This is a genomic window from Leptolyngbya sp. CCY15150 (assembly GCF_016888135.1).
GTDB lineage: Bacteria > Cyanobacteriota > Cyanobacteriia > RECH01 > RECH01 > RECH01.
Genome location: NZ_JACSWB010000174.1, coordinates 173,015 through 288,357, shown reverse-complemented (window position 1 = coordinate 288,357; position 115,343 = coordinate 173,015). Strand labels below are relative to the sequence as shown.

96 protein-coding genes and 1 pseudogene (1 of these 97 cut by a window edge) are annotated in these 115,343 nt (G+C 53.1%); 62 read left to right on the top strand and 35 right to left on the bottom strand.

Annotated elements, in window-relative coordinates:
- The first annotated feature begins 244 nt into the window (after nucleotides 1-244).
- The gene (acnB, locus tag JUJ53_RS13140) at nucleotides 245-2,851 is read left to right on the top strand and encodes a bifunctional aconitate hydratase 2/2-methylisocitrate dehydratase (protein WP_204152474.1); all 2,607 of its coding nucleotides are present in this window, start codon (nucleotides 245-247) and stop codon (nucleotides 2,849-2,851) included.
- A 146-nt stretch (nucleotides 2,852-2,997) separates the two neighbouring features.
- Nucleotides 2,998-3,591, top strand: a complete 594-nt coding sequence (locus JUJ53_RS13135; protein ID WP_204152473.1) for a MarC family protein — start codon at nucleotides 2,998-3,000, stop codon at nucleotides 3,589-3,591.
- A gap of 29 nt (nucleotides 3,592-3,620) precedes the next feature.
- Here JUJ53_RS13135 and JUJ53_RS13130 read toward each other — a convergent pair whose 3' ends face one another.
- On the bottom strand, nucleotides 3,621-4,211 hold the full coding sequence (locus JUJ53_RS13130) for a GAF domain-containing protein (protein ID WP_204152472.1): 591 nt from the start codon (nucleotides 4,209-4,211) through the stop codon (nucleotides 3,621-3,623).
- A gap of 998 nt (nucleotides 4,212-5,209) precedes the next feature.
- Between JUJ53_RS13130 and JUJ53_RS13125 the strand changes: the two genes are divergently transcribed.
- The gene (locus tag JUJ53_RS13125; protein WP_204152471.1) at nucleotides 5,210-6,304 is read left to right on the top strand and encodes a glycosyltransferase family 4 protein; all 1,095 of its coding nucleotides are present in this window, start codon (nucleotides 5,210-5,212) and stop codon (nucleotides 6,302-6,304) included.
- 86 nt (nucleotides 6,305-6,390) lie between these two features.
- Here JUJ53_RS13125 and JUJ53_RS13120 read toward each other — a convergent pair whose 3' ends face one another.
- On the bottom strand, nucleotides 6,391-7,368 hold the full coding sequence (locus tag JUJ53_RS13120; RefSeq protein WP_204152470.1) for a M48 family metallopeptidase: 978 nt from the start codon (nucleotides 7,366-7,368) through the stop codon (nucleotides 6,391-6,393).
- 76 nt (nucleotides 7,369-7,444) lie between these two features.
- Here JUJ53_RS13120 and JUJ53_RS13115 point away from each other — a divergent pair, with 76 nt between their 5' ends.
- The 12 genes from JUJ53_RS13115 to JUJ53_RS13060 all read left to right on the top strand — a co-directional run bounded on the left by JUJ53_RS13115 (nucleotide 7,445) and on the right by JUJ53_RS13060 (nucleotide 15,752).
- On the top strand, nucleotides 7,445-7,606 hold the full coding sequence (locus JUJ53_RS13115; RefSeq protein ID WP_204152469.1) for a hypothetical protein: 162 nt from the start codon (nucleotides 7,445-7,447) through the stop codon (nucleotides 7,604-7,606).
- Nucleotides 7,607-7,616: 10 nt separating this feature from the next.
- Nucleotides 7,617-7,970: a hypothetical protein gene (locus JUJ53_RS13110; RefSeq protein WP_204152468.1), complete on the top strand. Its 354-nt coding sequence runs from the start codon at nucleotides 7,617-7,619 to the stop codon at nucleotides 7,968-7,970.
- A gap of 30 nt (nucleotides 7,971-8,000) precedes the next feature.
- Complete coding sequence (dprA, locus tag JUJ53_RS13105) at nucleotides 8,001-9,113, top strand: DNA-processing protein DprA (protein WP_204152467.1); 1,113 nt, start codon at nucleotides 8,001-8,003, stop codon at nucleotides 9,111-9,113.
- 858 nt (nucleotides 9,114-9,971) lie between these two features.
- Entirely contained in the window at nucleotides 9,972-10,187 is a 216-nt protein-coding gene (gvpA, locus tag JUJ53_RS13100; RefSeq protein WP_204152466.1) for a gas vesicle structural protein GvpA, read from the top strand.
- A 282-nt stretch (nucleotides 10,188-10,469) separates the two neighbouring features.
- On the top strand, nucleotides 10,470-11,612 hold the full coding sequence (gvpC, locus tag JUJ53_RS13095) for a gas vesicle protein GvpC (RefSeq protein WP_204152465.1): 1,143 nt from the start codon (nucleotides 10,470-10,472) through the stop codon (nucleotides 11,610-11,612).
- The gene (gvpN, locus tag JUJ53_RS13090; protein ID WP_204152464.1) at nucleotides 11,609-13,036 is read left to right on the top strand and encodes a gas vesicle protein GvpN; all 1,428 of its coding nucleotides are present in this window, start codon (nucleotides 11,609-11,611) and stop codon (nucleotides 13,034-13,036) included. Before gvpC ends, gvpN begins: the two co-directional genes overlap by 4 nt.
- A gap of 20 nt (nucleotides 13,037-13,056) precedes the next feature.
- A complete protein-coding gene (locus JUJ53_RS13085) occupies nucleotides 13,057-13,419 on the top strand; it encodes a gas vesicle protein (RefSeq protein ID WP_204152463.1) in 363 nt (120 codons plus the stop codon).
- A gap of 85 nt (nucleotides 13,420-13,504) precedes the next feature.
- A complete protein-coding gene (locus JUJ53_RS13080) occupies nucleotides 13,505-13,693 on the top strand; it encodes a hypothetical protein (protein WP_204152462.1) in 189 nt (62 codons plus the stop codon).
- A 208-nt stretch (nucleotides 13,694-13,901) separates the two neighbouring features.
- On the top strand, nucleotides 13,902-14,069 hold the full coding sequence (locus JUJ53_RS13075) for a hypothetical protein (protein ID WP_204152461.1): 168 nt from the start codon (nucleotides 13,902-13,904) through the stop codon (nucleotides 14,067-14,069).
- Between the two features lie 9 nt (nucleotides 14,070-14,078).
- Nucleotides 14,079-14,624: a gas vesicle protein K gene (locus tag JUJ53_RS13070; RefSeq protein WP_204152460.1), complete on the top strand. Its 546-nt coding sequence runs from the start codon at nucleotides 14,079-14,081 to the stop codon at nucleotides 14,622-14,624.
- A gap of 91 nt (nucleotides 14,625-14,715) precedes the next feature.
- Nucleotides 14,716-15,459 (top strand): GvpL/GvpF family gas vesicle protein, encoded by a 744-nt coding sequence (locus JUJ53_RS13065; RefSeq protein ID WP_204152459.1) that lies wholly within the window; start codon nucleotides 14,716-14,718, stop codon nucleotides 15,457-15,459.
- 29 nt (nucleotides 15,460-15,488) lie between these two features.
- Nucleotides 15,489-15,752 carry a gas vesicle protein GvpG gene (locus JUJ53_RS13060; protein ID WP_204152458.1) on the top strand — a complete coding sequence of 88 codons (264 nt, stop codon included), beginning with the start codon at nucleotides 15,489-15,491 and terminating at the stop codon, nucleotides 15,750-15,752.
- 164 nt (nucleotides 15,753-15,916) lie between these two features.
- Here JUJ53_RS13060 and JUJ53_RS13055 read toward each other — a convergent pair whose 3' ends face one another.
- The 3 genes from JUJ53_RS13055 to recJ all read right to left on the bottom strand — a co-directional run bounded on the left by JUJ53_RS13055 (nucleotide 15,917) and on the right by recJ (nucleotide 19,059).
- On the bottom strand, nucleotides 15,917-16,147 hold the full coding sequence (locus tag JUJ53_RS13055; protein WP_204152457.1) for a hypothetical protein: 231 nt from the start codon (nucleotides 16,145-16,147) through the stop codon (nucleotides 15,917-15,919).
- A gap of 148 nt (nucleotides 16,148-16,295) precedes the next feature.
- Nucleotides 16,296-16,535 carry a hypothetical protein gene (locus JUJ53_RS13050; RefSeq protein ID WP_204152456.1) on the bottom strand — a complete coding sequence of 80 codons (240 nt, stop codon included), beginning with the start codon at nucleotides 16,533-16,535 and terminating at the stop codon, nucleotides 16,296-16,298.
- 193 nt (nucleotides 16,536-16,728) lie between these two features.
- Nucleotides 16,729-19,059, bottom strand: a complete 2,331-nt coding sequence (gene recJ, locus JUJ53_RS13045; protein ID WP_204152455.1) for a single-stranded-DNA-specific exonuclease RecJ — start codon at nucleotides 19,057-19,059, stop codon at nucleotides 16,729-16,731.
- A 449-nt stretch (nucleotides 19,060-19,508) separates the two neighbouring features.
- On the opposite strand from recJ, the gene JUJ53_RS13040 reads away from it, so the two are divergent.
- Together JUJ53_RS13040 and psbQ are read left to right on the top strand one after the other, a co-directional pair.
- Nucleotides 19,509-20,078, top strand: a complete 570-nt coding sequence (locus tag JUJ53_RS13040) for a pentapeptide repeat-containing protein (RefSeq protein WP_204152454.1) — start codon at nucleotides 19,509-19,511, stop codon at nucleotides 20,076-20,078.
- A gap of 184 nt (nucleotides 20,079-20,262) precedes the next feature.
- Nucleotides 20,263-20,736 (top strand): photosystem II protein PsbQ, encoded by a 474-nt coding sequence (psbQ, locus tag JUJ53_RS13035; RefSeq protein WP_204152453.1) that lies wholly within the window; start codon nucleotides 20,263-20,265, stop codon nucleotides 20,734-20,736.
- On the opposite strand, the gene JUJ53_RS13030 is transcribed toward psbQ, so the two are convergent.
- From JUJ53_RS13030 to JUJ53_RS13020, 3 genes are all read right to left on the bottom strand, one after another.
- Complete coding sequence (locus JUJ53_RS13030) at nucleotides 20,691-20,834, bottom strand: hypothetical protein (RefSeq protein WP_204152452.1); 144 nt, start codon at nucleotides 20,832-20,834, stop codon at nucleotides 20,691-20,693. The two genes, psbQ and JUJ53_RS13030, sit on opposite strands and share 46 nt — an antisense overlap.
- 302 nt (nucleotides 20,835-21,136) lie before the next feature.
- Entirely contained in the window at nucleotides 21,137-21,766 is a 630-nt protein-coding gene (locus tag JUJ53_RS13025) for a TenA family protein (RefSeq protein WP_204152451.1), read from the bottom strand.
- 94 nt (nucleotides 21,767-21,860) lie between these two features.
- The gene (locus JUJ53_RS13020; protein WP_204152450.1) at nucleotides 21,861-22,862 is read right to left on the bottom strand and encodes a phosphoribulokinase; all 1,002 of its coding nucleotides are present in this window, start codon (nucleotides 22,860-22,862) and stop codon (nucleotides 21,861-21,863) included.
- Between the two features lie 795 nt (nucleotides 22,863-23,657).
- Here JUJ53_RS13020 and JUJ53_RS13015 point away from each other — a divergent pair.
- Nucleotides 23,658-24,893: a ferredoxin-NADP reductase gene (locus JUJ53_RS13015; RefSeq protein WP_204152449.1), complete on the top strand. Its 1,236-nt coding sequence runs from the start codon at nucleotides 23,658-23,660 to the stop codon at nucleotides 24,891-24,893.
- Between the two features lie 172 nt (nucleotides 24,894-25,065).
- On the opposite strand, the gene JUJ53_RS13010 is transcribed toward JUJ53_RS13015, so the two are convergent.
- Together JUJ53_RS13010 and JUJ53_RS13005 are read right to left on the bottom strand one after the other, a co-directional pair.
- Nucleotides 25,066-26,655 (bottom strand): glycoside hydrolase family 57 protein, encoded by a 1,590-nt coding sequence (locus JUJ53_RS13010; protein WP_204152448.1) that lies wholly within the window; start codon nucleotides 26,653-26,655, stop codon nucleotides 25,066-25,068.
- Nucleotides 26,656-27,036: 381 nt separating this feature from the next.
- Nucleotides 27,037-27,195 (bottom strand): hypothetical protein, encoded by a 159-nt coding sequence (locus JUJ53_RS13005; protein ID WP_204152447.1) that lies wholly within the window; start codon nucleotides 27,193-27,195, stop codon nucleotides 27,037-27,039.
- 409 nt (nucleotides 27,196-27,604) lie between these two features.
- Here JUJ53_RS13005 and JUJ53_RS13000 point away from each other — a divergent pair, with 409 nt between their 5' ends.
- From JUJ53_RS13000 to JUJ53_RS12990, 3 genes are all read left to right on the top strand, one after another.
- The gene (locus JUJ53_RS13000; RefSeq protein ID WP_204152446.1) at nucleotides 27,605-29,572 is read left to right on the top strand and encodes a hypothetical protein; all 1,968 of its coding nucleotides are present in this window, start codon (nucleotides 27,605-27,607) and stop codon (nucleotides 29,570-29,572) included.
- Between the two features lie 97 nt (nucleotides 29,573-29,669).
- Entirely contained in the window at nucleotides 29,670-30,086 is a 417-nt protein-coding gene (locus JUJ53_RS12995) for a secondary thiamine-phosphate synthase enzyme YjbQ (RefSeq protein ID WP_204152445.1), read from the top strand.
- A 5-nt stretch (nucleotides 30,087-30,091) separates the two neighbouring features.
- Nucleotides 30,092-31,246 carry a succinylglutamate desuccinylase/aspartoacylase family protein gene (locus JUJ53_RS12990; protein WP_204152444.1) on the top strand — a complete coding sequence of 385 codons (1,155 nt, stop codon included), beginning with the start codon at nucleotides 30,092-30,094 and terminating at the stop codon, nucleotides 31,244-31,246.
- A 189-nt stretch (nucleotides 31,247-31,435) separates the two neighbouring features.
- Here the strand turns inward: JUJ53_RS12990 and JUJ53_RS12985 are convergent, their stop codons facing one another.
- The 3 genes from JUJ53_RS12985 to JUJ53_RS12975 form a co-directional block, all read right to left on the bottom strand.
- Nucleotides 31,436-31,597, bottom strand: coding sequence for a hypothetical protein (locus JUJ53_RS12985; protein ID WP_204152443.1), 162 nt, complete (start codon nucleotides 31,595-31,597; stop codon nucleotides 31,436-31,438).
- A 141-nt stretch (nucleotides 31,598-31,738) separates the two neighbouring features.
- Entirely contained in the window at nucleotides 31,739-32,725 is a 987-nt protein-coding gene (hemB, locus tag JUJ53_RS12980; protein WP_204152442.1) for a porphobilinogen synthase, read from the bottom strand.
- A 246-nt stretch (nucleotides 32,726-32,971) separates the two neighbouring features.
- On the bottom strand, nucleotides 32,972-34,243 hold the full coding sequence (locus JUJ53_RS12975) for a glucosyl-3-phosphoglycerate synthase (RefSeq protein WP_204152441.1): 1,272 nt from the start codon (nucleotides 34,241-34,243) through the stop codon (nucleotides 32,972-32,974).
- Between the two features lie 559 nt (nucleotides 34,244-34,802).
- On the opposite strand from JUJ53_RS12975, the gene JUJ53_RS12970 reads away from it, so the two are divergent.
- The 6 genes from JUJ53_RS12970 to JUJ53_RS12945 all read left to right on the top strand — a co-directional run bounded on the left by JUJ53_RS12970 (nucleotide 34,803) and on the right by JUJ53_RS12945 (nucleotide 45,311).
- A complete protein-coding gene (locus JUJ53_RS12970; protein ID WP_204152440.1) occupies nucleotides 34,803-36,584 on the top strand; it encodes a sugar phosphorylase in 1,782 nt (593 codons plus the stop codon).
- A 58-nt stretch (nucleotides 36,585-36,642) separates the two neighbouring features.
- Nucleotides 36,643-37,509 carry an HAD-IIB family hydrolase gene (locus JUJ53_RS12965; RefSeq protein WP_204152439.1) on the top strand — a complete coding sequence of 289 codons (867 nt, stop codon included), beginning with the start codon at nucleotides 36,643-36,645 and terminating at the stop codon, nucleotides 37,507-37,509.
- A 1,205-nt stretch (nucleotides 37,510-38,714) separates the two neighbouring features.
- Nucleotides 38,715-39,821, top strand: coding sequence for a glycosyltransferase (locus JUJ53_RS12960; protein ID WP_204152438.1), 1,107 nt, complete (start codon nucleotides 38,715-38,717; stop codon nucleotides 39,819-39,821).
- Between the two features lie 17 nt (nucleotides 39,822-39,838).
- Entirely contained in the window at nucleotides 39,839-42,106 is a 2,268-nt protein-coding gene (locus JUJ53_RS12955; protein ID WP_204152437.1) for a polysaccharide biosynthesis tyrosine autokinase, read from the top strand.
- 558 nt (nucleotides 42,107-42,664) lie between these two features.
- Nucleotides 42,665-43,819 (top strand): glycosyltransferase, encoded by a 1,155-nt coding sequence (locus JUJ53_RS12950; protein WP_204152436.1) that lies wholly within the window; start codon nucleotides 42,665-42,667, stop codon nucleotides 43,817-43,819.
- 157 nt (nucleotides 43,820-43,976) lie between these two features.
- Nucleotides 43,977-45,311 (top strand): oligosaccharide flippase family protein, encoded by a 1,335-nt coding sequence (locus JUJ53_RS12945; RefSeq protein ID WP_204152435.1) that lies wholly within the window; start codon nucleotides 43,977-43,979, stop codon nucleotides 45,309-45,311.
- Between the two features lie 179 nt (nucleotides 45,312-45,490).
- Here the strand turns inward: JUJ53_RS12945 and JUJ53_RS12940 are convergent, their stop codons facing one another.
- Nucleotides 45,491-46,429, bottom strand: coding sequence for a glycosyltransferase family 2 protein (locus JUJ53_RS12940; protein ID WP_204152434.1), 939 nt, complete (start codon nucleotides 46,427-46,429; stop codon nucleotides 45,491-45,493).
- Between the two features lie 1,534 nt (nucleotides 46,430-47,963).
- Here JUJ53_RS12940 and JUJ53_RS12935 point away from each other — a divergent pair.
- The 16 genes from JUJ53_RS12935 (at nucleotide 47,964) to JUJ53_RS12860 (ending at nucleotide 68,358) form a co-directional block, all read left to right on the top strand.
- Complete coding sequence (locus JUJ53_RS12935) at nucleotides 47,964-49,100, top strand: glycosyltransferase (protein ID WP_204152433.1); 1,137 nt, start codon at nucleotides 47,964-47,966, stop codon at nucleotides 49,098-49,100.
- Nucleotides 49,101-49,667: 567 nt separating this feature from the next.
- Nucleotides 49,668-51,383 (top strand): GMC family oxidoreductase, encoded by a 1,716-nt coding sequence (locus JUJ53_RS12930; protein ID WP_204152432.1) that lies wholly within the window; start codon nucleotides 49,668-49,670, stop codon nucleotides 51,381-51,383.
- A 1,040-nt stretch (nucleotides 51,384-52,423) separates the two neighbouring features.
- The gene (locus JUJ53_RS25115) at nucleotides 52,424-53,113 is read left to right on the top strand and encodes a DapH/DapD/GlmU-related protein (protein WP_275415764.1); all 690 of its coding nucleotides are present in this window, start codon (nucleotides 52,424-52,426) and stop codon (nucleotides 53,111-53,113) included.
- Nucleotides 53,114-53,186: 73 nt separating this feature from the next.
- The gene (locus JUJ53_RS12920) at nucleotides 53,187-53,828 is read left to right on the top strand and encodes an acyltransferase (RefSeq protein ID WP_239125014.1); all 642 of its coding nucleotides are present in this window, start codon (nucleotides 53,187-53,189) and stop codon (nucleotides 53,826-53,828) included.
- Nucleotides 53,829-54,356: 528 nt separating this feature from the next.
- Nucleotides 54,357-55,331 (top strand): glycosyltransferase family 2 protein, encoded by a 975-nt coding sequence (locus JUJ53_RS12915; protein WP_239125013.1) that lies wholly within the window; start codon nucleotides 54,357-54,359, stop codon nucleotides 55,329-55,331.
- A gap of 103 nt (nucleotides 55,332-55,434) precedes the next feature.
- On the top strand, nucleotides 55,435-56,298 hold the full coding sequence (locus JUJ53_RS12910; protein WP_204152430.1) for a glycosyltransferase: 864 nt from the start codon (nucleotides 55,435-55,437) through the stop codon (nucleotides 56,296-56,298).
- Between the two features lie 90 nt (nucleotides 56,299-56,388).
- Nucleotides 56,389-57,366: a glycosyltransferase family 2 protein gene (locus JUJ53_RS12905; protein WP_204152429.1), complete on the top strand. Its 978-nt coding sequence runs from the start codon at nucleotides 56,389-56,391 to the stop codon at nucleotides 57,364-57,366.
- Between the two features lie 225 nt (nucleotides 57,367-57,591).
- On the top strand, nucleotides 57,592-58,923 hold the full coding sequence (locus tag JUJ53_RS12900; protein ID WP_204152428.1) for an O-antigen ligase domain-containing protein: 1,332 nt from the start codon (nucleotides 57,592-57,594) through the stop codon (nucleotides 58,921-58,923).
- A gap of 116 nt (nucleotides 58,924-59,039) precedes the next feature.
- A complete protein-coding gene (locus JUJ53_RS12895; protein WP_204152427.1) occupies nucleotides 59,040-60,098 on the top strand; it encodes a glycosyltransferase family 4 protein in 1,059 nt (352 codons plus the stop codon).
- 44 nt (nucleotides 60,099-60,142) lie between these two features.
- Nucleotides 60,143-61,297 (top strand): glycosyltransferase family 4 protein, encoded by a 1,155-nt coding sequence (locus JUJ53_RS12890; protein ID WP_204152426.1) that lies wholly within the window; start codon nucleotides 60,143-60,145, stop codon nucleotides 61,295-61,297.
- Complete coding sequence (locus JUJ53_RS12885) at nucleotides 61,294-62,481, top strand: glycosyltransferase family 4 protein (RefSeq protein WP_204152425.1); 1,188 nt, start codon at nucleotides 61,294-61,296, stop codon at nucleotides 62,479-62,481. Before JUJ53_RS12890 ends, JUJ53_RS12885 begins: the two co-directional genes overlap by 4 nt.
- Nucleotides 62,482-62,514: 33 nt before the next feature.
- Entirely contained in the window at nucleotides 62,515-64,416 is a 1,902-nt protein-coding gene (locus JUJ53_RS12880) for a hypothetical protein (RefSeq protein ID WP_204152424.1), read from the top strand.
- A 546-nt stretch (nucleotides 64,417-64,962) separates the two neighbouring features.
- Nucleotides 64,963-65,991, top strand: coding sequence for a pyruvate dehydrogenase (acetyl-transferring) E1 component subunit alpha (gene pdhA / locus JUJ53_RS12875; protein ID WP_204152423.1), 1,029 nt, complete (start codon nucleotides 64,963-64,965; stop codon nucleotides 65,989-65,991).
- 281 nt (nucleotides 65,992-66,272) lie between these two features.
- The gene (locus JUJ53_RS12870) at nucleotides 66,273-66,530 is read left to right on the top strand and encodes a chlororespiratory reduction protein 7 (RefSeq protein ID WP_204152422.1); all 258 of its coding nucleotides are present in this window, start codon (nucleotides 66,273-66,275) and stop codon (nucleotides 66,528-66,530) included.
- Nucleotides 66,531-66,572: 42 nt separating this feature from the next.
- Nucleotides 66,573-67,658: an AEC family transporter gene (locus tag JUJ53_RS12865; RefSeq protein WP_204152421.1), complete on the top strand. Its 1,086-nt coding sequence runs from the start codon at nucleotides 66,573-66,575 to the stop codon at nucleotides 67,656-67,658.
- A 40-nt stretch (nucleotides 67,659-67,698) separates the two neighbouring features.
- Nucleotides 67,699-68,358: a class I SAM-dependent methyltransferase gene (locus JUJ53_RS12860; protein WP_204152420.1), complete on the top strand. Its 660-nt coding sequence runs from the start codon at nucleotides 67,699-67,701 to the stop codon at nucleotides 68,356-68,358.
- A gap of 158 nt (nucleotides 68,359-68,516) precedes the next feature.
- On the opposite strand, the gene JUJ53_RS12855 is transcribed toward JUJ53_RS12860, so the two are convergent.
- The 5 genes from JUJ53_RS12855 to JUJ53_RS12835 form a co-directional block, all read right to left on the bottom strand.
- A complete protein-coding gene (locus JUJ53_RS12855; RefSeq protein ID WP_204152419.1) occupies nucleotides 68,517-71,141 on the bottom strand; it encodes a GUN4 domain-containing protein in 2,625 nt (874 codons plus the stop codon).
- Nucleotides 71,142-71,337: 196 nt separating this feature from the next.
- A complete protein-coding gene (locus JUJ53_RS12850; RefSeq protein WP_204152418.1) occupies nucleotides 71,338-71,799 on the bottom strand; it encodes a hypothetical protein in 462 nt (153 codons plus the stop codon).
- A gap of 49 nt (nucleotides 71,800-71,848) precedes the next feature.
- The gene (locus JUJ53_RS12845) at nucleotides 71,849-72,349 is read right to left on the bottom strand and encodes an adenylyltransferase/cytidyltransferase family protein (protein ID WP_204152417.1); all 501 of its coding nucleotides are present in this window, start codon (nucleotides 72,347-72,349) and stop codon (nucleotides 71,849-71,851) included.
- Between the two features lie 23 nt (nucleotides 72,350-72,372).
- On the bottom strand, nucleotides 72,373-73,053 hold the full coding sequence (locus JUJ53_RS12840) for a response regulator transcription factor (protein WP_204152416.1): 681 nt from the start codon (nucleotides 73,051-73,053) through the stop codon (nucleotides 72,373-72,375).
- A gap of 271 nt (nucleotides 73,054-73,324) precedes the next feature.
- Nucleotides 73,325-76,339 (bottom strand): MFS transporter, encoded by a 3,015-nt coding sequence (locus JUJ53_RS12835; protein WP_204152415.1) that lies wholly within the window; start codon nucleotides 76,337-76,339, stop codon nucleotides 73,325-73,327.
- A 100-nt stretch (nucleotides 76,340-76,439) separates the two neighbouring features.
- Between JUJ53_RS12835 and JUJ53_RS12830 the strand changes: the two genes are divergently transcribed.
- Complete coding sequence (locus JUJ53_RS12830; RefSeq protein ID WP_204152414.1) at nucleotides 76,440-77,933, top strand: pentapeptide repeat-containing protein; 1,494 nt, start codon at nucleotides 76,440-76,442, stop codon at nucleotides 77,931-77,933.
- 235 nt (nucleotides 77,934-78,168) lie between these two features.
- Here the strand turns inward: JUJ53_RS12830 and infC are convergent, their stop codons facing one another.
- Complete coding sequence (gene infC / locus JUJ53_RS12825; protein ID WP_204152413.1) at nucleotides 78,169-78,705, bottom strand: translation initiation factor IF-3; 537 nt, start codon at nucleotides 78,703-78,705, stop codon at nucleotides 78,169-78,171.
- Between the two features lie 655 nt (nucleotides 78,706-79,360).
- Between infC and JUJ53_RS12820 the strand changes: the two genes are divergently transcribed.
- Nucleotides 79,361-80,140, top strand: coding sequence for a ComF family protein (locus JUJ53_RS12820; RefSeq protein WP_204152412.1), 780 nt, complete (start codon nucleotides 79,361-79,363; stop codon nucleotides 80,138-80,140).
- On the opposite strand, the gene JUJ53_RS12815 is transcribed toward JUJ53_RS12820, so the two are convergent.
- On the bottom strand, nucleotides 80,075-80,440 hold the full coding sequence (locus tag JUJ53_RS12815) for a hypothetical protein (RefSeq protein WP_204152411.1): 366 nt from the start codon (nucleotides 80,438-80,440) through the stop codon (nucleotides 80,075-80,077). The genes JUJ53_RS12820 and JUJ53_RS12815 overlap by 66 nt on opposite strands.
- A 397-nt stretch (nucleotides 80,441-80,837) precedes the next feature.
- Between JUJ53_RS12815 and JUJ53_RS12810 the strand changes: the two genes are divergently transcribed.
- The 3 genes from JUJ53_RS12810 (at nucleotide 80,838) to JUJ53_RS12800 (ending at nucleotide 85,528) form a co-directional block, all read left to right on the top strand.
- On the top strand, nucleotides 80,838-81,416 hold the full coding sequence (locus tag JUJ53_RS12810; protein ID WP_204152410.1) for a hypothetical protein: 579 nt from the start codon (nucleotides 80,838-80,840) through the stop codon (nucleotides 81,414-81,416).
- Nucleotides 81,417-82,208: 792 nt separating this feature from the next.
- The gene (locus JUJ53_RS12805) at nucleotides 82,209-84,248 is read left to right on the top strand and encodes an adenylate/guanylate cyclase domain-containing protein (RefSeq protein ID WP_204152409.1); all 2,040 of its coding nucleotides are present in this window, start codon (nucleotides 82,209-82,211) and stop codon (nucleotides 84,246-84,248) included.
- A 437-nt stretch (nucleotides 84,249-84,685) separates the two neighbouring features.
- Nucleotides 84,686-85,528, top strand: coding sequence for a DUF928 domain-containing protein (locus JUJ53_RS12800; protein WP_204152408.1), 843 nt, complete (start codon nucleotides 84,686-84,688; stop codon nucleotides 85,526-85,528).
- Between the two features lie 128 nt (nucleotides 85,529-85,656).
- Here the strand turns inward: JUJ53_RS12800 and petA are convergent, their stop codons facing one another.
- Entirely contained in the window at nucleotides 85,657-86,646 is a 990-nt protein-coding gene (gene petA / locus JUJ53_RS12795) for an apocytochrome f (RefSeq protein WP_204152407.1), read from the bottom strand.
- 109 nt (nucleotides 86,647-86,755) lie between these two features.
- On the bottom strand, nucleotides 86,756-87,295 hold the full coding sequence (locus JUJ53_RS12790; protein WP_204152406.1) for a cytochrome b6-f complex iron-sulfur subunit: 540 nt from the start codon (nucleotides 87,293-87,295) through the stop codon (nucleotides 86,756-86,758).
- Between the two features lie 549 nt (nucleotides 87,296-87,844).
- Between JUJ53_RS12790 and JUJ53_RS12785 the strand changes: the two genes are divergently transcribed.
- On the top strand, nucleotides 87,845-88,159 hold the full coding sequence (locus JUJ53_RS12785) for a DUF3067 family protein (RefSeq protein WP_204152405.1): 315 nt from the start codon (nucleotides 87,845-87,847) through the stop codon (nucleotides 88,157-88,159).
- Nucleotides 88,160-88,163: 4 nt separating this feature from the next.
- On the opposite strand, the gene tatC is transcribed toward JUJ53_RS12785, so the two are convergent.
- Nucleotides 88,164-88,973 (bottom strand): twin-arginine translocase subunit TatC, encoded by an 810-nt coding sequence (tatC, locus tag JUJ53_RS12780; RefSeq protein WP_204152404.1) that lies wholly within the window; start codon nucleotides 88,971-88,973, stop codon nucleotides 88,164-88,166.
- A gap of 155 nt (nucleotides 88,974-89,128) precedes the next feature.
- Between tatC and JUJ53_RS12775 the strand changes: the two genes are divergently transcribed.
- Together JUJ53_RS12775 and JUJ53_RS12770 are read left to right on the top strand one after the other, a co-directional pair.
- Nucleotides 89,129-91,192, top strand: a complete 2,064-nt coding sequence (locus JUJ53_RS12775) for a prolyl oligopeptidase family serine peptidase (RefSeq protein WP_204152518.1) — start codon at nucleotides 89,129-89,131, stop codon at nucleotides 91,190-91,192.
- Between the two features lie 201 nt (nucleotides 91,193-91,393).
- A complete protein-coding gene (locus JUJ53_RS12770; RefSeq protein WP_204152403.1) occupies nucleotides 91,394-91,765 on the top strand; it encodes a DUF4864 domain-containing protein in 372 nt (123 codons plus the stop codon).
- Nucleotides 91,766-91,983: 218 nt separating this feature from the next.
- Here JUJ53_RS12770 and JUJ53_RS12765 read toward each other — a convergent pair whose 3' ends face one another.
- The 3 genes from JUJ53_RS12765 to JUJ53_RS12755 all read right to left on the bottom strand — a co-directional run bounded on the left by JUJ53_RS12765 (nucleotide 91,984) and on the right by JUJ53_RS12755 (nucleotide 95,045).
- Nucleotides 91,984-92,847: an arginase family protein gene (locus tag JUJ53_RS12765; protein ID WP_204152402.1), complete on the bottom strand. Its 864-nt coding sequence runs from the start codon at nucleotides 92,845-92,847 to the stop codon at nucleotides 91,984-91,986.
- Nucleotides 92,848-92,955: 108 nt separating this feature from the next.
- Nucleotides 92,956-94,062, bottom strand: coding sequence for an FAD-dependent oxidoreductase (locus JUJ53_RS12760; protein ID WP_204152401.1), 1,107 nt, complete (start codon nucleotides 94,060-94,062; stop codon nucleotides 92,956-92,958).
- A 20-nt stretch (nucleotides 94,063-94,082) separates the two neighbouring features.
- Nucleotides 94,083-95,045 (bottom strand): WG repeat-containing protein, encoded by a 963-nt coding sequence (locus JUJ53_RS12755; protein WP_204152400.1) that lies wholly within the window; start codon nucleotides 95,043-95,045, stop codon nucleotides 94,083-94,085.
- A 123-nt stretch (nucleotides 95,046-95,168) separates the two neighbouring features.
- On the opposite strand from JUJ53_RS12755, the gene JUJ53_RS12750 reads away from it, so the two are divergent.
- The gene (locus tag JUJ53_RS12750) at nucleotides 95,169-95,687 is read left to right on the top strand and encodes a phosphoribosyltransferase family protein (RefSeq protein WP_204152399.1); all 519 of its coding nucleotides are present in this window, start codon (nucleotides 95,169-95,171) and stop codon (nucleotides 95,685-95,687) included.
- Between the two features lie 290 nt (nucleotides 95,688-95,977).
- Complete coding sequence (locus JUJ53_RS12745; protein ID WP_204152398.1) at nucleotides 95,978-97,564, top strand: hypothetical protein; 1,587 nt, start codon at nucleotides 95,978-95,980, stop codon at nucleotides 97,562-97,564.
- Nucleotides 97,565-97,644: 80 nt separating this feature from the next.
- Here JUJ53_RS12745 and JUJ53_RS12740 read toward each other — a convergent pair whose 3' ends face one another.
- The 6 genes from JUJ53_RS12740 to JUJ53_RS12715 all read right to left on the bottom strand — a co-directional run bounded on the left by JUJ53_RS12740 (nucleotide 97,645) and on the right by JUJ53_RS12715 (nucleotide 102,905).
- Nucleotides 97,645-98,007, bottom strand: coding sequence for a hypothetical protein (locus JUJ53_RS12740; RefSeq protein WP_204152397.1), 363 nt, complete (start codon nucleotides 98,005-98,007; stop codon nucleotides 97,645-97,647).
- A gap of 76 nt (nucleotides 98,008-98,083) precedes the next feature.
- A complete protein-coding gene (locus JUJ53_RS12735) occupies nucleotides 98,084-98,977 on the bottom strand; it encodes an ABC transporter permease (protein WP_204152396.1) in 894 nt (297 codons plus the stop codon).
- 133 nt (nucleotides 98,978-99,110) lie between these two features.
- The gene (locus JUJ53_RS12730; RefSeq protein ID WP_204152395.1) at nucleotides 99,111-100,130 is read right to left on the bottom strand and encodes an ABC transporter ATP-binding protein; all 1,020 of its coding nucleotides are present in this window, start codon (nucleotides 100,128-100,130) and stop codon (nucleotides 99,111-99,113) included.
- 116 nt (nucleotides 100,131-100,246) lie between these two features.
- The gene (locus JUJ53_RS12725; RefSeq protein ID WP_204152394.1) at nucleotides 100,247-101,242 is read right to left on the bottom strand and encodes a heme o synthase; all 996 of its coding nucleotides are present in this window, start codon (nucleotides 101,240-101,242) and stop codon (nucleotides 100,247-100,249) included.
- 97 nt (nucleotides 101,243-101,339) lie between these two features.
- A complete protein-coding gene (locus JUJ53_RS12720; protein ID WP_204152393.1) occupies nucleotides 101,340-102,299 on the bottom strand; it encodes a heme A synthase in 960 nt (319 codons plus the stop codon).
- A 405-nt stretch (nucleotides 102,300-102,704) separates the two neighbouring features.
- Nucleotides 102,705-102,905 (bottom strand): hypothetical protein, encoded by a 201-nt coding sequence (locus tag JUJ53_RS12715; protein WP_204152392.1) that lies wholly within the window; start codon nucleotides 102,903-102,905, stop codon nucleotides 102,705-102,707.
- A gap of 237 nt (nucleotides 102,906-103,142) precedes the next feature.
- Here JUJ53_RS12715 and JUJ53_RS12710 point away from each other — a divergent pair, with 237 nt between their 5' ends.
- The 4 genes from JUJ53_RS12710 (at nucleotide 103,143) to JUJ53_RS12695 (ending at nucleotide 108,736) form a co-directional block, all read left to right on the top strand.
- Nucleotides 103,143-104,156, top strand: coding sequence for a cytochrome c oxidase subunit II (locus JUJ53_RS12710; protein ID WP_204152391.1), 1,014 nt, complete (start codon nucleotides 103,143-103,145; stop codon nucleotides 104,154-104,156).
- A gap of 72 nt (nucleotides 104,157-104,228) precedes the next feature.
- Nucleotides 104,229-105,893 carry a cytochrome c oxidase subunit I gene (gene ctaD, locus JUJ53_RS12705; protein WP_204152390.1) on the top strand — a complete coding sequence of 555 codons (1,665 nt, stop codon included), beginning with the start codon at nucleotides 104,229-104,231 and terminating at the stop codon, nucleotides 105,891-105,893.
- Between the two features lie 101 nt (nucleotides 105,894-105,994).
- Nucleotides 105,995-106,612, top strand: coding sequence for a heme-copper oxidase subunit III (locus JUJ53_RS12700; RefSeq protein WP_204152389.1), 618 nt, complete (start codon nucleotides 105,995-105,997; stop codon nucleotides 106,610-106,612).
- 543 nt (nucleotides 106,613-107,155) lie between these two features.
- Complete coding sequence (locus JUJ53_RS12695; protein ID WP_204152388.1) at nucleotides 107,156-108,736, top strand: TM0106 family RecB-like putative nuclease; 1,581 nt, start codon at nucleotides 107,156-107,158, stop codon at nucleotides 108,734-108,736.
- A 41-nt stretch (nucleotides 108,737-108,777) separates the two neighbouring features.
- On the opposite strand, the gene hisC is transcribed toward JUJ53_RS12695, so the two are convergent.
- Complete coding sequence (gene hisC / locus JUJ53_RS12690) at nucleotides 108,778-109,833, bottom strand: histidinol-phosphate transaminase (protein WP_204152387.1); 1,056 nt, start codon at nucleotides 109,831-109,833, stop codon at nucleotides 108,778-108,780.
- A 199-nt stretch (nucleotides 109,834-110,032) separates the two neighbouring features.
- Here hisC and JUJ53_RS12685 point away from each other — a divergent pair, with 199 nt between their 5' ends.
- The 3 genes from JUJ53_RS12685 to JUJ53_RS12675 all read left to right on the top strand — a co-directional run bounded on the left by JUJ53_RS12685 (nucleotide 110,033) and on the right by JUJ53_RS12675 (nucleotide 112,406).
- Nucleotides 110,033-110,584, top strand: a complete 552-nt coding sequence (locus tag JUJ53_RS12685; protein WP_343327947.1) for a shikimate kinase — start codon at nucleotides 110,033-110,035, stop codon at nucleotides 110,582-110,584.
- A 121-nt stretch (nucleotides 110,585-110,705) separates the two neighbouring features.
- Nucleotides 110,706-111,605 carry an acetylglutamate kinase gene (gene argB, locus JUJ53_RS12680; protein ID WP_204152386.1) on the top strand — a complete coding sequence of 300 codons (900 nt, stop codon included), beginning with the start codon at nucleotides 110,706-110,708 and terminating at the stop codon, nucleotides 111,603-111,605.
- Nucleotides 111,606-111,740: 135 nt separating this feature from the next.
- Nucleotides 111,741-112,406 carry an SDR family oxidoreductase gene (locus tag JUJ53_RS12675; protein ID WP_204152385.1) on the top strand — a complete coding sequence of 222 codons (666 nt, stop codon included), beginning with the start codon at nucleotides 111,741-111,743 and terminating at the stop codon, nucleotides 112,404-112,406.
- Nucleotides 112,407-112,478: 72 nt separating this feature from the next.
- Here the strand turns inward: JUJ53_RS12675 and JUJ53_RS12670 are convergent, their stop codons facing one another.
- Complete coding sequence (locus tag JUJ53_RS12670; protein ID WP_204152384.1) at nucleotides 112,479-113,120, bottom strand: ferritin-like domain-containing protein; 642 nt, start codon at nucleotides 113,118-113,120, stop codon at nucleotides 112,479-112,481.
- A 1,309-nt stretch (nucleotides 113,121-114,429) separates the two neighbouring features.
- Between JUJ53_RS12670 and JUJ53_RS12665 the strand changes: the two genes are divergently transcribed.
- Nucleotides 114,430-115,044, top strand: coding sequence for an AAA family ATPase (locus JUJ53_RS12665; RefSeq protein ID WP_204152383.1), 615 nt, complete (start codon nucleotides 114,430-114,432; stop codon nucleotides 115,042-115,044).
- A 147-nt stretch (nucleotides 115,045-115,191) separates the two neighbouring features.
- Nucleotides 115,192-115,343, top strand: a pseudogene (locus JUJ53_RS25500) (hypothetical protein) (it continues 81 nt past the right edge of the window).

Sequence of the window (115,343 nt, the reverse complement as noted above, 5' to 3'; positions counted from 1 at the left end):
TTGTCTTTGGCGAACTGCTTTTGCCCAGAGATCGTAGTCTGCGGTGCCATGTTGAGCAGGTCTCAGAGACTGTCCCCACCTTGGTCTAGGATTGCTCTAGGACAAGGGCATCATCGGTTGTGGAGATGGGACGGCAGCCGAGTTAGGACTTCTTGATAGACTTGTAGAGCGATCGCGCTATTGTAATGGCAAGAAATTGCCACAATAATTATAGACTCGCGCTATCGCTTGGAGAGGATCAACTATGTTAGAGCAATATCGTCAACACGTGGCTGAGCGGGCTGCGTTGGGCATTCCCCCCCTTCCCCTCACCGCTGAGCAAACGGCTGACCTCTGTGAACTACTCAAAAACCCGCCGGCTGGGGAAGAAGACACCCTCCTCGCCCTTCTGCGCGATCGCATTCCCCCCGGTGTAGACCAGGCATCCTATGTCAAGGCATCGTTCTTGACCGCGATCGCCAAGGGTGAGGTGACCAGCCCGCTACTGCCGCCCCACGATGCAGTAGTGCTGTTGGGTACGATGATGGGTGGCTATAGCGTCCAGGCGTTGATTGAGGTGATCAAGCTAGATGATGCAGCCTTGGCGCAGACGGCTGCCGAGGCTTTGAGCAAAACTCTGCTGGTCTATGATGCTTTTCATGACGTCATGGAGTTGGCGGAGGTCAATGCCTATGCTAAACAGGTGGTAGACTCTTGGGCTAATGCCGTTTGGTTTACCAAGCGTCCTACCGTGCCCGAGCAGATTACCGTCACGGTGTTTAAGGTGCCAGGGGAAACCAATACTGACGACCTATCCCCCGCCCCCCACGCCACCACCCGCCCTGATATTCCCCTCCATGCCTTGGTGATGTTGGAGTCGCGCATTCCTGGAGCGCTGACCATTCTGGAACAGCTAAAAGCCAAGGGTCATCCCGTTGCCTATGTGGGTGATGTGGTTGGCACGGGTTCGTCGCGGAAGTCCGCCATCAACTCGGTGCTGTGGCACATTGGCGACGACATTCCCTGTGTCCCCAACAAGCGATCGGGTGGCTATATTCTGGGAGGAGCGATCGCCCCCATTTTCTTCAACACCGCTGAAGATTCCGGTGCCTTGCCCATCGAGTGCGACGTTGCTCAGATGGAAACCGGCGATGTGATTACCATCTACCCCTACAAGGGCGAAATCACCAACGAAGCGGGCGAGGTGATCTCCACCTTCAGCCTCAAGCCAGAAACTATTTTGGATGAAGTGCGGGCTGGCGGTCGCATTCCTCTCCTCATTGGGCGATCGCTCACCGACAAAACCCGTATTGCCCTAGGATTGCCCCCCAGCGATCTCTTTGTCCGGCCGGCGACGCCTGCAGACACCGGCAAGGGCTTTACCCTGGCGCAAAAAATGGTGGGCAAGGCCTGCGGCCTACCCGGCGTGCGTCCGGGTACGTCCTGCGAACCGATGATGACCACCGTCGGCTCCCAAGACACCACCGGCCCCATGACCCGCGACGAGATGAAAGAACTCGCCTGCCTTGGGTTCAGCGCTGATCTGGTGATGCAAAGCTTCTGCCACACCGCCGCCTATCCCAAGCCCGTGGACATCAAAACCCACCAAGACCTACCCGACTTCTTCGCCGAGCGGGGCGGCGTGGCCCTGCGGCCGGGAGACGGCATCATCCACTCTTGGCTGAACCGCATGTTGCTCCCCGATACGGTAGGTACCGGCGGCGATTCCCACACCCGTTTCCCCATGGGCATTTCTTTCCCCGCTGGATCTGGTCTGGTCGCCTTTGCGGCAGCGATCGGAGCCATGCCCTTAGATATGCCGGAGTCGGTGCTGGTGCGCTTCACCGGTGAGTTGCAGCCCGGCATCACCCTGCGGGATGTAGTGAATGCCATTCCCTATGTGGCTATCCAGAAGGGCTTGCTGACCGTGGAGAAGAAAAATAAGAAAAATGTCTTCTCTGGTCGGATCATGGAAATGGAAGGCTTACCTGACCTAAAACTAGAGCAAGCCTTTGAACTGACCGATGCCACCGCAGAACGCTCCTGTGCAGGCTGTACCATCAAGCTCAGTGAAGAGACCGTAGCGGAATATCTGCGATCGAACATTGCCTTGATGAAGAATATGATCGCCCGCGGTTACCAAGATGCTCGTACCCTCACCCGTCGCATCGCTAAGATGGAAGAGTGGCTGGCCAATCCTTACTTGATGTCTGCGGATCCAGATGCGGAGTATGCAGAAATTATCGAGATTGACCTGAACGAGATCAAAGAACCGCTGGTGGCGGCTCCCAACGATCCAGATAACATCAAAACCTTATCTGAAGTCGCTGGCGATCCTATCCATGAAATTTTCATCGGCTCCTGCATGACCAACATTGGTCACTACCGAGCAGCAGCGAAGGTGATGGAAGGAGCGGGGCCAGTGCAGGGACGCTTGTGGATCTGTCCGCCTACCCGTATGGATGAAAAACAACTGCGGGAAGAGGGATACTACGGCATTTTTGCCGCAGCCGGTGCTCGCACGGAGATGCCGGGCTGTTCCCTCTGCATGGGCAACCAAGCTCGCGTGGCCGATGAAACAACAGTGATGTCTACCTCAACCCGCAACTTCAACAACCGCATGGGTAAGGGAGCCCAGGTTTATCTAGGTTCAGCAGAGCTGTCGGCAGCCTGCGCACTGTTGGGTCGTATTCCCACGATGGAGGAATATCTGGAAGTAGTGGCGAATAAGATCAATCCCTTTGCATCGGAGCTATACCGATACTTGAACTTCGACCAAATTGCCAAGTTTGAGGACGAGGGTCGTGTGATTCCGCTGGATCAAATGCCTAAGATCGAGGATATTTTAGGAATGCCAGCCGCTACTCGTTAGCATATAGCCATCCTAGAATCTAGGATGCATAAGCCCCCTCGAACACACCTGAGGGGGCTGTTTGTTCATCCATAGCAGCACAGATGCCTGCAGATGCCTATGCTGAACCTCACATCACATTCTGGGTCAATCAAACAGGGGGAAGAATGGATAGCTCAATCTTTGTACAAACCTTTGTAGCCGTCTTTGTATTGGCGGATGCCCTTGGCAATGCGCCTATTTTTATCGTTCTAACGAAAGGCATGGATGTTGCTCAAAAACGCCGAGTTGTGGATCGAGCCTCCGTGGTGGCAACGGCTGTGTTGCTAGGCTTTGCCTTTGGCGGCCAAGCAATTTTGGGCTATTTACACATCAGCATGGCATCTCTCAAGGTAGCCGGGGGGCTGCTGCTGCTGCTGATTGCCTTAGACATGTTGCAAGGTGGGATGGATACCCCCTTGGTGGATGAAGAGCGCGACGTAGCCATTACCCCCCTAGCACTCCCCCTCATGGCTGGGCCTGGCACCCTCACCACCGTGATGATTCTCATGTCGGAATCGCCCACCGCCCGCGTTAGTGTTGTGGGTGGCATCATCAGCGCCATGATCGTCACCTGGTTTATTGTGCGCCAGTCATCCCGCATCGATCGCTGGATTGGAGCTGAAGGTGCTGTGATTATTACCAAAATCCTCGGCTTCCTGCTGGCCGCCCTCGCGGTGGAAATCGGCAGCGGTGGCATTCGCGAATTATTTTTGACCTAGATATCCAGAATGAGCAACACCTAAGAGGCTCACAGGTTCTGGATGGATGACCGTTGGGCTAGCTCCTGGGCTGCGGTCTGCATGGCTTCCATGTCGGATGTAGACCACCAACGCGGTTCTGCGCAGTGGTGGGCAGCCAGCAACCCCCACAGGCGCTTATGATCGGGCCGCTCTGGCAAAATTGGCATCACTAGGCTGGCTTTGACCTGAATGCTAGACAAAAAGTCTCGATGACAGGGATGGATGGGAGCTGTATCGAGGTCGGAGATGTAGCTATAGCGCCCTTCGAGGTAGCGTTGGGCATACTCATCATTGAAGCAGTCATCCGCTCCGGTGGATCCATAGATGGAGTAGATCGGCTGGCTCAAGGACTCGAAGGTCACCTGCCCCTTCCATTCATAGTAAAAGTAGTAGATCACCACCCGATCGCACTGCAGCGATCGCCGCACGTGATCCGTCTGCTGCTGAATGAACACATCCTGTTCAAGATGATCTGTGAGGCGCTGGAGCAACGCTTGGATTTGCAGCGATCGCGTTTTGCTAACCTGGCGATCGGCATAGCGCTGCTGGCGCAGTTTTTGCAATTGGTGAGACAGGTTGAGCTGTGAATCTGGAGACATGGCAGCTAGGCGACAGGAAGGGGGTGACGGGGTGAGTTGATTGCTATACTAACGCGATCGCCTTCCCCATTCCAGATCCTGAGTCAAGGATCGATCTAGTGAGCTGAGGTTGCTATCTGTTGAGCTACAGGCAGAACCTTGAGCTGGATAGATGTTAAACGATGGAAGGCTTTGCTGAATAGCAGTATGATTCCGGAACACTTTGCATGGAGGGCATTGCTGAATCGATAGATGATTTGCCCTCATCCCCAACCCTTCTCCCCAGGGAGAAGGGAGTTAGAACGCCTGTTCCCTTATCCTAGGAAGAGGGCTAGGGTGAGGGCAGATTGAGCAATTCATACCTGTATTCAGCAACGCCGCATGGAGTTTCAGAGCTTCTAGCTAGAGGTTGCTGCCCTGATTTAGCAACACTATCTGTTGACCCATTGGGTTCTTCCTATCGTCCGTAGTTTCCCCATGGCTAGCTTGGTAGTCAGAGCGCGCACTTCTAGCGCATTGCTTAGCAGCGTCTAGATCTAGAACTGGGGTGGGACATCGTCAATGCCCCCCACAATGCTCACAACCTAGGTGATTCCATACCTTGTAAAATGCTCACAACTTAGATAATTCAACGATCACAGCTTTAATCCTGTCGTTGGAACACAATTCGGCAGCCGTCTTGATTTATAGAGGATACTCTATGGATAATGATGCAAGTTCAGCGGCAATTGTTATGCTCAGGTGACCATAAAGTTACCGTAAAGCTACTTGCCAGATAGGATCATAAGGCGCTACTGTAGTGCTATATACAGCCATCGTCTTACTCATCTTATTTCCATTGGTTGGTGCATCCTTTTCGAGTATTAGGCAGGAGATATCGACACAAGCAGGTCGTCAGCTCTTCAAGACTGGAAGCTTTCAGGTTCTAGTATTCTAGGTCAGACTTGCTCTATCCCCTGATGTTCCTTCAGACATAATTTTTTATTAACCCCGCTAAGTCTTCGCTCATGGAGTGTTACATGGCTTATCATATTGTCTTGAGCCGCCCGTTTGACCTAGACGGGATAGAGGAAGCTGCTGCCAACGATCAGAAGCCACGTCATGCGTTATGGGCCTTGCGTCAACAGTTAAATGCACAGGTGCATCAGCCGGATCAAAAACAGGTAACCGTACACGATAAGATCCTAGCAAAAATTATTGGACAGCCTGAGCACTGGGCGCTGGCCCGCTGCCTGCTGCCTTATCTAGGTGATAATGATGTTGTGTTTTGTGCCGGGGAGGACGTAGGTTTGCCTCTTGCTATCCTCGCAGGTTGGAAGCAGGCAAGAACTAAGTTTGTGGTCTCGGTCATGGCTCCCGATCGCTCCCGAGTACGTGGTGTCCTTAAGATGTTTAATCTGCAACACCATATTCCAACGTTTGTGGTGAATACCCAAAGGAAAGCTAAGTCGTTGATGGATTGGCTGTCGCTGCCCAGCGATCGCATCTGCATCTTGCCAGAACAAACGGATGTACGATTTTTTACGCCTGGTGCCTGTCTTGCGGATAAAAAACGGCCTCTGATTGCCAGTGGAGGATTAGAGCAGCGCGACTATCAAACCTTGGCTGTGGCTACTAGCGATCTAGATGTTGACGTTCATATCTGTGCTGTTTCCCCCAATGCATCATCGAATACCAGGGTATCCCTTCCGGATCCAGTGCCTAGCTATATGACGATGCAGCACTATGACTGGCCAGACCTACGTCAACTCTATCGTGATGCGGATGTTGTGGTTGTGAGCCTGTTGCCCAATGATTACTCTGCGGGTTTGACCACGCTCATCGAAGCTATGGCCTGTCGCCGTCCTGTGATCATGACCCGCACGCCAGGCTTGGCAGAGGAGCTGATTGCTGAAGGAGTTGTCTTGGGCATTCCTCCCCTCAATCCTGAGGCGCTCAGTGCCTCTATTCGCTGGCTCTTGAGCGATCGCAGCTTTGCTGATACGCTTGCCCAGCGCGGGTATGAGGCGGTGATGCAGCGCTTTACCAGCGAGAATCATGTCCAGTATCTAGCTAACTATATTCAACAGGTAGCTAGCCCAGAGGTAGCGCGACAAAAGGTGCTGAGCGCCTAGCCTAATATCGACGATCGGGCGATCGCTCCTCTCTAGAAGCGATCGCCCTCTTGGCTGAATCTATACTTATCTAAGAGAGCCTTGGGTTATTCAGGGCGCGATCGCCGCAGACGCTCCAGTTCTTGCTGAAGCTGATCGATTTCATCGCGGAGCCTGTCTGCCTCGCTGCGGGTTGCCGACTTCCGTTCCGGTTCCACATCCACCGCATTATCTTCCGATCGCGCGTAGTTGCCCGTCCGAATCGCTTGAAAGTCGGGTGACTGAGACCATTCCTGGAGATATTTAACCCGCTCTACTGTAAACGGATGGGTTAGAAAAACGCCCTGGGATACGTTATTATACAGAAAAAACTTATACACCTGATTCAGCCCGTCTTCGTCTAGATCGTGGTAGCGTTCCGACTGGCGTACAAATTCCCGCAGATCTAGCTCATGGGCATAGCGGCTACTGCCTCCTGCCAGCCTCATCATATTGCGCAAGACTGGATCCAGCTCATCCATCACCAACAGCGCAGCGCGATCGGCCGATAGTTCTGCCTTCCGCAACCATTCATAAAACGCCAGGATTAAGCCTGTGCTCACCAAGCTGCTCAGACCAAAGGTCATGCTCGATAGTCCAAACACCAGCGTAATGGCCCAGCTTGCCATCTGGTTGAGCGTGGTGTGACCGCATTTAATATGACCGAGTTCGTGGGCCATCACCGATCGCAACTCGGTTTCATCGAGTAAATCCAATAGCCCGGTATTCAACACCACGCAGGGGCGCTCTTGCCCGAGGGCATAGGCATTCACCAAGGGCGCTTGGGACACAAACAGCGTGGGTTCGGGATAGATATCAAGGGACAGGATGCAATCGCGGAAAATGTGGTAAACCGACGCATATTGGCGCGGCCCAACTTCAATGCTGTTGCCCATGAGATAGACGTAGCGCGGACGTTCGTAGACGAATTCCACAAATTTGCGGGCTACAAGGTCAAATCCAGGCACACTGCGCAATGCCTGTTCGGCTTGCTCATCTTGGGGGTGGCGAAAGGCAGCACTCGACAGTCCGGGGTAGGTGGGCATAGGGGCAACATGAAGATTCTGAACGGGGCAATGGGCAGGGGCGATCGCCCTTGGCTTGTCACTATTCTAGCTAACGATGCTCTGGGTCTTGGGGATGGTCTTGGAGGAACTCGATCCGACGACAAATTCCCAAGAACCACCGATTGCAGCCATCTTGCCCTGCGCTAGCATGGTAGCTGATTTGGGGGCGATCGCTCCTGTCCATCGTTCCCGTCCATCGCAATCCCTATCCTTCTAGATCTATATACATGACACTCAAATTTCTTCCCACCTTGATCCTGACCACAGCTCTGTCTGTCGGCTCATGGCTGATGCCCAGTTTGCAGCCACGGGCGATCGCTCAACTACCAGACGGAATATCCCAGGAAGAGACTGCGGCGGCGGAGCAGGAGGCCATCCAAATGCTGCGCAACGATCCGCAACGGGTACTGCAACTAGTACAAACTACCCTGGAACAAAATCCTCAACTGGTGCAATACCTGATGCAAAATCCTCAACTGGTACAGCAATTAGCCGGGCAAAGCGATGATCTTATGCAGGAGCTGCAGCAGCATCCAGAGCTTTTGGAGCAACTGGAGCAATTGATCCAGCCCAGTTTGTAAATCATCGTCACATCAGGGGCATATACAATCTTGACAAGCGATCGCGCCTATTGGTTAGCCTGGTCAACGCTGACCGGCATTGGGCCTATCCTCCTCCAGCGGCTGCAGCGGCACTTTGGCACCCTAGCGGCGGCCTGGGATGCTCCGGCGGCCGCCCTCGGAGAGGTGGATGGCTTTGGGCGGCAAACCTGCGACTCCATCCTGCGGGAGCGATCGCAACTGGATCCAGCCGAACTCCTCGCCACCCACAGTGACCACAATCCTAACTTTTGGACACCCGCCGATCCGGACTACCCGCGCCTGCTGTTGGAAATTCCCGATCCGCCGCCAGTGCTGTACTATCGCGGACAGGTGAACCCTCAGGAAAATCAAGGAATCCTGCCGGCGATCGCCCTCGTGGGTACCCGTTCTCCCTCCGACTATGGACGGCGATGGACTCAGCGCCTCACCCAAGCCCTGACAGAGAGCGGCTGGACGATCATCTCCGGTCTGGCGGACGGTATTGATACCCTGGCCCACAAAACCTGTCTTGAAGCAGGTGGACGTACCGTTGCTGTTGTGGGAACGGGGGTGGATATTGTCTATCCCAGCTCCAACCGCGCGCTGGCCCAACGTATTCTTGAACAGGGACTGATCCTCAGCGAATATCCGGCGGGCACGAAACCCGACCGCGCCCACTTTCCCCGCCGCAACCGCATGATTGCTGGTCTTAGCCGTGCCACGCTGGTTCTGGAAGCCCCCAGTCGTTCTGGGGCGCTGATTACCGCACGTCTAGCCAATGATTGCGGGCGGGATGTCTATGCCCTGCCCGGTTCTCTCGATAATGAACGCTCCCTGGGCTGTTTAGAACTGCTCAATCAAGGGGCTCAGGTGGTGTTGGGTGAGGCAGATTTATTAGAACGCCTCGGCAGCCTGCCCAGCTTCCTGCCCGCGCCGGTTGAACAGCTTTCCTTACTGCCGCCACCATCTCTCACCCCTGATCTGGCAACAATTTTGAACGCCATGTCCCTAGAGGCGATCGCCTTGGATGGCATCGTTCAAACCACTGGATTAGCTACAGGACTGGTCTTAGGCAGCTTGACCCAACTTGAAATGATGGGCCTGGTTACCCAATTACCCGGATCCCGCTACCAACGCTGTTAGTTGATCAACGTCACGTTGATGGCACTCATCGTCAAGCCCTCAAAGGTGTTCAGGCCATAGACGTTCCTGCTATTAAGTTGATTGGAATCTATCCAAAATAATCCGTACATGTACGGGAAACGTTCACAACAATTTGGTTTATTCTGGTCACGTTTGGGTGAGCGATCGCTCATGGTCTCAAGGATTGATAGCCCTCGGATACTTTCAAGTAGACAGTCAAAAAACTGTCCGGATCCAAGGGGCTAGAAACGAAAAGTACTAACAGGCAATGCTTCTAGGGTCTAGGGCTAGGAGCGCTTACCTGTCTGGTGTTGACATCCATCAGCCGACAGGAGGCAATGCCAGCAGTAAATTGTTGAGACAACCATAGTCAATTGGCAAGAGCATGATGCAGCGTGAAACAAATCTCAATTCCTACTGTCTAGAACGTTCTGCTGGATCATCGAGATAGTCGTGTAAATTGTAGACTTTTGTTGACTGTGTTAGCAGAGTTTAATTAGCGGGAACAATGAAATAGTCTCCGAGGAGAGATTTATCTAGGGTTCAAGTTTAAGTTCTAGCAATTCTAGATTTTTCTAACGTCTTCGAAGCATCGGTGGTAGCATCAAAGGGGTGCTGGCAGGGTCAAAGAAGGAGCTCTCATTGGGCTTAATTCTTCTTAAGAAGTTTGGGAACTATTTCCAGATTTTCTGTTAGAATCTTGTCGGACTATAGACCTCTTTACTACTGTCGAACTCTCGCTCAGAATATGGGGGTTCTGCTCTCTATTCAATTCTTCAACAACTGAACACTATTCAAATCACAGTTGTTGGCTGTCTATTCAGTTCCAATCCATAATCAAGTTTTAGGTGACTAATCATGGCTGTTGAAAAGGTAAACTCCTCCTCTAGCTTGGCTGAAGTAATCGACCGCATCCTCGACAAAGGGATCGTGATTGATGCTTGGGTTCGTGTGTCCTTGGTCGGTATTGAACTCTTGGCAATTGAAGCCCGGGTTGTGATTGCTTCGGTTGAAACCTACCTGAAGTACGCTGAAGCCGTGGGTCTAACCTCCCAAGCCGCTGTACCTGCATAGGTCTAAATCGCTGTTCGTCCATCGGACAGCCTAACTTACGACTGAGGGGTTGCCCAACGGATGCATTGGTTTTCCTATCGGCATCCCCTCATCTTCTTTTTAGCCTCAGAGGCTTATGCGCTGTCCCATCATGTCTGTCATTTCAGCGATTCGCTCTGCCCCATGTCACGGGATGACATTTAATTTTAGTAATCAGGTTTTCGCTTAAAAATGACGTTTCAGTAGTGTAAGTTCTGACTTTAGTTTGAGCTATCCTTTCCCATCCTGTAGGAGAATCATCCCATGAATTCGTTGCGAGATTCGTGGTTAGAGCTACGGCAAAGACGTCAGCAAGAGTTAGCCCAACGGCGGCAAGATGTTCGGCAAACCCTGGATACATTTCAAAGCGATCGCCAAACCCAAGCGGCTCAACTCCGTCAAGACCTCAGTCTCTTCCAGCTTCAGCTTCAGCAAGAAACCCAGACGTTTCTAGCCCAGGCCAGTCAGCAGCGCCAGCTTCAAGCGCAGCGACTTTTCCAAGAGCTACATAACTTTACTCAAGCGCTGCAGCGGCAGACGGCAGAATTTTTATCTCAGACTGCAAGCAATCGTCTTTTGCAGGCCGAAGAACTCAAACGGTTTCTGTCGGAGTTTCGTGGCCAACTGAGCAATACCGTTGCTGCGATGCTGGAAACCTTGCAGCAGAGCCGTGCCTTAAACCGCGAACAACTGCGGGCAGAGCTTTCCGCCTATGTAACGGCGCTGCAGTCGGATGTGCAGTGCTACTTGGCAGAACTGGAGGTGTTGCGGGGCGATCGCGCTCAGGCAGTACAGACCATGCTCAACACCAGCCGTGAGCTACGTCTCGCCGATGTGGATGCGCTATTCCATGAATTTGCCGCCTTCCGCACCGAGCTAGCTGCTTACTGTGCTGACCTTCGGCAATCGGTGTGGGGAACGGGTAGCGCTGCTTCGGCACCTGCTCCAGTTACTGCACCGGCACCCGCGCCAGCACCCGCCGCTCAACCCAGATTTTTCACCCGATCTGCTGCGCCCGTAGCACCGCCTGCTGCACCCGCTGCACCGCCTGCACCAGCAGCGCCTGTACCAGCGGCCGCACCCAGCCCGCCACCGGTCATGCAGGCTCCTCCGGCACCCGCTACCCCGCCTGTCGTCTATGCTCCACCGGCTCAGGTATCTCCCTTTGATGAAACGGTGGCAGAGCCTTTACCTCCCAGCGTTCCCGATGCCCCAAGTCCCAAAGACTTGGCCAGCAGTATTTATGCTCTGATTCGGCAGCGGCACGGCGCGCGGCTACCGGAAATTGAGGAAGAGCTCAGCATTAACCGCTTTCAGGCTGTCGATGCGCTTCGCCTTTTGATTCGAGAAGGCGTTGTCACCCAGCGCGATCGCGTCTATTTAGTACAAGAGGAAGCTAGCCTGTGACCACTGTTCTCCAAGCCCGGCCCCGGCGATTTGTTTCAACCCCATCTATTGAGCGTGTCGCGACCCGCGCCTTGCGCTACCTACAATCAGGCTATCCGGTGCATCTACGGGGCCCTGCCGGCACCGGTAAAACCACCCTTGCCCTACATCTGGCAGATTTGATCAGCCGTCCGATCATGCTGCTGTTTGGGGATGATGAGTTTAAAACCTCTGACCTGATTGGCAACCAACTTGGCTACACCCGCAAAAAAGTGGTGGATAACTTTATCCACAGTGTCGTCAAGATGGAAGACGAACTGCGCCACAACTGGGTTGATTCGCGCCTCACCCTGGCCTGCCGTGAAGGCTTCACCCTGGTGTATGACGAATTCAACCGATCGCGCCCGGAGGTGAACAACGTTCTCCTGTCGGCGTTGGAAGAAAAGCTCTTGGTGCTGCCGCCCAACGGCAACCGCACGGAATATATTCGGGTCGATCCTAACTTCCGCGCCATCTTTACCTCTAACCCTGAGGAATATTGCGGGGTACACGACACCCAGGATGCTCTTCTGGATCGGATGATCACCATCAATATTCCCGAGCCCGATGAGCTAACTCAGCAAGAAATTGTTGTCCATAAAACCGGCATCGATCGCTTGAGTGCTTCGTTGATTGTCAAACTGGTGCGGGCGTTCCGCGCGAACACCGGAGCCGTGAATTCTTCAGGACTACGTCCCTGCTTGATGATTGCCAAAGTTTGCTTTGAGCATGAGGTTGAGGTCATCACAACCAATGAAGAATTCCGCGATATCTGTCAAGATATGCTGCTGTCGCGTACGGATGGTTCGCTAGCAGATGCCACCCAAGCGCTATGGGAAGTGTTCAATAGCCTGATCTGTGGCGATACCACGATCACCATACCGGTTGGGGCTCCCGGTCAAGCGCCCGTTAGCGATCGCCCTGAAGCCGACGCGATCGCCCAATCGAGCGCGATCGCCGACCCGTTTGAGTCTGCCCAGCCTACTGTCTTGGATGAGCCCGTATCGTCCGCCGTACCCACCCCTGCTACCCCCGTGGTTGAAGATGTGGTAGAACAGCCCATTGCAGAGGATCTGGCGCAGCCGGAGAACCCCTTGCCCCCAAAGTCTCCAAGCCTAGACGATCTGTCCAGCGACCTAGCGGTCGAGGAACCCGTTGATCAAGCAGCGATCGCAGATCCAACGCCCTTTGTGGCAGATGTCTATGCTTATTTCCAAGAGGTAGAAGCGGCCCGTCCGTCGGATGTAGAAGCGGCCTTGGGTATCAATCGCGTTCAGTCGGTGAATGCGTTGCGATCGCTCCTAGCGAAGGGCTTTCTCGCCAAGCAGAGCACCGGCGACGCTACGTCGATCTACCGCCTCAGCGATCTATCCCGTGATAGACTGCCCCTGACTGACTTGTCTTGATGTCTTACCCGTGACCCCCCATGAACGCTACCCCCGCACGCACTACCAACCCCCAGCGCACGATTACCACCTCAACTCAGGGATCAACCTTAGCGGATGTTTTAGAGCGGGTGTTGGATAAAGGCATCGTGATTGCAGGCGATATCTCCGTTTCCGTTGGATCGACTGAACTCCTCAGCATTCGGATTCGCCTGCTGATTTCGTCCGTCGATAAAGCTCGTGAAATTGGCATCAACTGGTGGGAAAGCGATCCTTTCCTGAGTGGCCAGGCCCGTCAGCTCATGGAAACCAACCAAGAACTACAGGCGCGGCTGGAGGGTTTGGAAAACGAGTTAAAAGCTCTCAAGGCGGCTCCAGCTACATCTGATGCTCGGTTAGACTAGAGGCAGATGGCTAGCCAGCTAGCGTTGTTCATCCCATCAGCCCCATCTCTCATCTAGCTGTCCTACAGACCCGGAGGATAGGTCGTTGATTACTGTCAAATCCATGCGGCAGATTGCTACCTGCCGTGCTATTCCCAGTTTTCGCGCTAGTTCAACGCTCAGCCGTCTATCGTGGGTTGCCCTCGATAGCGGCCGTATTCAAGCCGCCCAAGGAGCCCAGCGCTCCCACGAGCAGCATCGCCAGTGGCGTATTCACCAATGGATCGATCGCTAGCGCCGTAGCACATGCCGTAGTTTGTCTCCAGATTTTGATCCCAAATTACAACCCAAGGGGTAGGCATCCTCGGCATAATCGTTTAGCGTTGAATGGACAGGGTAGGATCTAACCACTTGGATGCGATCGCTAGTGAAACCCATAGGCGATCGCGTTGGCACATACAACTCTCATGCCAAAATCGTTATCCTAGAGTAGGAGCCCAACCATGAGCCAAACTAAACCCTATCTTGATTCTGAGCACTATCGTCAAATGCTGGTGCGTGATGGCGAACGTCGCTTTCGAGAATGGCATACAGCCTTTCTAAAGTATCAACAAGACTTTACTCGTCAGACCAGTCAATCCCGTCAGACCGAGCAATCCCGTCAGACCTAACATGCGTTCATGACTTCCTCAGATCTACCGTTTCAACCTGCCCCTGAGGAACTCCTCATCAAGCCGTCCTTTTCGTCGGGCAGTTCATCGGATGCCGGGCTGGCTCCGCTCTTGCTAACGGTCATTGAGCTGGTGCGCCAGCTCATGGAAGCTCAGGTGATCCGCCGCATGGAGGCTGGAGAATTGAGCGATCGCGACCTAGAGCGGGCCGCCGACAGCATCCGTCAACTGGAAGAACAGGTGCTGAAGCTGTGTGATTTCTTTGATGTCGATCCCGCCGACCTCAACCTTGATCTGGGCGAATTTGGCACCTTGTTGCCCAAGGATAATAGCTACTATCCCGGTGAGTCGTCGGCCAACCCATCGATCCTAGAACTCCTCGATCGCCTGCTCCATACCGGTGTTGTCGTGGAAGGGGATGTGAACCTAGGTCTCGCTGACCTGAACCTGATTCAAGCCAAACTGCGCCTGGTGTTGACGTCGCGCCCCCTCTCCAGTTTGCCTGCTCCAACTCTTCGAGAGCAAGCCAGCCTAGGGCCAGCGAAAGATTCTTAAGCCTGGTGAACAATCCGGCAGACTGCACGGAAATACCCTAGACTCGACTGGAAAGGGTAGAGACACGGCACTTATCATCAGGCTTATTGTTATGGGATACGGTCTTTATTTATATGGCATCTTTCCATATCCTGGCCCGCGCAACTTAGAGCTAGTTGGGCTGGATCAACAACCGGTTCATACGCATCGCATTGATTCCTTCACTTTCTTATATTCTGAAGCTCAGCAAGAGCGCTATCTGGCCAGCCGCCGCAATCTCTTAGGCCATGAGCGGGTGCTGGAACAAGCGATGGAAAGTGGCTATCGTACCCTATTGCCTCTACGCTTCGGTTTGATTATTGAAGACTGGACGGCAGTGGAAGCGCAGTTGATTATCCCTCACGCCGCTGGTCTGAAGACGCTGCTAGAGCGGCTAGACGGTCAGCGGGAGGTGGGTATCAAGGTCTATTGGGAAACGGCTACGGAGCTGGAATCGCTGATGGCCGAGCATGAGGATCTACGGGCAGAGCGCGATCGCCTCATGGGTAAATCGTTGAGTATGGAGCAGGTGATCCAAATTGGTCAGGCGATTGATGAAGCCATGGGCGATCGCAAGCAGGCGGTGATCAAAACCTTCCAGGATGCCCTCAATCCCCTAGCGGCTGAGGTGGTTGAAAACGATCCGCTCACCGATACCATGATCTACAATGCTGCCTATTTAATTCCTTGGGATGACGAACCAGCCTTTGGCGATCGCGTGGAGGAGCTGGATCAAACCTTTGATGATCGGTTACGTATTCGCTACAACAACTTCACTGCGCCCTTTAACTTTGCTCAGCTTGATACGTTGAATTAACGCCCCCTCATTGCTGCGAGGCATGTACCATGTTTTTTGATCTGCTCATATCTCCCATTACGGCTCCCCTGAAGGGTCTGTCCTGGATTGGCGAGAAAATTCTAGAACAGGCAGACACCCAGCTTGACGATACCGAGAACTTGAAAAAGCAACTGTTAGAACTGCAGTTGCGGTTTGATATGGGTGATCTTGAGGAAGAGGAGTTTGAACTGCAAGAAGAGGAATTGCTGCTGGCGATTCAAGCTATGGAAGATGAAGCGCGACGCAATGCAGCAGAGGATGATGAGGAATAGCTAGACTCGCTTAGCCTCAACAGTCTCTTCTTATGGTGCCAGCGTCCCGCGTTGTCACCTGTCTTGGTTGCTCCTGCGGCTAGGTCTGGGCGCAGGAGCGCCGCTTGGATCATTCCCATGCTCAGCGTAGGAACGATATTTAAGTTGTCGGGGGTGGGGAAACGTTATGCCAGGGACGTGTGTAACTCCAAGTCACAGGTTTGGATAGCTTGACGGGAAAGGATCGTCAGCTCGTGGGGATAGCGCGGTCGTGGATCGCCCACCAACCACACGGGCGGCACCAGCATGGCTTCATAGCAATCGATTTCATAGGTAACGCCAGGACGCTCCTTGAGTTCTACCACCATGCCTGGCAGATATTCGAACATTTCATCCCAGTCAATACTTGACTCCATGGCCCTACTGCTTTAATCAACAAATGGTTACGTCTGTGGAGTATCTAAGGCCAGCCACACCCTGCCAGATGTATCGCGACCATGGGTGGTTAACCTTAGATACTAGAAAGTCCAGATCAATCCAGACCAATCCAGATTCATGCCAGATCTAGCAATAGAAATGGCTTCTATCCAACACGATCTCGCCGTGATTGGGCACCCAGGCAACCCATGCTGTTTGCGAGGATTGACATAGCAGCTTCGCTTCCTGTGCCCCATACTCGCTGGGCGGGTGAAACAACTGCACCCACGTATCACGGTTATAGGTGATATGACAAACCGGATGCTGCCATGCGATCGCAGCTCCTTGAACCGAGGTGTCGGGTGAATCGGTGGTGATCAAGGACATCATGTTCTCCATCTTGCCTAGCGTCTGATCAAAATCCTTGCCTCTTCTTTACGTGAGGGAGACTAAGATTATTTCTGTATTCATTTTTACAGAATGAAGCCTAGATCTGGGTATTGGGCCCAATAAGTTTACAAACCCTGACATAGGCTGGGCGATCGCCTGCAATGCCTCACAGCTCGTTCAACATCAACAATCAGGCGTCAGCCATCAGGGCTTGCTGAGCTAGGGAACGAATGGTGTCGATGGGAATTTGGTAAAAATAGCGCTGCCGGAACTGCTCTTCTTGTAGGGCGGCCAGGAATAGGGCGATCGCTCTCTCATGGTTCTCCAGTGCATGGTTTTCCTCAGCGATCGCTGCTTCGTAGCCCATTTGTAGACCCTCGGGTGAGGATGTGACGGTGAAGCCCAGGGTTTGCAGGGCCTGGATGCCAACCTGGAGGGAGCGATCGCGGATGCCTAGCTTCTGCAGCAGCCGTTGACGGCTGACGGGCTGCTGGGTGCGGCTGAGATATTTGGCAATGCCCACCAGCTCTTGCCAGATCAGCCTTGGTGGCTGGGCAGAGGGCTGGGGGTAGGCGATCGCTAGGGCACAACCTTGGTGATGGGCGCGGCGAAACCAAGCATAGAGGTCGTTCCAGGTGGTAGGACAATGCTCGACCACTAGGTAGGTTGGATCGGTAGGGATGTCTTGGAGCGATCGCCCTCGCCAGTCGAGAATCCAGTCCTTGGGCGGAGTTGTGGCCATGGCCTTTCCCTGGGAGCGCACGGCTACTAGCCGCACCTCATACCGTTTGCGGTAGGCATTAAAGTCGAGTTCCACAAGAGCATCGCAGCGATCGCGGGGCACCTCGTCTCGATAATGCTCCCACCACACCCCCGGAAACCCTTGGGGCACTGAGTTGTCCCATAGCTCAAACTGGGTTTTGATGTACTGCACCTTGCGACCGCGCCAGTCTTTAATATTCTGGTTCGACACTTTCTCAAACCAGCAGTTTTGGATCAGCAGTAGCGGTGCTGGATTGCCGATACCACAAGGTTCCAGCAGCTTCAGTTCCCGAAATAGATCTGGGCCAAGCTGAGCTACGGTCACCACCAAGTCTGCATCTAGGGTGACCACCGGTTCGATGGAGCCGTAGCGCTGGCGATAGTCTCGATTGATGGCATCGGCAAATAGGGGCAGATGCTCCACCGGTAGACTCAGGCCGGCAGCAAAGGGATGACCGCCAAAGCGATGGAGTAAATGCTGCTGTCCCTGCATTAGATCGTATAGATCTATCTGGTGCAGCGATCGGGCGGAGCCTCGGGCCATGGGGTGTTCCGTCGTCACCTCGCTGTTCAGCAGAATGGTGGGGCGGCCATACTCGCGGGCAATTTGTCCGGCTACGAGACCCAAGACGCCTACCGACCACTGCGGATCGTCCAGCACAATTACATAGGTCGTCGATAAATCCACCTGCGCCAGACGCAGACGCACATCTCGCACGACATCTCTCTGCAGCGACTTACGGCGGGCATTGGCCAATTCCGTTTGTTCAGCCAACTGCCGACAGCGATCGCTGTCGGCACTGGTGAGTAACTCCACGCAAAAGCGGGCATCTCCCTGCACGCGACTGATGGCATTAATGCGCGGCCCTAGACCATAGGAAATATCCGTGGGGCGATCGCCCGATCGCTTACAGAGTTCTAGCAGCCTTGCCACGCCCGGTCGTGTGGGTGTTTTGCCGCTCTGCAGTTGCAGCCGCTGAATGCCACGCTGCGCCAAATAGCGACAGTCGCCGCTAAGCTGCACCAAATCGGCAATGAGACCAATGGCAACCAGATCCAGCAGCGATTCTAGGGAACGGCCGGCAACCTTGGGGCTGGCTTGGTAAAGTGCTTCCACTAGTTTGTAGGCCACGGCCACGCCGGAGAGGTGGGCTAGGGGATGGTCGCGGGGCAGACTGCGGGGATTGATCAAGGCGACAACCGCAGGACGGGTGTCGGGCAGGGTGTGGTGATCGGTGACAATCACGTCGATGCCTAGGGTTTGAGCATGATCCAGTTCCGCTAGATTGGTGCTGCCGGTATCGCAGGTGATCACCAAGGTCACCCCTTCCTGGGCCAGGTCATCGAGCCCTTGGCAGGTGAGACCGTGGGATTCTTTCAGGCGATTGGGAATGACGTAGCGCAGTTGCTCGGGTGCCGGAAAAAAGTCGCCCAGCCCTTCCCACAGCACCGAGGTTGCTGTCACCCCATCGGCATCAAAATCGCCCCAGATCGCTACTCGCTCTTGGCGATCGCAGGCCTGCTGGATACGAGCGATCGCCCAGTCTATTTCAACCCCAAAGGCTGAGGGGCTGGTGGGTTGATAGTGATCAGGATTGAGGAATCCCGTTAAGGTCTCTGCGGTGCGAATACCTCGCTGCCATAGAAGCTGAGCGGCAAACTGCCCAGAACTGCTCACATGGTCTTGGACGGTTTTCAGAAACCAATCGGGCACACTAGAGGCAGGCTGTAGCTGCCAATGAAGAGATGGGCCAGGCATAGCGATCGCAGGCGAGATGGGTTAACGATGAGGGATACTCCTTGTTCTATCCTGATGGATCCGCGCCGGGTTGACCAGTATCTACAAATTTGCGAACCATCTTGTCCGAAATGAGAGATGTCCCTGCTGTATCTATTTAATAATTTGTGGTCTCTATCGTCCGATCGACTCGGTCTAACGTAAGTCCATCTTGGCTGATTGACGGACAAAACTCCTGCGATCTTGATTCTCTTGTAGGTTGGGTTAGCGTCAGCGTAACCCAACGGAATCTAAGCTGGTATTGGGTTTTACGTTGCTCAACCCAGCCTAGGTAAAAAGATTTATCAGTCAACCAGCCATCTTAGATACGCGTTTAGATCCCTGGTATGTGGCGATGCCATCAGGATGTGTTTCAAACGGTAGATGCAGCGTCACCCTACTTTTAGAGAGAAACCCAAGGAGACATGGTCATGAAACTCAAATGCTTTTTAATCGCCCTTTTGATGGCTGTAGTTATGTGGGGAGCGCCAGCCTACGCTTTTCAGACTGCTGATCTGGATCAGCTCATTGCTACCCGTGCTTGTGTTGAGTGTGACCTCCAAGACATTGATCTACGAGGCTCCAATCTGAGTGGGGTCACTTTGGAAAGGGCTAATCTCTCCCGCGCTAACCTGATGGCGGTGAATTTAATGGGGGCAAACCTGGAGGGAGCGACGCTGGATGAGGCGTTGATGTTTGCCGTAAATCTGCTTGATGCCAATCTCCGTGGGGTGAGTGTGTTTGGCACGGAACTGGGTGGAGCCTATGTCTGCAACACCACTATTCCCAGTGGACGCATCTCCAATCGCGACTGCGAGGACGAAGATGAGCTGATCGATGAGCCTGAGGATTCTGCTGTGAGGCAAGACATGAGTGACGCTCTGGATGAGGCGGCTGCAGGTGCTGAAGCGGTCGATGAAGCAGCCAATAAGGCGGCCGATGGGGTGCTGCTGGATGCCAATGATGAGGCTGACTCGGCGCTAGACAAGATGATGAACTAGCGATCGCCCCTGATCAACCCCTGATCAACCGCTGCTCATCCCTGAATTAATCTTGGATAGTTCAAAAGATGCTCCCAACGGCACCGTCCTCCGATGGTGTCTGTTGTGCCTAGCCAAGCTGATCTAGTCTAGAGTGCAGATAGTCTCAACAGACTGATTAGTTTTGACAGGAGTGATATCAACTATGAATTGGACTCGATCCATGATGACTTGGGTGCTGGTGGCGATCGCCGTTTTGGTGGTGGGCTGCGGTTCTGCGCCGACTAACGCTGGCCCCGTCTATACCCCCGAGGAGATTGCGCAAATCCAGCGGTATACCACTGAGGTTTCCGATCTGCGCGATCGCCTGACCGAGGCGGTACCCCCCATGATTGCCAACGAAGAGTGGCTGGATGTTGAAACGTTTATCCATGGCCCCTTGGGAGAATTGCGAACCAAAATGGCATCGCTAACTCGCAGCCTAGAGCCCAAACTGCAATCCCAGTCTCAACAGACTGCGCGGGATGTTTTTGGGCATCTGGTGAAATTAGATGAGGCGGCTCGCGGTCGAGCCTCGGTCAAGGCAATTGTGAACTATAACGGTGCGATCGAGGATCTAGCCGCATTTCTCAATCAGGTGCCTGCGGAGGTGAGGGGCACGGATGAACCGTCTGTATAGCCTGTGGACGGCTTGAGAACCTTCCAAACCCCGGTTTTGGGGTCGCGGTAGACCATGAATGGATTGGGGCGTAGGGGTTGGCTACAAACTTTAATCATGGCTGTTCCTCCTAGGGTAAAACCATTGGCAACTGAGCACGCTCAGTAGTTTGGGGTGCATAATGCCATTCTAGGAGGCTATTCAACGGTCTTGGGTGATCTGTCTAGCCCTTGGATATGATTTGTCTCACAGAAAAAGGCGATCGCCTTCACACTGTCTTTGCCGCGTCTTCACACAACCATTGCAGACCAAGAGCGATCGCCTCCTGGAGTTCATCTCCATCCTTCGACCAGCTCAGGATGAGCGACGAGGCTGATGATCGTCGTTAAAGTCACGGGTTGCAGGACAAGGGCGATCGCTCTCAGGTCTCGGTCTCAATCTCCCAGGCGGCCTGGAAGAAATCTCGTTCACATTCCATGGCATAGCGATAGGCGGCATCTACAGCGGCTGTGCGGGGAGCCTGTTCCGCTAGGGTGGCAAGCTGCTGAGCTAGATCATCAAACTCAGGGCTGCTGTAGGTTCTAATCCAATCGGTATAGTCGTGCTCGGGAATGGCAGGCTGGGCGAGCTGCTGCCCCAAGTAGGCGTAGAGTTTCATGCAGGGCAGCATGGCGGCAGTGGTGACGCTGGTATCCTGGCTCCATGCGGTGGCTAGTAGGAAATCGGTATAGCGGCGGGTGGCGGCCCCTGGTGTTATTTGCGTGAGGTCTACCTGCCAGGATTGAGCATAGCTCTGGTGTAGCCGCAGCTCGGATAACACCCCTCCCGCTAGGTCATGGAAGGTGCCAAACCCTTCCCAAGTCGGAGCTTTGGCCGCGGCAATGCTATAGGCCCGGGCAAAGGATTCTAGAAAAAAGGCATCTTGCCCAACGTAGTAGGCAAACTTATGGCGGGGTAAGGTGCCGCTGTAAATTCCTTGGACGAAGGCATTCTTGAAACAAGCGATCGCTAAGTCTTGATTAGCCTGCCATAGATCCTCTGCAACCGACATCGTCTCTCCCTGACTTCAAGCTATACAACCAGCCATCAAAAAGGGTGAGCTTCAGCTCACCCTTGATCATCATCTTAAGTTAGCATCGGTTGGTCTAGACGTTAGCAGCAACCTTAGCCTCTTGGACGAGATGTTCGTAGGTCGCGCGCATCTTGAGACCCACTAACACTTGGAAGAGTCCGCTACCGTTGTTCGAACCCGGATATTCCTTATGCTTCAGCAGCAACTCGGTCATCTCGCCGTAGTGCTTCGTTGAGGTATTGCTGAGGTGATTCTCAATATAGATGAGTTCCTCAAGCTTCTCAAACTGACCATCAACCTCTAGCACCGACACATTATTGCCGTAGTAGGTATCGGGGCCGTAGAACATCCGAATGCCGGGGTAGGAACAGGTGAGTTTCCGTCCACAAGGAATCCAGTCGATGGTTGAGCCCTCATCAAAGAGATATACCGGCTCGAAGTCTGCCACACCTTCTTTTTGGATGAGGCGCACTCGCAGCACTTTGCGCTCTTCATCGTTGGGAATCAGCTTGGTGGGTAGGATTTGAATGACGACATCCGCATACTGCTTTTGGACGTCTACGTAAGCTTCAAAGTCAGGGCGGCGGGCGTTGATGGAGGCCAAAATATCCTCGTAGGTGTGCCCACGCTCAGCCATATCTCGCTGGATCTTCCAAGAGATTTTCACCTCGTCGCTGATGTCGAGGTACACGCTGAAGTCTAAGAGCGATCGCACCCGCTCGTCATACATGGGGTGCAGCCCTTCAATCACCACGATATGGTTAGGCTCAACCCGCTCTGGCGGATCCAGTTCACCCGTCTCGTGATTGTAGATGGGCTTATCGATCGCATTGCCCTCTTTGAGCGCCTTGATTTGCTCATACATCAAATCAAAGTTGTTGGCCTTGGGGTTCAGCGCCGTGACGCCAGCCACCTTCCGCCCCTTGCGGTCAAGGCTATGGTAGTCATCTAAACAGATGACGGTCATCAACTCTTCCCCGAACAGATCCGCCAAACGGCGCAAAAAGGTTGACTTACCACATCCGGAATCTCCGGCTACGCCAATTAAGACAATGCGATCTGGCTTACTGCTCATAGGTACCTCTAAACACGAATGACAACGACTCAACACTCTTAAATCTGGAACAACAGCATCCCCGCAGAGCAATTCCCCCAGGCCAGCAGTTCCGCAAATTGTATTTCGCAAATTATACCGCTGAGCGTAGGCGTAAATATGATTGACGCCCAATTAAAAATCAAGTCTTTCCCAACTGTTTCAGAATCTTAGACGCAGACTGAGCGTCACTCAATCCAATTCTGAAATCACTGAGTCTTGACGGTTAGCCTTGACGCAGACGTGTCAAGTTGGTTAGGGAAATGCTTGAAATTGCCCAGGAATAACTGGTGAGTATTTAATACTATCCATTAATAATCATGCTACCAGACTGATGCCTACCCCATCAAGACACAGATAGGCGCTAGCTCCATCTTGCTAGGGTAGGTAGCCTCATGGTGCCTTTGGCTAGGACTCGGAATTCCACAGAGAATCTAAAAGTGACGCGCTGGCAACATTTTTCACGTCGGCTTTTCGCTAACCTCAGTCATAGTTCGTCTTGATCATGTAAGGCGAAATGATCCCTATGGGTTGAGAGATTGGGCGCGGTAGCGAGGCCAGTCGTTTGTGCGGTGAGGGCTGCCATGCTCTGAGAAGGGAGTCTGTGTTGGGGAGACATCAGCGATCGGGATGCACAGGTCAAGAATTGAGTTGAGATTCAAGCGTTTTGTGGATCAGAGGGCTTTATTCTGATAGCTTGATCTGTGGTGCAGTGTGGGTGATATATGCCCCGCGCTGTGGTAGGTTTGACTTAAAAACACCTAATTCTGATTGGCAATGTATAATCCAAGCGCAGCAGGCAAGGCTTCTAACACAATCTACGGGAATCGTCTTTTCGTATACGAGGTTGAAGGTCTACGTCAAAACCTCGAGGCAGACAAGGCAGACTACCCCATTCGCAAGAGTGGCAGTGCCTACATCACCGTGCCCTATGGTCGCATGAATCAGGAGATGCAGCGCATTACTCGCTTAGGCGGTCGGATTGTGAACATTCGTCCCCTTAGCGAAATGAGTCGTGAATTGGCAGAAGCCAATAGTCCATCTTCGAGTGCAGCCCCTCAGCCCAGTCAGTCGGCAGGAGAGAGCAAGGCTATGACGCAGGCGGCAAAGGCTGAAAAGACCACCGTGGTTCCGGTCAATCTTTACCGACCCAAATCACCTTTCATCGGCAAATGCATCAGCAATGAGCCGCTTGTGGGTGAAGACGGGATTGGTATTGTGCAGCATCTTACGTTTGACCTATCGGGCGGCGATCTGCACTACCTAGAAGGGCAAAGTATTGGCATTATCCCTGAAGGGACAGACGACAAGGGCAAGCCTCATAAGCTTCGCCTCTATTCCATCGCTTCGACCCGTCACGGCGATAAGCTTGATGATCAAACCGTTTCCCTCTGCGTGCGGCAGCTTGAATATAAGCACCCAGAAACCAATGAAACGGTGTATGGAGTTTGTTCCACCTATCTCTGCAATTTAGAACCGGGCGCAGACGTGAAAATCACGGGGCCGGTGGGCAAGGAGATGCTGTTGCCTGAGGATCCCGAGGCTAAGGTGATCATGATGGCGACAGGTACCGGGATTGCACCTTTCCGGGCTTACCTATGGCGCATGTTTAAAGAGGAGGAGCGCAAGCTTAATACCGACTACGACTTCAAGGGATTTGCTTGGCTCATCTTTGGGATTCCGGTGACCCCCAACATTCTCTACAAGGAAGAGTTGGAGGCCATTCAAGAGCAGTATCCCGACAACTTCCGTCTTACCTATGCCATTAGCCGTGAGCAGCAAAACCCAGAGGGTGGTCGGATGTATATCCAACACCGGGTGGCTGAATATGCGGATGAGCTGTGGGGCATGATTCAAGATCCCAAGACCCATACCTACATCTGTGGATTGAAGGGTATGGAAGGCGGTATTGATGAAGCGCTTTCGGCAGCGGCAGAGAAGACGGGTGTCAACTGGTCTGACTACCAGCGCCAAATGAAGAAGGAAGGCCGCTGGCACGTCGAAACCTACTAAGCGCACGGGTGGCAACATTCCAAGGTGGGCAATCGCTCGCTCAGGATGTTGCCCTAGGAGCTTGGCTAGGCAAACGGCTTCATTTCAGGAAACAGTAAGGGAGCGATCGCCCTCGATCGCTCCCTTTTGCATGGGTGTTGAAACTAGGCTCAGAGCCCTCAGGCGGACAGGCTTAGAGAGGGCGATACACCCGATAGTTGATGTCGGGGAAAATGTTGTCGATCGCTTCCACCTTCTCTAGCCAGCCGGAATCAATTTTGCCGCCCAAAATATCCTCCCGCAGTTTGTTGAAGCGCATGAGGTGCGATCGCGTCCGCCGTACGGCATAGGGCACCATGGTGCCGGTGCGCATGATGAACGCCCAATCCGACGACTGGGCCAACAGGAGTTCCCGAGCCGCTTGGTTAAGCGATCGCCACTCTAACTCATCCGCCGGCTCTCGTTCTGATAGCTCAATCATCCGCTCAGCGGCCTTATGTAGGTGAGGATAGATCCAAGCATTGGTTTCGTTCAACCAATATTCATGGAAGCCCCTAAAGCCCCAGCTCGACTGAGATGGACGACAAACCTGCTGGGTGGGATGCTCTTGGATGTAATCGGCCAGGTGGGTCATTTCATAGGTGTTTTGGTCAAACCAGGTTTTGCGGAACAGGTAGTCAATAAACCACGGCCCCTCATACCACCAATGCCCAAACAGCTCAGCATCGTAGGGCGACACAATAATCGGCGGGCGCTGCATGATGCCGTGGAGGTGTTCCACCTGCTTCTGGCGATTCCACATGAAGTTACCCGCATGTTCCGCCGCCTTTTCCCTGGCCCAGTAGGGGTCATACCAATCTTTGTCGCTCAGCCCTAGCCCCTTGCCGGTAATCTTGTGGTACTTGATGCCCACATTCTTCCGCTGCCCGTTGGGCATGATGTAAGGCTTGATGTATTCGTATTCCGCATCCCAGCCCAAGTCACGGTAGAACTCGCGATATTCCGCCGCGCCAGGATAGCCCACTACCGAAGACCATACCTGCTGGGAGGATTCGTGGTCACGTCCAAAGGCGGCCACCCCGGTTTCTGTATAGATCGGGGCATAGGTGCCAAAGCGTGGGCGCGGGCGAGCATAGAGAATGCCGTGGCCATCACTTAAGAAGTACCGCAGCCCGGCATCGGCCAACATGCGCTCTAGCCCTTCGTAGTAAGCACATTCTGGCAACCAGATGCCCTTGGCTGGTCGCCCAAAGGTTTGCTCATAATGCTCACAAGCCACCTGCACCTGTGCCCAAACCGCTTGGGGATACATTTTCATCAGGGGCAGATAGCCATGGGTAGCCCCGCAGGTGATGATGTCTAGGTTATTGCTTTCGAGATAGTTGCGAAAGCCTGTGATCAGGTTGCCATCGTAGCGTTCCCAGACTTCCCGCACCTGGTTATATTCCGAAGCATAATGCTCAGATAGGTAGCGTAGATGGCCATTGTGGGTGTTGCGCTCAACTTCCATCTCTGCCAGCTCTTCTAGCTTGGCTAGGTGGGCGTCATAGCGCTCTTGGAGCAGCGGATCTTGCAGCATCGACACCAGGGGCGGCGTCATGCTCATGGTCATTTTGAAGTCTACCCCGTCGCGCTTCAGCCCATCGAACATTTGCAGCAAGGGAATGTAGGTTTCGGTGATGGCTTCGTAGAGCCATTCCTCTTCCAACACATAGTCGCTTTCCGGGTGGCGAACGAAGGGAAGGTGAGCGTGGAGAACCAGAGCGACGTATCCAATACTCATAAGCGCTAGGGGTGCATGGTGGCCGAGAGGTGGGCGGGCTGAAACAACATTAAAAATGACGTCGGATGTATTAACGGGTGTTGTTCAATAAAAGCAGTCTATAAAAGCAGATAGTGTCCTCCCTGCTACGGGCTAGGTTGTGCGGCAGGAAGCACCGGTGATGAAAACCCAATCGGCTTCTCCATACGCGAGGGTAGCACGCTAGAAATCGGCTACCTATGTCAAACCATGACATACCTAGCAGTCATGCAGTTAGGGTGGGCTGCTGCCAAGATTGTAAAGCAAAAGCTAAACACATTTTCCGAGAGATGCAACTAGATTCGTGGCAACCCATAGGATCTGCCCCAAGGGGTATGAACGCGGTCGGCAGCAGCCTGGGGCTTAGAACCCTGCCGGCGATCGCTGTTGATGGGCAATGCCAACAGCGATGATGCGCGCCACTTCTGCGTGATCTCTGCCCGTGGGCAAGGGGTTGTTCAACATGCCTGGGAAGGGGCAGCGGCTGGGGGCGCTCAGCCTGGCATCTTGTGAGCAGGACATCTAGGCAGGACATCTTTGGGGCGATCGAGAGACTCTCCACTCCGATCGCCTTGGGCTTGGGTGGAGGGGATGTCAAGCTCTTTGCAGGTATTTTCTCGCGATTTAGTCTGACTATTAAATTATCTTGCTACTCTAGACGTATTCATCAGAGGGTTGCTTAACTTTGGTAAGACTGATGCTGCGCAACAGCTCAGCCGCCTACCAACCAAGACTAGACACTGAGAAGTCTGCAGACCGGTCAAACTGCTGAGGGCTTGATAAAATCTAAGCACGATTGCAGGATGACGTTCATCGGTTGACAGTCATGGCTTTCATGACATGAAGATGGGCTTGCTGAATTGCTGTCACATAAGCTTTGATTGGATAGTCTCTTGGGTCATCAATTTCCACTGCCACATCTGGGTACGCTATGACACAGCCGACGATTTTAGAATTGGCAAAACAAGGTGATCCTCAGGCGATCGCCACCTTAATGAATCGCACGCTTCACACTCAAGGCATGAATGCTAGAGTGGCGCGTCAGGGCGATCGCCTCTTGATCATGACTGAGGCTGCACAGGTGCCAAACCGCATGGTTATGACTAACTTTGTGCGCAATGGCATCAATGGTCTGGAGCTAGACTCCATCCGCCTCATTCGGATTTTGGGCAAAAAGACGGGAGATGACCAAGCGGCTTGGGTACAGGAGCTTGAACTCTCGGAGCAGGGGGCCGCGATCGCCGCACCGAAGCCGCCTGCCCCCCCAGTTTCCCAAGTCTCCCAGGTGGATGCAGCAGCCCCGCCGGTGATTCGTCCCCTGCCGCCGCCCCCACCCCCTGGCAGAATGCGGTTTAGTGGTGAGGGTCTGGCTGCCCCAGCTCAGGATTCCCCGGAGCGATCGCCCGATGTGATTCCCAAGCGCGTGCCGCCGCCACCGCCGCCGCACCTGGATGGGCTGTCGTTGGGGCGGACATCGGTACAGGATGACGACGATGAGGAAATTGAGTCCTTCATTCCTGATGACACAACCGTCTTGCCGAGCCTTGATGATGACTTCACGGCATCGGAGTTAGATCTTGACCTGAATCGGGATGACGATATCTCCTTTGATTTGCAGCCCGCCAGTGACTCCGATGCCGACGCCTATTCTGAGTCGTTGATTGATGATCTCTTCAATACAGAGGCACAGACGACGATTGAAGATGACGAGGAGATCAGTCTCGCCCTCGATGATGCCGAGAGTGATTTGCTGGGGTTGAGTAATAATGTCTTAGCTGATTTGGTAGGGCTAACGGATCCAGACCTCCGCCCTAGCGATCCGGCCATGACGCCCGAGCCAGATGCGGATGTAGCGGCGGATGATCGGCGCTCATCGGATCTGGAGGAGCCCTTGATGGAGACATCGCCGGGGAGCGATCCGGCCGAGGTAGACACCTGGGAGCCCCCCGATGACGAGGAACTTAGGTCTGATCAGGATGTAGAGCAACCGCAGCTTGAGGCCAGCACCCCAGAAGAGCCTTTGTCCTTGCCCCCAGCTTCGTCACCGCCACCGGCTCTGCCCGAGGAAACTGAACCTCAGCGATCTGGGGTCGGCGCTGGGGCAATCTTTGGCGTGATCTTGGCGTTGATTATTGCTTGGATTGGTGGCCTGATGGGCTATAACGCCTGGCAGACCATGAATGAGCCGGAAGACGGTACGACGGCAGATTTGCCCACGACTCCTGAACCCGCTCCTGATGCCCCAGAAGGTGAGGCCGTTGAGGCAGACAACGCTTATCAAGACGCGATCGCCCTGGCGAATCAGGCCAATCGTTTAGCGGCCAATGCTCAATCGCAGGATGATTGGGCCTTAGCGGCGAGTCAATGGCAACAAGCTGTAGCCCTGCTGCGCAGCGTGCCGGAGGATGACCCGAACTATGCTGATGCTCAGGCCGCCTTGCCTAACTATGAAGAGTCCTTGGCGATTGTTGAACAGCAGGCAGCGTTGCCACCGGGTACCGAGTCGTTGCCTTCAACGACTGTGACAATCTCCAATGCTGGAAGCTGTCGCACGGTGCGCTCGACCCAGGAATCACCGCCCCTAGAGCTCACCAATGTTCAGTTCAATGCACCGACGGGCAACAGCCAAATCACCTACATCGTGGGCTGTATTACCAACCATACCGACCAAGTAATTGGCAATGTGAGTATCGCCTATCAAGACAGTCCTGATGCTGAACAGACGGTGGAAGGACGCTTGAACTTCAATGATCTAGCGCCAGGGCAAACGATTCCGTTCCGCAGTGACTTTACCCTGAGTCCTGATACAACGGAAGCAACGATTGATCAGATTTCTTGGGCGGCGGTAGGTGCTACATCGCCTCAAGAGTTGGATGCCTCGATTCGCTTGGTGCGCTAGGCGATCGGGAGGCTGATGATCTACGGTGTATAGAAGGGAGGCGATCGCCCTAGAGGCTACCGTCTCCCTTGACCGTTTGGTATGTAAGGGACATGGGATGCAACTTTACCAACAAATCCTCACCGTCAAAACCGATGGCAAGTCGCTGTGTAAGATCACAAATCCGGTGCAGGATATTGTGACCCAGTCTGGTTTTCAAGTCGGGCTCTGCCAGCTCTTCCTGCGCCATACCTCTGCTAGTTTAGTGATTCAGGAAAATGCCGATCCGGATGTTTTGAAAGATCTGGCTAACTTTTTTGCGCGGCTAGTGCCCGAAGATGCGCACTACATCCACAGTCTAGAGGGGGCGGACGATATGCCGGCCCATATCCGCACGGTGCTCACCCATACATCGGAGCAGATTCCCCTGGCCAATGGCCGACTGATGCTCGGCACCTGGCAGGGCATTTACCTCTGGGAACATCGCCAGCGCGGCCAGCGGCGGGAGGTGGTGGTGCAGCTCATGGGGCAGTAAGAACGATGGTGCCAGAGATTATAACCGTGCCCTTGCTGCAGCTAGCATCGGGCGATCGCCTTTCGCTGCAGGTCTATCGATATGTGGGCCGGCATCCCGGCAAGAAAATCTATATTCAGGCTAATCTCCACGGTGCGGAGTTGGCGGGCAATGCCGTGATCCACGAGGTTTTAGCAGGGCTACAAACCCTAGATGATGCAGACCTGCGGGGTGAAATTTGGCTGGTACCGCTCTGTAATCCTTTGGGCGTCAATCAGCGATCGCACCATTTTGCGACTGGACGCTATAACCCCTACGACGGGCGCGATTGGAATCGCATCTTTTGGGACTATGAAAAGCAGGTGGATCGCAGCTGCATTCAGCAATTTGCCCAGACCCATCTCAAGTCCTCGTTGGCAACCCTCCAAGCTGCCTATCGCCACAGGATTCACCAGCAATTTCTAGCCGATCAGCAGCAGGAGGCCCAGGGCGGCGGCGCACCCATCCACCATCGCTATCGCAACTGCCTGCAGTCCCTAGCTCTGGATGCCGATACGGTGATTGATCTGCATAGCTCATCCAACGATGGATTGACCTATCTCTACTATGGGGGCGATCGCCACCTGGGAGCGGCTCTGTTTGGCTTCGATCTAGCCATCCAACTGGATCGCTACGATGGTGATGCCTTCGATGAAGCGTTTATCAAACCCTGGCTGGCGCTGGAGCGGGAATTAGAGATTCTGGGGCGATCGCTGCGATTTGATCTGGAAGCCTACACCCTAGAACTCGGATCGGCGATGCAGATGCAGCCAGATTCCGTAGAACGCGGTGTGCAGGGCATTCAAGCCTACCTGTACGAAAAGCAAGTGATCACTCAGCGTTGGACAACACCGCTACCCCTAGCAACGCCCCAACTTTACCGATCCAGCGATATCCAGCGATACTATGCTCCCACGGGTGGCATAGTGCGATCGCGGGTGTCCTTGGGCGATCGCGTTGCCCAAGGGCAGGTTCTCTGTGAGATCTTACAGGTTCCTAAAGGGGGCGATGACTATCCCCATCTGATGGAAATGCGCGCTATGCAGGCCGGTCTTGTGTTGGATCGCGGTATTAATCAGGCGGTGAACGAGGGGGAATATGTGCTGGCTCTATTGCTGGAATCCAGTACTGAATCACGATAGACAGCCATTTCAACGATGGTCATCTTAACCCTTGCCTGCCGCTACGGCAGACTTAAAGAAATGAAGCTGTCGGGTTTCGGCTGCGCTCAACCCTCTAGTCATAGGTTGGGCTGCACTCAAGCCTCTGCGCATCAGGCTTTGAGCCGTCAACCAGATACCCGACATTCACGCTTTGCGTAGCCGGTATCTTCAGTCAAACTGACGTGGAATCAAGGCTCCACCCTGCATAACGCGGTTGTAAACCGTGAGGCAGCATACGGGAATAGAAACAATCAGAGCGACGACTAAAAGTGATTCAACGTCCATGTTATGCACCGGCGTAACGTCTGATGATAGCTTGACTAAGTTCATATCTATCATCAATCGCAGATGTACGGGGGCGACTATTGCACGCTCGTCACATACTGTAGTGCTTCTACTCAGTTGTACTGAGAAAGGTATCTACTGTGTTGCAACTCTGTTGCATTCGTTCACACCGGTGCAGAATTGCCGCTAGCCTTCCGCTAGCCAGCGGGCGGCATCTTTGGCATGGTAGGTGAGGATCATGTCAGCACCGGCCCGCTTAAAGCTGGTCAAGGTTTCCAAGGTGATCTTTTGTTCATCAATCCAGCCATTGAGAGCCGCAGCCTTGATCATGGAATATTCCCCAGAGACGTTGTAGGCAGCGACCGGCAGGTTGGTGGCTTCCTTGACGCGCCAGATAATGTCCATGTAGGAGAGAGCCGGTTTCACCATCAGCATGTCTGCGCCTTCGGCAATGTCTAGCTCAATTTCCTTGAGGGCTTCGGTGCCGTTGGCTGGATCCATTTGGTAGGTGCGGCGATCGCCAAACTGGGGGGCGGAGTCGGCGGCATCGCGGAACGGGCCATAGTAGGCCGATGCGTATTTGGCGGCGTAGGACATGATGGGAATATGGGCAAATCCACCTTCATCTAGCCCTTGGCGAATCGCCTGCACGAAGCCATCCATCATGCCGGAGGGGGCAATAATATCGGCACCGGCTTTGGCCTGAGACACCGCCGTTTTCTTCAGCAGCTCTAGGGTGGGATCATTGAGCACTCGACCCGACAAATCCCCGACCTCTAGATAGCCGCAGTGACCGTGGGAGGTATATTCACACAGGCAGGTATCGACCATCACGATCAGATCGGGCACGGCTTCTTTCACCGCCGTTGCGGCTAGCTGCACAATCCCATGATCGTGCCAGGCACCTGTCGCTTCCACATCCTTGGTTTCAGGAATGCCGAACAGGATGATGGCTGGAATGCCTAGGTCGTAGACCTCTTTGGCTTCTTCAACAATTTTGTCGATGGAAAGCTGATAGACCCCTGGCATAGACTTGACTTCGCTGGCAATGCGCTCACCGGGCACCGCAAACAGGGGATAGATCAGATCATTGGTGGTTAACACTGTTTCACGCACCATCCGACGCAGTTGGGGATGGCTACGCAATCGACGGGGACGATGGGTTGGAAACATTGCTTCAAACTCTAGACGCTAAGAGGTGACTAACTCATGGAACCAGTCGGAGCAGGGCAGGCGATCGCCCTTGATCCCCACGCTGGTGCTGAGGAGGCGACTCGATCTGTCAAAACGATGTCCGATGGTCACTCCGATTGTAATTAAGTCTAAAGCGTGGCCTGCCCCGAAAACTCAGTCCCTAGGTTACGTTGTGTAACGCCTGGGCTGACCAGCCATGGCTGGGTCTTGGGGGCAGGCCATGGGCTAGAACAACGGAGCTGGATTGACAGACAACTGCGGGATAGATAGACCTAGGGTTTGAGCGATCGCGCCACTTTCGGTAGCATCATGTTCCGCTGCATCCCGCAACTGTTCACGCAGGTCGGGCATGACGGACAGGGCCCTTGTCCAGTCTGGGATTTGCGCCCCGGATGGATCATGGAAATACTGCTCCCCAGCCCGCTCGATGACTTTTTCAAACCGCTCAATGGTTTCCTCCTCCTGGTGGCGGTTGTAGGCAATGTTGTTAAACCGGGCATCGACGAAGTACTGGCGGGTAAAGTCTTGGGCCCGCCGTCGAAACTTCACGCGCAGGGTATGGATATGGTCAATGGAAATCACCACCTGCTCCATTTCGGTCAGGGTGCGCAGGATCGAGCACATAATGTCTCGACACATTTTTTGCAGACCATCATCCGGCGAGTTGCCCAACCCTTGATGTTTATGGTCAAACACCCCTAGATCCACTTGGGAAATTTGCTTCCTCGCCACATTCCGGTAGACCTCAGCCAAGAGCCCCACCTCAAGGCCCCAGTTGGCCGGAACGCGGGTATTCAGGGCTAGGTTGCGGGTTAGGGCAAATTCACCAGACAGGGGATAGCGGTAGGCGCTGAGGTAGCGCAGGTAGTCGCGGTAGCCAAACACCTCGGTCATGGCGGTGAGCAGCGGCGTGACAAAGAGGCGAGACACGCGACCATGGAGCCCGCGTGGGTAGCTGCCCAGACGTGCATAGAAGGCTTTGTTGAAGGCGATGCCAAATTCCTTTTCCAGCAGTGGGTAGAGCAGCTTTAGGGGATAGGTGCGGTCGTAGGTGGTGATGTCGGCATCATGGAGGGCGATCGCTTCTGCCTGAAGAGAAGCAACACCTAGCCCTAGCCAAACAGCACGTCCTTTGCCGCGAAAGCGCGTTAAGTCTAAGCCGCGATCGCGGAGATGCTGCAATACTTGGGTCACCCTGGGGCCATTTTCCCAGATGATCAACGTTTGCTGGGGTAGGGGATCAAAAAACTGGACGGCTCTAGCATATTGCTCTGGCGTATCTGCATAGAGACAGATAACCACTGTGTCTACGAATTCGCAGTGACGAAGGTGTTCGCGGATTTGAGCTAAGGCAGGACGCTCTAATTCATCGTACAGCGCTGGAATAAGAACAGCCGTAGACGATTGTTGACTTAAGTGGATAAGTCTGTCTTCTATGTATCCTAGGTCACATCCAAAGTCGTGAATCGTGGTGATAAGTTCTTGCTTATAATCCATGCAATCACCGGAAATAGGTCATTCGTCAAGGGTTTGGGTCGGGATGATGCCCCACGAGCAGAGTTGTCCTCATGATTAGGATGGTCTCGATTATCCGAGAAACCCAAGGCGATCGCTGTCAGAGGGACTACAAATGAGCGATCGCCATCATGAATCAACGTGGCGATCGCGGATCGGGCACGCGTAGGCTGGTTGGCATGGTGAAAAAAATCAACCAGGTTTAAGATGGGCAATGATGTGGTGTAGCATCGTTTCTACGCCACAGGGTGCATCTCTACCCCAACAAAATTCGTAGTGTTAACTACTGAGGCTGCCCAGAAAACTTCTCCATAATGAGTATAGTCCTGAGTTGCCCTATTGCTGCAATCACCCTTGCCCATGGGGCTGTTGTCCTATGGTTTCATCAGGCATCTACACCGTTGACTCTGCCTTACCGTTTGACCATTCAAGTGCTAGCAATCAGCCTTCAGGATATCTGGATAGAGCAGCGATGGCTTAAACGTCCGCATTCCCTGACATCTACCTTGCCATTATTCAGTTCACGCGTGGAACACCAACTATGACTGTCATCAACCAACCTGCTGATCGATATCCCTACGTTGCCCGTCGCATCCGCCCGTTGCTCGAAGCCGTTTACCCAGAAAACCAGATTGATAACCTGCTAGACCGCCTGTATGGTCTGCTAGAGGAGCACTTCGCCGCTTCCCTGGACGAAAATTTTCAGAAGTGGAGCGAAGACAATGTATTGCTGATTACCTACGGAGATAGTATCTATACCCCTGACGAGAAGCCGCTTGCCACGCTGAAGAACATCCTAGACGGCTATTTGAAATCAGCCGTGACCGGGGTACATATTCTACCGTTTTGTCCCTATAGTTCCGATGATGGTTTTGCGGTCAAAGACTACCTCAGCGTTAGCCCAGAACTAGGAACCTGGGATGATGTGCGGGCGATCGCTCAGGACTATGACCTGATGGTGGATTTGGTGTTGAACCATATTTCCAGCCAAAGTGAATGGTTTCAACAGTTTAAGGCGGGTCAAAAGCCTGGATGTGACTACTTCATTGCGGTGTCGCCGGAGACGGATGTTTCTGAAGTGGTGCGCCCGCGCAGCAGTCCGCTGTTAGTCAAAATAGATACAGCAAAGGGAGAACAGTATGTCTGGGCAACCTTTAGTGATGATCAGATTGATCTGAATTTTGAGAATCCAGAGGTTTTAATCGAGTTCATCAAGATTATTTTGTTTTACGTAGCTGTTGGGGCCAAATACATTCGTCTAGATGCGGTGGGATTTCTTTGGAAACGTTTGGGCACTCCCTGCATTCATTTGCCGGAAACTCACGCCATTATTCGCCTATTGCGGGAAGTTTTGCAAATGGCGAACCCAGATGTTGCTCTGATTACCGAAACGAATGTACCCAATCGGGAAAACCTCAGCTACTTTGGCAACCGCAATGAAGCTCACATGATCTATAACTTCAGCCTGCCGCCGCTGCTGTTGAATGCGCTGATGCAGGGGCGATCGGATCACCTGAAGACCTGGATGATGAGTATGCCGCCGGCCCCCATCGGCTGTGCCTATTTCAATTTCACGGCGTCCCATGACGGCATTGGGCTACGACCGGCGGAAGGTTTGCTCAGTGACGATGAATACCAGGCCCTGCTCGACACCATGCAGCGATTTGGCGGCAAGATTAGTATGCGTCGCCATCCAGACGGCAGTGAAAGTCCCTATGAAATTAATATTTCCTTGTTTGACGCCATGAAAGGCACCGTCAAGGGACAGGATCGCTGGCAGGTGCAGCGCTTTCTCTGTTCCCAAACCATTATGTTATCTCTGGAAGGTGTTCCGGCCTTCTACATCCATAGCCTCTTGGCTACAACCAATGATTTAGATAAGATGGCGCGCACCGGACACCATCGTTCTATTAATCGCCATCAGTGGGATTACGATCAACTGGTGGCGGCTCTAGAAGATGAAACATCACCCCAGGCCGTTGTCCTTAAAGAGCTATGTCGGCGGATTCAAATTCGGCGACGGCAGGGAGCCTTTCATCCCAACGCTACCCAATATACGCTGCACCCTATGAATAAGGCGCTGTTTGCCTTCTGGCGGCAGAGTATTATTCGAGATCAGAGTATTTTCTCGATCCACAACCTCAGCGATCGCACCCAGCAACTCGCCCTATCCAACCTCAATCTGGTGATTACCGATCCCTGGTGTGATCTGCTCAGCGGTCAGTTGATTCACAATATCTACGACAAGTTTGTCCTCAAACCCTATCAATCAGCATGGATTACCAACAAATTTGACCCCAGCGACGTGAGAGAGATGCAGTAGCTCAGCTTCCTAGATGGTGCGGTATGGTAGTCATCGTTCCCTGCATTCTCCCAGACCTATGGCTACCTCCCCCGCTGTGCTCATTTTTACCGATTTAGATGGCACGCTACTCAATGCTGATGATTACCGCTATGATGCAGCGCTGCCGGTGCTTCAGGCTCTACACCGGCAGCAGATTCCGGTGATCCCGGTGACTAGTAAAACTCGTCGGGAAGTGGCTGCTCTCCGCCAGCAGATTGCGTCCCACGATCCCTTTATTGTGGAAAATGGTAGCGCAATTTTTTTTCCCAAGGGCGATCGCCGTTTTGATCTGGCCGCCGTTCATGGATTGATCACTGACCCTGCCGACACTGACCCTACCGAAACGCTCCAAATGTGTCGCTTAGGCTGTACCTATGACGAGGCACGGCGGGCACTCGTCGAGCTTTCCCGGTCACTCAACATCCCCCTACAAGGATTTGGCGATCTCTCAGCAGCAGCGTTGCAGGATCTGACGGGTCTCCCCTGGGACGCGATTCCCCTGGCCCAGGCACGGGATTTTACGGAGCCGTTTGTGATGCCCAAAACTATTCATCCTGATCAACCTGATCAATTAGATGCGGCTGTGCAGCAACTGGGGATGGGCGTGGTGGTGGGCGATCGCTTTTCTCATTTAATTGGCCCCCATGCCGGTAAGGGCAGGGCGGTGCGGCTGTTAATAGCTGCCTACCAGAGCGCTATTCCTGAACAATCTATCTACACTATAGGGCTAGGTAATAGTCCTAATGATCTAGAGATGCTAGAAGCGGTTGATCTGCCTGTGGTGATTCCCGGCTCGGCCGGGGCCCACCCAGCTCTCAGCGATCGCGGTTGGCAGATTGCGCCAGAATCCGGCAGTCGAGGATGGGCGATCGCTGTGCAGCAAGCACTTCAAGAGAACAGATGAGCCTGGTCGATCAGGATGATAGGTGGATAGATACCAGCCGTAGGGGAAGGGCGATCGCTCAAGAGTTACCCTAGCCGGTAGCATTTCTGTGCCTGCCTACCCTTCATGATCTAGGTCATTTATCTTGTTCTATCCATCTGAGCGGTGGTATAGCTATCGTCTAGGTATCCTAGGATACCTTGCGTATAAACACGGAGAACACCCTGATTTTTAGGATATAATTAGTTCCGAAAGGTGATTAGCCATTGTCTAGTGCTCCAACCCTACTTAATCGCCCCTCTTGACAGACGCTGTAAGATGCTAGTAAATATTGACAATCTTTGTGGATTCTTCATGAAAACTTAAAGATTGTGTAAAGTATGAACGGGGCTATCAAGCAGTGTGGGGTAAGCCGTTTAAACTCATGCTCGTGGAAACACTGAGGCTTTTCGCTAAGCTTTATGGCATAGAACCGTGACTGTTCAAGACTTTCAGTATCCTAGCGTTCATTGTTTTAGATCCCTTGCGAAATGGCTAGGGTTGTTATTGTAGTCTTCTATGAATTCATTGAAAGGAGGGACGACTTAAACGCTTAGACGTTGAATAACCTCAGCTATCGTCAACGGCATCTTTGAATAGGATGCTTCTACGTGGCTATGGGATGGTCTGGATACTCATGGAAAGATGTCATGGTTGAGGCTTACAAACTACGGGCATTGCTGATTAAGCTATGGATCTAAGCAGGAGTGAACAGGTGTTCGCCTGTGTGAGAGGCTCGAAACACGAGAGATAGTGAACGTTTAGCCTCATAGCTATGTCCAACAATGTTAAGTATGTAGGCGATCGCGCATCCTTGAGGTAAGAAAGCATCATACTAGTGGTTAACGCGTTTGTTCAGCAAGCTACTGTAAACTTCTAGCTTCTATAGACCCTAATCAATGTCTACCTTCTGTGATAAGTTTGTTATGGGACATTTCTAGCTCATAGGTTTGTTAGTCTGTTCCAAGGGTAAAATGGGAGGCACATTCTAGTCTAAGGGTAAAATGGGGGCATGCTTACTAGATGCCTAGACATTTGACATTTATGGCTTAATGTGCTTTAGAGTGGAGGTTGTTCAAGTCGGTGGCAGCCTTGAATATATGACTTTCACTGGCTTGATCAATAGTCTGGATTCATCAGTCATTCATATCATCCATTCACTGCATCGCCTGAGACGATCATAAATTATGAAGATTGCCCTAGTTCACGATTACCTTACCCAGCGGGGAGGGGCGGAACGAGTATTTGAGCTTATATGCCGTCGCTTTCCAGATGCGGACGTCTATACATCTATCTATGCACCTGGGCATACGATTGATTTGGGCGATCGCCCCGTGAAAACGACGTTTCTCCAAGCTATTCCAAAATCGGCTAAATACTTTCGGCTTTTAGCTCCTTTGTACTACCCTGCGTTTCGCACCTTGAATCTTCAAGGGTATGACCTGATCATCAGTAGTACCTCTAGTTTTGCCAAGGCTGTCCGCAAGTCCAAGGGAGCTTACCACATTTGTCTATGTCATAATATTACGCGGTTTCTTTGGGATACCCAGACTTATCTGAAGGAATATCGAGATTTTAAGGCTTTCTCGCCTGTTATTAAAACAATATTTCAGTTCATGCGCAAGACAGATATTCGCTATGCCCAAGAGCCAAACCTGTACATTGCCAACTCTAGTACCGTTGCTCGCCGAGTTGAGAGTATTTACAAAAAGCCTGCCATCGTGATTAACTACCCAATTGACGATCAACGGTTTATGTTCTCGGCCCAGAAAGATAATTTCTATTTGGCCTCAGCTCGGTTGCTAGGCTATAAGCGCATAGACGTCATTGTTGAAGCGTTTAACCAGCTAGGTTGGCCGCTTCTGATCACCGGTGATGGCCCTGAGCGTAGCCGCTTAGAGGCTATGGCGGCTGACAATGTTACCTTTCTGGGATACGTGAGTGATGAAGAGCGTTGTCGCTTAATGTCTCGGGCTAAGGGCGTGATTCTCGCTGCTTTGGAAGACTACGGGTTGGTGCCGATTGAAGCGAATTTTAGCGGCACACCGGTGGTTGCCTATGGAGCTGGGGGAGTTTTAGATACGCAGGTTCCGGGGACAACGGGGCTGTTTTTTGATCAGCAAACGCCGGAGTCATTGATAGCCACGCTACTAAAATTTCAAGAGATGTCATGGGATTATGATGCTATTCGTGATCATGCTGTTCAGCGGTTTACGGAAGCTGTCTTTTTCCAACGTGTTGAACAAGCCATCCAAGATGTTTGTGGAGCCCAAAGTTTAGCCTTAGCAAGTTAGGATCTTAAGAATCTGCTATGCCTGAGAATCGTAGCGAAGATCTATCAACCGGAGAACTAGGATACGGCCAAATCCTGTCTGTTTTGTGGCGGCATCGCCTGTGGATTATTGGCGCATTGCTGGTCACAATTCCGATCGCTGCCCATAACTCGCGACAAAAAGAGCCCACCTATCGTAGCTCGATGCAGCTTTTGATCGAATCTAATTACCGTGAACGTCCGGAGGTAGCTCGGGCCAGGGCTGAGCAAAATCGTTTGACGGAAGGCGCTCCCATTGAAATAGACTATGCCACCCAGATCAGAATCATGCAGGGCTCCCAATTGATGGAGCGAGCGGTGGGGCTGTTGCAATCTGAGTATCCTGACATTACAACCGATGAGATCCAGTCTCGCTTGGCCGTATCTCGTGTCACGGAGACGGAAGATGAAGTTGATACCAAAATCCTGCAGGTTGACTACACCAGCAATGATCCGGAGAAGGCTCAGGATATCTTAGAAGCGATGCGGACGGTCTATCTTGACTACAACCTGGAACAGCAAGAGGTGCGTATTCAGGATGGATTGTCGTTTATTGCAGAGCAGATTCCCCAAACTCGGGAAGCCCTGCGCACGGCAGAACAATCCCTAGAGGAATTTCGGGCTGGGCAAAGCTTGATCGATCCCCAACAGCGGGCGGGCGGTTTAGCTGAGGCGCTAACAACGGTCGAGCAAGAGCGTCGCCAGATTCGAGCTGAGTTTGAAGGACTGCAGGCTCAGTACAATGTGCTGCAGGATCAGCTAGCGCGATCGCCCGAGAATGCTTTGGTTTCATCGCGGCTCAGCGAGTCGGCTCGCTATCAAAATCTGCTCAATGAATATCAACAGGTGGAGTTAGCGCTCAGCGATCTAGCGGTGACCTTTACGGATGATGCGCCGAATGTGCGTCGTTTACGAGAGCAGCTTGAACGCCAACGCGCTCTTCTCCAGCAAGAAATGAACCGGGTCTTGGGTGAAAACTCGGCCTCTGTGCTAACGTCTCCTGACCTGCTCTCCGAGGGGCAGCTAGGTGAAATTGATCGAACCTTGACGGGCGAATTGGTTCAGACCCAAACTGCTTTGTCGGGGCTTGCTGCCCGCGATCGCAGCCTGGCTGAGGTCGAACAGCAGCTTCGCGAAGAGCTGTCAAATTACCCAGAATTGATTGCTGAATACGATCGCCTCCAGCCGGAGATCCAAATCCAGCGGGATACGCTTCAGCAACTTCTGCGCCTTCAGCAAGAATTGAGCATTGATATTGCCCGAGGTGGCTTTAATTGGCAAATTGTGGAGGATCCGCAATACGGCTATCAGACGGGCCCCAACTTTAAGATGGACGTGATTTTGGGAGGGATTGCTGGCCTCTTTTTGGGGATTGTGCTGGCGTTTGTGCGGGAAGCGATGGATGGATCCATCCGCTCGACGCAACAGCTTCGGGAGTCGATCACCGTTCCATTGCTAGGCACATTACCTTGGTTTAAGCCATCCTCGGGGCCCCAGATTCCTGGGCTAGGCTGGTTGCCTGGTTTCCAGCGAAGCAGCGCCTCTGAGTCTGTTATCCTGCTAGCGCTCAATTGGCTGCCGTTTCGTGAAGCTCTGGATTTGGTCTACAAAAATATTCAGCTCCTGAGTTCCGATAAGTCTTCAACATCCATTGCTGTTACCTCACCGAGCCTTGGAGAAGGAAAATCGACCCTAGCTCTGGGCCTGGCCATTACGGCAGCTCGTCTCCATCAGCGGGTGTTGCTGATTGATGCTGATTTGCGTAATCCTACCCTTCATACCAGTCTAAATCTGCCGGGCGATCGCGGTTTGAGTACCTATCTCATGCAGGCAGATGCCTACCCACTGATGCATCATGTGACCATCTCCGACTGCAGCATTGATGTGCTACCAGCCGGTGAGATTCCCTCGGATCCAGTGCGGCTGCTGAGTTCGCCCACTATGCACAACCTTGTGCGAGACGCTGAGCAACAGTATGACCTGGTTGTCATTGATTCGTCACCTGTTTTAGGCACGGTGGATGCACTACAAACAGCATCTGTCTGTCGTAATACCTTGTTGATGACCTGCTTGCACAAAATTTCTAAAACAGATTTAACTCAAGCTTTAGATGTGCTGATGCGCTTTGACTTATTGGGAGTTGTTGCTAACCACGGTCAACCGGTTAATCCCGCCTACAGTACTGCCGGAGGCCCAGGGCAGACGCAGGTTCAATCCTTGTCTGTCAAGAGTGAGCCCTTATCTCATTCATTCATAACTCGCCATTAATGCTGATGTATGAATAGCTGAATAGGTAGATTTCACGAACCAAGCGGCGATCGCTATGGTTTGACCCTGCTTTTGATCCTAAATGCATGATGGGTTTTAGCTCTGTAGCCCTTCATGAATAGTCCTCTAGTAGGATACCTTTATCATGCCGTTTTGATAGAGTCATGGTTAACATTGTCTTCGCAACCATGACACGGATTCCGAAGTTATTGGTGGACTGTTCATATCAAATCTGGTTAAAGAGCTGCCAGATCTGTTCCTCACTCTAGCCTTCATCCAACCTTGAACCATGACTTGAACCATCAAGAATTCTAGCCCTTCTTCCTGCGGGATAGGGACTGGGGTGAGGGTTGCAAGATGGTATCAAACGTAGGCTGATTGACCGGATTTGATCTGACCAGAGAATGACTTGCTCTGTCGAAATCATGGCTTGTAAGAAGACTATGTTCAGGTTGACAACAACCCGACCATTTTACTGTGCTTTTTTAAGCCCTAGTAACAACGCTAGCCTAGTTGAATAGTGTTGTTGATCGACCTATAGTTAGAGCAGAAACAACGATGTTAAGTCCCAAGCGAGTATTCTTTTACTGTCTTCCCATTGCCGCCCCCGATCAGGTTGGCTATCATCACCTCATGCTAGCGATCGCGGAGGGATTAAAGCCCCTTGGCGTGCAACTCTATTCCAATATTAACTACTGGAAAGCATCACCAGATTCTGATGAATATCTAATCATTCATGATCCTGATGTTACACCAGATGATTGCGATGTTGTGATGATTGACGAACATTGGTTGATTACCGGCCCAGGAGAACTACCGCCGCAGCTTTTTAAGCCTCATCGCAACTATATAACCGTTTATTTAGACAACTCTGAATCGACAAAATGTATTCGTAAGCAATCTTGGAGTCAAGAATTTTCACAGTTTGACTTGATTCTAAGAACTCACTGCAGCACACAGTTTGAATACCCTCAGAATTTTAGACCTTGGACATTTAGCCTACCTCAGCGTGTCCTGGATGAAGTATCTGATATCCCTTCCTATGATGAGCGCAACCATCATCTTCTCGTCAATTTTCGAGATACTCAATGGATGCATTCCGTTCGCAAAAGCGTGTATCACTCGCTTCATCCCTACATTGAAAGCAAGTTAGCTCCTGTTTACAAAGCGGTGAACGATTTTAATGCACCTCCGACATCAGAGTATCACTACTTTCAATGGCTACAAACTGGACGACGACATTATCCTGACTATTACAACAATCTGAAAACATCTGCTTTTTGCTCTTGCTTTGGCGGCTTTTTTGTACCATCTCATATCAAGCATCCTGGTACTCGCTGGGCAGAGATCCAAAAACGATTGTTCACGGAATTGGGATGGTCCTCAAAATCTATTTTGCAATGGGATAGCTGGCGTTTTTGGGAATCCCTGGCGGCGGGTGCTGTCTCTCTGCATGTAGATTTTGAAAAATACGGTTTTTCTCTGCCGGTTATGCCTAAGAATTGGGTTCACTACATTGGACTTGACTTAGACCATATCCAAGACGATATTGACAGAATGATCGATGAGCCGGGCATTTTGGCAGATATCTCCCGACAGGGAAGAGAGTGGGCCTTGACCCACTACACATCGAAGGCTGTTGCGTTACGGTTTCTGGATGTATTGGAGAATTACCAAAGCCAGTCTGTTGTGCAGGAGGTAGTACCCGTCTAAGCTGTAGGACGCTGCTCCTAACAGCGATTTCTATGGCTACCCACGTCTATCCACGATGCCTTAAAAAATGAGACAATGGCTCAACCATTCTGCTGTGAGCTAACGGCACTAGCATGAAGGCGATCGCTCTGTTGTTCATTAACAGGTTTCAACCAAGATGCACAAGGTGTCCAATCGGGTGAGGTCGCTACTTAGTGGCAAGAGTGGAATTACAGCGGCGATTCAGACGTTTGTGGTGAAGGTTCTCGTGATTGCTATCAACATGGGAACAGGGATTATTACAGCTCGCGTTTTGGGGTCTGAAGGGCGTGGAGAACTGGCTGCCGTTATTTTATGGCCACAGTTTTTAGCCTATGCGCTCACGCTTGGTGTGCCTCAATCCTTGTTGTACAACCTCAAGCGCTACCCTGAAGAAAAATCTGAGCTTTTTTCCACTGCGTTAGTGTTGTCCTTCATCTTGGGGCTCGTTGCCTCCGGAGTTGGCATTATTTGTATGCCCCTGTGGTTGTCTCAATATTCACCCGACATCGTTCGAGCCGCGCAATGGTTTATGCTCGCCTCGCCTCTGTCCCTGATGAGCATGGTTTTTGCAGCTTCGTTCGAAGCTCGGGATGAGTTTACATTTTCTAATCAAATTCGCTATTTTATTCCACTTAGTACGCTTGTTTTTCTGCTTTTACTCTTAGCTTTTGATGTTGATAATCCCATTACGTTTGGTATGGCCTATGTGCTGCCCAGTGTTCCAGTTGGTATCTGGATGTTTACCCGGCTCTGGTCTCGATACCAGTTCAGTATGCAGAACATGTATGCTGCGTCGAAGCGACTTCTAGACTACGGGATTAAGGCTTATGGGATTGACTTAATTGGATCGCTGTCTGGCAAAATTGGCCAAGCCCTGGTGGTTGGCATGCTCACCGCGACATCCATGGGTCTCTATACCGTTGCCATTAGCTTATCTAGGGTTCTCAATACCTTTGAAGAAGCCATCAACATTGTTCTTTTACCCAAGGCGTCGGCTCGTCCTCTACCTGAGATTATTTTGCTCACGGGGCGAGCGGTGCGAGCTAGCACGTTTTTAACACTGCTGTGTGTTATACCTCTACTCCTATTGGGGCCGTTTTTCCTAACGTTGCTCTATGGCGAAGATTTTGCTCCAGCGACAGCAGTCTTTCGCATCCTATTAGTCGAGGTTTTGATTAGTGGTACAACTTGGATGCTAGCCAAATCATTCATGGCTGCAGGACGTCCGGGTGTTGTGACAGTGCTCCAAGGCATAGGCTTAAGTATTACGGTGCCTATGATGCTGTTGTTAATCCCACGCTATGGTTTGATTGGGGCTGGTCTAGCTCTCCTGATCTCAACCTCCGTCAGATTTGTACTCGTGTTAGTTTCCTACCCCCTTGTGCTCAAGATAGCTCCTCCTAATTTACTTATCACGCTGGATGATGTTCAGTATATTAGACGATCGATTGCTAAACGAGATCAAAGCTAATCCTGCTCTAGCTTTCTCTGAAGTATCTGTTTTGTGCCTGGAGGAGCACTTTCTTCACACAGCACTACCGTTTTTTAGATCAGCCCACTTGTCGTGCCAAGTTAAGCCTCTGATGGGAGGACAACAACAGTTGATGTATGAACAGTAGAGTGATGAGCTGGTCTTGATACCCTATGGCATTAGAGAAATTTTGTAAAACGCCAATTAGAATACAAACAAACTCGATAGACTAGCAAGAGATAGCGGCTCATGACTTGCAGAGTCAGCATGGGCCATCGTCTTATAGCTCCGAGGAAGACTCTCCAGTTATTTCTTAAGAAGTGGTTGATCACTAAACTACGACAAAAGTCTTTGGAATAGCCGACTTCCGAAATCTTGGCATAGACTTCAGGTAGATAGGTATAGTGCATTCGTATCAACTGCTTTTTATCTCTCATCCAAGAAGCAGTACCCGCTATATATTCTAGATAGGTGTCGGGAGAGATTTTGACACTGCCGTGAAACGCACAAAATCCTGTCCAATAGACCTGGGCTTCACCATTGGTAAGGTCTGGCCAGGCTGCAAGCGCTTGCTGTACAAGAGTTGTGCGATAGACTTGGGCTGTCATCACGCCTACACCAGAGTTGTTGTGGCGTAGGCAGGCTTCAAAGACGGCTCTGCCGTTAGAATCGACATAATCAGACTCTACTGGATAGCAACGCTCGAAGATGAGAGTATTGTTGATGCCATCGCGACAGGAAAAATTAAGATTTAGCCATGTTAGATCAGAGCTTTCAGACAGGGTTTGGATGATGTAGGCGATCGCTTTTTCGTTAATAGGATCATCATCACCAATCACCCATACAAACTTCCCTGCGGCTGCTCGAATACAGCAGCCAATGTTGTTCATGAGACCAACGTTTTCATCGTTACGATTCCATCGAAATGGTGTCGTTTGGAATCGGTCTTGCCACTGCTGAATAATCTGAGGGGTATGATCCGTGGAGCAGTTATCAGAGACGAAAATTTCACATTGGTCTTCAAAGCCTTGAATTGCTTTGAATAACCATGCAAGTTGATGATCCAGGAAAACAGCTCGGTTGTAAGTGGGAATGCTAATTGTCAACAATCTTTGCATAAATCTCCAATCGCCTGCAGCTTGAAGATAATGGTGAATAAATAAGTAAATAGAGGTATGCTGCTAAGTTCTACGACAACCATGCAGCATGAGAGACGAGCCAAGATAAGCCTGACTGTCGATTAGAAAAGCTTATGCTAGCCTTGTCTGGATGCGCCGCCCCTAGATCAGCTATTGCTACCCTGAGATGAGAGCGTAAGCAAAACACTAGGATGGGTCATGAAAAACAAGCCTACGAGGATCTATCTCTCCCTATTAGAAAAAAACCTTGCTAGATCAAGGTTCCAAGAGAAAGATAGGAAACTTATGGTGCAACAGCTAAGCATTATCCCCAAGCTGCCAATTCAGGAAGAGAATACTTAAGAGCCATAGACCAGGGAAGACACTTAAACAAGCACCACGACTCAAGAGATGTCTATTGTTTGACTCATGTTACAAATTTCTGATCTAATGATGATTTTGATGATGGAATAAATAATGATGTTCAGTCTAGCGAAAACATCGCAACCGTTCTGTCTACAGACACCGTGCAGGCAATGCTTATTGGCGTCTACAGGCAGGAATTAATAGCATATTCAGAAGAGCAAGCTATTAACTAGACCGATCAAGACACTCAATCAGCTATCGCCCTTTAAGACATGCCCAAGCATAGACTTAGGTAAGAAGGGGTTGAAGCGGTACTCTGAGGTTAAATTTCTCACACAGAAAAAATAATAGCTACAGTGTTTAATGAAACTTAATAATCTTTTGTGGTCTATGATGACAGGGTGCCTGGAAGCTATATGACAGAGGGGTTTCCTGATGCATGGCGATCGCCCCATTGTCCTCAGAGTTGCGTCTCCATGCCTATGTAAGGTAAGAACAAAGAAGCAAGGTCACGGGACTAGCCTCCTAGCTGCAGTAGCAACCCAGGCAACCTGAACCTTGAGTAAATGGGCAAGGTTTTAGGTGAGAATGGCAATACATAGGGTTTTTAGCATGGTTGTCATTGATCCCATCAATAATTACATGGTTGGATAAGTGGCTTCAACGTGGTGCGTATCATCAAAGACTAGAGTGCTAGCGAGCCCTGGTAGTTTGGCGGCGCTACCTCTGGTCTTGAAGGCTTGACATCTGGCAGTATTTTAAAGGATATGAGCTTGAGAGCTAGAGCAATCTGTTTTAAATGATGTATACTCAACGAAATAATGCATATCGCTTATTTGGATCTAAGTATGTATGTCCCAAACTACTTGGCAAAGTCTTAATGTAAGACTTGTAGCGTTCAGAATACACAACCGCTTGCTAAGCTGCCTTAGTTTATACTGGAGAAAATCAAACATCTAGGATATACCCGAGATGATCCTAGCTATGGGGGCTATTTCTTTTTCTTGTCGATCAGCACGGTTGACATGGCTACAAGGATGGCAGCGATCGCGCAGCAATCCCTCAGTCACCTGCGTCCAACGTTTGTTAGTCAGTAAGCTTCCCTCCTAGCTCATATTTTATCGCTTAAGTTTTGTCAGCCATCCAGGTAGATAATCAGCGGTGTATTATGCCAATGAATTTTCCAGAAAAGCGAACACTCATTATTTCTCTGCGCAAGTTGAAATATCATGTCTCAAGGGCAGCAATTTACGAATTTGAAGATGTCATCTCTGCCTGCGACTCTGTTGACTTGCTAGAGCTTGACTATCATCCAGAATTCTTTAAGGTGACTAATAATCTATCTAATCAAGCTCTGCATTTCTCGAAAATTAGTCAATATTTAAATCCTTTGCCAGGACGCAAGATTGAAATCAAAAAAGAGTATGAAGTCCTATTCTTTTTTAGTCAGTCGATTAAGGATATCCTGGCTCTAAACTCAGTCAAAGGATGGCGTTCAAAATGCAAGTTTGCAATTTGCTGGATGGATGAAATATGGGAGAAAGATATTGAGAAATATCGAAATCATCTGAATCTATTAGATCAGTTTGATGCGATTTTTATGAACTTTTCCTCTAGCTTAGATGAAGTTCAGAAGCTGCTGAAAAGACCATGCTATCCCATTCATTATGGCGTTGATGCACTGGCTTTTACCCATCCTCAAGTGCCGACTAGAAGCATTGATATGCTTAGTGTAGGTAGGCGTTCTAGTATTACTCATGAGTCTATGGTAGAGCTCGCTGATACTGGAGATTTTTTCTATGTCTATGATACTCTTAATGGACTGAATATGAAGTACTATAAGTATCATCGAAGCTTATATAAAAATCTATTAAAGAGAAGTAATTTTGTATTAGTTAATAAAGCAAAATTTGACTTGCTCGGAACGTCTAACCCCCAAGAAGAGGTTGGGCCTCGGTTCTTTGAAGGAGCAGCAAGTGGGGCAATTATGTTAGGCTATGCGCCTGTTTGTCAGCCATTTCAAGAAAACTTTGATTGGCCAGATGCTGTAATCGATATTCCTTTTGACTGTCCCAATATTGGTGAAGTTCTACAAGATCTAAGATCGCAGACTGAGCGGTTGGAATCTATTCGCCGAAACAGCATGGTTAATGCTCTGCTGCGACATGATTGGGTATATCGCTGGGAATACATTTTAACGACCTGTGGATTAGATTCCCTGCCGATTCTGTCAAAGCGCAAAGCTCAGTTACAGGAAGTCAGCCAAGGTTTGAATCCTCTCCATGAATCCTGGGTAGAAAATTAGAGAAAGCAACGCACATATGTCAACCATACATCAATGGTCATGCTCAACACCCAGCCTATTCTGAAGATTTCAGCATGATGTTGCATCATAGATATGTGAAATCAGAGCGGAGACATCATGTATTCTAAGTAATATAATTGCATGGCTCGTTTTCGTTGCCCCTTGGCACGGGTGCTATATGCATCTGGATACTACTACATCCTGGATACATAGCATGTCTAACCAGATCTGAGTCGAGCAGTGTGGTTGATCTGACTCATCTCTGGCGGCGATCGCTCTATCCTTGAGCATGTCCTAGCGTTTCTAGAAAGATATGCTTGGGGTGATATAACGAGCAACGTTACGAAAAATTGATGATCGTGATGATTCTTGTGAAGTGTTTGTGCTGCATTGGAGAACAACTATATACTTTAGTTTAAAGTAAGTCTGAACTACTCTAGCTACAGACGTCAATGCCTCCCCATCATCAGAGTTAAGAAAAAGCCTCCATATCGTGTGGGATTCCTGATCATGGTCAGGATGATGGGTTGTGCATCTGCATTCATTTAAAATAGGCGCTGGGCAGCTATGCTAGTTGATGCGTTAACGCTTCCGCAGGATACGGTTCTTGAGACGGAACTTTGTATTGTAGGCGCTGGGCCAGCGGGGATTGCGATCGCCCGTGAGTTTATCGGGCAACCTACATCTGTTTGTCTATTGGAAAGTGGTGGGTTAGAGCCCCGTGCCGATCTGGAGCAACTCTGTGAAACAGAAACCATTGGCCAACCCTGTTCTATTGGCCCAGAAACTCGATGCCGTAAGTTTGGGGGAACATCTAATTTCTGGTGCATTAATATTGGAGGCGGTCAATGGGGTGTACGCTTAGCGCCTTTATCGGCGATTGATTTTGAGCAGCGAGACTGGATAGCCCATAGCGGTTGGCCGTTCGACCGAGCTGCGTTAGATCCCTACTATGAACGTGCGCAGAAGGTGTGCTGTGCTGGCCCCTTTGCCTACGAAGCTGAAGACTGGACGACGGAGCGATCGCCTGTTCTGCCCCTAGATCCAGAGACGTGGCGAACTCATATCTATCAGTTTGGGTTGCGTGATGTGTATGCCCATGAGTATCGCCAGGAGATTCAGCAGTCTCCCACCATTACGGCCTATATCCATGCCAATGTTTTAGAACTAGAAACCGATGATTTGGGCCAGCATGTCACCAGCGTGAGAGTGGCAGCATCGACGGGATCTACGTTTCAGGTGAAGGCTAAGACGTTTATCCTAGCTGCGGGAGGAATTGAAAGCGCTCAGCTCTTACTCCTCTCCAATCGTGTGCAGCGGGCAGGGCTGGGGAATGCCCATGACCTAGTGGGTCGATTCTTTATGGATCACCCTAAGGTGTACCTTGGCTCTTGGATTCCCTCCCGTCCGAGACTGATTCACCAAGCCCTACTCTATGATATGAGACGTGTGCATGCATCGCCTATCATGGGAGCGCTTACCCTATCGGATAAAATAGCTCAGCAAGAGCACCTCTTGGCTATCAGCGCCATGCTGTTTCCACGATCTAAGCCTTACCAAGCCCAGGCTACCTATGCACTAAAAACATTGCTTTACGAGCTAACGCAGGCGGATGGGGATAGTCCGGCAGTGGGGAAAGTAGCTTTCTTAAAGCGAATCATCAAACATCTTTTGACGGGGCGACGCTGCCCGGATGATATCTGGAAGCGTGTCGTCGCGATCGCATCCGGATTAGACTACATTCTACCTGCTACCTATCGAACCCTGAAAAATAAGCAACCTGCTATGACCGGATTGGGGCGAGGCGGGTGGTCGGCCGATCAACAGGCCCATCGCTGGTTTCATGATTTTGAAGTGCTCTGTATGGTTGAACAAGAGCCCGATCCATCCAATCGCATCATCCTCGGTGCCCAGCGGGATCCATTTGGGCGCTTGAAGCCTCAGCTCCATTGGCGTCTATCTGATCAGATGATTCAAAGCATTCTGCGATCGCAGGACAGCTTAGCAGATGCTATTGCCAAGGCTCATCTAGGTGAGCTTCAGATATTGCGAGATAGAGATAATTTACCTGTCTTCGAAAGCTTAGGCTCCCACCACCATATGGGCACCACACGCATGCACCCTGATCCCAGGCAGGGGGTCGTGGATGAAACCTGCCGAGTTCATGGCGTTGACAATCTATATATTGCTAGCAGCGCTGTTTTCCCAACCGGCGGACATGCTAACCCAACCCTGACGATTGTGGCCCTCGCCTATTGTGGCCCTCGCCTTGCGTCTGGCTGATCATGTTAAGCAATGTTGACAGTTGTCAGGGTTGGCAGCGGTAACTTGTTTGAAATGGGGTGATATCGGCTATAGTATGGGAATAACTCATCAGACTTGAACGAAAAACAACGCACAACTTTGCACAGAGTTTGACATGCTATCAAGGCTATTTCAGATTCAAGCTATTCTGCATAACGCCTTACGTTGTTCTCCCATGGCTGTGACGTCCCTGGCACTTAGACATGCGTGCAAAGCTAACCACTATGTAGCTTTCTTGCGGTCTTGCTTCTGTCGTTTGGGGCTATATGACTTAGATAAGCCTAGGGTACTACTCTTTAGTGAGAGACTTAGAGAGCCGTTATCTGTTCGAACCAACCAAGGAATTCGCCTCACTCCACCTTGATGACACTGGTTGCGGGTTGATGGACAAACCTCTTAGCATGGGTAGCTAGAAGCCATGCCTAAGTGTGCAAAGTCGCTTGGGCGTCTGCCTGACAGGTGTTGGGACAGCGTTGATTGACGTTGACGGTGTAGCCGTAGACTCAACTACCTAGCATTAGCATTGATAGGTGATTGATAGGCGCTGCTGAATGAGGCGATGAAATCAGAATGGGAGTAAGATGCTCACCCTCACATTTCATGCCCGATCAAGGTCGTGTGAGTGCTTTGCTCACGGTTCCTTGGCGCAAATCCTATGGCGATTCAGCAACCTCCAGCTATATTGTGTCAGCCCATCAGCGTTTACTGGTCAGCCTGCTTCCTCTCAGAAAGCATAATCGTTGATCCTCAAGGTTTGAATCACGGGCTCAGGGTTGCCCTGATCGTTCTTACTCGTTTTTAGGGCATTCGTCATGGTGCTCCATGCTTCTGCTATGTCAGAAACAATCTGTTGTATCAGAAATGATAGGAAGCAGATTATCTATGTGACGTAACTTGGGGATAACCATATGCCATTTCTGAGTAGATGAAGCTATGGGTGATTGCCTGTATGGCAACGGTCACACCCGTGATGATGATTCTTAACTATTCTCTCAAGTCTTAGCTCAGGTATCAGAAGTATGGATCTTACCAAGCTTAAAGATCTCAATAGCTTGGCGGGACTGATTCAGAAATATGGCCACGAATACTTACTAACTGGCTTATTCAGTCATCTGCCAACTCCTATTGGGGCAATTATTCGCAATGGCGTTTATCGCACCCTATTCCCAAAACTTGGGGATTCGGTTTATATTCGCCCGGATGTCCAATTTATTGGCACGCGTTACATCAAGATTGGCGATCGCGTTCAGATTGAAAAAGGAGCGTTTATTAAAAGCAACAGCAACCCTATCTGTTTTGAACAGGGGGTGCATATTGAGCGGGGCGTGAACATAACTGCTTTCGGTAATTATTACCATTCTGATGGAATCACCATTGGCGAGAGTACCTTGGTTGGCCCCTATGTCTGTATGGCGGGCCCTGGCTTTATTAAAATCGGCACCAAGTGCTTACTTGCTTCCCATGTTTCCATCTATGCCAACAATCATGTCTTTGAAGATTTAGAGCAACCGATTGTAGACCAACCCTTAGATTACAAAGGCATTGTCATTGAAGATAATTGCTGGCTAGGGACAGGGGTACGAGTGGTGGATGGGGTCACGATTGGTCATGGCAGTGTCATTGGGGCTGGTGCCGTGGTGACGCGTGATATTCCTCCCTACTCCGTGGCTGTTGGCGTTCCGGCCAAGGTCATTAAGACACGTCAATAGCGATGAGAGCTTTCTAGATTTTATGAATTCTTCAGGTCAGTCATCTTCAAAATTCAGACGTCTATGGGAGGTCTTGACGACGACCCTAACAGGATCTATCCCTGATTTATTTGGGGGGGCAAGGGTGCGATCGCTGGTTTACTCAACCATCCTTAAAAAGTTAGGAGCGTCAACCTATATCCAATCTGGGGTGGAGCTTCTCGGTGGCTGGGCTATTACCCTAGAGTCGTCGGTCAGTCTTTTCAACGGTGTGCGCATCGATGCGAGAGGCCCTGACAATGAGGTTTATATTGGCAGTGATACTTCACTGCAGCGCGGTGTGGAAATTCGGGCCTTGAAGCGCAGTCGAGTGCATCTTGGTCAACGAGTGTTTATTGGTTCCTGTACCTATTTAGCGGGGCCAGGAAATATTGAGATTGGTGATAACTGTTCGATCGCTGCTCACTGCGGAATATTTGCCAATCAGCACAAGTTTGATGATCCTACCCTGGGACCCAATGATCAAGGGTTGACCTGGCAAGGGATTGTCATTGAGAAAAACTGCTGGATTGGTCATGGAGTTTCTATCTTAGACGGGGTCACGATTGGTGAGGGCAGCGTGATTGGGGCTGGCGCTGTGGTCACCCAAACCATCCCCAGCTACTCCATTGCCGTGGGGGTGCCAGCCAAGGTCATCAAGCGGCGAGACGTTACGCATGAGCCGGTGGACAACTAAATCTGCCCTCACCCTAGCCCGTTCCCTAGGGAGAAGGGTTGGGGATGAGGGCCAATCCTATATCGATTCTGCAACGCCGCGTCAGCTATGGTGCTAGAGTGGCTGGTGCTAGAGTGGCCGAGGTTGACCCTGGGGAAAGTACTGGATGTCCTTGGATTATCCAGCAAACTTCGTAAGCATCCTCTGATACGCTAGAGAAAACGACCGCAACGTGAGGAATAAGGGTTGCGAAACCTGTAGCTTTAGCTGCTGGACTGAAACGCCATATCATGAGTGCTACGCCAAGCGTTGTGCTGGTGATATGGCGTCTTAGAGGGCATACCCATCATCTAGCTTAGGGGGCGATCGCTAGGATTTGATGGTGGACAGGCTATTATGCTTTAAACCTGCTTGCGGTATGTCATGGTGGTGTGCTGAAATCTTAACTTTATCAGAACTTCACATTTGATACCGTCCCATGGTATGAGTGCGACTTGTCCGACGACTAGGTTTTAACATTACGTTTCTCTAATCGGAGGTGTGCTGTCTATGCCAGACCATGACTTAGAATCAGAACCGCTTGTTAGTGTCATTATTCCTACCTATAACCGTCCTGACTATTTGAAAGATGCGCTGAAAAGTGCTTTGCAACAAACCTATCGAAATATTGAGATTATTGTTTCAGATAATGCGAGTCCAGACAATCCTCAGCCCTGGATTGAGGCCTTGAATGATCCAAGAATTCAGGTCTATCGGCAAGAGCAAAATGTAGGTATGTTTGCCAATGTGCAAAGTGCATTCCTGCGGGCTAAGGGTAAATATATGGCTAGTCTGTTGGATGATGATGCCTGGGAGCCAGACTTTTTAGACAAGTTAGTGCCTCCCTTAGAGCGCTATCCCAGTGTGGCGATCGCTTTTTGTGATCACTATATGGTCAGCGCTACGGGGGAGATTGATGTAGCAGCCACAGAAGCCTGCTCCCGCGCCAATAATCGCCATGATTTACCGGAAGGGTTGTACTATCCCATGGCTGAGTATGGCTTGATTAATGGCGCTATTTCGCCTGCCATGGCGGGATTGATACGGCGAGACGCGGTGGACTGGAGCCAAATTCCGGCAGAAGCGGATGTTCTGTGGGACATGTACGTGAACTATGTATGCTGTCGGGATGACTGGGGCAGCTATTACTGTCCAGAAAAGCTTACTCGCGTCCGAGAGCATGCTCAATCGGAAACGCAGCAAAGCGGGACGCGAAATGTGCAGGCGAAGCTGCGCAAAGGTCGTGCCCAGATTTTTTGCTTCAACACCTTGCTGGCAGACGATCGCCTCAAGACCTACCATCCTATCTTTCGGCAGCGCTGGGCCCATGCCAACACCACCTTAGGTATTGGACTGATTCGCGATCGCAAACCCGCGGAGGCTCGTCCCTACCTGTGGCGATCGCTGCGTAGCCAGTTTAAGATGCGTACATTCGTCGCGCTTGTGGTGAGCTATCTACCCTATGCCCTAGCCCGTCGATTTTAATCTGGATGGTGCTGATCATCGTGAATGATGGGAATCAACGGATCTCTAGCTGCTGGGTGTGTAACGTATTGAGTTTACTTATTCTAAACAGGGGTTTGAGCGCATGAAAATCACCGCTTGCATCACCACCATGAATCGTCCGCAGGAGCTGGATGAATGTCTAAAAGGATTATGGTCGTCAGCCTACCTGCCCTATGCCGTTGTGGTTTCAGATAACTCAACGGATCCGGAGGTACAGCGGAGCAATCAAGAGGTCGTGCAGCGCTATGCCCAGACGGTTTATCTAGAAGGCCCCCACACCGGTGTAACGGCTAATCGCAATAATGCTCTCCATGCTGCCCCTCAGGATAGCGATCGCATCATTTTTCTGGCGGACGATATTCAGGTGTCACCTAACTTTTTTGAGCGGGCAGTACAATGTTACCAAAACCTTCCTCCCGGTCTAGATGAGAAAACTATTCTTACCGGAGACAACCGCAATGAATTTAGCCCACCGGATATCGGCCCCCTAGGCGTCAACTTTCGCGGCTATTTTTGCCCTTGGAAGCCAGGCATTCCTCAGGTGGTGAATCTCTATGCCAGTCTCTTTCCTAAGAAGTTTTTAGATCAGGAAGAGTGGGACGAACAGATTTTTCTGGGGCAGGAAGATATTGAACTCTCGCTGCGGGCGCTGCGCTGCGGCTACCAAATTATCTATGAACCCACCCTGAAGGTCTTTGATACACGCTTCCAAAAAACGACCTTGCCCTCTGCAGAACAGGGCAAGATGCAAAGCTATGAAATCTATGTGGCCGCCAGCCGTCTTTATATCGGCATCAAGCGCTATAAGCATCTCTTTCCTGATCCGATCAAGCTCTTGATCTTTCGCGTTGTGTATTATTTGCACATGACGCTCTATTTACTGCGTCGCAAGTCTCTGCAGTCATGGCCCGACATTATCAAGATCTCTAATGTGAACAGGCTATGAAGAATGCCATCGGATGCTTGATTCCATGACGGAGGGCTGATAATTTTCGAGATAAGCAAGGGTACTCGCTGGTTATCATGAGGTGCTGACGTGTTAAAAATCACAGTTTTGGTTCCAAGCTATCATCGTCCTGATGATCTGCGTCGATGTTTGCAGGCCTTGACCCAGCAGGCGCGATCGCCCGATGAGGTGGTGGTGGTGGTACGCGATTCTGATACCGAAACCCAAGCTGTTGTGAAAGATTTCCCTCAGGAGAGCTTGCCTCTACGCTGGGTTGCGGTGGCGATGCCGGGGCAGGTGGCGGCGCTGAATACAGGTCTAGAAGCAGCTCAAGGTGACATTATTGCCATCACCGATGACGACGCTGCACCACGCCCCCAGTGGCTAGAGCGGATCGAGTCGCACTTTGCTGCCGATGAGCGCGTGGGCGGCGTGGGTGGGCGCGATTGGCTCTACCTTGGCGGTACGGATCTGGAGGAAGGGGAGAGTGCTGTGGTGGGCCGGGTGCAGTGGTTTGGGCGAGTGGTGGGCCGCCATAATCTAGGCGTAGGTGAACCCAGGGATGTGGAGGTGCTGAAGGGAGCCAATATGAGCTACCGCAAGACGGCGATCGCCCACCAGCGTTTTGACAGCCGCCTTCTTGGCAGTGGTGCCCAGGTGCATAATGACCTAGCCTTTAGCCTAGCTGTAAAGCGCGCCGGCTGGCGGCTCATCTACGATCCAGCGGCAGACATTGACCATTATCAAGCCAAGCGATTCGATGAAGATCAACGGGATCAGTTCAACGCGATCGCTTTTTTTAATGCCGTGCATAATGAAACCGTAGCCTTGCTCGACTATTTGCCACCCTTGCGCCGCCTCGTTTTTCTGATGTGGGCGGTTTTAGTGGGAACGCGCAAGGCCTTCGGCATCGCTCAATGGTGTCGCTTCTTGCCCAAGGAAGGAAGCTTTGCCGGACAAAAATGGTGGCTTTCTATGCAAGGGCGCTGGCAGGGTTGGCAAACCTGGCGGCGGGGCAAGGGCGATCGCTCCCAGGCGGTGGAGCCAAAAGCGATCGCGTCGTCCTAAGAACACCATGTTGCTTGTCCCTAGCCTAGTGTGGGAGATCTCATGGTTGCCCTCACCATGGTTCTGGTTTGAGTCCTAGTCTTCTTGATTGATGTTCCCTCACCATCCTGCTCTATCATGTCTGCGAATGTATCTCCAGCCCCCTCAACTCTTTCTTCCCCCCAGCGATTGTCCCTCTGGGAGCAGCCATTTTTAGCTTGGGCATCTGTCATCCTCTTATTTGGGATGACCCTTCTTGGATGCATTGCCGGGGCGGGTTCCTTGATGCGTTTAGCCTTTCCGGCTGGCTCCTTGCTAGTCGCTATTTATCTCTATATCTTTCATCCGATCTTTTACATCAATTTTAACTGGTGGATCTGGTGTTTTACGCCCCTCCTGCGTCGTTTGGGTGATTACTATCGCGGGCAGTATGACGAATCTAGCCTCATGCTGACAGCACCCTACCTCGTCACGTTTATTTGCGTTTTAACCCTCTTTCGCCACTTTCCTCGGGTACATCGCACGGGCGATATTCCGTTCATTATGGCGATGGGGGCTGTGTTCTTTGCCTTTTTGGTGGGTGCTCTCAATAATCCCGTCACGACTGTCATACGAACGTTTTTAGACTGGATGCCACCGCTCTTGTTTGGGCTGCATCTTTCCGTGCATTGGCGGCTGTATCCAGAGATTCGTAAAACGACTCAAACCGCGTTTCTCTGGATCACGCTGTTGACTGGTGGCTACGGTGTCTATCAATATATGGTGGCACCGCTGTGGGATAACTATTGGCTGGTGAATGTGGGCAATGTCTCTTTTGGGTTGCCGGAAGCGCAACAGATTCGGGTATGGAGCACTATGAATTCACCACCGTCTTTTGGCTGCGTGATGATGGCCACGTTGCTGATGCTGTTTGTCTGCAAAGGTTTCCTGCGGGTGCCAGCGGCGGCGGTGGGGTATTTGGCATTCTTGCTATCCCTTGTGCGGGCAGCTTGGGCCGGCTGGGCGGTTGGCCTGCTTACCCTGGTGTTCTCCCTCAAGTCAACTCTGCAAATTCGTTTGTTCGCCACTATTGTGGCTTTGTCTCTTTTTGTGGTGCCCTTGACGTTTATTGAACCCTTCTCGGTGGTGATCAGCGATCGCATGGAAAGCATGACCAATGTACAGGACGACTCTAGCTACGAGGCCCGTGCCGAAACGTACAATAAAAATCTAGGGGTAGCTCTATCAGGATTCTTGGGGAAGGGATTGGGCAGTACTTGGACGGTGAAGCCTAATGGACAGATTGAACGGGTTGCTCTAGACAGCGGTATTCTAGATACCTTTTTTACCCTAGGCTGGTACGGAGGCTTACCCTATATTCTGGGTATGTTGATGCTCCTGTTTAATCAATTCCGTGGCCCGGAAGGACGAGAAGATCCCTTTGCGGCGGCAGCTCGAGCGATTACCGTTAGCTTCTTGGCAATTCTGTCCCTCGGGCCGTTTATGGTGGGGTTGTCAGGCATGGTCATGTGGGGATTTTTAGGGATCGGTATGGCGGCGCGTAAACATTATTTATTTCAACGATCGAAGCTGCCGTGATCGATCTGTTGATATAACCTGAGGGCAGTGCTGAAGATGTAACGCTGTCTATCACGGGAATCCTTAAGAATCAGAAGCTTATTCTACTATCATGACTAATTTTGAGTCCTACAGCCATGCGTATTCTCCATATTCTGAACCATGTTCGGCAAACAGGAAACGGCATTGTCAATGTTGCGATAGATTTGGCTTGCCTGCAAGCTGATGCCAATCATCAGGTCTGTGTTGCCTCTATTGGCGGCAGCTATGAGGATCTTCTAAGCCATTATGATGTGCAGCATATTCCCCTAGATCAGACGCGATCGCCCCTCTGTTTGCTCAAAGCCGTTTGGAACTACATTCAGCTCATTCGTAGATTTAAGCCCGATATTGTTCATGCCCATATGATGACCGGTGTTGTTTTGGCCCATGTCCTCAAGTGGTCTGGATCCTATGCACTGGTTGCTACAGTTCACAATGAGTTTCAGCGCAGTTCTATCCTCATGGGTTTGGGCGATCGCGTGATTGCGGTGAGTCATGCGGTAGCTCGGGCGATGGCGCTGCGTGGCATTGCTCCCCATAAGCTCAAAGTAGTGTGGAATGGCACCTTGGGGAGCCCTCGCACGTTGCCCATTCAGGACTATACACCGGCGGATCTCCAGCATCCGGCCATCGTGACCGTATGTGGGATGACGGCACGCAAGGGGATTGCGGATTTAATTATGGCGTTTGAGCAGGTGGGCAACCTGTTTGCTGATGCCCATTTGTATTTGGTGGGTGATGGGGGCGATCGCCCCCAGTTTGAACAGCAGGCCCAAGCCACCAGCGTCAGCGATCGCATTCATTTTGAAGGGTTTCAGCGTCATCCTCAGACCTATTGTCGGGCAGCGGATATTTTTGTGTTGGCGTCCCATGATGAACCTTTTGGCCTGGTATTATCAGAGGCACGGGAGGCGGGCTGTGCGATTGTGGCCAGCCAGGTGGGAGGAATTCCTGAGGTGTTAGAACAGGGAAGAGCTGGACTGTTAGTTCCCCCTGGATCCCCGGACGCTCTAGCCTCGGCCCTAGTGCAGTTGTTGACAGAGGATGGTTTGATATCCCGACTGCGATCGCAGACTGTTCAGAATCTTGACTGGTTACGGGTGGAGGATATGCACCGGAAAACACTAGGGGTTTATGAGGAGCTAATTGAGTAAGGTATGGTGTTCATTGATCTTGATTGTTATCTATATCTAACCCTATGAAAATTTTGCAGATTGGTAAGGGTTGGTTTCCGGAGGAACCAGGGGGGCTAAACCGCTACTTTTATGACTGTGTCCATGCCTTACCTCTGGTAGGTATTGAGGTGCAGGGATTAGTGGCCGGCAGCGATCGCGCCTACCAGGAATCGAGTGGGCGGGTGCAAACCTTTGCCTTAGCGAAGGCGTCTCTCCCCAAACGCTGGCTGGGAGCCCGGCGCTGGATCGCTCAGCAATCTGACCTGCCGCCCCTAGTGGTCTCTCACTTTGCCCTGTATACCTTTCCTGTCCTCAACCAACTGGGCGATCGCCCCTTGGTGGTGCATTTCCACGGGCCATGGGCGCTGGAGGGGCAGGCGGAGGGTGCCAAGGCGATTGCGGTGCGGTTCAAACAATGGCTAGAGCAAACCTGCTATCGGCGGGCGGTGGTGTTCATCGTGCTCTCCCAAGCCTTTCGCGATATTTTGCACCACAGCTATGGTGTGCCCCTAGAGACGATTCAGGTGGTGCCGGGGGGCGTGGATCCTCAGCATTTTCACACGGGTCTATCGCGGCAGCAGGCGCGGGAAAAGCTGGGCTGGGAGAGCGATCGCCCCACCATCGTCGTCGTGCGTCGCTTGGCCAAACGCATGGGTCTGGAAAACTTAATTCAGGCGATCGCCCAGGTGCGAGATCAGTACCCGGATATTGTCGTCAAGATTGCCGGTAAGGGCTCCCTCAAGGATGCTCTCCAGCAGCAAATCGAGGCCCTGGACTTGACCCAGCAGGTGCAACTCCTTGGCTATGTGCCGGACGAGCAACTGCCGCTGATCTATCGGGCTGCTGATTTTTCCATGGTGCCGACGGTGTCCCTAGAGGGGTTTGGCTTGATTGTGGTGGAATCGCTGGCGGCGGGCACCCCGGTGCTAGGCACACCCATTGGCGGCATTCCTGAAATTTTGCGACCCTTTTCGTCGGATCTGGTGCTGGAGGGATCGGAGCCGGCCCAGTTGGCTCGGGGCATTCTGCAAGCGCTGTCGGGAGAGCGATCGCTGCCGGATGACACGGCCTGCCAGACCTATGTGGCAGAGAATTTTGCCTGGCCGTTGATTGCCACAAGGCTGAAATCTATCTATGAAGCGGCTTATGAAGCAGCAGCTAAGGGGAGGGTGGCATGAACCTTGCATCTAATGCTGTACAAATACCATCGCCAACCCGACGGCGGGTGCTGTTTGTCGATCATGCAGCGGTGATGGGCGGCGCGGAGTTAAGCCTGTTGGATCTGGCGATCGCCTACCGAGATACCAGTCGGGTGCTGCTGTTTGACCAGGGCCCGTTCCGGGAGCGACTGGAGGGAGCCAACGTTCCCGTCCAGGTAATTGCTGCACCTAGCTCGCTGCTGTCGGTGAAGGCGTCGGGAGGCTTGAGTGCGCTGAAGGCGATTCCGGGGCTGGGCTGGATGGCGCGGCGGATTGTGGAGCAGAGTCGCGGTGTGGATCTAATCCATGCCAATTCCCAAAAAGCTTTTGTGGCCGCGGCCCTGGCCCGTTGGATGGGAGCGCCGCCGGTGGTGTGGCATTTGCGGGATATTCTCACCGCCAGTCACTTTAGCGCCATGAATCGTCGGTTGGCGATCGCCCTGGCCAATGCCCAAGCCAGTCAGGTGATGGTCAATTCCCAGGCGACGGGGGAGGCCTTTGTGGCGGCGGGAGGACGCCCCGGCCTGGTTCACCTGGTTTATAACGGTCTGTCTGCCCAACCCTTTGATGCTGTTGGCGAGGAGCAGGCGATCGCCCTGCGCCAAGAATTGGGTCTAGGGGCCGATGTACCGATCATCGGCAGCTTCAGCCGCTTGTCCTACTGGAAGGGGCAGCATGTCTTGCTGGAGGCGGTGCGATCGCTGCCCGAGGTGCATGTGCTGCTGGTGGGCAAATCGCTATTTGGCGAGGATGAGTATGTGGCTCAGCTTCAGGACTTGGCGGCATCGCCTGAGCTGGCGGGACGTGTCCACTGGATTGGTTTCCGCACCGATATCCCAGCGCTGATGAAGGCCTGCTCCATTGTTGCCCATACCTCAACGGAACCGGAACCCTTTGGACGGGTGATCGTGGAAGGGCAGTTGGCCCAGCGTCCGGTGATTGCCACGGCGGCGGGCGGCGCGGTGGAGTTGGTGGAAGATGGCGTCACGGGGCGACTGGTGCCACCCAAGGATGCGATCGCCCTCCGGCAAGCGATTCACGAGATTTTAGAGCATCCGCAGCAGACCGCTGACCTAGCCCAGCGCGGCTACGACCATGCCAAAGCCACCTTTTCCCTAGAGTCGTTGCTCACCAACTTTGACCATGCCTTGAGTCTGATCTGATCCCGCCTGCCCCATCGTTTGGAGAACAGAACTATGTCCCGTCTGCATCGCTCGCCCCGCCCATGGTATGCCCGACTGCGCTGGTCAGGCTGGCGGTTGATCACCCTCGTTCTGGTGTCCATTCTGGTGATCAAAGGCTGTGCCAACGAATCTCTGTCGTCCAACTCTGCAACCGACGAGTCGGGAGCGATCGCCTCCTCTGCTGCGACAACCTCGTCCGCCATCACCTCCTCCACGGAGTTTGTGAACAGTCCGGGGGATCTACCGGACTTCATGCCCCCAGACGACACCTTTGAAGACCGGGCCCGCCAGCTCATTGAATACCACGCTACCCATCCCCCCAATCGCGATCGCGCCAGTGATCCTTCAGGCTACGTCAAGTCTGGCGTCTACACCGCCATGGCCCTCTACGCCTCCGGGGATATCGACGGCGGCAATCGCATGGCCGATGATCTGTTTTCCAATCCCCACAGCGCCTCCATGTTTTTGGTGATGGCCGGCATGGACTTGTATATGCGCTACAAGGACGTGATGCCAGAGGAGATCCACGCCAAAGCCCGACGCTTTATCACCAGCTTTGACGACTACACCGGCGGCACCACAGAAAACCACGGCATCATGTTCGCCACCGGTGGCTACTTGGCCGCCCAAGAATGGCCCGATTGGGAACGGGCAGATCAGGTGCGAGACCAGACGCGATCGCACCTCTACGAGTTTGTTGAAAACGTCAGCCTCCACGGGGTGGTCGAGCACGACTCGCCTATTTACCATGTCTTCTTTATCAACAGTCTGCTGTCGCTCCATGACCACGCCACCGATCCCGAGATGCAGCAGCGGGCCAAGGTAGGGCTAGAGCTCCTGCTCACCACCATGGCTCCCGAATGGCTGCATGGCTACTGGCCTACCGCCACCCTTCGCACTGTCTCCTTCACCCACGATCCCAAGCGGATCATTTCGCTGACGGGCCCGGTTGGCTGGCTCTACTGGGGTGGCTCAGACATGCCCGTGCCGGAAGATGGCTGCGCGATCATGAGCGCCGTGTCAGACTACCGCATCCCGGAGGTTCTGCAATATATCGGTCAGGATCGCCGCCGTCCCTACGTGCATCGAGAAACCCACGGGCAGCGCTTCAACCGCGATGACAAATATCGCAAATCCACCTACATGGATCGGCAGTATGCCCTGTACAACCAGTTTGACGGCTACGGCGACCTAGCTTGGCATGACCAGCTTCAGCGCATGGGTGTGGTGTGGGTGTCTGATGCCCCCGGCGCGACCTTTGTGGTCAAGAATCCAGTGGAAGGAGTGCGGGGTGATACGGATCACGGCCAGGTGCTGCTCCACCAACGGGCCATGATTGGGGTCTACGAAAGCACCATGACCGGCTTTTTACCGGCCACAGAGGTGGTGGTGGAGAAGGTGGAAGATGACGGCTGGCTGTTTATCCATGGCGGCCCTATGCTGCTGGCCTTCAAGAGCGCTCAGGGGTATGACTGGCAGGAGACGATTGATCTCTACGGCACGCCCTTTGACTCGTTCTACAGTGCCGCTGACCGCAATGGCTTTGTGATTCAAACCGCACCGGTGGAAGACTTTGCAGGCGAGTCTCCCCGTCAGGAACTGGATGCCTTTGCCGAGGCGGTGAAAACTCGCACGGTGATCGACGACTCGCGGGTGGATCAAAGCCGGCCGGCCCTCACCTTCACCACCCTATCTGGGGATGTGTTGGCTCTGGAATTTAACCGCGATCGCTCCATTAATGGCGAAGTGGTGGATTATTCGACCTGGCCGCTGTTTGAAAATCCTTGGATGACCTCTGAAGCCGGGGAATGGCTGGAAATGCGCTATGGCGACTTAGTGCGTACCTATAATTTTCAAGACTGGACGATTACTGACACAACGACCGACACAACGACCGATGCGGCCGCCTCGTGAGTGGCGATCGGTTCTATCTGATTTTTGGAGCCCTCACCCTAAATCCCTCTCCCAAAGCGGGCGAGGGACTTTGAATCCGGCTCCCCTTCTACCTTTTTGGGAGAAGGGGCTGGGGGATGAGGGTCAACGTGCAAAACTGGGATGCACCACAGCGATCGCCCCCATGGCTACCCTGGTTTTCTTGCGTTTCGTCGGCAAGAAGCTCCGCAGGGGTGAGACAATGAAAGCTGGTTGATTGACAAACCTTGAAGACCCTCACCCCAAACCCCTCTCCCAGGGCGGTAGAGGGGCTTTGAAAGCACCTACACCTTTCTTGCTCCCCTTCTCCCCCTGTGGGAGAAGGGGCTGGGGGATGAGGGGGGAGATTTGTCAGCCAACCAGCAACGAAAGGCGGCACAGACGACGGTGGAGATAGATCTGCACCAGAAAGCCTGTTACAATTTGATACCGCTTTGGTATGGCGAGGGGGGATGCTCGGGGGCGATCGCTCTCCATCCACCCCCATCTTGTTGCCCACTGGATACTCCTGCAAGGACAAGCAAACTCATGGATCAAGAGAGAACAGTACCCGTCTTTACGCCCAAGCCTGGGGCGATTACCCGCGACGACGGGCTGATCGTCTACGAAGATATGGTGCTCGGGCGCTTTTTTGAAGACAAATGTGCCGAGATGTACTATCGCGGCAAAATGTTCGGGTTTGTTCACCTCTATAACGGTCAAGAAGCCGTTTCCTCAGGTGTGATCAAGGCCCTGCGGTCGGATGACTTCGTTTGTAGCACCTACCGCGACCACGTCCATGCTTTGAGTGCTGGGGTGCCTGCACGGGAAGTAATGGCAGAACTGTTTGGTAAGGCAACGGGCTGCAGCAAGGGACGAGGCGGTTCCATGCACCTATTCTCCGCAGAACATAACTTGCTAGGCGGCTATGCCTTTGTGGCTGAGGGCATTCCCGTGGCCACTGGGGCCGCCTTCCAGGCTAAGTATCGCCGGGAAGCTCTGGGAGACGCTAATGCCAACCAAGTCTCCACCTGCTTCTTTGGCGATGGTGCGTCGAACAACGGTCAGTTTTTTGAATGCCTGAACATGGCGGCGCTGTGGAAGCTGCCGATCATTTACGTGGTGGAAAACAACAAATGGGCGATCGGCATGGCCCACGATCGCGCCACCTCTCAGCCAGAAATCTACAAGAAAGCCAGCGTCTTCAATATGGTGGGCGTTGAGGTAGACGGCATGGATGTGCTAGCGGTGCGAGCTGTGGCCCAAGAAGCCGTTGAACGGGCGCGAGCTGGGGAAGGGCCCACGTTGATTGAAGCGCTCACCTATCGCTTCCGCGGTCACTCCTTGGCGGATCCGGATGAACTGCGCAGTAAGCAGGAAAAAGACGCCTGGTTCTCCCGCGATCCGATCAAGCGTCTGGGCACCTACCTGGTGGATGAAGAGTTGGCGACCGAGGCGGAACTGAAAGCGATCGAAAAGCGCATTCAGGCGGAGATTGATGAGGCGGTGCAATTTGCTCAAGACAGTCCTGAACCCGACCCCAGCGAACTCTATCGCTACGTGTTTGCGGAAGACTAGGATGCCCTCACCCTAAATCCCTCTCCCAGAGCGGGCGAGGGACTTTGAATCTAGCCGATAGGTTGAACCCCGATTCCTTTTGATCACAGGGGAGTCGGGGCGATCGCGAGAGATGCATCCCACGTCCCTCACCCTAAATCCCTCTCCCAGAGCGGGCGAGGGATTTTGAATCCGGCTCCCCTTCGCCCTTTTTGGAAGAAGGGACTGGGGATGTAGAGCTTGCGCTTCCCGAAGGGTGGGTCAACGTGCAAAACAGGGATGCCCATTGCAAGGAGAGAACCATGCCTGACCCCATGATGTACCAAGAAGATGCCTACGTCCTCTTGGAAGCGAATCAACCGGAGCAATTCTTGACCGCAGAGGAACTGCTGGCCAAATTGACGCAGGTGTTGTCTACCTATTCCGACCCCCTGCCTCGGGATCTCCAGCGGCTGGACTCCTTGGAAGCCCAAGCTCTGCATCTGCGCGATACCTACTGTGAATTTGACCTTGGCCCCGATCGCTTCCTGCAATGGTACGTGGTGCGATTGGAGAAATAGTTGAGTGATCGATCGCTTATCTAGACTGAAGGAGCTTAAGCCATGACCGACACTCTCCTTCATGCTTATCTACCTCTCATATTTTGGCCAGGACTGGGGGTAATCCTAGCGAGATTTTTACCCGAAGCCTGGCCCCGCTTGATTGGTCGAGGGCTTTACTGGGTGGGCATTCCCCTAGAAGTCTTTGCCCTGGCCCACAGTACCAATTTCTCTGATAGCATTGGCTTAGTGCCGCTGATTACAGTCTTGACCCTGGTGGGCAGCCTAGGGTTGACTTGGATCACCTTATCTTGGATTACCTGGCGGGCAGAACAGGAGAAGCGATCGCCCCTCCCAGATCCCAGCTCAGATCCTAGCCAAGTCGATCAATCGTCTGATACTACAGACAATCTGCTCTCTCTAGATGCCGCCGATACAGCGCCTAGGGAACCGGTTTTATCACCACCTCCGATTCCGCCCATAGACTACTGGAGCGATCCAGCCCGGCGCGGTAGTTTTGTCCTGTCGTCGATGATTGCCAATACAGGCTTTGTGGGCTTAGCGATCGCCCCTATTTTGGTGAGCGATAGTTATCTTAGCTGGATTGTGTTCTACAGCGTTACCCAAAATGTGGTGGGTACCTACGGCATCGGTGTTTTCCTCGCCAGCTATTTTGGGCGATCGGCCCAGCCGGGGCTGAGTTGGGGGCAAGTCCGTGATGTGCTCACCGTGCCGTCTCTCTGGGCGTTTATCGTGGGTGCTGCCACCCATTCCCTGGCCTTTGCGCCCCTCGTGGATGGGGCTCTGGAGGTATCGGTGTGGGTGGTGATTGCCGTGGCGCTGTCGCTGATGGGCATTCGCCTGAGCCAGCTCAAGGGCTGGAGTAGCCTCAAATGGGCGATCGCTCCCACGCTCTTGAAAGTGTTGGTGATTCCGGCTTTGGTGGGTCTGATCACTACCCTGATTGGTCTACCCTCGGAAGCCTGTTTAGCCGTGGTGTTGATGGCAGGTATGCCCAGTGCCTTCGCGGGGCTCATCCTTGCGGAGGAGTATGAACTGGATCGGGAATTAATCGCCAGCAGCATTGTCTTAACCAGCGGCCTGCTGCTGTTGACGATTCCCCTGTGGCTTTTACTGTTCAAAGTCTGAGCCCGTGGCATGATGGAACCTGTAGCATTCCCCTGCACCTATGTCTAACGAAACCCTCAACCTCAACGAGACCCTACGCAACTACCTGCTTTCCGTTTCTCTCCGAGAACCCGAGGTGCTGCAAGCCCTGCGGGCGGAGACGGCCCAGCATCCCATGGGGCAGATGCAGATTGCTCCAGAGCAGGGGCAGTTGATGGCGCTGTTGGTGCAGCTCATGGGGGCGCGGCGGATTCTGGAAATTGGTGTTTTTACGGGCTATAGCTCTCTGGTGATGGCGTTAGCGCTGCCGGCCGATGGTCAGATTGTCGCCTGTGATGTCAGTGATGACTATACAGCGATCGCTCGTCGCTACTGGGAACAGGCAGGTGTGGCCCACAAGGTAGATCTGCGCATTGCTCCAGCCCTAGACACCCTCGATCGCTTATTAGCAGACCAAGTCGCACCCTTTGACCTAGCTTTCATTGATGCCGATAAGTCGAACTATCGCAACTACTACGAGCGATCGCTCCAGCTCGTTCGATCTGGGGGCCTCATCGTGATCGACAATGTGCTGTGGTCAGGACGAGTCGCTGATCCTAGCGTGACCGACAACCGCACCCAAGCGATCCGCGACTTCAACACAGCTCTGCACCAAGACGATCGCATCCACCTTAGCCTTATCCCCATCGCCGACGGCCTCACCCTCGCCCTGAAACGATAGAGCGATGTAGCAAATTATCTCAACCTAACCATTGCCATGCTGCAATTCACGGATACGATGTGATCCTGGTAACCGGTAGCGAATCGCCGAACCACCTAGTTTTCCGTGGAGAGACGGTTCCCAATAATCTTTTTGGAATGAGCTGGAGCGCTTACATGCTAAAGTTTACAGGTCTGGATACGAGATAAGAATATACCACCCCCAACAACCCCCAACCGAATAGCTCCCTCGAACACCAACCCGAGCATACCAAAAGACGGGAGGTGACCCAAAGGAGCAGTGATATCAAAAATTACATCGGACGGGCTAATGAACGACCCGGACTGTTGCCATCCATTGCGATCGCTCATCTTTCCATAAGCTTTTACAGCAGCTTCCAAGTCTTTACTATAGTCTAGCTTACCACCTACCTCAACCCAGATTTGCTTCTGCACGCTAAATCCAAACCGACCACCGCTAAACTTCACCCATAGGCGATCAATGATGCGCAGGTCATCGCAGGGAAACTCGCGGATCTCCTCTAGATCTAAGCAGCCACGCTTCTCAGCGTCGCTCCCCACAGCCTTCAACATTTGTCGCTCGGTTTCTTGGTCTGCTTCTTTCCAGGCTCCGTTGGCTAAATAGTTCACCAGGTTTCTATAGCAATCAGGGATACGTTCTCGCACAACGCACAGCGCATTGCCGCCAAGAGCTGGGTCTGTTGTCCAAGAGGTGAGAGATCTGGAGTGTTCTGATGATGCGATATGCTGCTGCACCTGTTGCCATTCTTCCGGTGTGGGCAGGCGATAGTCATAGACCTCATCCTCTGACGCCAGGGATGCCTGGGTAGATAACCAAGCACAAAACCACCGGGCATCTTCCCAGCTTATGTCTTCAATTGGATTGCCACTGGGTAGATGATATGTTGAATAGATAGCAGATTGGGAATGAAACTGTCCATCAAGTTGATCTTGTTGGAGTAATTTGTATTCTCCCCAGGTTATAAATTCTGAGACGCCCGCTTTATCATTAATTTGTACTAGGTTGCGAAAACGTTGGTATAGCTGCATTGATGAGAAGATAAAGTTGTGTTCTCGTAGCGCATCTAGCGTCTTATCTTTCAGATCTTCTCTAACCCGTGGATTATCCTTAACCAATCGCCAGGCGAGAGCTAGATGGCTCACGTTGGGACTCTTTAAGGCAGCTTCTATAAAAGGATTTGGATCCTTTTGCATGGCAAAGAAATAGATAACCTCTTTCCAATCTTCACTCTCTAATTGGGAAATCACTCTTGAAAACCCGTCTGTTATACTGCTCAGCTCTAGAGCAGCCAGATATTCTTGAAAGGTTTTGTGGGTAAATTCGTATAAGTTTCCCTCTCCTCCAGCTAACAAGCCTGAAATTTTTTGAATCTCGTCTAGGAAGCCTTTGGGTGTCAGAGTTGCTGCGGGATGAACCGTCGTTAGGCGATCTCGGATCCAATCTGCTCCCTCCTCCGCCGAAAATCGGGTCTTTTTAGCCTCGGTTAGGCTCAAAGCTAACCCCTGCAATACTTTTTGGTTGTCGTCAGCATTTGTAATGGTCAGTCGGGTATCTCGCCGATTTGGGCGATACTCCAACAGCACCTTAAAAATTTCTCGATAAAGATGAATACGTTGCTTAGGCAATTGCTCCCCAGCTTCATGGGTTGCGGCAATAATGGTAATCAGCAGCGGATTTTTGGCAAGATCCGTCAAGCTGCGATCCGAAAATAGCTGACGCTTTAGGTCATCTGCTGCTAGCTGGGCTAGATGCTCGCTTTCAGCGGCTGCTTGCTCTTGGGATAAGCGCTTACTTGAATTGGGGTCTTGCTGACTTTCCTCATAATGAGATTTCCATTCTCGTTCCCACGTGATGCAAGAATACCATTGCTCAATAAATAGTCTTTGTTGATCACTATTAAGGTCGAGAACATCAAAGCGCTGCACTCCTGAAAATAGGCTGTTGTCATATCCATGGGGGCGTGATGTAATGATAAATTGAGTTTGATAGTTCTGCATTTGCCAGTTTGCCCACTGGCTTACTAAATCTCGCCGTTCTTCTGGAACTTCATCCAAGCCATCGAACATTACTAAGCACTTTCCTCGGCTAAGCTGCCCTTTAAACCATGGCTCAGAAGTGCGCAGCTCATCACAGCGAGGTAACTCTTTGACTTGGCTCACAATCAGTGTTGGAAGTGAAGGTTCTTTCTTCGACTGAATTGCTGAATGAAAGCTACGAAATAGAAGTAAAACAGGAATTAAGTCCTTTGCTCCATGTTCAATATAGGTTGTATTTGAAAAACTTAGAGTCAGGAATCGCAAAAGTGTAGTTTTTCCATACCCAGGACTAGCAATAATAGCAATCAAACGCTCTGAGAAATAGCCATCAGGTTGCTCGACTTTAGGCAACTTATCCCAAATCTTGAGGCTGCGGTTCTGCAGTGGTGATCTATCAGGATCATCTACACTCACTCGTAGCGGCACATAAACTTTTTCAAGAACTAGGCGAGGTAACCTACCTTTATAGCCTTCTATATTAATACTGTGGCAATGTGTCTTTAAGGCTTCTAGGTATTGTCGATGAAATCCAGTGACTGTACTGAGGGTAAGTTCAACGCGATTATCAAACGTTCGATCTACATGATCAACAACTCGCTCAACTTTGGGCGCTAGGCGGACACCAACTTTGATTAAAACCCAAGCTCCTGCTGCAACGCCAAGGGCTTGAATGGCTTGTCCCCATGCACCATCAATTGCTCGGGTAATAGCCACACCCACAATCATCCCAGGGACTCCCGTACTTACTAGCTTGGAGTTTAAGAGGTTCCGAACGTCGTTCCAAGTTAAGGGAGTATGGTTGGTAGGCGGCTCGGGGTTGGTCATAGCGCTATATTCAGGAAGAAACACAAGATTTCCCTAGTCTAGGCCATCCCACCCTAGCCGAGTACCCAGCCATCGATCCATCGCCCTCCAGCTCAACCTACCCATCGCTTGTTCCCCCCGTCCAAGGTTTTAGCCAGCCTCGCCCTAGCCCCACATCAATCCACAGGGCAGCGATCGCAAACCACACCACCGCCTCCAGTAAAGGAATCGCTAAACTCCACAGAGGAAACCTATCCCGTAGCCCTACTTCCACCAGCGCCAGACCGCGCACGCCGCCAAAGGCAAAGACAGCTCCGGTTTTCAGTTGTCCATTCGTCTCCGTGCGGATGACGTAGCGATAGGTGATGCCAAATAATCCACCGCATACCAAAGCGATCGCTCCTTGACTGACCCCCACCCAACTCAGAAGGCGATCGCCCTGGAACAAAATCGGCTGCAGCGGTAGCGGAATAAACTGATTTAGCCCCGTGGTGAGCAACCAAGCCAAACCCGTGGCGATCGCCCCAACCGTACCCACCTTCAGCGACTCAATGCGCTCTTCTGCAGAAAATCCGCCCATTATCCATCGCCATGATTGACCATAGGCATCCTACCTGATTTTGATGGGATTAGGCTTGGGGCGATGCCGCCGCGAGGATCCGCTGAATGATGCCGCTGGTGGAGCTGGGCACTTCGACTTGGACTAGCTCAATGCGGCCGCCGTAGTGTTGGACGGCAGGAGCTTCGGGTAGGGTTGCAATATTGTAGTCGCCCCCTTTGGCGTAGATGTCGGGCTGGAGGGTGGTGATCAGGTGCGTGGCAGTGGGGTCTGAAAACAGCACCACGCCATCGACAGATCTCAGCGCCGCCAACACTTCCGCCCGTTCCGCTTCTGGCACAATCGGTCGCTGGGGCAATCCGGCCGGCTGGGGTTTAATCCCTTGGATGGAGCGATCGCTATTGAGACCGACAACCAGCGATCGCCCTAGGGCTTTGGCCGTTTGCAAATAGCGCACATGCCCAGCATGGATCAGGTCAAAGCAGCCGTTGGTAAAAACCAGGGGTCGCCAGCGATCAGGTTCACGGGCGATCGCTGCTTGCAATTCGGCGAGACTATACACTCCGATCATTCCATGGCTCCTGCTGGACAACATCAATGGCTATCGTCTCCATCCTGGGGTTCTGCGGGAGGATGGTAGCCATGCTCATAGGCAAAGCGAATCAACTGGGCCCGATTTTCAAGCTGGAGCTTGCTCAAAATATTGCTGAGGTGGGTTTGCACCGTGCGTGGACTGACAAAGAGCTGATCGCCAATTTGCTTATTGGTCAAACCGCGAATCACTTCCCAAAAGACGCGCTCTTCGGCAGGCGTCAGGGGTAGAGGTTCGGGGGGCGGTGCTGCAGGGGCCGGTGGTTGCTCCGTGTTGGACTGCTGCATCAACCGCACAATTTCGGCATTCATCCGCCGCGATCGCTCTAGTTGCGCTTCAATTTTGGCTTCCAATTCTTTGGTTTCAAAGGGCTTGACCAAATAGTCGTCGGCCCCTGTTCGATGCCCTTCAATCCGATCATCCACCTCTTGGCGGCTAGATAGAAAGATGAACGGCACGAGCTGGCCGGTGCGGGTGCTGCGAAGCCGCCGGCAAAACTCTAAGCCATCCATTTCGGGCATCATAATGTCCGACACAATGAGATCGGGGGGATCGTCTTCAAATTTGGCTAGGCCCTCTAAGCCAGAACTAGCCTGTTGCACCGAGTAACCGCGTTTTTCCAGATACCGAATCAACGCAGTGCGGAGGGTGATGTCGTCATCCACAATCAGAATTTTTTTCATCCGTAGCTCACGGGTGGCAGTCCATCGATATCTCAACTGTAATGCATCAGTGCCGGGGGATTGTCGAACTGAGTCTAGGGAGCATCTCACCTTGACAAAGCCATGACCCACCCAAAAAGGTATAAGAGGAGCCGGATTCAAAGTCCCTCGCCCGACTTGGGAGAGGGATTTAGGGTGAGGGTTCACGAAACGTGGGATAGTCCCTGAGTCCTGGCTCGGAGAGGTTGTCTAGACGTAGAGTATATCGCGTGGTGCGATCGCATCTCTTTTCCTAGGCATCTGGAAGGCTGGGAAGTGCTGGCTGGCTGGGCTGGGGCGGTAGGGTGGTTTGTTCCATGATGAATAATAGATGCCGAATCTGGGCCGCCACTAGGGGATTGGGATCTTGGCCCAACTGGGGCAGCAAGATGCGTAGGGTGCGCGGTGAGGCCACCTGGAGGTAGGACAACACAGATTCTCGCACAAACCCCGCTGGGTGCCGCAGACAGGCGATCGCTTGATCCACTTTCACGCCCCACAACTGCCGCCGGGCTAGGTGGAAACAGCAGGCTAGGGCCCACTCGGAGAGAAAATGGCGTAGGTCGAGAAGGTATCGCAGGCGATCGCTGGCGGCCATGGGGGTATAGGGAACCAGGTCGGACAGGCTTTGCAGTTTGTCATAGTCGGGGCGGCGATCGAGGATGCTAAGCAGGGCGCGCTTGCTGGGTAAGTCTACCGTATTATCCAGGATCTCTAGACCCCGAGCCATATTGTCGGGGGAGCCTGAGAGCAGGTTGAAAGACGCGGCCTGGATGGCGCTGGATGGGTAGAGGAATCGCATCAGCAAAAAGAGACGATCCTGGGCATCGGATTGGGCATAGCGCAGGGCCCGCCGCAGCAGGTCAGCTTCTCGACCTTCCAATCGTTCTGGCAGGAAGTCGAGCAGGGCTGCATACATTTGCCCGATCAGCATCAGTTCTTGATTCATCAAGGTTTCAACCCCGCGCCGTCCTAAGCGATCGCCCACGGCTTCAATGCCCGCATCGTGGGGCAGCTTGAGCAAAATCCGTAGAATGCTGCGGCGGGATGCGCCCCAGGAGGTCACCAAGTGAGACACGAGGGCATTCAGGGCTTCTAATGTGCCGATGCGTCCCATCACTTTCCAAGCGCTATTGCGGACAATATCCGGTTGATGAATATCTTCGGCAATGGAGAGCACTAGGGGAATGGCGTCATTTTCCAGGCGGGTCAGGGCCTGCATGGCGGCCTCTCGGGTGGATTGATAGCGCAAACCCCGAATCAAGGAGGGATAATATTCTTCCAAGTGGGTGGAGGCGATCGCTTCTAGCAGGGCCCGCCTCACCCGCAGAGACTCATCCTGTAGCAGGGGCTTGATATAGAGCCGCAGGGCCTGCATATAGACGGCTTCCCCGAGGGCTCGGCAGCCCATGACCCGTTCTCGCTCTTGGGTGTGGGTGAGCATCCGCCGTAGGGTGGCGGTGGCTTCTGCCCGTTCGTGGGAGTTGCCGCGCCGCAGCATCAGGGAGGCGGCCGTGCCGCGCACGACGGGATCTTGCTGGGCTTGCAGATAGTGGCGCAGTTCGGGGATGTCTGGATTGGTTTCGGTGAGCCAGATATACCGCAGGGCAACGGCTAGCACTTCTGGCTGCAGGGGGTTTTGGATTAGCGATCGCACCCGGTCGAGATAGTCCAAGCTGGGATGATCGAGCATGGCCTCTAGGCTTTGGCGCTGGAGCCGTGGCGTCAGGCGGGCTAGTAGGGGCGACAGTACATCTCCCACGTTTCTGGGGTCAATATGGGTGAGCAGTTCAATGCAGGACTGTTTGTCCGCCTCGGTGCCCGGGCGATCGAGGGCATCCACCACGGCTCGCTTAATCGATCGCAGATCCACGTCGGATAGGCTCAACTGCCCCCGTTCGGCGCTGAGCACGAGGAGTTCTAGGTAGCGCGATCGCAGCCACCAGACGGTCAGCAGCCACACTAGGGCAGCTAAGAGAATCAGCGCGGTGAAGGCTCCGTCTTGAAATTGCTGAAAGAGGACGGAGTTGGCGCTACCCGCCTGGGTGCGAAACACCTTCAGCACCAGCAACATGCTGCCTCCCGTGACGCCAATGGCAATGGGTTCAGCGACGCCTCGCACCATAGACTGCACGCGGCTGCGCATGGTGTCGGGGATGGGTTGAAACAGGACGGGGCTGGTGCTGGCCACTAGGGTATAGCGCAGCAATTCGTCCACGAATTTCAGCAGAATGATCCCCCAAAAAAGCACGGCCGGTTGACCGAGAACGAGGAGGGAAAAGCTGCTGATGGTGACCACTAAGACCGGCGGCAGCATGGAGATGAAGAACACGCCTAGCCGCTCAATCATGCGGCTGGAGATGAACCATTGGGTGAGCAGTTCAAACAGCCCCAAAACGCCGCTGAAGAGGGCCAAAAAGTCGGCAATTTCTTCTACTTGTACGTTCAGGTTTTTCTCAAGCTGGCTGAGATACTGAAAGTCGATCAGCAGCAGCAGCACCTGAATCATCACGAAGAAGGACACAATCAGCACCACGTACCGCAGCAAGGGCCCCCGCAGGCGACGGGCGGTAAAGTCAGGTTGCTTCTCCTGCATCCGCCGTCGGGGCGAGTCGGGGAAGAACTGGTGGTAGGTGCGGCCAATGTGCAGCAGCGTGAATGCGCCCACCAGCATCATGCCGCTGGCGAGAATCAAGATATTGGGTAGACCAATCAGCGATCGCAGCACCGGCAGGGAAAACCCGCTGAGCACGTCGGCCATCAAAATGCCGCTGCTGATGAAGGGGAAGGTGCGTTTAATTTCTCGAATATTGAAAAGCTGGTTGGCGGTAATCGTTGTCGTCAGTTCGTTGAGGACATAGATCCCTTCCACCCACAGCCGCAGCATGAAAATGGCATAGCCCCCCAAGAGGGCTGGGTGCATCCCAATGCGCAGGAGCACCACCGGCACGGCCATCAAGACGGCAATCAGAAAGATGACGTGGCGCAGGGGCAAAAACTTTTGCATCCAGGAATAGAGCAATCCCAGAGCGGCTCCAATTCCGGAGCTGGCTAAGTAAATCCAGGGCAGCCCTTCTGCTCCATACTCTCCTAGGAACAGCGCTGCGACGCTCACTTCAAACCACAGCACGCCAACGGACGTGGTGGTGTAAAACAAGAACATCAGCAATGTTCGGGCTCCTTCCTCTGGGCGGAGGTTGAGCCATCCTAGGATCTTTTGTCGAACACTCGGTGTGTTCTGATTGAGTTGCCAGTCCTCTAACTTCATGATGTTACGCTGTGCTGCCTACTATCTAAGCACGGGAACCTCCCATCCGGATATGTCTGTATCCCATGGGTCGCTAGGATATTCAAGGGAGAGCAAGATGATGACAGGAAATCGATGGGGCGATCGCTCTCGATGGATGGGGCTAGCGGTGGCGATCGCTCTGATGGTGGCCTGTGGCTGGGGGCAGATAGTCGGCTCTCAAGGATGTCCGGGCTGCGACTTGCCGGGCATGGACTTGAGCGATCGCTCGTTTGCTCAGGCCGACTTTCGTCAAGCGAACCTGCAGGGGGCCAGCTTGGCGCGATCGCACCTAGAGCAGACCCAGTTCCAGGGGGCCAATCTCCAACAGGCGACCTTGACGGCGGCCGATCTGCGGGGGGCTCGGTTTGCCGGTGCCGATGGTCGAGGTGCGATGTGGGATCAGGCGATCCTTCACCAGGCAGACTTTGGGCGGGCCAACCTAGCTGGGGCTAGCTTCAAAGCTGCGGATCTATCGGGGGCAGATCTATCCGGTGCCTACCTGCGGGGAGCCTATCTGCGGGCAGCAGTCCTGCAAAATGCTACTCTATCTGGGGCAGATTTGCAGCAGGCCAATCTCCGAGATGCAGTTCTGTCGCTAGACCAGCGATCGGTGGATCTATCAGGGGCGAATCTGCGGGGAGCGGATTTACGCAAGGCCAATTTCCATCAAGCGACGTTGCGCGGGGCAGACTTGACCGGTGCCAACCTCAGGGATGCTGATTTCACCCAAGCGGATTTGCTGGGAGCCATCCTCACGGATACGGAGCGATCGCAGACCCGGTTTGACTATGCCATTGGTCTGAGTCCTGAGGATGCTCAGCAGGTGCAGGAGGACTGGAGTCTGGGCGGTATACCCTGTGAGTTTACTCTGGAGCGCACCGACATCCAGCGCCGCCGTCTGCAGGGCCGTCGCGATCGCCTGCGAACGACCCGCACCTGTTCCTACTGTGACTTGGTGGGGGCCGATCTGCGGGGACTAGATCTGAGCCACGGCAATCTTAAGGGGGCCGATCTGCGGGCGGCCAATCTGCGGGGCACGAATCTACAGGATGCAAATTTGAGTGAGGTGAATCTTGATCCCCTGCCGTTGCTGGGTGCCGATGACCTCTGTCTCTATGCGGCGCTGATCCCGGATTTAACCCAAACGAAGCTCAGCCGAGCCCATTTGGCAGAGATCCAGGCGAATCCTAGCCTCTTCACCGAGAGTGATGTGACCGGGGCGATCGCTCCCCCAGAGTTCCTGGCCCAAGTAGAGCGCGATCTCAATCTGGCCCGCCTGCGCACCACGGGGCAATGTCCTGGCTGCGACCTCCAGGGCGTAGATTTTACAGCCCAGCCTCTCAGTCTAGCCGGGGCTAACCTGCGGGGAGCCAACCTCAGCCATGCCGTTGTCTATCGCGAGTATTCCAGCACCCAACGCTCCTGGCCCGATGCGGTGGATCTGCGAGGGGCAGATCTCCGAGAGGCTAATCTCACTGGTGCCCAGCTATCGCCAGAGTCTGGTCTAGATGGAGCCATTCTCTGTCGTACCACGCTTCCCGATGGCAGCAGCAGCGATCGCGATTGCCGTTAGCCACCATGCCGTGAATCCTGCCGTGAATCATGATACAGACCATGCCCCAGATACTTGAGAAGCATCTGGGGCGATCGCCTTCGAGCTGGGACAGTCTGGGATGCATCCACCCTAGACCTCTGAGGCGGACGTAACCCGCCTAGTTGCTAAGGCGGGAGCCCTTGTGTATCCTGGAACTCCTTTTCGTTCTTCTGTCTTGCGGTACTAGGGATATTGATGGCCTATTCCTAGAGGTTTAGACCTTCTTGGGAGAGAGCATCATCATCATGTTGCGCCCTTCCCGCTTCGGCGTTTGCTGCACCTCGGCCAGTTCTTGGAGATCATGGGCCAACCGTTTTAGCAACACTTCTGCTAAATCTGCATGTTGGATTTCTCGTCCGCGAAACATGACCGTCGCCTTCACCTTGTCTCCAGACTTCAGGAAGCGCTCTGCCTGATTCACACGAACGTTGTAGTCATGCTCTTCGATCTTGTAGCGCATCTTCACCTCTTTGACATCGGAGGTGTGCTGCTTCTTGCGGGCTTCCCGCGCCTTCTTCTCCTGCTCAAATTTGTACTTGCCATAGTCCACCACTCGGCAGACCGGCGGATTAGCCTTATCGCTGACTAGAACCAGGTCTAGATCCTTGTCCTCTGCAATTCTCAGGGCTTCGGAAGGAGGCATAATGCCAAGCTGTGCGCCGTCTGTATCAATGACCCGAATTTCTGGAAAGCGAATCCGTTCGTTGATAGTGGGCAGGTCACGATTACGATTCTTCTTAGTCAAAACCATGGGCGACGATGATATGCGTGAATTTGCGAGGGTTTGCCAAACACTACAAAACAATCAAGTCAGAATCTACGATGAGGACGTAAACGAGACAACGCAAACACTATCTAACCATAACTGTTCACTCACTAGGGATGGCTGTGAGTGACGTCACACAATCGTTATGATTCAAACGCAAGGGCGATCGCCCGCAGCTATCTGCAGGGCTTGATGGGTATGGATGAGAGCCGGAATGGTTTGTCATGAACCCTAGGGCATCTGTCATGGTCGGCTCACACCAACGGCTGAGACAAGGTCTAACCATGGTCACGACATACCAGAGGTTTGAAACCTAGAGAATAAGGGGAAGTTGAGATAGTGCAATGGGCCATCGATGGTGCAAAGGCTGAATGGAAAACGTCAACCACGGTGTCTAGATCACAGGGCATCTCTAGATCACAGGGCATCTAAGGCATGCTCCCCAGTGGGACATGAATGGGAGATGAATCAGTGGGTACACGGTTTTGATCATGACCTGTGCCCTTAATACTAAACATACTATGCGATCTGGCTGGATTGCGTTTCAGAGTTTTACAGATTTGTTATACGGCAGTGCGGCGATCGCCCCCATCTTTTGCACCTGTTGATCGATGCCCACGTTGCCTATGCTCATCAACCTATGCAGATGCTTAACCGCTTCACCCAAGCTGTCCTTGGATGCCTGTTAGATGAGGGCTGTTTGGTTTGCCAACGGCCTACGCCAGGTCATCTCTGTCGTGACTGCGATCGCCAGTTGCGATGCTGTCAGGTATCCCATGCGCCACCGTCGAATTTAGACCGCCCGCTCTTTGCTTGGGGCGACTATGGGGGAATGCTCCGCCAAGCGATCGCGTTGATTAAATACCACAACTGTCCTCAGCTTGCCCGCCCTCTGGGGCATTGGCTGGGGCAGGCTTGGCTTGATCAGCAAACGAGCCATCCCAACCATGCCAACCAGCGACTGCTCAAGATGCCCCAGCTCGTTGTGGTTCCCATTCCCATGTATGCCGACAAGCAACGGCAGCGGGGCTACAACCAGGCTGAACTGCTAGCCGATGCATTTTGCCAGGTGACAGGACTACCGCTGGCCCGTCGTGGTCTGGTGCGGGAGCGGAATACCAGCCCTCAGTTTGAACTCTCCGGTGCGGAGCGGGAGGCAAATCTACAGCAGGCCTTTCGGCTGGGCACCATGAAGGGGCGATCGCCGGTGTTGCTTTTGGATGATATCTACACCACCGGCGCAACCGTACGGTCAGCGCTACAGGTCTTTCAGGCAGCGGCTATCCCTGTGCAGGGCGTGGTGGTCTTAGCCCGAGCGGGGGGCCATCCTCCCAGGAATCCTGACCCCTCATCGCTAGGAGTGGGCAATGGGGCGGCTATTGGGGCGATCGCCCGATCCATAGACCGGCGTCGGGTCTAGTCCAGAAATCTGGCTGAACTGTTCTGGCGTCAGCGTGCTGATGATCGGATGCTCATCCCAGCTATGGAGCATGGTGTGAGCGCGGCGGAGAAAGTCCGTTCCTCGCACGAGGGGCACGCTGGCCCAGCAATCGACTAGGGTTTCGATTAAGGCCAGCTCTATGAGCGGTGCTTGGTAGGCATCGAATAGGTCATGGAGATAGGCATTGAATTGAAAGGGCTCTTGTCCATCTAGCCTGTAGCTATTGACGATGTGTTTAACCCGTTGTCGGCTGAGTTCATGTTGAATATTAACTAGCATGTGTGCAAGTGCCCTGTGTACCTACAGGTTGTTGGGGTTGATGACGATTCCAGCATCCTGACCCTATATGTACCTTATTTTGGTGATCATTGGCGGAATAATCCGTCCTAGGTCTAGCAAGGTTGTGCCTAATGTGCCATGGTGCTGTTGATCGCATCTGATGCCGGCCTCTAGATCCCTGCATAGGATCGTGATGTATCGAACGGTATCCGTCACAGCCTGAAGGCTCCGAGGCGTCTGGAGGCATAGCATCTCGAACGCCCATTTTGTGAGATAGCAACCTTCCATCCCCTGCTTTTGCCCGAAGATAGAGCAAGGTCGGGTACTATCTACTTGCTGTTGTGTTCAGAACCTCTCCACCACTGTGAACTTTATGTTGAATTGTTTCCGTCACATCATGTCTAACCGCAGGCTCCTTGTTCGTCGGTTTCCCACCGCAGGGGCAGCGATCGCCCTGGCTTCTAGTGTGGCGATCGCTGGTTTGCCGATCTCGCCGGCCCAAGCCCTGTTTCGATCGTCTCCCCGTGGTAATGACTACGAGATCTGTGCCAATCGTCTGCTGAGTGCCGGTATTTCGCCAGAAGAGGCGGCAGACTCCTGCGCGGCCGCTCTCCATCCCCAGGATTTGTCCAGTTGTGTCCTGAGTATTGATTCTGGTACGCCGGTGGCTGCGGTGGATGCTCTGACCGGCTGCAAGCGGGTGCGCCGTCCTCTAGATTTGGCAGAATGCGTTGTGGATGTTGATTCAGACACCCAGAGTGTGGCGTCTATCGAGTCTTTGGACTACTGCCGTCGTAGCTTACTGCCGCTGGAGTTTTCGAGTTGTGTGGTGGGGTTGCGCCGCGAGATTGACCTAGAGGCGATCGCTGCCATGGATGTCTGCATTGATGCGGATGACCGTGCTATTCAATATGCACCCAGTGTTTTGCTGGAGACGAATCCATCCCTGCGTCTGACGCCGTTGGAAGTCCGATAGGGAAGTCCGATAGGATCGTCTTAATGTTGACTGACCCGTGGGTGGCTTTGCGTTGGGCAGCCCACGGGGCTTTTGGGTTCTCAAAGCTAGATGTCTAGGATGTCAATGCCTTCGGTGGCGGACTTTCTTGCTGCATCGATCCGAGCCTTGGGGGGGCGATCGCGTTGTTGCCATCCTTGCGCATTGGAAGAATTTCAGCTCATGGGTTTTGATTTGTGCGGAAAGAATGCCAATATTGAGAGACGCGAGGCGTGAGTGCTGTCCAAGCGCCACGATAGGTCGCTTTTAAAGTGTGAACATAGGGCAACGACGCAGCCTCGACTGTGTATCTTCATCAGCCATGGCCCGGCCTGGTCTGAGAGACTACCGTCATGCCTAAGATGCTTATTTCAGGGTGTTTGTTTTACAGCGATTCAGGACTGGATCACCAGCCCGCAACGATGTCCCGTTGTGCAATGCGCTGGTGTCCTAGGGTTTGTTGCACATAGGCACACCGGACGGTGTAGCTCTACCTAGAACGTTATGGAATGTTTGGGCATCCCATGGGCGATCGCTCCTGTTTCGTGTCTTATCCTGGTTTGCCCAGCCCGAGACCGTAACCTGATAGCAGGCATGATATCGGTTGTTGCGGGGGCAAGCCTAAATTCTTTTTTGACCGATGAAGTTCTTGGCCGATGAAGCATTGTTCATCGCAATCTTCAGCCCACCCGTGGTGGTTGGGGTTCACCCGTTTGTTGATTTGCCCCTGTTCATCGTTGTACTTCCAGGATTCGTCATCTACCTGAGGTATCTGTGAACGTCGAGCACTTTCGCACTATTCGCAATCGTCTGGGCAGCCGCTGGCGTAGGTCTGTTCGTCCAGTGCTCCATACGGGCGCTTCGGTTGTTACACTCCTCAGCCTCGTGACCACCGGTGCCGTCACTGGTATGAAGCTACTGGGCTGGATGCAGCCCTTGGAGCTGCGCGCCTACGATACCATGGTGCAGCACCGCCCCCATCGAGATGAAGATCCTCGGCTGTTAATTGTGGCGGTCACGGAAGGCGATATTCGTGCCCTGCAGCGAGCAACGCCCTCGGATGCTAGTTTGGCAGAAGCGATCGCTATTTTGAGTGAGTCGTCTCCCCGCGCCATCGGCATTGATCTCTACCGCGAGGTGCCTCAAGACCCTGGTCATGAGGACTTGCTGACCCAACTGCAGCGACCCAATGTTTTTGCGATTACGAAACTGGGCGATGCGGTTACCGAAGGCATTCTGCCACCCCAGGGCGTACCGCCAGAACGGGTTGGCTTTAATGATCTCCTGATCGATCCCGATGGCGTGGTGCGCCGCAGCCTGCTGTTTGCCACGACCGACGATGGTTCGGTGTACTACGCCTTTGCCCTGCGCTTAGCCTTGGCCTACCTGGCGGAGGAAGGGATTGGCTTAGAGGCAAGCCCTGTGGATGACTCATCCTTCAGCCTGAATGGCACCTCTTTCATTCCCCTAGAGTCCACCGACGGCGGCTACTACACCATTGACAGTGCTGGCTATCAACTGCTGTTGAACTACCGATCGCCTCGCTCCTTGGCTCGCCAAGTGACGTTTTCGGAGGTGCTGGCTCGCCAGGTGGATCCGGCTTGGGTTGAGGGCAAGATTATTTTGATTGGCACCACCGCTCCCAGCGGTAAAGATTTATTTCAAACTCCCTACAGTGCTGCCGAAACTCGCGATCACCTGATGCCGGGCGTGACTATTCATGGTCATATGGTCAGTCAGATTCTATCGGCGGCGTTGGATGGCGATCGCCTGTTTCGCTTTATGCCATCCTGGGGTGAAGGTCTGGTGCTCTTGGGCTGGACGCTGCTAGGCGGTACGGTGGCTTGGTGTCTGCGCCATCCTCTAGTGTTGGGGGTAGCGACCATAGCGATCGCTGCTGCGATTGCCCTGATCAGCTATGGAGCCCTGCACTACTATCACCTTTGGCTACCGTCGGCTGCTTCTGCCATCGGCGTGTTGATCAATGTGGCGGCGGTAACGGCGGGGCGGGCGAGTGAATCTCAACGCAAGGAGCATATGGTGATGACCTTGCTGGGGCAAAATGCCTCGCCGGAAATTGCTGCGGCTCTCTGGGACAATCGAGATGCGCTGATGGATACGGGCAAGCTGCCAGGGCAAACCCTGACTGCCACCATTCTCTTTAGCGATATTAAGCATTTCAGTCGGATTGCTGAAACCCAGTCTCCTGATCGGGTGTTGCTGTGGCTGAATGAATATCTAGATGAAATGACCCAGTCTATTCAAGAGCATCAGGGCATCGTCAACAAGTTTACCGGGGATGGCCTGATCGCGGTCTTTGGGGTGCCTGTGGGACGCACGACGGAGGACGAAATTGCCCAAGATGCTCGCCATGCCGTCAGTTGTGCCTTAGATATGAGCGATCGCCTGCGGCGGCTGAACCAAGCCTGGCAAGCTAGGGATCTACCGGAATGTCACACCCGCATCGGCATCTTCACAGGCAACATTATTGCCGGTAGCCTGGGGGGCAAAAACCGCTTGGAATATGGGGTGATTGGAGATAGTGTCAACATTGCCTCTCGCCTAGAAAGCTGCTGTAAAGACATTCATCCAGGACAGTGCCGGATTTTGATTGCCGAGGAAACCCGTCAGTACCTTGATGAGCGGTTTGACCTAGAAGACTGGGGCGGTATGCTGTTGCGAGGACGGGAGCAAACGGTGCAGGTCTACCGTGTGGTGGTGCCGTCTACGGAGACAGCTCAGCCATCGATCATCCCTCTCAATCCAGAATCGCCAACCTATACGAAAATTGATGTAGATTCTGTGAAGAGTTAATTAACACAACATGTGATGCTTTGCACGGGTGTTGTGTACTTTCTCGTAAGAGTCCCGTTGACACTAAGAGCAGATGGGGTGATCCTCAACCTAAGGAATTCTGGTTGATTGACGAATTGACGATGGACTGTCGTTTATCCATGCTGAATTGGAACTCTACCTTGAGTCTTCAGTCTTAATTGATCAAGACCCATCAGTGAGAACCCCGAGAGGATGGTGGAAGCTAGTCTTGCAGAAAGTATGCGGTTACCAAGCCCATCTTGGCACAGTGACGGATGCACCTTCGTGTGCCTCGTCTGTGTACCTCGCGAATGGTGTACCTCGTTAGGTTTGCCAGTTGCGTTTACCCCGTGATGGCCGGTGACATCAGACCTTGTGCTGAGCCCAAGCTTTCAACCTTGTTGATTATCGTATTGATAGCAGGACGCTTACTAACTATGTCTTCGCTCAAGCTTCTTTCCCAAAAGATTACAGCCTATACCCTGGTCTCTGCTGGCCTGTGGATGGGCACCCCGTTGACCCTAGCCACCCTTGCTCAAGAAGATTTTGTACCCCCCGATCGCGGCAGTCCAGGGCGATTAGTGGGCGGCGGTACGCACTATACTCCCCCCGATCGCGGTATTCCTGGTCGTCGAGAGGGCGGTGGCACTCGGGGCGGCTGCATGAGCCCGCAGCCTCTGACAGCTCTGATGCCCATGAATGGCTATGGTGAAACCCTAGCAGCCTATCCAACGTTCTACTTCTATGTCCCCGACTTCAATGCAGAAGCAGCAGAGTTTATCTTGCTGAATGAAGCTGGCGATGAAATCTATGCCTCCGAGTTTCAAGTCACGGGCGAACCGGGAGTTATCGCCATCCACCTGCCTTCGACGGTGGGCTTACCGGAATTGGCCATAGGCGAAAACTACGAATGGATCTTCTCGTTGATCTGCGATCGCACCGATCGATCGGGAGACTCCATGGTCTCGGGCTGGCTACAGCGCATTGAAACTCCTGCCACCTTGGCCATGGAGCTAGAAACCCTACCGGAGAGCGATCGCCCAGCGCTCTATGCGCAATCGGGTCTCTGGTATGAAGCGATCGCTTCTCTCGCTGACCTGCGCTTGGCCAACCCCACCAGTGCCGCGATCCAAGAGCAGTGGTCTAGCTTGCTGTCCTCGGTGGAGTTAGAGTACCTAGCGGAGGCGGAGTTCTTGCCGCTGACGTCGGTGGAGGATGGCGTTAATGGCGGGATGGAGGATGGCGGAAATAGCGGGATGGATAACGGCACGGGCAACTAGACCCAGCCGCCAGATGAGCTGACTATCCTTTAAAACGAACGGGGAGGCGATCGCACGATCGCCTCCCCGTTTTAACTAGGTGGTGAGAATGGGGCAGCGGCGAGCGATCGCCCAACCGCTGGAGTCCTCTAGAAGCTCATTTCTGCAGCTTGCACTTTCTCGATTTGCTTCTTCTTAAGCACCAGCATCACCTGGGATAGCATCACCGCTGCCATGAAGGCAATCAGACCCTTGATGCGAGTGGGGCTTTGCAGCACGATTTCTGCATCTTTTTGACCAAAGCCACCCACGTTGGGATCAGCATTGAGGGGAGCGCCGGTGGTGACCACATCGCCTTCGGTGACCACAAGCGTGGGCCCAGCAGGAACGTTGTCAACGACGACACTGCCGTCTTCTGCCTGGATGGTGACGTTGTAGCCACCGGTTTCATCAGCAGCAATCTTGCTCACAACACCGGAAGCAGAGGCGTTGTAGATGGCGTTGTTGCTCTTGTTGCCCGCAGGGTAGATTTGACCGCGGCCACGGTTGCCGCCTACATGCACCGAGTATTTACCAAAGCTCACCGACTTATCGGTGGCTGGGTTGGGCGATAGAACGGGGAAGACGATTTCTTGATATTGCTCACCGGGCAGCGGGCCAACCAGGATGATATTGTCCTGGGTTTCGCTGTAGGTTTGGAAGAGGTAGCTGGGGCCAACTTCCTCTTGCATCTCTTCTGGGATGCGATCGCTAGGAGCAATGGTGAAACCCTCGGGTAAAACCAGCACCGCGCCCACGTTCAAACCACCTTTCTCTCCGGTGGCCAGCACCTGTTGAGCATCGCTATCGTAGGGGATTTTCACCACAGCCTTGAAGACTGTGTCGGGAAGCACCGACTGGGGCACTTCCAGTTCCGTGGGCTTTGCGCCAAGGTGGCAGTTTGCACAAACAATGCGCCCCGTTGCTTCACGGGGGCTTTCGTAGTTTTGCTGTGCCCAGAAGGGATAAGCTGCCGCCGATTGGGGCAATAGCAGATCACTACCGAGGAAAATCGTTAAGGCAGCCAGCAAGGCGAGGGTGCCCTTCGCCATCAGCTTGGCGCTACGTGGCAGCAGCGCAGACCAAATTCTTGATTTCATGGGTACCAGAAAGCTCAACAAGACAGGGGTATGGGTTAAAAACCGAGCAGCCAAAGGATGCATCGGAACGGTAAAGGATCGCCAGACATGCGTTGGGGACTGCGATCGCCTAACTCCACCAAGGAGATTCGTTGGTGCGGAAGTCGGTTTCTGTCCAAGGAACAAAGGCTACCTTGCCATCGGTTACTTCAGCATGGGCAAGCGCTAGGGACAGCGGTGCGGGGCCGCGAACCACCTTACCTTCGCTGTTGTACTGTGACCCATGGCAGGGGCAAATAAATTTGTTTTCACTGGCATTCCAAGGCACCACGCAACCCAAGTGGGTGCAGACTGCATTGATACCGTAGGGAGCAATTTCTTCGGCACTGCTAACCACGATGTAGGTGGGGTCGCCTTTAAGACCCTGGGCCAACACGCGATCGCCTACACTGTGGCTCGCCAAAAAGTCTGCCGCAACGACGTCGTTACCAAGGGCATCTTTTGCAACGACACCGCCGCCACCAGCACCACTGGAGGGAGGCAGGAAATATTTCACGATGGGATAGAGGGCCCCTAGGGCGGTTCCTGTCACAGCACCAAAGGTCAGCAGGTTCATAAACTGACGACGCCCCATATCGGGCACATCAGCATTTCCAGACAGTTGTGTCATGATTTTATTGGATACGGCGTTTGAGTCGTGTTCTACAAGTGTTCTGTGTTTAATCGTATCGCTTTCTTAAGTCAGATCACTCTCGGAAAGCTAAACCAATGCGATCGCCCCAACGCCCTGCCGCTTTGACAGCCACGCTTACCATCGCCGGACTTAACGATTAGTTACACAAGCAATTAATGATAGAAATTTACACTTCTTCTAGAAGTATTGTACAGCCTTAGAAATGCCGTGAAACCTAGGGATTTCAATATGAAAAAATATTAAGTTTTGATCGAATGTGGCGCGTTTGTTGTTACTAGAAATCCTGGTCTATGGGCGATCGCCTGCATCTTGGGACGAGGAGATAGATGGGGACTGGTTGACTGACCAACCTTGAAGACCCTCACCCCAAACCCCTCTCCCAGGGCGGTAGAGGGGCTTTGAAAGCACTTGCACTCAGAGACGGGGGTGGGTTGTCCTAAGACCCCACAGGTCAGACGCTGGGAGTGATACCGCCCATCAATAGCCTCTAAGATAGATAGGAACGGGTTAGCAGCAGGACAGATCATGACAGGAGAGGAGCTGCATCAGCTACTCATAGACAAATGGGGACGATCGTACGATCTACAGCTACGACGCATTCAAGACCAGGTGTTTCTACAGGTGATGTGGAAATATTTGGAGCAGGTGTCGTTTCCCCGCAGTGAAGCTGACTATTTCGCCCATCTGGAGGCGATCGCTCACTATATGAACGCTTGGGGCAGCGAACAGTACATTCGTCAGTATATTGAACAGACGCGCGATCGCCCCCGGTTGGGCAAGGCTGTGAGTATTCCCATTGATCTAGGGGAACGGGCCTCGGAGTGGTTGCTAGAGTTCTAAGCTACTACCGTCCAGTGGCAACTACCATGCCAATACCGCCAAAGTAGAGAATCAACACTGCGCCAGCAAACAGGCTTTGGGTGATGGGATCGGTAGATGGGGTGAGCACTGCGCCCATGATCGCCGCGATCATAATCACATATCGCCAGTTGGACAGCATTTGCCGGGATGACACAATGCCCAAGGTGCCGAGCAGGAGCTGAATGATCGGTACCTGAAACGCTAGACCGGTGCTGAATAACAGCAGCAGCACAAATTCAAAGTAGCGATCGATGGACCACAGTTGCTCCACCACGCCGTCGCCGTAGTTGATGAAGAAGTTGAGGGCGGCAGGAATGAGGGCGATGTAGGCAAAGCCCAGTCCAGCAACGAACAAGATGCTCGATCCAAAGACAATGGGCGCAATCAAGCGGCGTTCTCGCAGCGATAGCCCCGGCAGCACAAACTGCACAATTTGGTAGAGCACGAAGGGCGTTGCTACCAAGAGACCGCTATAGCCAGCCACCTTGATGGATACAAAGAAATATTCTCCGGGGGAGAGCTGCAAAAATTTGACGCCCTGGGCAGGCACTTCGAGGAGCTGCACGATAGGCTTCACGTACAGGAAGCAGCCAATCACGCCGAGGATGGCCGCCCCCAGGGAGTAGAAGATGCGCTGACGGAGTTCCTCAAGATGGTCAAAAATTGACATCTCGACTTCATCAGGAAATTCATCGACGGAATCATCACTGGCTGAACGCGAGTTAGCCTGCGCGCTAGCTAGCTTTGGGTTGATATCTTGCGTCGCTGTCTCAAGGTCAGAGGGAGGGGTCATGGGTTCTATCGATCTTGGGTTAAGTCAGCAATCTGCTCACTATTATGACGCACCCAGCCTTTCCTTAATACCCTCAGTGTGGCCCATCGTGGTGGGTTGGTTGGGCCGTGGGCAAACGCGATAGAGTGAAAGGTGTTGGATTTGCGGCGATCGCCATGGCTGAAACTCCCCTCACCTATCCCTCCAGTCTGCAGGTTGATCATGTGGATGATTACCACGGTACAGCGGTGGCGGATCCCTACCGCTGGCTGGAAGACCCTGATTCGCCGGACAGCCGTGCCTGGATTGAGGCTCAAAACCAGCTCACCTTTGAGTATCTCCAGCAGATTCCATCCCGAGAAACCTTGCGCGATCGCATCACCCAGCTTTGGGACTACGAGAAATTTGGCACGCCGTTCAAGATGGGCGATCGCTACTTTTACTTTAAAAATGACGGGCTGCAAAACCAGAGCATTTTGTACACCCTGCCCAGTTTAGACGCCGAGCCGCAACTGCTCCTCGATCCCAACGGGCTTTCGGAGGATGGCACGGTGGCGCTATCGAATTTTGCCATCAGTGAAGACGCGCGGTTTATGGCCTACGGGCTATCTAGCTCCGGTTCCGATTGGCAAGAGTGGCAGGTGCGCTCTGTTGAAACCGGGGAAGACCTGCCGGATCATCTCAAGTGGGTGAAGTTTTCCGGGGCAGCCTGGAGTCATGACCACCAAGGCTTTTTCTATTCTCGCTACGATGAACCCAGCGCCGACAGCCAGTTTGAGGCGGTGAACTATTACCAGAAGCTCTACTACCACCGTTTGGGGACGCCCCAGGCTGACGATGTGCTGATCTACGATCGCCCTGACGAGAAGGAATGGGGGTTCAGCGGTAGCGTCACGGACGATGGGCGGCTGTTAATTATTTCCGTCTGGCGGGGCACTGAACCGAAAAATCTCTTGTTCTACAAAGATCTGACGGTGGCCGATAGTCCAGTCGTGGAGCTGATCCGAGACTTTGAGGCGGAGTTTAACGTGGTGGAAGCTGAGGGCGATCGCCTTTGGGTGCAGACCGACTTAGATGCGCCTCGGGGACGGTTGATTGCCATTGATCTAACCCAGCCCGATCGCGATCATTGGCAGGAGGTGATTCCCCAAGCGGCGGAAACTCTGCAATCCATGACGGTGCTGAATCATCAATTTGTGGCCACCTACCTAAAAGATGCCCGCAGTCAGGTGCAGCGCTTTGCTCTAGACGGTACACCCCTGGGAGAACTGCCCCTACCCGGCATTGGTTCGGTGGGGGGCTTGGGCAGCAAGCGCCAGGATACGGAAACCTTCTACAGCTTCACGGGCTACACTACGCCCACCAGTATCTATCGCTACGATGCCGTGACCGGGGAAAGCCAGCTCTTCCGCCAGCCCACAGTGGACTTTAATCCCGAAGACTTCACCACCACCCAGGTGTTTTACACCAGTGCCGACGGTACCCAAATTCCCATGTTCATCACCCATAAAGCCGGGTTGGTGCTGGAGGGTAACAATCCCACCTTGCTTTACGGCTACGGTGGCTTTGGCGTGTCTCTCACCCCGAGCTTTTCCCCTAGCTACCTGGTTTGGATGGAGATGGGGGGTGTCTATGCGGTGCCCAATCTGCGGGGTGGGGGTGAATATGGCGAAGACTGGCATCAGGCGGGTACGAAGCAGCGCAAGCAAACGGTTTTTGATGATTTCATCGCCGCAGCGGAATGGTTGATCGACCAAGGCTATACCCGCTCAGACAAGCTAGCGATCGCCGGTGGCAGTAATGGTGGTTTGCTGGTGGGAGCCTGTATGACCCAGCGTCCTGAGCTTTTTGGGGCTGCCTTGCCCGCCGTGGGCGTCATGGATATGCTGCGCTTCCATTTGTTTACCATTGGCTGGGCCTGGTGTTCGGAATATGGTTCATCGGAACATGCCGACGACTTTCCCACCCTCTATGCCTATTCACCGTTGCATAATCTGAAGCCGGGAACGGCCTACCCCGCCACGTTGATTACCACGGCTGACCATGATGATCGAGTGGTGCCCGCCCATAGCTTCAAATTTGCGGCTGCTCTCCAAGCGGCCCAGGGGGGCGAGGCTCCAGTGCTGATTCGCATTGAGACCAAGGCAGGGCATGGAGCTGGTAAACCTACGGCCAAGGTGATTGAAGAAATTGCCGATCGCTATGCCTTCCTGGTGAGGACGTTAGAGATTGGGACGTAGGTGGACTCAAGGCCGGGTTTCGACTGCGCTCAACCCTCTTTCCATCAGGATTTAAGCCTTGAGCGATGTCGAAATGCTGGCCCATCGCTATGTTCTCCCACTTAGCATCGACCGTTGTCATCTTTTCCATGAGCGATCTATTGAACGATCTACTGAACCATCCATTGAACGATCCGTTGAACCATTCGCAGAATCGAGGTCATGATAGACATCACCGAACGCGATCGCTTGGCGATCAAAACCACGATTTCTCAACAGTTGCAGGCATTTGAACAGGGCAATGCCATGCAGGCCTTTTCCTTCGCCAGCCCCAGCATTCAACTGCAGTTTCAAACCCCCGATCGCTTTATGCATATGGTGCGGCGCGCCTATCCATCGGTGTATCAAGCCCGCTCTGTGATTTTCGAAGATTTAGGGATGATTGATCACCACCTTGCGCAAGCGGTGTTGATCCTAGGCCAGGATGGCACCCTATCCCGCGCCCTCTATCTGATGCAGCAGCAGCTCGACCACATGTGGCGGATCAATGGCTGCCTGCTGTTGCCTATTCATGATCCAGAAAGCGTGGAATGATCACTTCCTATGCCGTTAGGCGCAGCCGTGACGCATCGTCTCATCAGGCTTGGAGGCGTTGCGCTATCGCCTTATCGGAGCCAAGTCGCAGGCTATACGTATCCTACCTATCCCTAGAGTTGTCTTACTCATAACGTCATCGAACGGTTGCAGCCAGCGGCGATATGCAAACTGAACTAAGAAGTAGCGATATGTTTCCGTCCGCTGCATTGCAATGGTTATACGGCTGTCAGCAGCGGCAAACTAATGTAGTCAAGCAGCTTGACAACTTCTAAGATTGCCAAGTTTTTACACCCAGAAGGTAAGAATTCCAGCACGCTACAGCCAACTATGTCAAATTTTCGTTTTAAGCTAACTAATAAGTCCTTGAGTTTGTCTATGTGTATTCCACCTGGCGTTGGACAAGCAACATGAGGAAATTCTTCAGGGTCGATGACGTCTAAATCAAGATGGATGTAAAGCTTATCAAAGCCAGTCTTGTCCAGCATTGAGAATAAGCAATCAACATCTCCATCGTTTATTGCTTCGGCAGAAAAAACAGATAATTCATTCTGTTGAATGAAACTTTTTTCAGGTGGGTCAAGCTCCCTTGCTCCAATCAAAAATACTTGCTCTGGGCGTAATGTTGAGAAGGCTTGATTCACTAAGCTTACGTCGCCTTCACCCAGTAAAACCCGCAACGGCATTCCGTGGAAATGAGCACTAGGAGATGAACTAGGTGTATTCAAATCTCCATGAGCATCTAGCCAAATGATAGCTAGGGATTGATCGTATTTCTTATTTAGAAAAGAAACTGGAGCAATTTCAACGCCGCAATCTCCTCCAATAGTCAAAATACGTTCTGGGATATGAGTCTGAATCACCTTGCAAGCATCTAGAAGTTGAGAAAAGATTTGGCTGTATCCAAGAATGTTTTTGTCAGCAGCTAGGGAATAAGTTGAAGAACTAGGAATCTGAGTGAATGAAATTCTGTTATGAAGGGACTCATAAAGAAGTTTAGCCCCTTCATAAAGTTCAAATCTTGCTGAACCCTGCCATTGTGGAAAAAAGAGATTCAGAGTTTCGGGTGATAATTTTGACATTGATAGCTCACTTAACACTAGATACTGGCAGATCACTTTCAGGCAACCGTTCTCACCAATAAACCGAAGCTGTATACCTCAGGTATGACCCAAACGTGGCGCGATCGCCTAGGCTGGCTCCAGTCCAAAGAATTTCTGCACCCAGGCCGCGATCGCCTTGGCCGTGGCCGGTGCTAGCAGGACGCCGTTGCGATAATGACCGCTGGCCAGCCAGACGTTGGCGGTTCCAGGCAGCGGTTCCACGATAGGGGCCGGGCGGTTGAAGGGGCGAGGACGCAGACCTGACCACGTTTGTACCACTTGGGCCTGGCTGAGGCTAGGACAGAAGGTGATCGCCCCTTCCAAAACTTGGTCGAGCAGCGTTGGATGGGCCTGAAGCTCACCGACATCATCGGGAAACTCCACGGTTGCGCCAATCCAATAGTCGCCATCCCCAAGGGGAACGATGTGGATGTCACTGCCGGTGAGGACGGGCTGAAAGTCTGGATGTCCGAGAACTTCCGGTAAGCGCACCCGCATGGCTTGACCGAGCACCGGGCGAATATCGACGGGTTGGGCGATCGCGGCCGTGAGGGGCGTGGATCCAAGGCCAGCGGCGATCACCAGGCCATCAACAGCTAGGTCTCCGTCTGTGGTGTGCAGCACCTGAGCTGTCCCGTCGGCGGCACAGTCTACTGCCGTGACGGTCGTTTCCAGTTTCAGAGCAACACCGCGCTGCTGGGCTGCATCGAGCAAGGCGAGGGTGAGGGCGGTGGGATCCAGTTGGCGATCGCCGGAGGAGTAGATCGCCGCCATAATCGTGTCATCTTGCACCTGGGGGCAGCGATCGCTCAACTGATCGCGACTCCAGCATTCCAGGCTCCAGCCCTGGGCCCGACGAGTGCTGATCAGGGTATCCCAATTGGCCAGGTCGGCACCTTCCGACAGCAGCATGACAATGCCCTGGCGGTTGTAGGGAAAGGCTTTACCCGTAAGCTTCTCTAGCTCGGGTATCCAAGCGTCGTAGCAGCGCAAACTGGTTTCCCGCATGCGCCAGGCCCGTCCCTTGGTTTTATGGCTAATGGCTCCCATTAAAACGCCGAGGGCAGCGCCGGTGGAGGCTTGGGCGGGCTGATGTTGCTCAAGCAGGGTGAGATGCAGGGCGGGGATATGGCTGAGTTCGTAGGCGATCGCTGCGCCAACGACACCACCGCCAATGATGGCAAGATGAGGCATAGGGGGTTAACGACGTCCTGTTAGCGGCTTGATGGAGGAGCGGGCCAAACCTGGTCTCCCGCTGGGTTGATATAGGCTGGCTGTCCTTCAACCATAACGTAGGCTAGCCCCTCGGAAAAGCTATAGGCGTAGTCATAGCGGAAGGGAATCACCACGTCGCCTTGGTGGTTGATAAAGCCCCACAGACCGTCAAGGTTTTGCACCGGAGCTAGCCCATTTCCAAACATCCAGGCTTGGGCATAGCGGGGAGAAATGGACAAGCTGCCATCTGGGGCGACAAATCCCCATCGCCCTTGCACGCTAACGGGAGCCAGTCCTTCCGAAAAAGAGAAGGCGGCGTCAAACTGGGGGGCGATCGCCATCTGTCCTGTGGTATCCACAAATCCCCAGCTAGAATAGCCAGTCCAGCTAGGGGCAACGGAGACGGGAGCGAGTCCTTCGGCAAAGAAGCGAGCATCGTAGAACTTGGCGGGAATGATCACCGTACCTTGGGGGTCAATGAAGCCCCAGCGGGCGGCTTGGTCGTCGGCAACCTGGTCGGCGATCGCCACGGCGGCCAGGTGATCCTCCCCAAATTCATAGCCCCAGACATAGTCGGGCTCTAGGGCGATCGCCCCTTGGTTGTCCACGAAGCCCCAGAGGTCGTCCTGTTGGATGACACCGAGCCCCTGGCTGAACAGACCTGCCGCATCAAACTGGGGCGCAATGGCCATGGTGCCGCTGCGATCGATATAGCCCCAGCGTCCGCCCACCTGCACCGGCGCTAGCTCTCCACCCCAAAAACCTTGGGCTGCTTCAAACTTGGGTGCCACCGCGATCGCGCCCGTCTCGTCGATAAATCCCCAGCGGTCATCGATGGGAACGGGATAGAGTTGGGGGCGATCGCCGCTCTCGGTGCCTTGGGCAGCTTGTGCCCCAACCAGACCCAGCGTGATCACCAGGGGGGCAAGCGATCGCGCTAGGTAGGAATGGTGTAACAGCATGGTGTTTTAGGGGGTGTCTGAGTCTGTTGTCACGAATCTTGGATGAACCCAATCTAACCCAACGCTTGCAACAGTTGTATGATGCTTTTCATTCGTGATTGCCAAGAGTTAGGAGCGCCAACCATGTCAGACCTCTATGTGTCGTGGGCAGACTATCACCAAAAGATTGAACAACTGGCCGTGCAGATCTATGAATCGGGCTGGCAGTTTAACCAAATTGTTTGTTTGGCGAAGGGGGGGCTGCGGGTCGGCGATATTTTGGCTCGCATCTATGATGTACCGCTGGCTATTTTGGCGACCACATCCTATGGGGGCAAGAATAACCAAACCCGTGGCTCAATTACCTTTGGGGCAGATCTGACCAAAACGACGGCGAACTTGGGCAGCCATGTGCTGTTAGTGGATGACTTGGTCGATTCTGGGGTGACGCTGCAGAAAACCCTTCCCTGGCTGGATCGCCGCTATGGATTTTATATCGAAGAGGTGCGCACGGCGGTGCTGTGGTACAAGGACTGTTCGGTGATCAAGCCGGACTACTATGTAGATTACTTACCTGATAATCCATGGATTCACCAGCCCTTTGAGCAGTATGAAAGTCAGAGCATCCAAGACTTTGCAGCCAGCTACGCGTCGGTGTCCTAGCGATCGCTCCTGCTGGAACGCTGGGGGATGGGCGGATGGTGGCTACCTATGGGGCGATCGCTAGTAATGATATTGAACCAGCTTGGCCCTTGTGGAATCGTTGGCCAGCTTTTGTCCATGGGGGGTGAATGGGGAGCGATCGCTCCTGCCTGCTGCCGATCCGCATCTTTCTCCCAGTCTGTGTCAGGAGCCTATGCATGTCGATTCGCCAGCACTGTGCTTGAATATGGTGTGCCATGCGTGGCGATCGCGTGGTGCAGGTTGGTGTACTGGTGGGATAGGAGACTTGTATGGATCTACCGTTTATTTTAGACATTGCTATTGGACTCATCTTTGTTTATCTAATTTTGAGTCTGCTAGCATCTGAGATTCAGGAATTAATCGGTACTGTCCTGCAGTGGCGAGCGGAGCATTTGAAAAAATCCGTGGATCAGTTGCTCACGGGTGATGAAGCGCGGCAATCCCACCTTTCCGAGTTTGTCGATGAGCTATATCGTGCTCCTTTGATGCGATCGCTCAACCAGGAAGCTACTGGGGCGATCGCCCGAGGATTTCGTTGGTTTGGACAGATGATCTACAGCGCCTATACAACCCTCACGCGATCGCCCAAGATCTTTGGGGAAGCCGATAGTGGCCCCTCCTATATTCCTTCCCCAACCTTTGCGGCTGCTTTGATCCAAAAGCTGAAGATTCGGGAGTTGGGGCACAAGTACAGTGAAATTTTGCTGCGGGACGCGGTGGAGGAAAAGCTGACGCAGATTCAGAGTATCTTACTCGATTTGCGCTACAGCGTTGCCAATGATGCCCTGTTTGAATCGGAAGTAGAGCAGCTTAAGCAAAATCTCAATCGCATTATTTACGACTTTTGCCAACAGCGGCGATCGCTGAGCCAAAGCCTGAAGGATGTGACAGATTATCTGCTGGAGTTTACGCAGATTATTGATCAATTGCTGATCAACGACAATCACTGTAAGGATATTGTTCGTCGCCGGTTACCTTATCTGCGTCAGTCTGTGGGGTTGGCTATTAGTCCGCCAACCCTCAGTGAAGTTGTCAGCCTGCTGACCGATCGCACCACCTACGATCGCCTCCATCCAGAACTGCGAGATCTGGTGGATCAAGCCTTGGCGACGACAGCTCCATCTCAGGCGCAGGTCGCCCTTCCCCTCCATCTCCAGCGTAGCCTCGGAGACCTGGCGCGGATGGCTGAAACCAGTGTAGATGCCCTAGAGCAGTCGCTAGAAAAAAGCGTTCAGCACCTCGAAGTTGAGCTGAGTAGCTGGTTTGATCAATCTATGGAGCGGGCCAGCGGCGTGTATAAACGCAATGCGAAGGGCATTGCTCTGATCATTGGCGTGGCGATCGCCTATGTGGCTAATGCCGATACGCTATACATGATCGAGCGGCTCTCCCAGGATTCAGATCTGCGTCGTGCCATTCAAACCGCAGCTGGCCAACTGCAAACGCTCCCCAGTGCTGAGCCGCCTAGCTTGTCAGAGCAGTCGTTGGATCAGCCATTGGATGGAACTGATTCCCCGACAGGATCGGCCGATACCTTGACGGGGCTGACCCTACCGCAAACCGATGCCTCTAATACTTCTAACCTAGATGCCGCAACGCCTGAGGCTGAACAACTGCGGCGACTGAAGGCAGCCGTGGCGGAGAACCTGGATGACATTCCGCTACCGATCGGGCGATCGCCAATGGTGACCGAGCAACAGCAAGCCGCGAGCCAATCGTGGCCCGTGCCGATCTTGAAGCGAATGGTGGGATGGGTGCTGAGCGGCATCGCCATTTCCATGGGAGCCGGATTTTGGTACAACTTGCTGGGAAGTGTGATGCGGGTGAGGAACACCGGCGATCCACCGAAATCTTAGCGAAGCACGGCTTTACAACCTCAAGATTCTTGATCCGTCCGACAAGATCATCAAGGTTTGACCCGAATTTTTAGCAAGCGCTAGTTTTCGCTGGGTGCCTGGGTGTCTTGCTCTTCCTGTTGCTGCATGCGGCGGAGCTGTTCGGCGCGGAAGTCGGAGGCAGCGGCGTCAATATTGTCTCGCTGCTGATTATAGAACTGCTGAGACGATTGTCCGTTGTTCAGGTTCATGCGGTGGTAGATGTCAAACATACTGCCGCCGTTGTTGTTGTCGAGGATATTGCCGCTGCCGCCATCTTGAGTGCGCAGTCCCTCTAGGGGATCGAGGTCGGAGGATGTTGTAGTTTGGGCGATCGCAGTACCGGCTGCCAGCAGGCTGCTGGTTGCCAGTAACCCTATTAGGGCGGTGCGACGGAGGAATCGAACGGTGGAGACTGTTGCCATGGTCATCAATAGTTGCAAGAAGACGTGAACTACAGTAAGAGACGCTGGATGCCCTGAATTTGCTCCCAGCCTGCTGTTAGGAAAGGGTGCGTTTGAGGGTGGAGCGAACGGCTAAAAGGGCGATCGCATCAAAGACGACGAGTACCGCTAGCGCCGCCACCATGGAGACTGCCCCAAAGGGAGCCTGCATCACCACGCTGGTCAGCGACCAGTCGCTGTGGGTGTAGATATAGCGGATGGGCTCAATGGCGTAGCTGAGGGGATTGAGGGTTGCGACGACCTGTAGCCAGGCGGGCATAAAGGAGAGGGGGGCGAGGGCCGTGCTGGCGAATAGGAGCGGTAGGTTGGTGACAAAAATGACGGCGATCAGTTCCACATGTCCTGGCAAGGAGAAGGCCAATCCCAAACTCAGGGCGGTGACGCCCAACACCAGCAGCAGGACGATGGCGGTGACTAGCAGCAATCCTCCTAGACCGGGCAACCCTGCGCCTAGGAAAGCGCTGGTGCCAACAATGGCAGCGGTTTGGATCAGGCTGAGGGTGGCAATGAACAGAGCTGAGGCCAAGACAATGGACAGCCGCGAGGCCAAGGGAGCCACGAGCAGGCGGTTGAGAAAGCCAAACTCGCGGTCAAACATCACCGGCAGTCCGGCATTCAGGGCACCGCCAAAGGCTGTGAAGACAATGATGCCGGCTCCCAAAAATTGTCCGTAATTATCACTTTCCCCAAACAGTCCGCGGGGGACGTTTTGGAACAGCGCCCCAAAGAGTACCAACCACATCAACGGCTGGATCACTCCAGCAATCAGGGTCGTTGGGCGGCGCTGAAGCTGAATGAAGAGGCGGCGGGTGAGGGCTGCCGTTTCTTGGACAAACTCAGAGGAGAACAGACCTGGGAGGGCGATCGCTTCCGGGATCGTCGAGGCCGTAACCTCGGGTGATGAGACTTGGGGTGTTACCGTACGTGTCATAGGAATTAGCCGTGCAGTTCAGCGGGGATCAACAATCAACTACTCAATCAACTACTCAATCAATGATTCAATATCACACTATCAACCTTGCTCCGCATTCGTGTGGGTAGCAACGGGCGAGAGCGAGAGAACCTTAGCGCATATTTTGCTTACGCTCTGCCTTGGGATCGCGGCGGCTGGCGGCGGCAAGTTCAGCATCCATCAGGGTTTTGCCGGTGGCCGCTAGGTAGACATCATCGAGGCTAGGGCGAGACTGGGAGATGCCGAAGGTGGGTAGTCCGGCCTGGTGCAGGGCCTGTTGAACGGTGGTCAGGGCATCGCTTTGGGGCGTCACAATTAAGTTCAGGGAGTTGCCCTGGGCGGGATTGACGATCACCTCTTGCACGCAGCTCACGGATTTTAGAGCAGATTTTGCCGTTTCGACTTCATCAGCCGGGGTAAATTCGCGGATGCGGAGGGTGATGCGATCGCCCCCGAGCTGATCCTTGAGATCGGATGGCCGGCCGGTAGCCAGGACGGTGCCGTTGTCAATAATCGCCACGCGGTCGGCGAGGGCGTCTACTTCTTCTAAATAATGGCTGGTGATCAGAATGGTGGTGCCCTGCTCACGCAACTGACGCAGGAAGTTCCAAACAATCACGCGGCTTTCAATGTCTAGACCCACGGTGGGTTCGTCTAACACCAGCACATGGGGCTGATGGAGTAGACCTGCGGCCAGGTCTAGGCGCTTGCGGATGCCGCCGGAGTAGGTGCCGCTGCGCTGGTCAATCCATTCTGTTAGCCCCAGCAGATCAATCATGTGGCGAATGCGATCGCTGCTTTGCTGGGATGGCAAATGGTAAAGAGCGGCCTGGAGCTGGAGCAGTTCTCGTCCGGTGAGTACCTTATCGATGGCGACTTCTTGAGCCACGTAGCCTAGGAGCTGTCGGGCGCGTTTGGGATGCTCTAAGACGGAAATGCCGGACACCTCCACAGTACCGGCATCAGGTGTGGTGAGGGTGCAAAGGCAGCGAAGGGTGGTGGTTTTACCCGACCCGTTGGGGCCCAGTAGCCCAAAAATCTCCCCTGGCTCGACCTGCAGGGAGACGTTCTGAACAGCGTTAACGGAACCGTAGCATTTTTGCAGATTTTGAATGCAAATAGCAGGCGTCATGGGTTTCCTAGCGTGATGCATCAGTGGTGATCGGCGATCGCTTGGGGATCATGTCCGCCAATGCGATCGCCATCACATGAAAGACTCTGCCTTCTATTCTAAAGTGTGAAGCTTTTTTACGGGACGCGAATTTGATTGATCGGCACAGCGCTGACGACCATATCCAGAGTTTCTGTTAGCTGACTTACGAAGGCGTGGGTGGCCGGTAAGCTATCCACGGCCATACCCGCCGACAGCAACATCATATAAAAGATGGAATATTTGAAGAGCGATCGCGCCAATTGCAGATCCGCTGGCTCCTGCAGCAACGCCCAGGCCTTGCCCACAAAGATTCCGCCTAGGATCAGCGCCGACAGAGCGTAGAACGCACCCAGAACGCCAAAGGGATAGACCAGCAGCAGGGTCACGGGGACGAGCAGCAGGGTATAGACCCAAATTTGCTGAGCGGTGGATACCTCGCCGTGGATCACCGGCAGCATGGGGACACCGACCTTGGCATAGTCTTCGCGGATCATCATCGCCAGAGCCCAAAAGTGGGGGGGCGTCCACAGGAAAATGATGATGAAGTAGATCCAGGCGGGCCAGCCCAGATCGCCGGTTACCGCAGCCCAGCCTACTAGGGGAGGAATAGCACCAGCGGCACCGCCGATCACAATATTTTGGGTGCTGTGGCGCTTCAACCAATGGGTGTAGACCAGCACGTAGGTGACGATCCCAGACATGGCCAGGCAGGCGCTCAGCAAATTGGCAAAGACCGTCAGCAGGGTAAAGGAGATGACGGCTAGGGCAATGGCAAACACCAGAGCATCGCGGGGCTGCACCCGTCCCGACGGTAGGGGGCGATGGCGGGTGCGCTCCATGTCATAGTCAATGTCGCGATCGTAGAGACAGTTGATGGTATTGGCGGCGGCGGCGGCCAAGGCTCCGCTCAGCAGGGTTACGAGCAAGAGGACGGGGTCAACCTGGCCTTCGGCGGCCATCCACATACTGCCAGCGGTGGTAATCAGCAGCAGGATAATGATGCGTGGCTTGGTGAGTTGCCAATAGCTACGGAGCACCTGCCAGATGTTGGTATGGTGCCGAGGGGATGGATGTAAGACGGATTCATGCATTCAGTTCAAGTCCCAAGGGTTCGCAACGGTAGAAATCGGGGCGGAAAGTTTGGTGAGGATAGCAACGTTGGTGAGGCTGCCAAGGGGTGGGGATCGCTCAAGCACCCACGCGATCGCCCAGCGAAATGGAGGGAAGACAGCGATCGCGGCTGCCTAGCACCGTGAAGCAGACGAGGGTACCTAGGAGGGCCGCGCCAACGGCTTGGTGGGCAACGGTGAGCAGCTCAATTTGCAGGTGAGCATAAAACGTGGATAGACCCAGACCCACCTGGATGCAAAGCAGCGCCAGAGCCATGAAACCTAACTGCCGCAGGCTCGCCTGCAGGGCCGGGGTGCGCCAAACGCCAATCACCAAAATCAAGGTGCCTAGGCTGGCGGGGATCACGCCCAAGACATGGCTTTGCAGCACTGTGCAAAAGGTATTGCCACCGGCTAAACATTGGTGCAGAGCCCAGCGGGATCCGACTAGCGCCCCCGTGATGCTCTGGGTGTAGATCAGCAGAGCCGCAACTAGGCTGACTTGGGGCCAATTCCCCACGGTGCCGGTGCGTTGATAGGGCAAGAGCAAGCTCGCCATCACCAGCAGGGTGATAAAAAATAGCAGGGCCGTCCCGAGGTGGGCGGTGACAATGTCAAACCGCAGGAGTTGGGTGACAGTCAGAGCGCCTAACAGTCCCTGAGCCATAATCAGCCCTAAGGCTAGCAATGCCCCCCAGGGTACCCACTTGGGCAAGGCGGCTCGCTGCCATAGGCTGTAGACCACCAACGCGATCGCCATCACCCCGATCAAGGCAGCATCTAGGCGATGGAACCACTCCAAAAAGACCTGGAGGTTCATCTGCTGGCCAGGAAAGAGAGTGCCGTAGCATAAGGGCCAATCGGGACAGGCTAAGCCGGCATTCATGACGCGGGTGGCGCTGCCAATGGCCATCAAGATCCAAGTGGCGATCGCCATTTTCCATAGCAAGCGTCGCACCCGGTCTATCGGCAGCGGTTTCGCTACAGAGGGGGTTGCCAAGGCAGTTGAGATAGTGGGCTGCAGGATGGAGTCTGTCATGCAAGCGTCTCCAAAGTCACCATAAATTCGGAACAGATTCGGGATAGATTCGAGTTGAAGGGTTCCTTGCGGGGAACAAGATGTCAGACGGTTAGATCTAGGCAGATCTCATATCTATCTAGGTAGTCAGATCTAGTCAGACCTCGTTCGAGGCTGAACTGGACGGATTGGCATCAAGGTTGGCAGCAGGTTGCTGAAATGTGTGAAGAAAGTTTAAGAGATGCCACGTCCTGCCCTAGCGTCTAACCCCTACACTTTAATGACTCTATTCGGCTCTGGGGAAAGCTTTTGGAATTTCTTCGGATTGTGGGGTAAAAATCCCAATGTTTTTACAGAAAATCTTTAGAAATGATTGTTCGTAAAGCGCAGGATTTTGTTACGTGTTGCAATATCCCTGGAATGCGTTCAAGTCAGTTGTAGCGATCGCCACACTTTAGCCGCTGTCTGCTGCGCTGGATCTGGGGAAAAGATTAAAGATGCCTTACAACGCTCCCGAAAATCAAAGGACTGCTTTAACGTGGTAAGCGTAGTGGCTTCTCGCGGTAGAACGACCACGACTCTACGTCCTGTGTATTCTTGATGCTGAACTTGATGCTGCATGGTCATGGTTCGTAGCACCTCTGAAGGGTTTCAGGTGACGCGGGTGCATGGGGCATCAAGATGTGGCAGACAGGGGCATGGCGATCGCCTTCATCACACCCGTACAGTCTTGCTGTTTCCTTGAGCGATCGCTGCACCTAGACCCTCACCCCTAAGCATCTGCACCGTGCCTCGACGTTAGTTTCTCAACGTCAGCCTCTCACCACCGTTCCACCGTTTGCCGAATTCTCAACACCAATAACTGTGAAAATTCCGAGTAGTATTGCCACCATGCTGGCGGGCATAGCCCTAACCCTAGTGAGCCTGTGGTATGGACAAAACCATGGGCTACTGCCTGTCGCCGCTTCCAACGAAGCCTTACTGGTTGACGGCTTATTCAACACCATGATGACCATCTCCATCGGGCTGTTTTTGCTCGTGGAAGGTGTTCTGATCATCGCGATTCTGCGATTCCGCCGTGCCAAGGACGACACCACCGACGGCCCGGATATTGATGGCAACATTCCCCTAGAAATTGTCTGGACAGGCATTCCGGCGGTGATTGTGCTAGTCATTGGGGTCTATAGTTTTGACGTATATTCCCAGATGGGCGGCTTTGATCCCAACGCTGCGGGGGATCCTGCGGTCACTCAGGTGGCCATGACGGGAGAGGGTGACTATGCAGCTCCTTTGATGGATGGCAGCAATTCCCATGGTGGTCATCACCATATGGCGCTGGGGATTGGCGCATCACCGGAAAAGGCTGGGCAGATGGCCGATCTCACCGTTGATGTGATGGGGCTGCAATATGCCTGGATCTTCACCTACCCCGAAACAGGGATCATCTCGGGTGAACTACATGTGCCCCAAGGCAAGGATGTTCGGCTGAAGCTCAAGGCCCAGGACGTCATTCATGCCTTTTGGCTACCTGAGTTTCGCCTCAAGCAGGATGCTATTCCTGGACGAGATTCTGAACTGCGGTTTACCCCAACCCGTGCCGGCGACTATCCGGTCATCTGCGCTGAGCTATGTGGCGCTTACCATGGCTCGATGGTGACGCGCATGTATGTGGACACGCCGGAGGAGTTTGAAGCCTGGAAGCAGCAACAAATTGCTAGCCGCCCAGATATCAATGAGGTAATTGCCTCCCTCGATCGCCCTCGTACGGATGTGGATTACCTCACGCCCTACGCCGACGATATGGGTTTGGAGCCTGAAATGTTGCGATCGCTCCATGAGTCCCACGCAGGGGCTGAGGTGTTGACCCAATCGCTCTAAGCCTCAAGAGGCTCTTAAAGCTAGCCTGCCTACGATCCATTGCAGACCTTGACGTGACTTGATAACTGACGCATGACACAAGTTGATATTCCAGCGTCCGTCCCCGCCCAACCTGCACACCATGCGGAAGCAGAACGCAAGTGGACAGACTTCTTTACATTCAATAGTGACCACAAGGTCATTGGTATTCAATACCTCGTTACCTCGTTTGTGTTTTATCTGATCGGTGGAGCGTTGGCCACCGCCATTCGTACTGAGTTGGCTACCCCGCCGTCGGACTTTGTCAGCCCCGATTTTTACAACGGCATGTTGACGCTGCACGGCACCATCATGATCTTTTTGTGGGTGGTGCCTGCCGGAGCCGGTCTTGCCAACTACTTGATCCCGTTGATGATTGGGGCCAAGGACATGGCGTTTCCTAAAATCAACGCCCTGGCTTTTTGGATGATTGTGGCGGGTGGTGCGCTGCTGCTCTCTAGTTTTTGGCTAGAAACGCCCCAGTCTGGCTGGACGTCCTACCCACCCCTGAGTTTGGTCTCGGGCAAGGTGGGCGAAGGCATCTGGATTTTTAGCCTGCTGATTTTGGGTACCTCGTCGATTCTCGGGGCGCTCAACTTTGTGGTGACGATCATCAAAATGCGGGTGCCCTCCATGGGCATTTACCAAATGCCGCTGTTTTGCTGGTCGATGCTGGCCGCTGGTTTGCTGATTCTCACCGGCACCCCGGTTCTAGCGGGAGCGCTGATTTTATTGGCGTTTGACCTATTGGCCGGCACCGCCTTCTTCAACCCCACCGGCGGTGGCGATCCGGTGGTCTATCAGCATATGTTCTGGTTCTACTCCCACCCAGCGGTCTACATCATGATTCTGCCGCTGTTTGGGGCGATTTCCGAAATCTTGCCGGTGCATTCCCGTAAGCCGATCTTTGGCTATCGAGCGATCGCTTACTCCAGCATGATCATCAGCTTCCTAGGGCTGATTGTTTGGGCCCACCATATGTTCACCAGCGGCACGCCGGCCTGGCTGCGCATGTTCTTTATGATTGCCACCATGATCATTGCCGTACCAACGGGGATCAAGGTTTTTGGTTGGCTAGCCACCATCTGGGGCGGCAAGATTCAGTTGAACAGCGCCATGCTGTTTGCCCTAGGATTTATCGCCACCTTTGTGATTGGTGGGATTACCGGGGTGATGATTGCTTCCGTACCCTTTGACATTCACGTCCACGATACCTACTTCATCGTGGCCCACATTCACTACGTTCTGTTTGGCGGATCGGTATTTGGCATCTACGCCGCCCTCTACCACTGGTTCCCCAAAATGACGGGGCGCATGATGAATGAAACCTGGGGACGCATCCACTTTGGTCTGACCTTCGTGGGCATGAACCTCACCTTTATGCCCATGCATGAACTCGGGCTGCTGGGGATGAACCGCCGGGTGGCGATGTATGATCCCCGCTTTGCGGATTTGAATGTGCTTTGCACCATCGGCAGCTACATTTTGGCGGTGTCTACGGTGCCGTTCATTGTGAATGCGCTGTGGTCTTGGTTTAAGGGCAAGCCGGCTGGGGATAACCCTTGGAATGCGCTCACCCTAGAGTGGCAAACTACGTCGCCACCTGCGATTGAGAACTTTGAGGGCATTCCTGTACTCACAACCGGCCCTTATGATTACGGCAAAAACAACGAAGACCTTGAGGCTTCATCCACAGACACCCCAGTGCTTTCTAGCTAGGGCGATCGCGATCGCTTGTTCCAGATCCCTGGTTCGACCTACGGAGACAGGCGATCGCATCCCACTTGTATTGACCCCATTGGAATCATCCCCATACCACTATGCAAGGTTCTACGATTGATACGGCCCAGTCGCCGCTCAACTATCCCTCGGAAGCGGGCGGTCACCATGAAGACCATCCCGACCACCGCATTTTCGGCATCCTCGTGTTTCTGTTTGCAGAAGGCATGATTTTTGCCGGACTGTTTTTGGCCTATCTCACCTTTCGGGCCGTGACCCCCGTTTGGCCGCCAGCGGGTACCCCGGAGCGGGAGCTGCTGCTGCCGGGCATTAATACCCTGATTCTGATCGCCAGTAGCTTTGTGCTCCACCGGGGGGATACGGCGATTAAAAACAACGACACCAAGGGGATGCGCCTCTGGTTTGGCATCACGGCGGTGATGGGAGCCATCTTCCTGGCAGGACAGCTCTATGAATACAGCAACTTAGAGTTTGGTCTGAAGACGAATCTCTACGCCAGCACTTTCTATGTGCTCACCGGCTTCCACGGGTTACACGTCCTGTTTGGTCTGGTGCTAATTTTGGCGGTGCTCTGGCGATCGCGTCAGGAAGGGCATTATTCCAGCAGCAGCCATTTTGGCATCGAAGCAGCGGAGATCTACTGGCACTTTGTCGATGTCATTTGGATCATTCTGTTCTTGCTGCTCTACCTGTTGTAGCTGACGGCCGCGTTTCCCAACGGGCTGCCTAAGGGGTATGGGGGGCGATCGGGCGATCGCTCCTCGCAACTTCGGTCAGACACTGGAAGATCTGCTAGCGGGCTGTTAGCATAAGAGCAAGCTTGATCAGCTCTAGGTCGAACTCATACCTGGATTGATCTGGATGGGTTTGATGTCTGTTTGGCTGACGAAACTTCGAAGACCCTCACCCCAAACCCCTCTCCCAGGACGGTAGAGGGGCTTTAGAAACACCCTTCTTGCTCCCGTGATCCCTGTGGGAGAAGGGGCTAGGGATGAGGGAAACGATGGGTCAGTCCATCAGGTTTGATGCATGAAGAACCTCTGTGATGTTGGTTGAAGACGTGATAGTTCAGCTTCTGGATTGGATTTCTCCTCCGGTTAGACCCGCTCAGCCCGTTCCGATGAACGGTCGTGCTGTGCTGAGCCCTTGTTCTTGTCCGATGACGACGACCTTTGACGGCTAAGCCCCACCGACTCAGGATTGACGGGGCTGAGTCACAACGGTCAGCCTCGAATGTCTCCATGCCTATCCCTAGTGAGCGATCGCCCCATATCGATACATCAGCAGCGATCGCTCCTCTGTGGGTAACGGATGATCTGCTGTTTCACTACCAGCGCTGCAACCGTCGGGCCTTTCTGGATACCTACGGAGATGCCAGCCGCCGGGATACACCCAACGATTATTTAGCCAAGCTGCGCCAAGATAGCGTTGAATATCAGCTTGCGGTGATGGAAGATGCTCCGATTCAGCGTCCCCGCTATCCTCGGAGAGACTGGGCTGCTGGGGCAGAAGCCACCCTGGATCTGATGCGCCAAGGCGTAGACCGGATTGCCTACGGTGTGCTGACCATGCCCTACGGCGATCGCGTGCAGTTGGTCAGTTGTCCTAAGATGCTCGTGCGCCAGCCCGGCGCTTCGATCTTTGGCGACTGGATGTATGTACCCACGGATATCAAGCTGGGTAAGCGTCCCAAAACAGACTACCAAGTGGTGGCAGCGTTCCATGCCTTTGTGTTGACGCAGGTGCAGGGGGTGGCTCCAGATACGAGCTGGCTAGTGTTGCGGGAGCGATCGCCCCACGCCGTAAATTTAGAGGAATGGCTGCTGCGCCTAGATGATGTCTTAGAAGGCTGTGTGGCGATGCTGCTAGAGCAGGCTGAGCCAGAGGTGTTCATTGCCCGCAACCGTTGTGATCTGTGCCATTGGTTTAGCCATTGCTATGGCATTGCCCAAACGAAGCAGCATCTTTCCCTGTTGCCAGGGGTGACGCCCAGCCGCTATCAGCAGCTTGAAGAATTACAGTTAACCCATGTCGAGGCCCTCGCGGCCATGGATGCTAGCCAGCTTGAAGGCTTGCCGGGGTTTGGGGTGGTGGTGGCTCGTAAAATGGTGCGCCAAGCCCAGTCCTTGCTCTACGACATTGCCCTGCCCTACTCGGCGGATCCCCATCAATCCCTCGATACCCTAGATGGGCTATTGCTCACGCCAGAGGAGCTACCCACTGCACCGGTGGAGCTGTATTTTGACATTGAAGCTGCCCCCGAACATGATCTGATCTACCTGCATGGGGTGCTGGTGGTGGATCGGCAGGCGGGCACCGAGGTGTTCCATCCGCTCCTAGCTGAGCATCCCGACCAAGAAGCGGCGATCTGGTACCAGTTTCTCGACTTAGTGTGGCGCTATCCCGATGCGCCCATTTTCCACTTCTGTCCCTATGAGGTGCAAACGGTGAAACGGTTAGCCCATCGCTATCCCGTTGAGGGAGACTGGCTGCTGCCGCTGCTGTCCCGGTTTGTAGACCTGCACGAACGGATTACCCGCGTGGCTACTATGCCCGTGGAAAGCTATGCCCTCAAGTCTATTGCCCGCTGGATTGGCTTTAGCTGGCGGGATGCCGATGCGAACGGGGCTCAGGCGATTTATTGGTATGACCAGTGGATGACCACCGGCGATCGCTCCTATCTCGACACCATCCTGCGCTACAACGAAGACGACTGCATCGCCACCTACCGCGTCAAGGATTGGCTGACCGACTTCGTGCGCCAAGTGGCTCTGCAAGGCCGCCGCACCCGCAAGCGATCGCGTTCTAGCCTCCGCGCCTAGTCACAGCTATACCTGCCAAACCTCTTGCCTCACATGCCTGATTACAGCAGCGAACTCAGGGCTTCGATCAGCAGTTGGTTTTGCTCATCGGTGCCGACGGTGATCCGCAGTTTGTTTTCTAATCCCGAATGGCTGAAATAGCGCACTAAAATGCCGCGATCCTTCAACCCTTGGTAGAGCGCGCCGGCGTTGCCATGGGACGGGACGGTGACCAGCAGAAAATTGGTCTGCACATGCTCAGGCACTTGAAAACCGAGCTGCTTCAGGGCGATCGCTAAGGTTTGTCGAGAGGCTTTCACTTTGGCTGCACAGGCATCTTTGTAGGCCTGATCCCGCATGGCGGCTGCGCCCACGAGACAAGCGATCGCATCCACGTTGTAGCTGTCTTTGATTTTGAATAATCCGCTTAAGAGAGCTGGTTGGGCCAGGCCAAACCCGAGCCGTAGACCTGCCAGGGAATAGCCCTTGGACAACGTGCGGCTGATGATCACATTCTCAAACTCATGCACCAGAGACAGCGCCGTCTCTTCGGCAAAGTCTACATAGGCTTCGTCTACCACCAGGATTCCCGATAGCCCGGCCGCAAGCTGGCGCAGATCGGCGATGGGTGCCGAATAGCCCGAGGGACTGTTAGGTGAGGCGATGAACGTGACCGCACCCTGGGCGGCGATCAATGCCTCCACAGGCAAACGATGGTGATCCTCGTAGGGAATTTCTAGCACCTTCGCTGGCTGCATTTCAGCTAGGGTTTTGTACAGCACATAGGTTGGTGTGGGATAGACCACGGGGCGATCGCTGTCGGCGCAGGCCCGCACGAGCAGGTTCAGCAGTTCATCACTGCCGTTGGTGACCATGATCCAATCCATGGGCACGGCAAACACCTGGCTCACCGCTTGACGAAAATCGTCGGCGTAGGGTGTGGGATAGCGCCGCAGCCACTCGCTGTCCAAGGTTTGCAAAACCGCGATCGCCTCTGGAGAAGGCGGGTAGGGGTTTTCGTTGGTATTTAACTTAATCACCGGGGTGCCCGGCCGGGGCTGTTCCCCAGGAATGTATCCAGTCATGGCCGTAACCGCTGGCCGAAAATAGCTGCTCATAGCACTCACCAAAACAAAAGGGGGCAGAATTCCCCAACGCTCTTTATCATAGCGGGGAAGGCGATCGCGGTTAAATGCCTCGTTTCACGAACGGCCGATCACCATAGCCCCCTGTCCCCGTCTGACGCTAGAATCAGGGGCGCGGTCACCCCTCTGGGGCTGGCCTTTGTCCAATTACTCGATATGCAAGCGGCGCACCGTGGATGATTTTTTAAAGGGAACCAACCTCTACCTGGTCGGCATGATGGGTGCTGGCAAAAGTACCCTGGGCAAGATTTTGGCCCATGACCTCGGCTACCGCTTTGCCGACACGGACGCGGTGATCGAGCAGGCGGCGGGACAGCCCATCTCCGCTATCTTTGCCCAAGATGGGGAATCGGCTTTCCGTGCCCTAGAAACCCAAGTGTTGGGCCAGCTCGCCAGCTACACCCGCATGGCGATCGCCACGGGGGGCGGCATTGTGATCGAGCGCAAGAACTGGAGCTATCTACAGCATGGAGTCGTCGTCTGGCTCGATGTTTCCGTCGATTTGCTCTACGACCGCCTCAAGGGCGATCAGGCCCGCCCGCTGCTGCAGGCACCAGATCCTAAACAGGTGTTGCAAACCTTGCTCAACCAACGGCGATCGCTCTATGCTCAGGCAGATGTAACGATTTCAGTGACCGAACCCCAAGCGCCAGAAGCGATCGCTGCCCAAGTGATCGATCGCATTCGCGCCATCCTGCGGCCACCCCACTCCACCGCAGAGTAAAACGATAAGGATTTCATGACATTATCGCCATTGGCTCCTGCTTTCTGCCAAAATCTCTGACAGTTGAGCGTTATGCTCCATCGGTTGTGCCCATCTTCGCCCCTTTGCCACCAAGCCGCCCATGATCAACGATAACGATAGCAACTATATCGAACGAGACGAAGCTACCCGAGTTCGCGTGTTGAGCGAGGCCCTGCCCTACATTCAAAAATTTGCTGGACGCACCATTGTGGTGAAATACGGCGGGGCGGCGATGAAAGATAGCAGCCTCAAGGCCAAGGTGATGCGGGACATTGTGTTCATGGCCTGCGTGGGATTGCGGCCGGTGGTGGTGCATGGCGGCGGCCCGGAAATTAACTCATGGTTGACCAAGCTGAATATCGAGCCCCAGTTTAAAAATGGCCTGCGGGTCACCGATGCCGCCACCATGGATGTGGTGGAAATGGTCTTGGTGGGTCGGGTGAACAAGGAAATTGTGTCGTTGATTAACCAGGCAGGCGGGGCCGCGATCGGGCTCTGTGGCAAAGATGGCAACATGATCCTCGCCCGTCCCCAAGGCGAAGCGGGTATCGGTTTTGTGGGCGAAGTGAGCGCCATGAATACCCAGGTGATTGAAGCGATCGTCAACAGCGGCTACATTCCGGTTGTTTCCAGCGTGGCCGCCGATGAAACTGGGCAAGCCTACAACATCAATGCCGACACGGTGGCGGGCGAAATGGCCGCAGCCCTAGGTGCCGAGAAGATGATCCTGCTCACCGATACCCCAGGCATTTTGCAAGACTACACCGATCCAGCTACCCTAATTGCCAAACTGGACATTCAACAGGCGCGGCAATTGATTGATTCTGGCGTTGTCGGCGGCGGCATGATTCCTAAGGTCAACTGCTGTGTGCGATCGCTGGCCCAGGGCGTCAAGGCAGCTCACATCATCGACGGCCGCATTCCCCACGCGCTGCTCTTGGAAATTTTCACCGATGCTGGGATTGGATCCATGATTGTAGCTTCAGAATTTCAATCCTAATCTCAATCCTAAACGTCCTGAGAGTGGTCTGTGGCCTAGGAAATGTCAATTCTTGTAGCCCTGAGGGGTGTGAGAAGTCCTCCAAGGGCGATCGCCTTTCGGTACACTGGCCATTGGTGAATTCCAGGATCAGCCATGGCAATCTACGTCATCACGGGAGCAAATCGCGGCATCGGCTACGAATATTGCCGCCAACTCAAAGAACGGGGCGATACAGCGATCGCCGTTTGTCGTACACCCTCGAATGAGCTGAAGCAGCTAGGAGTGCAGGTCGAAACCGGCATTGATATTGCATCTGACCGATCGGTGGCCGACCTAACCGATCGCTTCGATGGGCTTGAGATTGATGTATTGATCAACAACGCCGGCATCTTGCAGCGCAATACTCTGGAAAATCTAGACTTCGAGAGTATTCGTCAGCAGTTTGAGGTGAATGCCTTGGGCACCCTGCGGGTTACCCAAGCTCTGTTGCCCAATCTCCACAGCGGCTCCAAGGTGATCATCATGACCAGTCGCATGGGGTCGATCGCCGATAATACCTCCGGTGGTTCCTATGGCTACCGCATGTCGAAAGTTGCCTTATCTATGGCAGGTAAATCCTTATCCCACGATCTAAAACCCCGTGGTATTCCGGTCGGCATCCTTCATCCAGGGCTTGTGAGCACCCGCATGACTGGCTTTACCTCCGGCGGCATTACGCCTGAAACCTCTGTGAATGGGTTGTTAGAACGGATTGATGCGCTCAATCTAGAAACAACCGGCACCTTTTGGCACGCCAATGGCGAGGTGCTGCCCTGGTAGGGCATTGAGCTCTGGTATACGACAAGCGATCGCCCCCTATGAAAGCGATCGCTCCTCGGTTAACTCAAAATCTTATTCAACCATCAACACCCACTCACTGCGAGTGTCGCCATTGATAAACGCTACAGGCACGTGATAAATATCTACGCCGAGGGAAATAAAGGCGGCGCGAATGGCCGTAGCATGGGCAGACTCGGTGGCTGCAATGGAGACCCCAGCGGTAACCAAGGCAGGGGTTTTGAACTGAGCGGCTTCATTGCCATAGGCGATCGCTGCATCGACCTCTAGCGCCAGAGCTAGCTTGGCAATATTCACATCCGAGTCTAGGTTACCTTCGCCAGCTTCAATGTAGGCAGAAACGTCGTAACTCTCTTCTGCCATAACGGGCATTCCGCCCAAGCTGGTGATCACGGAGGCTAGTAAATCCCGGTGTTCCATGTGGTCGGCTTGATTTCTGAGTGCAAGCGCCAAGACAGCCTGCCCAACCTCGGTTTCGCTCAGTTGAGGAGCAGCAAAGCCATAGGCCCAGATGGCTTGGTGTTCGTAGTACAGAGCGGTGTTCAAAATGCCTAGATCATTGGCTACATCGTCCTCGGAAGCCATAGCAGAACGCGGCTTGAGCAACGATAGGCCAATTGCGCCAGATAGACCAGCGATCGCACCCCCAGCCAGGATTTGACGGCGAGATAGCGCCTGCTTGGATGTAGGAATCATAATCAGTGTTCTCTTGTAAGGGTCTCACTCTTGTTACGAGGCGAACTCCAATTCGGATTGGTCTGGCCCTCATACCAATTGAATGGGAAGCAACACTGGACGTAGGGTGCGATCGCGCAGCGTAACGCACCGCAAACCCCCAGCAGTTATGCGTTATGCCGTCTAAACTATAGGCGGCGATAGCATGGCAACTGTGGGAATCGTGGTGGTTGATCAACCGGATAGCGAAGTCCGCTGATGGCAAAATGGAAGATATACGGATCTTTGCTGTCTATCTACCCCAGAGAGGGCTATTATGCAAATTATTTGCTGTCTAATTACCCTCTGGGGGTAGATAGGCTGCAAGTAATCTGCATATTCACCTGGTAGGAGGTATGTAGGCAGATTGGATCCATCCAATAAATTGTTAAGCTACTCAGTCTTTGGTCAAAACTCAGTCAGAAATTTAGCGGCTAATTGAGAATCAGTCCAATGAGGTTTTACCGTTATGATGACAGCCAAGGTTAGGTTTGAAAACAAAGTCTCGTCATGTTCATGTTTTTCAAATACACGACAAGCTTCAACTCCTCTATCTGCTCCTGAATTGGAATTGAAAACTTCAGTAAGTTTAGGACGTAGTTCTTCATCTGCTGTCTCCAACACTCGTCAGCAACCAAGATCTTTGAATCCTGCTCGTTTTCGGGGAAATTGGGCAGGATTTTTAACTCAACCAGGCAGAACCTGGGATTATGAAATGAGTCTCAGGCGCATAGGAACATCACGTTTTACAGGAACATCAGTAATCACTGATCTAAATAATCCAAGCGTTTTTGGAGTTATGTCGCTAAGAGGCAGAGTAGTTAATGGTGCTCTCCTCTTCAAGGAGATTCGAATTACGGATCAAAATCCGCCGCCTGGATCTCGCTGGTGTATTAAAGGCGGTCGCTTACAGATTTCGGTTTCTAACGGTAGGGTTTTCCTCCGTGGACCTTGGTCAGATCCTGGCTGTAATTCTGGACAAATTCGATTGAAGAGGAAGTAAATTTAGCTAAGAGTTGGCGATGTCAGGTGATGTACACCTATTTTAAGTGCGATCGCTGATCTTGTAGGGTGCGTTCCCTACTGCAACTCCCATCACCTCACAGATAGATTTTTGGGAACGCACCATATTCATAAATTCCTTGAAGCAAGTAGTAAGTAGTCACAGCCTAACAAAGCCTATGAACACCGATCGCCGAGAGGTAGTTGACTATGATACAGAGATTATTTGCGGCGGATGATGGGCATCGTTGAGCTGCTTTGGCAGAGTTGCAGTGTAGAAATCAGGCTTATGCAAGACAATTTTCAGAGTTGCGGTCAGCGAGTTTCTGTTATTGGGACTACGGGGTCAGGAAAGACAACCCTAGCACGACAAGTTGCTCAGCACTTGCAGATTCCTCATATAGAGTTAGATGCACTCCACTGGGAGTCAAATTGGACAGCAGCTTCAGAACAAGTTTTTCGAGAGCGAGTGACCAAGGCTGTGAGCAGCGATCATTGGATTGTAGACGGCAACTATAGTGGAGTGCGAGACATAGTTTGGGGTCAAGCTGATACAGTAGTGTTTCTGGATTATTCTTTCTGGCTAGTGATGGGACGACTGCTGCGGCGAACATTGCAGCGATCGCTTAAACAAGAGGAACTTTGGAATGGCAATCGTGAAGATATTTGGAAATCGTTCTTTAGTCAGGAGTCTATCTTGCTATGGATGTTGCAAACCTATCAACGAAATCGTAAAAAGTATCCTGCACTATTTCGGCAACAGGAATATGCACATCTATCTATCGTCCATTTGCTATCCCCACAAACTACAAGTGAGTGGTTGTTGAGCCTTAATAGCCCTAGCGGTACAGTCAGTAGCCCAACACCTCATTGGAGCGGACAGCCGGGGGATCTTAGTGCTTAGTTCAGAGATATTTACTGCCGCTCAACTGTGCCGTTATGATATTCCCATGTTGCTTTTTGGTAGGGTAGAATAGAGTGGACACGCTATGTCATTAGTAAGATAGCCATGTCTGAAACAACTGTAGAACGGTAAGATCTCGTTGAGGTAGTGAATACTCTGCCTGATGAGGTTTTGGTAGAGTTGGCAAATTTTCTTGACTACCTACGCTATAAAACGTCTCAGCGGTAGGGAGCCCGATAGTCCTAAGCATTTTTTTGCTATCTGTTGCAGCCGTGGATAAGTCTGGGCAACAGGATATT

Excerpts from the sequence above, each read along its gene's own strand:
- JUJ53_RS12790 (WP_204152406.1), bottom strand. The coding sequence starts at position 87,295 with ATGACACAACTGTCTGGAAATGCTGATGTGCCCGATATGGGGCGTCGT.
- JUJ53_RS12785 (WP_204152405.1), top strand. The coding sequence starts at position 87,845 with ATGACAGGAGAGGAGCTGCATCAGCTACTCATAGACAAATGGGGACGA.
- JUJ53_RS13020 (WP_204152450.1), bottom strand. The coding sequence starts at position 22,862 with ATGAGCAGTAAGCCAGATCGCATTGTCTTAATTGGCGTAGCCGGAGAT.
- JUJ53_RS13030 (WP_204152452.1), bottom strand. The coding sequence starts at position 20,834 with ATGATTAAAGTTTGTAGCCAACCCCTACGCCCCAATCCATTCATGGTC.
- JUJ53_RS12800 (WP_204152408.1), top strand. The coding sequence starts at position 84,686 with ATGTCTTCGCTCAAGCTTCTTTCCCAAAAGATTACAGCCTATACCCTG.
- JUJ53_RS12945 (WP_204152435.1), top strand. The coding sequence starts at position 43,977 with ATGCACAAGGTGTCCAATCGGGTGAGGTCGCTACTTAGTGGCAAGAGT.
- JUJ53_RS12910 (WP_204152430.1), top strand. The coding sequence starts at position 55,435 with ATGAAAATCACCGCTTGCATCACCACCATGAATCGTCCGCAGGAGCTG.
- JUJ53_RS13060 (WP_204152458.1), top strand. The coding sequence starts at position 15,489 with ATGTTTTTTGATCTGCTCATATCTCCCATTACGGCTCCCCTGAAGGGT.
- JUJ53_RS12695 (WP_204152388.1), top strand. The coding sequence starts at position 107,156 with ATGCCTATCCCTAGTGAGCGATCGCCCCATATCGATACATCAGCAGCG.
- petA (WP_204152407.1), bottom strand. The coding sequence starts at position 86,646 with ATGAAATCAAGAATTTGGTCTGCGCTGCTGCCACGTAGCGCCAAGCTG.
- JUJ53_RS13070 (WP_204152460.1), top strand. The coding sequence starts at position 14,079 with ATGACTTCCTCAGATCTACCGTTTCAACCTGCCCCTGAGGAACTCCTC.
- JUJ53_RS12915 (WP_239125013.1), top strand. The coding sequence starts at position 54,357 with ATGCCAGACCATGACTTAGAATCAGAACCGCTTGTTAGTGTCATTATT.
- JUJ53_RS13055 (WP_204152457.1), bottom strand. The coding sequence starts at position 16,147 with ATGGAGTCAAGTATTGACTGGGATGAAATGTTCGAATATCTGCCAGGC.
- JUJ53_RS12870 (WP_204152422.1), top strand. The coding sequence starts at position 66,273 with ATGCCTGACCCCATGATGTACCAAGAAGATGCCTACGTCCTCTTGGAA.
- argB (WP_204152386.1), top strand. The coding sequence starts at position 110,706 with ATGATCAACGATAACGATAGCAACTATATCGAACGAGACGAAGCTACC.
- JUJ53_RS12820 (WP_204152412.1), top strand. The coding sequence starts at position 79,361 with ATGCAGATGCTTAACCGCTTCACCCAAGCTGTCCTTGGATGCCTGTTA.
- JUJ53_RS12950 (WP_204152436.1), top strand. The coding sequence starts at position 42,665 with ATGTTAAGTCCCAAGCGAGTATTCTTTTACTGTCTTCCCATTGCCGCC.
- JUJ53_RS12955 (WP_204152437.1), top strand. The coding sequence starts at position 39,839 with ATGCCTGAGAATCGTAGCGAAGATCTATCAACCGGAGAACTAGGATAC.
- psbQ (WP_204152453.1), top strand. The coding sequence starts at position 20,263 with ATGAATTGGACTCGATCCATGATGACTTGGGTGCTGGTGGCGATCGCC.
- JUJ53_RS12995 (WP_204152445.1), top strand. The coding sequence starts at position 29,670 with ATGCAACTTTACCAACAAATCCTCACCGTCAAAACCGATGGCAAGTCG.
- acnB (WP_204152474.1), top strand. The coding sequence starts at position 245 with ATGTTAGAGCAATATCGTCAACACGTGGCTGAGCGGGCTGCGTTGGGC.
- JUJ53_RS12890 (WP_204152426.1), top strand. The coding sequence starts at position 60,143 with ATGAAAATTTTGCAGATTGGTAAGGGTTGGTTTCCGGAGGAACCAGGG.
- JUJ53_RS12985 (WP_204152443.1), bottom strand. The coding sequence starts at position 31,597 with ATGAACTTAGTCAAGCTATCATCAGACGTTACGCCGGTGCATAACATG.
- JUJ53_RS12670 (WP_204152384.1), bottom strand. The coding sequence starts at position 113,120 with ATGATTCCTACATCCAAGCAGGCGCTATCTCGCCGTCAAATCCTGGCT.
- JUJ53_RS12735 (WP_204152396.1), bottom strand. The coding sequence starts at position 98,977 with ATGACACGTACGGTAACACCCCAAGTCTCATCACCCGAGGTTACGGCC.
- JUJ53_RS13130 (WP_204152472.1), bottom strand. The coding sequence starts at position 4,211 with ATGTCTCCAGATTCACAGCTCAACCTGTCTCACCAATTGCAAAAACTG.
- JUJ53_RS12730 (WP_204152395.1), bottom strand. The coding sequence starts at position 100,130 with ATGACGCCTGCTATTTGCATTCAAAATCTGCAAAAATGCTACGGTTCC.
- JUJ53_RS12745 (WP_204152398.1), top strand. The coding sequence starts at position 95,978 with ATGGATCTACCGTTTATTTTAGACATTGCTATTGGACTCATCTTTGTT.
- JUJ53_RS12880 (WP_204152424.1), top strand. The coding sequence starts at position 62,515 with ATGTCCCGTCTGCATCGCTCGCCCCGCCCATGGTATGCCCGACTGCGC.
- JUJ53_RS12970 (WP_204152440.1), top strand. The coding sequence starts at position 34,803 with ATGACTGTCATCAACCAACCTGCTGATCGATATCCCTACGTTGCCCGT.
- JUJ53_RS12965 (WP_204152439.1), top strand. The coding sequence starts at position 36,643 with ATGGCTACCTCCCCCGCTGTGCTCATTTTTACCGATTTAGATGGCACG.
- JUJ53_RS12720 (WP_204152393.1), bottom strand. The coding sequence starts at position 102,299 with ATGACAGACTCCATCCTGCAGCCCACTATCTCAACTGCCTTGGCAACC.
- JUJ53_RS25115 (WP_275415764.1), top strand. The coding sequence starts at position 52,424 with ATGGATCTTACCAAGCTTAAAGATCTCAATAGCTTGGCGGGACTGATT.
- hisC (WP_204152387.1), bottom strand. The coding sequence starts at position 109,833 with ATGAGCAGCTATTTTCGGCCAGCGGTTACGGCCATGACTGGATACATT.
- JUJ53_RS12760 (WP_204152401.1), bottom strand. The coding sequence starts at position 94,062 with ATGCCTCATCTTGCCATCATTGGCGGTGGTGTCGTTGGCGCAGCGATC.
- JUJ53_RS12815 (WP_204152411.1), bottom strand. The coding sequence starts at position 80,440 with ATGCTAGTTAATATTCAACATGAACTCAGCCGACAACGGGTTAAACAC.
- tatC (WP_204152404.1), bottom strand. The coding sequence starts at position 88,973 with ATGACCCCTCCCTCTGACCTTGAGACAGCGACGCAAGATATCAACCCA.
- JUJ53_RS13010 (WP_204152448.1), bottom strand. The coding sequence starts at position 26,655 with ATGAGTATTGGATACGTCGCTCTGGTTCTCCACGCTCACCTTCCCTTC.
- gvpC (WP_204152465.1), top strand. The coding sequence starts at position 10,470 with ATGAATTCGTTGCGAGATTCGTGGTTAGAGCTACGGCAAAGACGTCAG.
- JUJ53_RS12835 (WP_204152415.1), bottom strand. The coding sequence starts at position 76,339 with ATGAAGTTAGAGGACTGGCAACTCAATCAGAACACACCGAGTGTTCGA.
- JUJ53_RS12725 (WP_204152394.1), bottom strand. The coding sequence starts at position 101,242 with ATGCATGAATCCGTCTTACATCCATCCCCTCGGCACCATACCAACATC.
- JUJ53_RS12740 (WP_204152397.1), bottom strand. The coding sequence starts at position 98,007 with ATGGCAACAGTCTCCACCGTTCGATTCCTCCGTCGCACCGCCCTAATA.
- JUJ53_RS13000 (WP_204152446.1), top strand. The coding sequence starts at position 27,605 with ATGACACAGCCGACGATTTTAGAATTGGCAAAACAAGGTGATCCTCAG.
- JUJ53_RS13040 (WP_204152454.1), top strand. The coding sequence starts at position 19,509 with ATGAAACTCAAATGCTTTTTAATCGCCCTTTTGATGGCTGTAGTTATG.
- JUJ53_RS13075 (WP_204152461.1), top strand. The coding sequence starts at position 13,902 with ATGAGCCAAACTAAACCCTATCTTGATTCTGAGCACTATCGTCAAATG.
- JUJ53_RS12775 (WP_204152518.1), top strand. The coding sequence starts at position 89,129 with ATGGCTGAAACTCCCCTCACCTATCCCTCCAGTCTGCAGGTTGATCAT.
- JUJ53_RS12895 (WP_204152427.1), top strand. The coding sequence starts at position 59,040 with ATGCGTATTCTCCATATTCTGAACCATGTTCGGCAAACAGGAAACGGC.
- JUJ53_RS12715 (WP_204152392.1), bottom strand. The coding sequence starts at position 102,905 with ATGACCATGCAGCATCAAGTTCAGCATCAAGAATACACAGGACGTAGA.
- JUJ53_RS12840 (WP_204152416.1), bottom strand. The coding sequence starts at position 73,053 with ATGAAAAAAATTCTGATTGTGGATGACGACATCACCCTCCGCACTGCG.
- JUJ53_RS12675 (WP_204152385.1), top strand. The coding sequence starts at position 111,741 with ATGGCAATCTACGTCATCACGGGAGCAAATCGCGGCATCGGCTACGAA.
- JUJ53_RS12665 (WP_204152383.1), top strand. The coding sequence starts at position 114,430 with ATGCAAGACAATTTTCAGAGTTGCGGTCAGCGAGTTTCTGTTATTGGG.
- JUJ53_RS12940 (WP_204152434.1), bottom strand. The coding sequence starts at position 46,429 with ATGCAAAGATTGTTGACAATTAGCATTCCCACTTACAACCGAGCTGTT.
- JUJ53_RS12770 (WP_204152403.1), top strand. The coding sequence starts at position 91,394 with ATGATAGACATCACCGAACGCGATCGCTTGGCGATCAAAACCACGATT.
- JUJ53_RS12750 (WP_204152399.1), top strand. The coding sequence starts at position 95,169 with ATGTCAGACCTCTATGTGTCGTGGGCAGACTATCACCAAAAGATTGAA.
- JUJ53_RS13115 (WP_204152469.1), top strand. The coding sequence starts at position 7,445 with ATGCTCTGGGTCTTGGGGATGGTCTTGGAGGAACTCGATCCGACGACA.
- JUJ53_RS12930 (WP_204152432.1), top strand. The coding sequence starts at position 49,668 with ATGCTAGTTGATGCGTTAACGCTTCCGCAGGATACGGTTCTTGAGACG.
- hemB (WP_204152442.1), bottom strand. The coding sequence starts at position 32,725 with ATGTTTCCAACCCATCGTCCCCGTCGATTGCGTAGCCATCCCCAACTG.
- JUJ53_RS13065 (WP_204152459.1), top strand. The coding sequence starts at position 14,716 with ATGGGATACGGTCTTTATTTATATGGCATCTTTCCATATCCTGGCCCG.
- JUJ53_RS12855 (WP_204152419.1), bottom strand. The coding sequence starts at position 71,141 with ATGATTGTGGGTGTGGCTATTACCCGAGCAATTGATGGTGCATGGGGA.
- infC (WP_204152413.1), bottom strand. The coding sequence starts at position 78,705 with ATGGTTTTGACTAAGAAGAATCGTAATCGTGACCTGCCCACTATCAAC.
- gvpA (WP_204152466.1), top strand. The coding sequence starts at position 9,972 with ATGGCTGTTGAAAAGGTAAACTCCTCCTCTAGCTTGGCTGAAGTAATC.
- JUJ53_RS12975 (WP_204152441.1), bottom strand. The coding sequence starts at position 34,243 with ATGGATTATAAGCAAGAACTTATCACCACGATTCACGACTTTGGATGT.
- ctaD (WP_204152390.1), top strand. The coding sequence starts at position 104,229 with ATGACACAAGTTGATATTCCAGCGTCCGTCCCCGCCCAACCTGCACAC.
- JUJ53_RS12900 (WP_204152428.1), top strand. The coding sequence starts at position 57,592 with ATGACCCTTCTTGGATGCATTGCCGGGGCGGGTTCCTTGATGCGTTTA.
- JUJ53_RS12845 (WP_204152417.1), bottom strand. The coding sequence starts at position 72,349 with ATGATCGGAGTGTATAGTCTCGCCGAATTGCAAGCAGCGATCGCCCGT.
- JUJ53_RS12990 (WP_204152444.1), top strand. The coding sequence starts at position 30,092 with ATGGTGCCAGAGATTATAACCGTGCCCTTGCTGCAGCTAGCATCGGGC.
- JUJ53_RS13120 (WP_204152470.1), bottom strand. The coding sequence starts at position 7,368 with ATGCCCACCTACCCCGGACTGTCGAGTGCTGCCTTTCGCCACCCCCAA.
- JUJ53_RS13110 (WP_204152468.1), top strand. The coding sequence starts at position 7,617 with ATGACACTCAAATTTCTTCCCACCTTGATCCTGACCACAGCTCTGTCT.
- JUJ53_RS13015 (WP_204152449.1), top strand. The coding sequence starts at position 23,658 with ATGTATAATCCAAGCGCAGCAGGCAAGGCTTCTAACACAATCTACGGG.
- JUJ53_RS12935 (WP_204152433.1), top strand. The coding sequence starts at position 47,964 with ATGCCAATGAATTTTCCAGAAAAGCGAACACTCATTATTTCTCTGCGC.
- JUJ53_RS12765 (WP_204152402.1), bottom strand. The coding sequence starts at position 92,847 with ATGTCAAAATTATCACCCGAAACTCTGAATCTCTTTTTTCCACAATGG.
- JUJ53_RS12700 (WP_204152389.1), top strand. The coding sequence starts at position 105,995 with ATGCAAGGTTCTACGATTGATACGGCCCAGTCGCCGCTCAACTATCCC.
- JUJ53_RS12810 (WP_204152410.1), top strand. The coding sequence starts at position 80,838 with ATGTCTAACCGCAGGCTCCTTGTTCGTCGGTTTCCCACCGCAGGGGCA.
- JUJ53_RS12830 (WP_204152414.1), top strand. The coding sequence starts at position 76,440 with ATGACAGGAAATCGATGGGGCGATCGCTCTCGATGGATGGGGCTAGCG.
- JUJ53_RS12850 (WP_204152418.1), bottom strand. The coding sequence starts at position 71,799 with ATGGGCGGATTTTCTGCAGAAGAGCGCATTGAGTCGCTGAAGGTGGGT.
- JUJ53_RS12755 (WP_204152400.1), bottom strand. The coding sequence starts at position 95,045 with ATGCTGTTACACCATTCCTACCTAGCGCGATCGCTTGCCCCCCTGGTG.
- JUJ53_RS13125 (WP_204152471.1), top strand. The coding sequence starts at position 5,210 with ATGGCTTATCATATTGTCTTGAGCCGCCCGTTTGACCTAGACGGGATA.
- JUJ53_RS12960 (WP_204152438.1), top strand. The coding sequence starts at position 38,715 with ATGAAGATTGCCCTAGTTCACGATTACCTTACCCAGCGGGGAGGGGCG.
- JUJ53_RS13135 (WP_204152473.1), top strand. The coding sequence starts at position 2,998 with ATGGATAGCTCAATCTTTGTACAAACCTTTGTAGCCGTCTTTGTATTG.
- JUJ53_RS13050 (WP_204152456.1), bottom strand. The coding sequence starts at position 16,535 with ATGTCCTTGATCACCACCGATTCACCCGACACCTCGGTTCAAGGAGCT.
- JUJ53_RS12860 (WP_204152420.1), top strand. The coding sequence starts at position 67,699 with ATGTCTAACGAAACCCTCAACCTCAACGAGACCCTACGCAACTACCTG.
- JUJ53_RS12865 (WP_204152421.1), top strand. The coding sequence starts at position 66,573 with ATGACCGACACTCTCCTTCATGCTTATCTACCTCTCATATTTTGGCCA.
- pdhA (WP_204152423.1), top strand. The coding sequence starts at position 64,963 with ATGGATCAAGAGAGAACAGTACCCGTCTTTACGCCCAAGCCTGGGGCG.
- JUJ53_RS13085 (WP_204152463.1), top strand. The coding sequence starts at position 13,057 with ATGAACGCTACCCCCGCACGCACTACCAACCCCCAGCGCACGATTACC.
- JUJ53_RS13025 (WP_204152451.1), bottom strand. The coding sequence starts at position 21,766 with ATGTCGGTTGCAGAGGATCTATGGCAGGCTAATCAAGACTTAGCGATC.
- JUJ53_RS12885 (WP_204152425.1), top strand. The coding sequence starts at position 61,294 with ATGAACCTTGCATCTAATGCTGTACAAATACCATCGCCAACCCGACGG.
- JUJ53_RS13005 (WP_204152447.1), bottom strand. The coding sequence starts at position 27,195 with ATGTCCTGCTCACAAGATGCCAGGCTGAGCGCCCCCAGCCGCTGCCCC.
- recJ (WP_204152455.1), bottom strand. The coding sequence starts at position 19,059 with ATGCCTGGCCCATCTCTTCATTGGCAGCTACAGCCTGCCTCTAGTGTG.